The sequence below is a fragment of the Nocardia lasii genome (assembly GCF_042658545.1).
Lineage (GTDB): Bacteria > Actinomycetota > Actinomycetes > Mycobacteriales > Mycobacteriaceae > Nocardia > Nocardia lasii.
Genome location: NZ_JBHSQN010000015.1, coordinates 121,965 through 235,415 on the forward strand (window position 1 = coordinate 121,965; position 113,451 = coordinate 235,415).

A 113,451-nucleotide genomic window follows, 5' to 3' on the forward strand; every position below is an offset into this window, starting at 1 on the left:
AGGGCCAAGGGCATCGGTGGCGCGACCATGGGTCTGCTCCAGCAGGGCATGCTCGTGTGGCTCGGTGGGCAGGTCACCGATCTGCCCGCCCAGCCCCACACCCTGCACAGCGCTCTGCGCGCCTACCCCGCACTGACCGAACAACGCGGCGTGGCCCATTCGGTCTACGCCGCCCTGCGCCACGCCGCGCACCGCCGCGCGCCCACTGCCCCGCTCGGCACCCGCGAGCACCCGATCAACCGCTCCAAGGGCAGCGGCGCGGTCATGCGCGCGGCCCCGTGCGGATTCGGTTACGCCGCGGACAGATCCGGTGCTGTCACCGACACCATCTTCGAATTGGGTTGCGACGCTGCCGCACTCACCCACGGACACCCCAGTGGCTGGCTTCCGGCGGGCACCCTGTCCGCGCTGATCTACCAGCTCGCACGCGGTGCCGACACCCCCACCGCACTCGCACGCGCGCACGAGGAACTGTCGAACTACCCGAACCACGAGGAAACCTCGGCAGCCCTCAACGCCGCACAGCGCCTCGCCGCGCGCATCGACCGCGAACGGCGTTACCCCACAGCCGAAGACGTCGAATCCCTCGGCCGAGGCTGGATCGGCCCCGAAGCCCTCGCGATCGCCGTCTTCGCCACCCTCGCCGCCGAGAACCTCGGCGGCGCACCCCACGAGATCGTCCGCACGGGACTGCTGTTGTCGGTCAACCACTCCGGCGACAGCGACGCCACCGGCTCCCTGGCCGGCAGCCTGCTCGGCGCCCGCTACGGCCACACCGCGCTGCCGCGCCGCTGGGCGAACACCGTCGACGTGCGCCCGGTCCTCGACCTCCTCGCCGCCGACTACTGCACCGAATTCGGCCTCACCCCACCCGTGGACGCCCACGGTCAGCCCACCGACGATTGGCGCGACCGCTATCCCGCGTGAGCGTTTCCGTACACCCCCGGAAACGCGAAATCCGGTGTCATCGTGCGAAAGATGCACGGTGACACCGGATTCCGACGATCACTACAGGTCGGCGATCGCCGCCAACGGTGGCGTCCGCGCGGCCCGCACGCCCGGCCACACCGCCGCCAGCACACCCACCACGCCCGAGGCGATCAGCACGATCACCAACTGCGACCACGGGATGGTGATCTGGTCGATGCCCATGTCACGCAGGGTGCGCAGGAAGCCGACGCCCAGCGCGATGCCGAGCACCAGGCCCACGATGGCACCGAAGATGGCGATCAGCATGGATTCGAGGTAGATCGTGCGCCGCACCTGGGCACGCTGGGTGCCGACCGCGCGCAGCATGCCGATCTCGCGCCGCCGCTCCACCACCGACAGCGCCAGGGTGTTGATGATGCCGAGCACCGCGATCACCACCGCCAGCGCGAGCAACCCGTAGAGGATCGCGAGCAGGGTGTTGATCTGCTGACCCTGCGCGCCCTTGAACTGCTCGTGGTCTTGGACCTGCACCACCACGAACGGCTCGGTGGCCTTCTCGAGATTCGCCCGCATGGCGGTGAGGTCGGTCCCCGGCGCGGCCTTGACCAGCACGAAGATATTGGTCCGCAGACTCTGCGGCATCAACTGTTCGTACACCCCGGAGTCGACCACCATCGGTCCGAGCAGCGCCGAATTGGCGTAGACGCCGGCGACGGTGAGCTCGAGCTGTTTCTTGTCGAGGCTGGTGATGCCGACCTTGTCGCCGACCTTCCAGCCCTTCTCCTGCGCCTTGGTCTCGTCGACGAGCATCCCGCCCGCGGGCACGGTGCTCGTCCCGCTGAGCATGTCGATGTCCATCACCGGGTCGATGGGCCCGTCCAGCGAGGTGGCGCCGACCTGGTCGCCGTCGACCTCGAAGGCCACCACCCGGATCCCGGTCACGTCGCTGATGCCCGGCACCTGCGTGCGCACCGCGTCCACCGCGCCGATCGGCGCGCCGATCATCTGCGGTCCGGCGAGCACGTATTCGGCCTTCACGCCCCGGTCGATGAGCACCCCGACGCTGGTCTTGGCCGACGCGCCGAGAATGCCGATCGCCGAGACCAACATCAGGCCGAGGGTGAGCGCGAACGCCGTCGCCGCGGTCCGGCGCGGGTTGCGCACCGCGTTGTTGCGCGCCATCTGCCCGATCGCGCCGAACGGCTTGGTGAGCACCCCGAGCACGACCACCATCGGCCGCGACAGCGCGGGCGCGGCGAGCAGCACCGCCAGGATCAACGCGAGCGCGCCGACGCCGACGGTCACCGCCGAGCCCTTGCCGGTGCCCTGCGCGCCGAGGAATACCAGCACCCCGCCGACCACGGCCATCACCGCGCCGACGATCGTGCGCAGGCGCAGCGAGTCACCCGCGCTGGCGAATTCGGAGCGCATGGCCTCCACCGGCGGCACCTTCGCGGCCCGGCGAGCCGGCGCGTAGGCACTGGCCACGGTGACGGTGAGACCCACCACCAGCGCGACGATCGCGGTGCGCGGCAGCACCGTCAGCGAACCGGTGGGCAGGCCGAGATCGAACGCGTTGAGCAGCGCGGACAACCCGTAGGCCAGACCGATACCGGCGGCCAGACCGATCGCACTGCCGATCAGGCCGATCACGATGGCCTCACCGACCACCGAGCGCCCGACCTGTTGACGGCTGGCGCCGATCGCCCGCAGCAGCGCGAGTTCGCGCAGGCGCTGGGCCACGATCATGGAGAAGGTGTTGTAGATGATGAACGTGCCGACGATCAGCGCGATGGCGCCGAAGGCGAGCAGGAAGTAGTTGATGAAGGTGAGCGCCTCGGAGATCTCCTTCTTCATGTCCTCGCGGACCTCGTCGGAGTTCTGCACCTTGTAGTTGGGCAGCCCGGCGGCGAGCTGATCGCGCAGCGCGTCGGGCGAAACCCCCGGCGCCGCGGCGATATCGGCGTAGGCGACGTGCGAGCCGTCGGTGAACAGCTTGCGGCCCTGCGGTTCGGTGAACATCACCGCGACCACGCCACCGCCCTCGGCGCCCGGCATCTCGTAGATGCCCGACAGCGTCACCTCGAACGGCTCACCCTTGGACGGGATGAGCACCTTGGTCTTGTCACCGACCTGCAATCCGGCCTTCTCGGCGCCGCCGGAGTTGAGCGCGATCTCGCCGGTCTGCGTCGGCGGAGCACCGGCCACGAACTTGTCCGGCTCGCCCACCGCCTTGTCCGGCGGCAGGTAGGACAGCCCGAAACTCGGTGCGCCACCGGTCTGCACGGCCTTCTTGCCCTCGGGATCGAGCAGCACCACCGGCCCGTTCACCGCGGGCGCGACCCGGGCGACCCCCTCGGTCTTGGCCAGCGCGTCGACGATATTGGTCGGCAGACCCAGCGACTGAGTGTTGGCCGGGCCCACGCGCACGTCCACGCCACGGGCTTGGCCTTCGAAGATGCCGTCGAAAGTGCGCTGCAACGTATCAGTGAACACGAACGACCCGGAAATGAACGCGGTACCGAGCACCACGGACAACAGAGTCAGAACCAAGCGCACCTTGTGCGCGGCAAGGTTGCGCAACGCAACCTTGCGCATAGGAGAACTCATCGGGTCTCCAGCGCCTTCATCCGGTCGAGGATCGAATCCTGGGTCGGCTCGCGCAGTTCGTCGACGATGCGACCGTCGGCGAGGAACACGACCCGGTCGGCGTAGGCGGCCGCGCGCGGATCGTGGGTGACGATCACGACGGTCTGGTTGAACTCGTCGACCGAGGCCCGCAGGATCGAGAGCACCTCGCCCGAGGAGTGCGAGTCCAGGTTGCCGGTGGGCTCGTCGCCGAAGATGATCTCCGGCTTGCCGACCAGGGCGCGCGCACACGCCACCCGCTGCTGCTGGCCGCCGGACAGCTCGCTGGGCCGGTGCGAGAGCCGCTCGCCCAGCCCGAGCCGCTTGACCACGGTGTCGAGCCAGTCCTGATCGGCCTTGCGGCCCGCGATGTCCAGCGGCAGGGTGATGTTCTCGAGCGCGGTGAGGGTGGGCACCAGGTTGAACGCCTGGAAGACGAACCCGATCCGGTCGCGGCGCAACGCGGTCATCTGCTTGTCGGACAGGCCGGTGAGCGCGGTGTCGCCGATGCGGACCGTGCCCGCGCTGGCGCTGTCGAGGCCGGCCAGGCAGTGCATCAGCGTCGACTTACCCGACCCGGACGGGCCCATGATCGCGGTGAACTCGCCCTTGGCGAAATCCGCCGAGACCCCGTCGAGGGCCTTTACCTGCGTATCTCCCGATCCGTACAGCTTCACCAGGTCGACTGCTGCGGCCGCGATATCGGAGTCGGCCAGGGGCGCTTCGGTCCCCTTGTCAAGCGATGTCATGGGTCCAGTCTGTACGGCCACCATCGGTCGCGCTATCCGGGATACCCCTGATACCGCAGGTCTTACCGACCTCTCACGAACCGACGACCCACTCGAACGCCGCCGCCTTCGACCGCGCGCCCTCGAGCGCACGGGACCGATTGGGCTCCCCGAGGTCGGCCAGCAGCTCCTCGCTGAGCCCGACGAGCGCGGCCAGCGCGGCCGGGGTGAACCAGTCGGGGCGGGTCGCGAAGAGGATGTCCTCGGTGGCGGTGTTGCCGCTGGCACCGGGCGCGAACGGGCAGCCGCCGAGTCCGCCGAGGGCGCCGTCGACCATCGTCGCGCCCGCGGCGACGGCGGCCAGGGTGTTGGCCACCCCCATGCCCCAGGTGTCGTGCCCGTGGAACACGATCCGCCGGGGCGGGGTGGTGTCGCGCACGGCGCTGACCAGCGCGCTCACCTGGCCGGGATGGGCCTGACCGAGGGTATCGGCCAGCACGATGTCGGTCGCGCCCTCGGTGCGCGGGTCGCCGGCGATGGCGAGCACGCGCGCCGGATCGACCTGGCCGTCGAACGGGCAGGTGAAGGCGGTGGCCAGGCACAGCTGAAGCTCGCCACCGGCCTCGTGCGCGAGCCGGATCGCGTCGGGCATCGCGGCCACCGAGGTCTCGGTATCGCGCCCGATATTGGCCCGGTTGTGCGCGTCGGAGACCGAGAAGCAGTACTGGAAATTGCGCGCACCGGCCGCCGCGGCCTTCTCGACATGGCGTGGCGTGGCCACCCACACCCAGCATCGGGCCAGCTCGTCGGGGGTGAGCGCGGCGATCAACTCGAGCGAATTGGCCATCGGCGCCACCAGATCCGGTCGCGCCATCGACCCGATCTCGAGCGCGGGCACCCCGGCCGCGAGCAGTCCGCGCACGATCTCGAGCTTGCGTTCGACGGGCAGCACCTTGCCGGTGAGCTGCAAACCATCGCGCAGGGTCACATCGCGCAGCAGCGCGGTCATCGCCGCTGCTCGGGTTCGCGGGCGGGCACGCACATCACCCCGCCGCACGGTTTGTCGCCGACACTGGCCGGAGTCGGGTGCACCGTCGGGCGCACATGCCCCGGGCCGCGCGGTTCCCACTTGTTGCGCACCGGCGGGCGGCGCCTGCCGTGTACTCGCCTCGTCACAGTGCCTCCAGCGCGTCGATCTGATCTTCACTCATCCCGAGCAGTTCGCCGAGCACTTGCCTGGTGTGCTCGCCGAGGTCGGGGCCGACGTTGCGGATCGGCAGGGATTGCCCCCCGATCACCGGGACGATGCCACCGAACCCCACCTGCTTGGGTTCGGCCTCGCCCACGTCGACCGGGAACGTCTGGATCATATTGCGTGCGCGGTACTGCTCGTCGGCCACGATGTCGGCCGCGGTGTAGATGGGGCCGCACGGGATGGCGGCGGCGTCGAGGATCGCCAGCGCGTCGGCCCTGGTGTGCCGGATCGACCACTCCGCGATCGAGGCGTCCAGGCGTTCGCGATGGCGCCAGCGACCGTTGTTGTCGGCCAGTTCCGGGTCGGCGGCGAGGTCGGGACGGTCGATGACCTGCATGTAGCGCTGGAAAATGGCGTCGCCGTTACCGCCGATGATGATGGAGTAGCCGTCGCTGGTCGGGTAGGCGTTGGACGGCGCGATGCCCTCCATCCGCCCGCCGACCCGCTCCCGATTGATGCCGTAGGCGAGGTGGTCGGGGATCAGCGACTCCATCACCGACAGGATCGACTCGTTGAGCGCCACGTCGATGATCCGCTCCACCTGCGGCACCGGCCCCGACACCCGTTCGCGCTGGAACAGGGCCATGACCGTGCCGAACGCCGCGTAGATCCCCGCGATCGAGTCACCGATGGACACCCCGGTCCGCACCGGCGGCCGATCAGGATCACCGACCAACTCCCGCAGCCCGCCGACGGCCTCCGCGACCGCCGCGAATCCCGGCCGCTCGGCCATCGGCCCGGTCTGCCCGTACGCCGAGATCCGGGTGATGACCAGCCGGGGGTTCACCTGCTCGAGCACTTCGGGCCCCAACCCCCACTTCTCCAACATCCCCGGCCGGAAGTTCTCCAGCAGCACATCGCAGTGCGTCAGCAGATCCAGCACCACCGAGCGTCCCGCCTCGGTGCGCAGGTCGAGCACGATCGACTTCTTGTTGCGATTGACGGTCCGGTACAGCATCGAGGTATCACCCCCGTACAACCGCCAATTCCGCAGCTCATCGCCGGTCCCGGGGCGCTCCACCTTGATCACCTCGGCGCCGAAGTCACCGAGAATCCGTCCGGCGGTGGGAGCGGCGACATAATTGCCGAGTTCCAGAACGCGAACACCGTCCAACGGCCGAATACGCTTGTCCGCCACCCCGCGACTCTAGCGGGTCGCCGGGTGGCGGTCGGACGCACGTCGCGCGCGCCACGGCGACGAGGTGGTCGGGGAGTCGCCGCCGCGACCTCGACTCAACTCGCGAGCAACTCCACGTCCTCCACGATCGAGTAGTGCTCGGCGTCGCCCGTGAGCACGGTGCTGCGCTCCCCGTCAACGCCCACCGGGATGTCACCGGCAAGGGTGATCCGGGTCAGTCGACGAGGCTGGCCGTCGTAGTCGTCCACCGCGTAGTGCTGGGTGGCCCGGTTGTCCCAGATCGCCACGTCGCCGTCGGACCAGTTCCATCGCGTCGTGTTCTCCAACCGGGTGACCCGATCCTGGAACAGACGGAACAGCGCCTGCGACTCACTCGTGGACAGGCCGACGAAGTTCTTCACGAAGTGCCCGAGCAGCAGCGCCTTCTCCCCGGTCTCGGGGTGCACCCGGACCACCGGGTGCTCGGTCTCGAACAGATCCGACTCGAACTCCTGGCGGTACTCCACCGCCTTGGGCCGCACCGGCTCCACCGAGCGGGCCGCGTAGTCGTAGACGTTGGTGTGCACCGCGCGCAGGTTCTCGGCCAGCACCTGCAGCGGGGCGGGCAGGGAGTTGTAGGCCGCGACCGTGGAGGCCCAGGTGGTGGAGCCGCCGTAGGTGGGCAGGTACTCCGCGCGCAGGATCGACGCCTTGGGCACCCGGTCCACGAACGTCACGTCGGTGTGCCAGGAGTTGGCGCGGCCACGCTCGGAGTCGATGGCCAGGCTCTTCACCCCGGCCGACTTCACGGTCGGGTGCGGGGTGGTGGGCGAACCGAGCAGCTCGGCGAACGCGTACTGGCCGTCCTCGGTGAGGTGGTCCTGGCCACGGAAGAAGATCACCTTGTGCTCGTTGAGCGCGCGCCGGATCGTCGCGACGGTCGCCGCGTCCAGCTCACCCCCGAGGCGCACGCCGTCGATCCGCGCACCGATGTGGGCGCCGAGTTTGGTCACCGTCAGGGTGGGCTGGGAGGCAGTGTCGACCGTCATGGGGATCACCTTCAATTCGTTCTCGCTCGATGTGCTGTGGTTCCAGAACACCGCGAAAACGCCGCCGCAGACAGGGTTTATCTCTGGCTGATCCGAAGCCGCTCAGCCCAGGTTCTCGCGCAGATACGCCAGGTCCTCGGCGACCCCGTCGGCCGGGGTCTCCAGGATGACGGGCGCGCCCGCCGTGCGGCAGACCTCGGCCAGCAGCTGCGGATCGATGGTCCCGTCGGCGAAATTGGCGTGCCGGTCGGCGCCGGAATCGAACTCGTCGCGCGAGGAGTTCAGGTGCACCAGGTCGATCCGTCCGGTGATGGCCTTGATCCGCTCCACCACCCCGACCAGCTCCTCGCCGCCTGCCCACGCGTGACAGGTGTCGAGGCAGAAGCCCGCGCCGTACTCGCCGACCGCGTCCCACAGCCGCGCGATCGAGTCGAAGTGCCGGGCCATCGCGTGATTGCCGCCCGCGGTGTTCTCGATCAGGATCGGCACCGCGAACCCGCCCTTGTCCTGCTGACGTTCGAACAGCTTGCGCCAGTTGTCGATTCCGGTGTCGAGCTCGGCGTCGGAGCGCACGTGCCCGCCGTGCACGACCAGGCCGAACGCGCCGAGTTCGGCCGCGGCCTTCGCCTGCTGGGCCACCGCGTTGCGCGAGGGCATGCGCAGCCGGTTGTTCAGACTCGCCACATTGATCTGGTACGACGAGTGCACGACCACATCGACCGGGCTGGCCAGGATCTCGGCCGCTCTGGGGTGCGGTTGGGGTTTGTCCCAGCTCTGTGGATCGACCACGAACAGCTGGATGACCTCGGCGCCGAGCTGGTCAGCGAAGCCGATGGGGTCACTTTCGTCTCGAACGTGTGCTCCGATGCGCATGAATTGACCCTAATATCAAGCACCGACAAGTTCTGATGATGTTGCACCCCGGGTCCTCGCGGAGATACATCGGTAGAATTCGAACGGCTGCTCTGCCCTGGAGGGGGTGACTTCGCGTGTTGCGCAAAGGTGATGTGTTCGCCGGGTACACGATCCGGCGTGTGCTCGGTACCGGCGGCATGGGCGTGGTCTACCTGGCGCGACACCCCCGCCTGCCGCGACTGACCGCGCTGAAACTGCTCAGCCGCGACCTGTCCGCCGACGAGGAGATCCGCCGCCGTTTCGAACGCGAGGCCGACCTGGTCGCCCAGCTCGAGCACCCCAATATCGTCAATGTCTACGACCGCGGCGCAGAAGACGACCAGCTGTGGATCTCGATGCAGTTCGTGGCGGGCACCGATGTGGCCACCGCGGATGTGAACGTGCTGACGCCGGGGCGGGCCGTGCAGATCGTCGCCGAGACCGCCACCGCGCTGGACTTCGCGCACGCGGGCGGGGTCCTGCACCGCGATGTGAAACCGGCCAACATCCTGCTCGCCAAGCCGCCGATCGGCCGCCCGGAACGCGTGGTGCTCACCGACTTCGGTATCGCGGCGGTGCGCGACAGCGAGACCACCCTGTCCTCGGGTGACACCATCACCGCCACCCTGGCCTACGCCGCGCCCGAACACCTGGCGGGCGCCCCGCTCGACCATCGCGCCGACCAGTACTCGCTGGCCTGCACGCTGTACTGGATGCTGACCGGCTCGGTGCCGTTCCCCGGACCGAGCCCGGCCGCGGTGATCCAAGCGCATCTGAGCAAGCCGATTCCGCCGCTGCACAGCACGAGTCCCGATCTGCCCGCCACGCTCGACGCGGTGCTGGCCAGGGCGACGGCCAAGCGGGTCGAGGCGCGCTACGCCAGCTGCGCGGAGTTCGCCCAGGCCGCCAGAGCCGCCCTGTTCGCGGCCCCCGGTCCGTGGCATCACCAGCAGCAGACCGGCCCCGGCGGCGTGGTGCTGCGCGCCCGCGAGTCGTATCCGCCCGCACCGGGTTACGCACATCCCGCCGGATACCCTCAGCAGCCCTACCGCAATTCCCCGGCGCCGAACACGCCCGCCCAGCCGCATCCGCACGCACCGCGGCCCTCGACGGGCACCACCGCGATCCCGCCCCGGCGCGGCACCACGCGTCCGGGCACCATCGACTTCCCCGGCGGCCGTAACCATCCCGGCTACATCGTGCCGCCCCAACACCGCAGGCCACCGTAATGGGCGGCCGTCGGCGGACCACGGTTCGCGCGGTCGAGCACTGATAAGGTTTCGTTGATTTTCCCGTGGCGGGCAACCCCCCTGACCGCGACTTTCATGCTGTACGCCCGTGCGCTGGTGGGTCCCGGCGCGCGGCGGGAAGTGGAGCACACATGCTGGCCAACGGAGATGTCTTCGCCGGCTACGTCATCGAGCGGCAACTCGGCCGCGGAGGTATGGGTTCGGTCTATCTGGCCAAGCATCCCCGCCTACCGCGCATGACCGCGCTGAAACTACTCAACCGCGAGATGTTCTTCGATGCGGAGGTGCGGGCACGATTCGAGCGGGAGGCGGATCTGGTCTCGCGCCTCGATCATCCGAACATCGTCACCGTCTACGACCGTGGGCACGACGACGAACAGCTGTGGATCTCCATGCAGTTCATCGACGGCGTCGACGCGGCCTCGGTGGATCCGCAGACGCTGCCGCCCGCGCGCGCGTTGCAGATCGTGAAGGAGACCGCCGACGCGCTGGACTACGCGCACGGCATGGGTGTGCTGCACCGCGACGTGAAACCGGCCAATATCCTGCTCGCCCGTTCGGGCGCCGGTCGTGGCGAGCGCGTCTACCTCACCGACTTCGGCATCGCCCGCTTGCGGGACGACACCGGCCATCTCACCCAGACCGGCACCTTCACCGCCACCCTGGCCTACGCCTCGCCCGAGCAGCTCACCGGCGCCGCGCTGGATCACCGCTCCGACCAGTATTCCCTGGCGTGCGCGCTGTTCTGGCTGTTCACCGGCTCGGGACCGTTCGCGGCCACCAACCCGGCCGCGGTCATCCAGGGCCACCTCCAGCAGCCGCCGCCCGCGCTGAGCAGCGTGCGCCCCGGCCTGCCGCCCGCGCTCGACGCGGTGCTCGCCAAGGCGATGTCCAAGCGTCCCGACGACCGCTTCGACACCTGTTCGGAGTTCGCCGAGGCCGCGATCACGGCGTTGAACAATCCGAGCGCGCCCGCGTTGCCGATCGTCGGCCCGCGCCCCACCACCGGCGGCGCGATCCCGATGCCGCACCGCCCGACCACCGGCGGCGCGATTCCGCAGACCGGCCTGCCCTATCCGGTCGCCACCCAGGGCCCGATGACGGCGGCGAACCCGCTCACCGGCGGCCCGATGGGCACCGCCATGACCGGGGCGCCGATGAACACGGTGGGGCCGATGACCGGTGGCCCGATGAGCACCCAGCGCCCGCCCACCCCGACCGGTGCCGCGCCGTTCACCCAGCAGTCGCGCCCGCAGTACCAGCCGCGTCCCCAGACCGCCGCCGGGTTCGCCCAGTATCCGCAGGGCGGGCCGTCGAAGCCGAAGTCCAATACCGGGCTGATCATCGGCATCATCGTCGCGGTGCTGCTGGTGATCGTGTTGCTGATCGCGATCGGCGTCGCGGCCAGCGACGATCCGGGCTCCAAGACCCCGACGACGACCACCGTCGCGGCCGCCCCGATCACCCCGAGCGTGGAGTCGATCAGCGCCGAGTTCGGCCGGATCGTGCCCGCCAGTGCCGACGAGTCGACCGGCTACAACGGCTCCACCTGCTGGTCGGCCGATCCGAGCTCGGGCCCCGACCCCGCCGAGGGCGAACCCGATTTCGGTGCCTGGACCTACCTGTGGAGTTGCTTCGGCGGCGGTGACAGCGGCGACGACCCGTTCTACCGGATCTACGCCTTCGGTTCGGTGGCCGATCTGCAGTCGGTGATCACCAACCTGCCGACCAACACCAAGTCCACCGACACCAACGGCGGCAAGCAGTACACCAACTACAAGTTCACCGACAACGGGAACAAGATCGTCACGGTGTTCACCGGCGACCCGAACCGCGCCCAATACCTGATGTACACCGACGATTACGGCACCCCCGACGAGGTGCTGCGCTGGTGGCGGTCGGCCCCGCTGAACTGATGCTCAGGCGTCGAGCCGGTAGCGCACGAAATCGCGCACCGGCTCGAAGCCGATCTCGGCGTAGATCTTGTTCGAGGTCGGATTGTCGAGGTCAGTGAACAGGCACGCGTCGGCGCCCTCGGCGCGGATGGTGCCCGCCACGGCGGCGGTCAGCGCGCTCGCGAAACCGTTGCCGCGCTGGGCCGGTGGCGTGTAGACCGGGCCGATCCTGGCCCAGCCGAGCACCGCCTTGTGCCGGGCGACCAGGCTCGTCACCACCCCGTCGTGCTCCCACAGCCACCACAGTCGCGCCGCGATCCGGCGGCGCACGACGGTCTCGTCGAAGCGGGCCGGTTCGCCGATCTCCGCCTCGAAGGCCAGGCCCCACTCCAGGCAGATGTCGAGGTCCGCGGCGGTGGCCAACCGCGCTCGGCCCGCGACGACGGGCGGGGTGAGGGTGCCGAGCCGGAACAGTCGAGTCGAGTACAGCGCGCGGTGCGAGCCGCGGCGGGGTTCGCTCCAGTGTCGGGCGAGAGCTTTCGCGTCGCTGTCCTCACCTTCGACATCGGTCAGCGGAAGATCCCGCGCGACAAAGGCATCGACGACCGCGGCGGTGGCGCCGGTGGGCAGTTCACCGAGGTAGAGGTGTCCGCTCGCGGTGCTCTGCGCGACCCCGACGACCGCGCCGGAGTCCGCGCGCACCGCGACGAAGCGGGTGCCCGAGAACAGTCCGTGGATCTGGTTGAACACGCTCGTGGCGATCACCGTGTGGCGCAGGGGATCACGCCGAAGGAAGGGTTCGACGTCGTCGGAGAAGCGGGCCGCGTCGGTGGTGATATCGATGTGCACCACCTCGACGGTAAGCGCTCACATCGACGGCCGCACGCCGATTATGAGGTGTCTCAGGTTGTTTCGCGGGCGTCGCGATCGGTGCGCAGCTTCAATAGGATCAGACCCGCGGTGCACGCCAGGATGAGCCCGGCGACGGTGACCTCCACGGCCAGCCCGGCGATCCCCAGGCCCGCGCCGACGAGTCCGCCGACGAAGAACAGCCAGCCCATGCCTCGTGCGACGACCGCGAAGACCCGGCTGCCGGACGGGGCGGTGGCCGAATCGGGGTTCGCCGCCGCGATTTCCGGCCGGGATGTCGAGAGTGCTCCCATGCGATTCTCCTCGATGACGCCGATCGGATACTCACCTCGCGCGCCGGAATCGCGCACGTCAAGGGGTTTCATTTCGGGCGTCTCATGCGTAACTTTACTCACACACGCTACGACTCGGTGACGCCCTCCGCGTGCGACACGTCCCCGCGACACGCTGAATTGATCAATCCGATATCTGGACCATCGACGTTTAAAATGCGCCGATCTGCCTGACCTGAACTACTGTGAGGCGATCTCGGAAGCCGACGAGGAGTAACAGGCGATGGATAAGAGCAGGGCCAAGCTCGTAGGTCCGGCAGTCGCTGTGGGCGCGGTGTCGCTCGGACTGATCATCATCGGTGCGTGCGGTGTCGGACAGCAGGACGTGTACGTGCCCGCACCGCCGTTGAGCGCGGATCTGGCCGCCGCACCCGTGCCGGCCGCCGACGAGGCCACCTCGACGACGGTGACCATTCCGATCCCGCCCTCCCCGACGTGGCGGGTGGCGCCGTACATGTCGCCGCGCAAGCCGTTCAGCCTCAGCTCCACCGAGACCACGCCGACGGAGCCGCCCGCCGACGCCGCGCCGAGCCCCGAAACTCATCCGGCCGACGAATCCCGCCCGCCCGAGCCCGAACCCGCGCCGGTCCCCACCACCACGCAACCCCCGGAGACCACCGAGGACGAGCCGGTGACCACCACCCGGCCGCCGATCCCCACCCGCACCTACCCGAGTCGCACGGTCCCGCCGCCGCGGGTGACCGAGGACGAGGTGGTCGAGGAGGTGGTGACCGACGAACTCGCGCCGACGCACGCCTACGACAGCGCGACCCCGACCGAGACCATCGCGCCCCCGACCACCACCGCGCCCCCGACCACCGTCGAGGGCTGAGCGTCTACAGCTCGACCAGGTCGTAGCCGCCGATCCGATCGGCCAGCTCGCGCCGGTGTTCCAGTGCGCCACCGAGGGTCTGCCCGATCGCGGTCAACCGGGCCACGTAGTGACTCACCGGGTATTCCGCGGTGACGCCGATGCCGCCGTGCATCTGGATCGCCTCCTGCCCGATGTGCTCGGCCGAGCGCCCCACCTGCAGCCGCGCGCGCGAGGCGACCACCGGATCGCTGCCGCCGTCGGCCAGCGCCGCCGTCGCGTAGAGGCTCATGCTGCGGGCCAGTTCCAGCGAGACGTAGCAGTCGGCCGCGCGCTGGGTGAGCACCTGGAATTTCGACAGCGTGACCCCGAACTGCTTGCGGGTCTTGAGGTATTCGGTGGTCAGCGTGAGCGCGACCTCCATCGCCCCCACCGATTCCGCGCACAGCGCCGCCTGCGCGTACCCCTGGGTCGCCGCGATGTGGTCGGCGGCGTCGACCGCGCCACCCAGCGGCACGGCGAGCGCGCCGTCGAAGTCGAACTGCGCGCCGCGGCGACCGTCGAAGGTGCGGTAGGACCGACGACTCACCCCCGACTGGTTCGGGTCGACCAGGAACAGCCCGGTCCCGCCGTCGGGCAGCACCGCGCTGACGATCACCTCGTCGGCCACGTCCCCGCGCAGCACCGGGTTCTTCACCCCGGTCAGCGCGTGCCCATCCCCCTGCGCGACGGCCGAGGTCGTGATCTGCGTCGACGGCCACCGCATTCCGGGCTCGGCGTGGGCGAAGGCGAGCAGCACGGTGCCCTCGGCCAGCGCGGGCAACAGGCGCGCGCGCTGCTCGGCACTGCCGGCCAGCCGCACCAACTCCGCCGGGATCACCACCGAGTCCAGCACCGGTTCCGGGGCGAGCGCGCGACCCAGTTCCTCCTGCACCAGCATCGCCTCGACCGGTCCCGCGCCGACGCCGCCGTCCTCCTCCGGAATGGTCAGCCCGAGCACGCCGAGGTCGGCGAGTTGCTTCCAGACCGTGCGGTTCCACCCGGGGTCGGTCTCGCCGACCTTGGTGAGGGCCTCCCCGTCGTAGAACCGGTGCAGCAGTTCGCGCACGGTGTCGCGCAGCATCGTCTGTTCATCGGTCAGTGCGAGTTCCATGGCAGTGCCTCACAATCCGAGGATCGTGGAGGAAATGATCGAGCGCTGGACCTCGCTCGAGCCTCCGTAGATGGTCACCTTGCGGTAGTTCAGGTAGCCGGGGCCGGTGTGCTGGGCCCACGCGGGCGAGGCGATGTCGGGCGCGTCCACGGGCAGCGCGTCGGCGCCCGCGATGTCCATGAGCAGTTCGGTGGCGGCCTGCTGCAATTCGGTGCCCTTGAGTTTCAACACCGACGACGCCGGATTCGGCTTGCCCTCCACGGAATTGGAGACCACGCGCAGCTGGGTGAGTTCCAGGGCGAGCAGTTCGTTCTCCAACTCGGCCACCCGCGCCGCGAACACCGGGTCGTCGAGCAGCGTGCCGCGACCGGTCCTGATCGAGCGGGCGTGGTCTTTGGCCAGGCCGAGCTTGACCTTGGTCTTGCCGACGCCGGTGATGGAGGTGCGCTCGTTGCCGAGCAGGTACTTGGCGTAGGTCCAGCCCTGGTTCTCCTCGCCGACGAGCTGATCGGCGGGCACCCGGACGTTCTCGAAGAACACCTCGTTGACCTCGTAGCTGCCGTCGATGAGCTTGATCGGCCGCATGGTGACGCCGGGCGATTTCACGTCGAAGAGCAGAAACGAGATGCCCGCCTGCTTCTTCGGGGCGTTCGGGTCGGTGCGCACGAGGCAGAAGATCCAGTCGGCGTACTGGCCGAGCGTGGTCCAGATCTTCTGGCCGTTGACGATGTAGGAGTCGCCGTCGCGGACCGCGGTGGTGCGCAGCGAGGCGAGGTCGGAGCCCGCGTCGGGCTCGGAAAAGCCCTGGCACCACCAGATGTCGAGCGCGGCGGTGGGCGGCAGGAAGCGCTGCTTGAGTTCCTCGGAGCCGAACTGGGCGATCACCGGGCCGACCATCGAGGCGTTGAACGTGAGCGGCTCGGGCACCGAGGCCAGCTGCATCTCGTCGAGCCAGATGTGGCGCTGCATCGGGGTCCAGTCCTTGCCACCCCATTTCACCGGCCAGTTCGGCACGCACAGGCCGTTGTCGTTGAGGATCTTGTTCGCGGTGACGATGTCCTCGCGGGACAGGTCCTCGCCGTGTTTGACCCGGTCACGGATGTCGGCGGGGATCGCGGTGGTGTAGAAGTGCCGGAGCTCGTCGCGGAAGGCGACCTCGTCAGGGGACAGGGCTAACTTCATACGGGTCTCCCAGTCATCTAGTAGCCGTCGAGGAAAACCTACCCCTCGGTAATCGCCGGTGTCGACTACATCACACCCGATACCGCTCCCACCGGCCGCGTAAGGCGGCCGCTGGCTCGGCGACGGGCACGCCGAGCTGGTACGTTGCCAGTCGAGCCGGACATTTTTCGGCGACGAGCATCCATCGAGGAGTTACGGGTGAACGGCAGATCCATCGCAGGGAGAGCAGCGGCGGTCACCGCCGCGAGTATCGGCGCGCTGGCACTGCTGGCTCCGAGCGCGGTCGCGGGCCCGCTGGACGACGGCATCGGACATCTGAGCGAACTGGCGGGCGAGGACACCGCGACCAAGGCGGGCGTGAGCGCGATCGCCGGGTTCACCACGATGGTCGGCGCCGATGCCCTGCGCGACATCTCGGCGCAGTTCACCCCCTTCACCTACGCCGCCCCGACCTTCGGCTGCGGCAGCAACGGCCCGATCACCACGATCATCGCCGCCGCCACCTACGAGGGCCCCGGTCCGCGCACCGAGGCGAGCCTGAACCCCGGCGACATCCGTTTCAGCGCGAGCCCCCGCCACACCGGCGTGCCGCTGGCCTCCGGGCTCAGTGTCGCGTGGGTGAACGTGAACACCGGGCACAGCGGCATCGTGCCGCTCGACGGCCAGACCGAGTTCCTGCTGCCGTCACTGTCGAAGACCGTGCACACCGGCGCGGGCACCGTGGTCGCCTCGATGTGGGGTTCCATCGACTACTTCGGCGTGCGCTGCGTGATGACCCCGACCGTCGGCACGTTCGTGATTCCCGATCTGCCGGTCGTGGAGCCCGAGCCGGTCGAACCCGCGCCCGTCCCCGAATCCCCGCTCGGCAGCCCCGGTTCGGGCGAGACGGCGCCGAGCGCGCCGCGCACCCAGGCGCCGGCCGAGACGCCCGCGCCCGCCCCGGCGCCCACCACGACCGAGGTCCCGCCGCCCCCGCCGACCACCACTCCGCCGCCTCCGCCGCCCCCGTCGGCGCTCAGTGTCGGCGGCTGAGGTCCACTGACCGAACGACCCCGCCTCGGAACTGTTCCGGGGTGGGGTCGTTTGCTGTGTGGCGCGGGATATTCGGCGACGCTGGATCACCGAGCGCTGACCGAGTCGTGCTTGCTCGAAGCAAGCCTGACCCGAGAACAGCTGCTGCTCGGTCGATCCCGGGCTCTACAGTGCCGGGCTGATACGCAGGACCGTGCCCTCTTCCGAACCCGCGAGCAGCGCCGACGGGTTCGCCGGGTCGGCGACCACGGCGGTCAGCGGCTGGGTGGACACGACGGTGCAGGTGGCGCCGGTCTTCGGGTCGACGCGCACGAGGTGCCCGGCCAGTGTGGTGACGTAGAGGGCGCCGTCGCGCAGCACCAGGTCGTCGACGAAATCGGGCAGGGAGCCGAACGAGGTGAGGTCGGCGATCGTGGTGGTGTCGGCGGGGTTGTCGCGCGCGAGGCGGAGCACGCGCCCGACCGGACCGTCCGCGCCGACGAAGTTCGCGGTCACGTAGACCGAATTACCCGAGACCACAACACCATTGGGTCCCTCGACATCGACGCCGGACCACCAGTCCATGTCCTCGGTGCCGTCGGGCAGCAGCCGGTGCACACCGTTGCCGGTGGTGACGTACAGATTGCCGTCGGCGTCGAAGGCGGCGCCGTTGGGGTGGGGGAAGCCGATCGCGAACCGCTCCGGGATCGGTTGCGCGGCAGCCGGATCGAAGCGCACGATGCCGCCCGAACCGGCCAGCGGCGAATTCCCGGTGACCACGTAGAGCAGCCCGTCGGGGCCGAGGCGGACCGCGCCGGGCGAGGCGATGGCGACGGTGGCGGTCAAGCGGCCCTCGCGGTCGTAGCGCTGCACCTCGCCGCGCATGACCCGCGAAACCCACAGGTCGCCACGGGCATCGATGCCGAAGTTCTCCGACCAGTCCAGCAGCGGCACGGTGGATCGGATCGCGACGTCCTGGCGGGCCGGACCGCACGAGGTCGAGGGCGCGGCGCCGGCGAGCGCGCCGGAACCGAGCGAGGCGCTGCCAACCACAGCCGCGCCGACCATCACACGGGCAACGCAACGGCACAACGACAACATCTGCAACCCTCGACTTCTGTTGACCGGTTCGACGGGCGAAGTCTAGCGGCTAGGACCCCCGCATGGGCACCCCACACCGTCGACGGTCGCGATCACCGCGTACCGGTTACTCGGCTTGTCTCGCACGACAATTCATCGGGCGCGCGATAATCGCCCGGTGCCGTACTTCGACAGCGAGCGTGGGCGACTGCATTGTCGGCGCTGGGCGCTCGACGACCCGGCGGCCAGGATCGCGCTGTTGCCGGGCACCGGCCAGCACAGCGGGCACTATCACCGTTTCGCCGCGGCCCTGCGGTCGGCGGGGATCGAGCTGTGGGCGTTGGACACCGCCGGGCAGGGTTTGAGCGAGGGCGATCCCGCCGCCCCTGGCGGTCTGGCGGAGTTGACCGCCGACGCCCAACAATTTCTCGCGCTCGTTCGCACGGATCACAGTGCGGCGCCGGTGCTGATGGGTCACTCGCTCGGCGCGGCGACCGCGGTGCACCTCGCCACCGAAAACCCTGCCGACCTGGCCGGACTCGTGCTCTGCGGCACCCCGCGCCGGGCCGCGGCGGTAGTCCCAGACCCCGCGCTGCCCGTGCTCGCGGTGCACGGTGTGGACGATCGGCGGGCGCCGGTCGATGTAATCCGGCTATGGACAGCACGCCACCGATCGGTAGATTTGCGCGAGTACGCCGACGCCGGACACGACCTGCTGCACGAACCTGTGCGCGATCGCGTGGCGGCCGATATCGCGCGATGGGTGCTCACCGTCGTGCGATGAACGACGAAGGGGGAACAGGTGCAACCGAATCGAACGGGGCTGCCGAACACTGCGGCGCTGGGCCAGGCCGTCGACGAGGGCGGGCTGTGGATCGACGGGGTCCTGGTCGCCGACGGCGCCCCCGAACGCTGCGCGCTGCGCTACGAACAGTTGGCCGACGCGGTCGACGCCCAGGTGCGCGCGCTCAGCGCGGCCGCGGTCATCCCCGGTTTCGGCGGGCTCGCCTCCGGCGCGGCCCTGCGCACCGGTTTCGAGACCAAGACGGTCGAGGCGCTCGAGCAGTTGCGCGCCTACGCCACCTCGGCTCGCGACCTGGCGGCGGTGTTCCGGGCCGCCGGGGCGAGCTACCGCGAGTCCGACGCGGACATGGCGAGCGCGATGCGGGCGATCGAGGTGCCCGATGCGTAGCGTTCCCGGCGGTACCGACGCCGACTACGTGGCCGTGGTCGAGGTCTTCGACAACCTGTCCCACGCCGACATCCACCGCGCGGTGGGCGCACTCGACCCCGCCGCGCTGTCCGCCGCGGCCGTGACCTTCCTCGACACCGCCGTCGGCCTCGGCGACGGCATCGAGCTCGCGCACGGGGAGATCCGCGCCGCCATCGCCGACGGTTGGCGCGGCGCGGCCGCCCAGCAGGCCACCGACGCCGTACGCGATTTCGAGTACGCGGGGCGGCGCATCGCCGATGTGTTGACCGCGGTCGGGGTGCGACTCAGCCGCGCTGGGGAGGCTGCCGAGTCCGTGCGCGGGGCTGTCGCCGAACCCAGTGCGGCACAACCGGATCCGGGCGCCGCACTGCTCGACTCCGAGCAGGCCGCGAACAATGCGACGATCACCCGCGACGCCGAGAACGCCCGGCTCGACGCGGTGCAGGCGATGGAGGTGATCTACGCGGGGGCGTTCCTGCCGACCGGCTCGGGGGTGCCTGCGTTCCCCTCGGTCGAGACGGCGCCGCAAACCGCCGTCGCGGGGTCCGCGCTGGCGAATGCCGCTGCGGCGAACGGGAATCCAGCGAGCGGTGCGCCCAGCGGCGTCACCGGTTCCACAGCCCCGGCCGCCACGGTGGGCGCTACCCTGCCCGCCGGGTCCTCGCCCCTTTCCCTCGTCGGCGGTACCTCATCTCCCGCCAGTGGGCATCCGACCGGCGGAACCAACTCCGCCTCCTCGGCCCTGCCGAACGCAGGCACCGCCCCGGCGAGCGTCACCGCCGCACCGGGTCGACCCCAGTCGAACACGCTCGGCTCTGCCGGAAACTCCGCTCCCGCAACGACAACCGGTGGCTCGAGCTCACCGGCGGTATCACCAGGAATCGGAAGTCGTCCCGCCGCAGGCCGCGACCGCACGGCTCCCCCCGGCTCACGTCCGGCTCTGCCCACCGACCCAGGCACCGACACGTCGGCCGCAGGCCCCAACCCGAGCACGCCGGCCACAGCCGCCGACCCACACACCAACACGCTTGTCGCAGGCACCGATCCGAACACCAGCACATCGACCGCAGGCGCTGACCAGCATCCCGGTGGGTCTGCCTCCGGCACTTCGGTCGGTGGCGCGAGCACGCACGGCGCCAATTCGACCACCGAGGCAGCGAGTGACGCACAGCCGCACCGGGATTCCGCGGTGAGCGGTAGTGAGGCTGCGACCGGCATGGGTGCGGGGGCGGTCGGTGGGCTGATGGGTGGGGCGTTGGCGGCGTCGGAGTCGGCGCGCTCGTCCAACGTGTCCCGGCCCGCGCCCGCGACGCCGGAACCCGAGGACGAGGACGACGAATTCCTGCGGTATCTCGAGGAGGAGCCGACCTATCTCGAGCCCGCCGACGAGGTGAACGCGCTGATCGGGCGGATGGAGCCGACCAGTCCCGCCGTGCTCGGGGAATGGTCAGAGCGCGAGTGAACTGGCACTTCACCCCGGACCAGTTCGCGCTGGCCTGGGCGCGCACCGACGGCGATCGGATCCCGTATCCGCTCGCCGTTCGCGCGTCCGCCCGCGACACCGTCGAACGCGCCGCCCAGCAGCCCGCGCTCGAGGCGTGGTGCGCGCACACGCTCGACGCCGATCTCGCGGCGGCGCTGCGGGTGCTGGCCAAACCCGAGATCCGGGTCGAGGTGTGCGGGTACGCGCCGACTCCGGTGCGGATGCTCGGCGCGGTGACCGGCGATGTCGCGGTGCTCGCGGTGCAGCAACCCGGCACCGCCCCCGATCGCGGCGGGCCGCTCCACGTGCAGGTCGGCAGCACGAAACGTTTCGCGGCCCAGGTGTTCTCGCGCATTCCGGGCCGAACCCCCGGCGTCGTCCCCCGCGTCACCGCGCCGGCGACCCGCGTCCACGAGGACAGCCGCGACCTGGTCACCATGCCCGTCGCCGGCCCCTCCGACGCGGCGCGCATCCGCAAGATCCTCCAGCGTCCCCGCGACGGCATCGGCCAGATCCTGATCGCCGCGGGCAGCGACGAGAAACCCGTGGGCGTCCTGTCCTGGATCGACCTCACCGACGACGGCCGCTACCTCGTGCACGCGGGCCGCCACATCGACATCATCCCCGCCACCCCGGACTCCGCCGTCGAATGGTTACGCCACCTCCTGCGCAGCGTCTGAGCCCACCGGGTCGGCACATCCACCACCGTGCGACGAAGCTCAGTCGCGCCGGAGAAACCCGCAGTTCCGAGGGCTTTTCGCGCAGAGAGCACCCACACACGCGGCCCGGACTGCGGTACGTCTCGGGCGCGAGCAGGTTCAGTCGAGTTGGAGGAACCCGACCAGGTCGGCCAGCTCCTCGGGGGTCTCGGGAAGGTACTCGGTGAGCAGGGGTGAGCGGATGACGATCGCCTTCCACATGGCTCGGCACAGGGTGGCGTGGATGACGGTGCGCGACAGCAGCGGTCGCATGCCGAAGGGGGCGTCGGCGGGGGTCGAGGTCGTCATCGACAGCAGGACGACAGCGGCTTCGCGGCCACGGAATCGGTCGGGCGTGCCGACGAGGACGTCTTCGATCTTGGCGCGGGCCAACAGGGTTCGGATGCGCGCCACCTGGGCGGCGTAGGGGGCGACGACGAAGACGTCGTGGGGGTGCAGCTTGCGGGTGCGACCGCCCGAGGTCCAGGTCTCCCCGAGCAGCGCGCGCACCCGCCGCACCACTTCGCGCGCCTCGGCGTCGGATTCGGTGGCGCTGCCGCGATGTTCGACGAGCACGGTGCTCACGCCGGGCGTGATCCCGGCCAGATCCCGTGCGAGGGTGATGGATTCGTCAGCGCGCAGCCGCCCGTCGTAGCAGCTCGCCGACACCGGTGCACACACCGCGGGATGCATCCGCCAGGTGCGGTCGAGGAAGTAGCCGCGGTCGGCGGGCAGTGTCGCCGCGCCCTCGCAGAGCCATTCCAGCGCCGAGACATGCACGGGCTGCGGGTGTTTCGCCTGCGCGGTGGCGGGCACCGGGTCGCCGATCAGCAGCAGATTGCGCGCGCTCACCGCGATGGCGAGGGTGTCGGCCAGCGAGCAGGCGCCCGCGTCGGCGACCACCAGCAGGTCGAGCGAACCGGGCGCGATCAGTCGGTCGTCGACGAAATCGGCCGTGGTGCCGCCGATTACACACCCGTTGACCGCGTTGTCGAGGAAGCGCGGGTAGCGGTCGGCCTCGATCGCCGACCATTCGGGACCGACCGAGGCCACGTCCTTCTTCGCGACGAGTTCGGGCAGCACCCCCGCCTCGACCACCGCGTCGAAGATCCGCTCGATCACCGCGTGCGACTGCGCCACCACGCCGATCCGCCATTTGTGCCGGGTGACCAGCTTCTCGAGCGCGCGCCCGGTGATGCCGGTCTTGCCGGTGCCGGGCGGGCCGTGCACGGCCAGGTAGGAGGCGTCCAGCGCGCCGACCGCGTGGGCGAGGACCGCGGCGAGATCGTCGCGCGGGTGCGGCAGGTCCATGCCGTCGCGCAGGCGGGGCGCGCGGCGCAGCAGCAGGTCGTAGACCGCGTTCTCCGGCACCCACGGCAGGCTCACCAGCAGGTCACCGGCGCTGAGTTCGAGCGCGGCCGCGCTGTCGGCCTCGCCCTCGGGCGGGCCGGGGGCGATGGCGGCGGGCAGGTCGTCATAAGGCGGGCAGCCGGCGGGGAGCAGTTCCTCGAGGCGCACGGTGTCGTCGAAGTTCTGGTCGACGGCGCACCCCAGCACGGTGGCGGTGGCGGTGGCCCGGCGCCCGAGGGTCTGGGTCATGCCCGCCGCGGCGGCCCCGTCGTAGATGGTGACCATCTGGGTGCCCGGGGTGAGGGTGGCGCCGGTGCCGAGGCGACCGGTGAGGGTCAGGTAGCGGCGCATCGTCGGAAGTTGCGGTGTGCGATGCCATTTGGTGTCGACGGTGCCCCACTCGCCGATGAGCACGCCGGGCGCGTCGGCCCACTCGCCGACCGGATGCGCGAGCCGGTCGATGTGGGCCCACCAGCGCGGCTGCCGTTCGCGCCGGTGGTAGCCGAGAACCGCGGCCATGAGCGCGGCGGCCCGCGCCGAATCACCCTGTGCCGTCACGGCGAACTCGCTCAGCGCCGCCTCGAGCGATCCCGGGTTCAGCGACGGCGGCGCCTCGGATTCCGCGACCACGAACCGCGCGCCCGGCACCGCGATCCCCGCCTCGGCCGCGCGCTCGAGCAACCAGTCCCGCAGCCCGAGCACGATCGCCGCCCGCCCCGAGGCCCCCGGCACCAGCGTCGCGAGTCCCGTTGCGTCATAGGACTGTTCACCGATCAGCAACGCCGTGCGCACGATCGGCGCGAGATCGACCAGGGCCCCGTCGACCAGCAACTCGTCGAGCAGATCCGCCCCGGTCCCCAACTGCCCCGCCCCGTCGAGCAGCGCCGTGCGCACCGCTGACCCGTAGTGATACACCCGCACCCCGGGATCCGCCGCCCGATGCTCGGCGATGATCTCGAGCAACTCCTCGAGCACTCCCCCACCCGGCGGCTGCCGCACCGCACTCCGCGCCGAAGCCCCATACGCCGCCGAAACCCGCACGAAGGGAACGGTATCCGCCTCCCCCACACTGGAATCCGGCCGCTCACCACTGGGATAACCGGTCACATCCGCACCCGAACGCCCGGCGCTCCGGTAACCGGTCACGCCCGCATCGGCCCGCTCGACACCGGGGTAACCGGTCGCATCCGCACCCGAACGCCCGGCGCTCGGATAGCCGGTCGCACCGGCATTCGGCTCACCAGCGGCGTAGCCCGTCGTCTCCGTACCCGGCCGCGCGATACTCGGGTACCCGGTGACGCCCACATCCGGCCGCGCACCACTGGAGTATCCGGGCGAATCCGCGCCCGACCGCTCACCACCCGGGTAACCGATGACGCCCGCATCCGGCCGGTCGGCGCTGGGATACCCGGCGGCGTTCGAGGGTTCGGCGCCGGTGGGGCCGAAGACGATGGCGTTGGTGTCGGTGGGGCCGGTCGAGGTGCGACGGAAGGTCAGGGGGTGGTCGGGGTCGGTGATCGAGGGTCGGAAGATGACGGAGGTGGCGTCGGTCAGTTCCAGGCCGGTGATGGCGCCGTGCTGGTCGAGGTCGATGACCAGGGCGAGGTCGCCGGGGCGTGGCGCGGGCAGGGCGCCGAGGGCGGCGGGGTCGCGCAGGGTGTAGGCGGGGCGGCCGGTGCGTTCGCGCACGAGTTGCAGGTCGGCCTGGTGGCGCAGGGCCGACAGGGTGCGGGGGGCGAGGCCGGGGACGGGGGTGTTGGTGGTGGCGAGGCGGTCGATCGTGAGCACGCCCGCTTCGCGCAGTCGGGCGCGCTGGGTGGGGCGAATTCCCGCGACCAGCAACAGGTCTCGCGCGTTGGTGGCCGCCGCCCGGCAGCTGGGACAGCGCGTGCACGCCAAGTAGCGCGGGTCGCCCCACTGCACCGGCAGCAGTTCGGCCAGCTTGTCCTCGATGATCGTCTCCACCCGGGCCCGCCGCGCCGCGTACAGCGCCGCCAACTCCTCGGTCCCCACACCCCGAACACCGTCGGCCGCCCACAGATACGCGACCGGCTCCACCCCCACCCCCAGCTCCCCGAGCGCACGCGCGCACGCCGCGAATTCCAGCCGCGCACACAGCAACTCGCGCACCGGATCCACCTTGACCGCCCGCGCCGTGGCCGCCGCCCGCTCGAACGGTGTTCGCCCCGCGGCCAATTCACGCCGCGACGGGCGAACATCCGCGGTCCCCACCGCCGCATCGTCCGAAGCCCCCGACCCCGCACGCGACCACGCGGCGGACGCCCGCCCGGCGGCCGAACCGCCTCGCGCACTTCCCCATTCCGACCCGACGCGCCCCACCGGCGCCTGACCTCCGAACCCCGGACCGCCCGACACCCGATCGGACTCCCGCTCGGGACTCCCCCACTCGGACCCGACCCGCCCCGAAAGCGACTGTCCCCCAATACCGTCCGCCCGCGAAACCCGACCACCCGGCACCCCGACGACAGCCGACCCCAACGCCCCGTGCAGCGTGTACCGCGGCCCCTCGACCGGACTACCGACACCCCACCCCCAGGACTCACCGTCGCCGCCGGAACCCTCACTGCGCACCAGCAGCGTTGCCCCACAGGCGAAGTGCCCGTCGAAGAACACCGCACCGTGAATCGCCTCGGCACCCGCGCGCAACGCCCGGGTGGTCTGCTCGGCGGCCACGGTCAACGCCGCGATGCGGGTGGCCGCGTCGGCGCCGGGCGCCTCGGGCGAGGGAATACGGACCAGACGGTCACCGAAGTGGGCGAGCAGTTCGGCGGAAGGTTCGGTGGCCCGAACCAGCGGCGCGGTCGTGTCGGGAAAACCGGGAAGGTTGCCGAGGGCCGCGTCGATGGCGCGCAGCACAGCGAACTCACAGTTCGCCGCGCGCGCGAGATCGCCGACGGCACCGACCACCCGATCACCGGACACGAACAAGCGCGGCCCTCCTGTGTTCACGCACACCCGACGCCCAACACCTTAACCAGCGTCGCGTGCTACCAGGGCAGCACCCGAGGCCAGAGCACCTGCTCTGACCTGGGCCCCGGGCAACGCGCGCACGATTCCTACAGGCGCGGCTTGCGCCGTTCGGTGCGCGGACGCGCCTCCCGATCGCGACGCGGACCGCGCGCGTTCAACCGCTGCGCGGGCGCGCCCTGATCGGGCGTGAGCTGGATGAGCACACCGCTGATCCTGGTGCGCCGCAACGCTTCCAAGGTCTCGTTGGGCAGGTTCGCGGGCAGCTCGACGAGGCTGTAATCCGGGCGGATGCTGATGTGCCCGAAGTCGCTGCGGCGCAGGCCGCCCTCGTTGGCGATGGCGCCCACGATCGCACCGGGCACCACGCGGTGACGCTTGCCGACGCTGATCCGGTAGGTGGCCAGTTCCTCGCCGTTCTCCCGGTTGAACGACGGCGGACGCGGCCGGTCGTCGTCCTCGTAGCGGCGCGGGGCACGCTCGCGGTCGCGGTCGAAATCGCGTTCGCGACGCGGCGCGGGCTCCGGCTCGGGCGACATGAAGAAGTTGTCCCCGTCGTACCCACCGACGGCCAGCGCGGCGGCGATATCGACCAGCGGCGTGTTGTGCTCGGCCTCGTAGTCCTCGATCAGCTTGCGGAACAGCGCCACATTGTCCGAGGCCAGGTTCTCGGTGATCGAGTCACCGAACTTGGCGGCACGCGTGGCGTTGACATCGTCGACCGAGGGCAGCTGCATCTCGATGAGCGCGCTCTTGGTGGCCCGCTCGATCGACTTGAGCAGGTGCCGCTCACGCGGGGCGACGAACAGCAGCGCCTGACCCGAACGGCCCGCGCGACCGGTGCGGCCGATGCGGTGCACGTAGGACTCGGTGTCGTGCGGGATGTCGTAGTTGACGACATGGGAGATGCGGTCCACGTCGAGACCACGCGCGGCGACGTCGGTGGCGACCAGGATGTCGATGCCACCGGACTTGAGCTGCCCGATGGTGCGCTCACGCTGGTTCTGCGCGATGTCACCGTTGATCGCGGCGGCGGAGAAACCCCGCGAGCGCAGCTTCTCGGCCAGCTCCTCGGTGGCCTGCTTGGTGCGCACGAAGATGATCATCGCGTCGAAGTCTTCGACCTCGAGCACGCGCGTGAGGGCATCGAGCTTGCGCTGATGCGAGACCTGCACGTAGCGCTGGGTGATGTTGGTGGCGGTCTGCGACTTGGACTTGACCGTGATCTCGACCGGATCGTTGAGGTACTGCTTGGAGATCTTGCGGATCGCGCCCGGCATGGTGGCCGAGAACAGCGCGACCTGCTTGTCCCGCGGGGTGTCGCGCAGGATGCGCTCGACGTCTTCCTGGAAGCCCATCTTGAGCATCTCGTCGGCCTCGTCGAGCACCAGGTAGCGCAGCTCGGACAGGTCGAGCGTGCCCTTCTCCAGGTGGTCGATCACGCGACCGGGGGTACCGACGACGACGTGCGCGCCGCGCCGCAGACCCGACAGCTGCACCCCGTAGCTCTGCCCGCCGTAGATCGGCAGCACGTGCAAACCGGGGATGTGCGAGGCGTACTTGCCGAACGCCTCGGCCACCTGGATCGCGAGCTCACGCGTCGGGGCGAGCACCAGCGCGCTCGGCTTCTTCTGCGCGGTGTCCAGATTCATCAGGATCGGGATCGCGAATGCCGCGGTTTTGCCGGTGCCCGTCTGGGCGAGGCCGACCACATCAGCGCCGGAGAGCAGTGGGGGAATCGTCGCCGCCTGGATGGGCGAGGGCGACTCGTAGCCCACATCGGCGATGGCCGCGAGGACGCGGTCATCGATCCCGAGATCGGCGAAGGTCGGGCCGGTATCGTTCCTGTCGTCGTCGGCAGGAACGCTGTCGACCTCATTTGTACTCATTGACCACGAGTTTACTGCCTGGCGGTAGCTGTCCCAACCACCAGGTGAATACCGTGAGACCTATGCAACTGTCGAACGGGTCAGAACATCAGCAACAACCGCCGGTCGCGGTGGGGATCGCGGTCGTGCAATTCGCCCCCGAAACCGACCCCGACACGAACCTGTCGACCCTGCGCGAACACGTGCGGGCGGCGGCCGCCGACGGTGCGAAGGTGGTGGTCGCGCCCGAATACTCGATGTTTGCGGTGACCCGGCTCGACGAGCGCGTGGTGGCGATCGCGCAGCCGCTCGACGGCCCGTTCACCACCGGACTCGCCGCGCTCGCGGCCGAATTCGGGGTGTATCTGGTGGCCGGTGTGGTGGAGTTGCCCGCGCCGAATTCGACTCGGATCAGCAACACTCTCGTCGCGCACGGGCCCGACGGCGCGCGGGTCGCGGTGTATCGGAAGGTCCATCTCTACGACGCGTTCGGACATCTGGAGTCCGATGTGGTGGTCGCGGGGCCGCTGGTCGAGCCCGCCACCTTCACCGTGGACGGGGTGATCTTCGGATTGCAGACCTGTTTCGATCTGCGGTTCCCGGAGGGGTGTCGGCGTGTCGCGGCGGCCGGGGCGCACGTGTTGGTGCTGCCCGCGCAGTGGATTCCGGGGCCGGGCAAGGTCGATCAGTGGACGACGCTGCTGCGCGCCCGCGCGATCGAGAACACGATCTACGTGGCGGCGGCCGATCAGTGCGCGCCGCGCGGGGCGGGCTCGTCGATGATCATCGATCCGGCCGGGGTGGTGCTCGCCGAACTCGGGGACGAACCGGGCGTGCTCGGCGCTCTGGTCGAGCTCGAGCGGCTGGCCGAGGTGCGCGCCGCCAATCCCAGCCTGTCACTGCGCCGATTCGCCATCGCCGAGGCGCCGGTCGGATCGGAGTAGCGTTCGAGGCGATGGTCTTCGACGATCGCGCCGCGGCGGGCCGTGCCCTCGGGGCGGCTCTGGGACACCTGCGGGCCGAACGGCCGCTGGTGCTCGGGCTGCCGCGCGGGGGCGTGCCGGTGGCGGCGGCGGTGAGCGCGGCCCTCGACGGGGAACTCGACGTGCTGCTGGTGCGCAAACTGGGCCTGCCGTGGCAGCCGGAACTGGCGATGGGGGCGCTGGGCGAGGGCGGGATCCTGGTACTCAATCGTGATGTGGTGGACAGCTACGGGGTGAGCGCGGCGGCGTTCGAGGAGGTCGAACGGGCCGAGCGCGCCGAGCTCGCCCGACGCCAGGCCGCGCTGCGGGTGCGCGCGCCGATTCCCCTGACGGGACGCACGGTGGTGATCGTCGACGACGGGATGGCGACCGGGGCGACGGTGCTGGCGGCGTGCTCGGTCGCGCGCGGACAACAGCCGCACCGCCTCGTCGTGGCCATGCCGGTCTCCTCACCCGACGCCGCCCGCCGCATCGAGCCCGAATGCGACGAACTGGTGTGCCTGTCCACACCGGGCGACCTCGGCGGAGTCGGTATGGCCTACAACGACTTTCACCAACTCGCCGACGAGGAGGTCGTCGCGCTGCTGCGCTGACGAACCGGTCGCGGCGCTCACTCGGCGGGGCTGCGGGAGAAGGTCCTCGCCGCCCCGATGAACCCCGCCAGCATGAGAAACCCCTCACTCCCCCGCACCTGGAGAACCCGGCATCGCGCGCGGTCCGTATACAGTGTGCGCGGCCGTCGATACGGCCACGGTCGTGAGGGAATCCGGTGTGAATCCGGGGCTGACGCGCAACGGTAACGGTCATGTGAGTGACCGGAGCCCGACTGCTCGCGACCGAGTTCGATGAATTTCTCGGCTCCGCGACTGGGCCCTGATGAAGGAGTTCGGCGCCGCATGCGCATATCTTCCCGGCACCTCGGTGCTGTCCTCACGACCACGGCGCTGATGTTCGCCCTCGGCTGCTCGGCCGAGGCCGACTCGACCGGCGACACCGCCTCCGGCGCTACGGGTTTCCCGCTCACCCTGCGAAACTGCGGTCAGACGGTCACCGTCGACGCCCCGCCGCAGCGGGCGGTCTCGCTCAACCAGGGCTCCACCGAGATCCTGCTCTCCCTCGGCCTGGCCGACCGCATGGTCGGCACCGCCACCTGGACCGACCCGATCCGCCCGAACCTGGCCGAAGCCAACGCGAAAGTGCCGCGCCTGGCCGACAACAAACCCTCGTTCGAGGTGGTCCTCGACACCGAACCCGACTTCGTATCCGCGTCGTTCGGTGGCACCCTCGGCACCGGCGGCGTCGCCGAACGTAAGCAGTTCGAGGACCTGGGCGTGCCCACATACCTGTCCCCCACCGACTGCGACGGCAAGACCACCAAGAGCGTGAACTCCGACGGCGCGCGCACCGAACCGCTGCGCATCGACTCGGTCTACCAGGAGATCCGCGACCTCGCCGCCATCTTCGACGTGCGCGAGCGCGGCGAGGAACTGGTCGCCGAACTCCAGCAGCGCTTCACCGCCGCCGCCGGATCGGTGCGGGCCGCGGGCGTCTCGCTGGCCTTCTGGTTCGCCGACACCGCCACCCCGTACATGGCCGGCTGCTGCGGGTCCTCGGGCATCATCACCCACTCGATCGGCGCCACCAACATCTTCGCCGACACCACCGACGAGTGGCCGCAGGTGAATTGGGAGAGCGTGCTCGACCGCGATCCGCGCGCGCTGGTGCTCGCCGATCTGAGCCGCCGCAAGCTCGCCGGTGACGCGCTCGACAGCAAAATCGCCTTCCTGGAATCGAATCCGGTCACCCAGCGCCTGACCGCCGTGCGCGACAAGCGCTACATCGTGGTCAACGGCGCCGACCTCAACCCCTCGATCCGCACCATCGACGGCATCGAGAAGGTCGCCGACGCCGTGCAGCAGTGGGGATGGACCAGCTGACGGTGGCCGGGCCGCGTCGCGGATCCGGGGCGTTACTGACCGGATATCTGCTGGGCGGGCTGGTCGTATTGGCCCTGTCGATCGCGATCGGCATCACCTTCGGACCCGCCGATCTGTCGGTGCGCGATGTGTACGCGGTGGTGTTCGAGCATCTCGGCTTCGGGCAGGCGAACATCAGCCGGATCAAGGAGGGCATCGTCTGGGAGATCCGCCTGCCGCGCACGCTGCTCGCGGCGGTGTGCGGGGCGGGGCTGGCGCTGTGCGGGACGATCATGCAGTCGCTGCTGCGCAATCCCCTCGCCGACCCGTTCGTGCTCGGGATCTCCTCCGGGGCGTCGACCGGCGCGGTGGTCGTGGTGGTGCTCGGCATCGGCGCCGGGGCGATCTCGCTGTCGGCGGGGGCGTTCGGCGGTGCGCTGCTGTCGTTCGCGCTGGTGATGCTGCTCGCCGTCGGCGCGGGCGGCGGCACCTCGCGGGTGATCCTGGCCGGAGTGGCTGGGACACAACTGTTCTCGGCGCTGACCTCGTTCATCGTGATCTCCTCGGCCGACGCCGAGCAGACGCGCGGGGTGCTGTTCTGGTTGCTCGGATCGCTGTCGGGCACCGACTGGACCGATGTGCTGGTGTGCGGTTCGGTCACGCTCACCGGGCTCGCGGTGTGCTGGTCACAGGCCCGCGCGCTGGACGCGTTCACCTTCGGTGAGGGCGCCGCCGCCTCGCTCGGCGTCTCGGTGCGCTGGGTCAGGATCGTGCTGTTCGGCGTCACCGCGCTGATCACCGCGGTGCTGGTCAGTGCCGCGGGGGCCATCGGATTCGTCGGGCTGGTGCTGCCGCACGCGGCGCGGTTCCTGGTCGGGCCGGGGCATCGGCAACTGGTGCCGGTGGCCGCGCTGGCCGGGGCGATCTTCCTGGTGTGGGTCGACGCGGTGGCGCGCACCGTCTTCGCGCCCGCCGAGATCCCGATCGGCGTGGTGACCGCGCTGATCGGCGTACCGGCGTTCGCGCTCATCATGTTTCGGATGCGAGGTACCCGATGACTGTGCGCGCCAAGGAGATCGACTGGTCCCGTGGTGGTCGACAGGTCCTGCACGGGGTGAACATCGACCCCTCCCCCGGCGAGACCATCGGACTGCTCGGCCCCAACGGGTCGGGGAAGTCCTCGCTGCTCCGCCTACTCGGCGGGATCGACCGACCCGACGCCGGACAGGTGCTGCTCGACGACACCGACCTGCGCTCGCTGCGCCGCCGCCAGGTCGCGCGCCGGGTGGCGATGGTCGACCAGCACGCCGACACCGAACTCGACATCACCGTGCGAGAAGTGGTGCGGCTCGGGCGAATTCCGCACGGCGGGATGTTCGGCGGGGACGAGGCGGTCGATCGCGCCGCCGTCGACCGGGCCATGGCACACACCGGCATCGCCGGTCACGCCGAACGGCGCTGGCACACGCTCTCGGGCGGGGAACGTCAGCGCGCCCAGATCGCCAGGGCCCTCGCACAGGAACCCGACGAACTACTCCTGGACGAACCCACCAACCACCTCGACATCCAACACCAGCTCGACATCCTGGCCCTGGTCGCCGCCCTACCGCTGACCAGCTACATCGCCCTGCATGACCTGAACCTCGCCGCGATGTACTGCGACCGGGTGGTGGTGCTCGCCAGCGGCCGAGTGGTCGCGTTCGGCACGGCCGCCGAAGTGATCACGGCGGAGTTGGTGGAGCAGGTGTATCAGGTGCGGGCAACGGTGACGGTCGACCCGATCGCGGGGTATCCCACGGTCACCTACCGCCCCGGCCGGGTGGGCGTTCCTGATCGGCCTCAGCCGAAGCACTGCCCCTCGCCACGGTAGGTGGGAACGGTTGTGCGAGTGCCGGATTCGTCCACCAGGTGGATCTCGGCGAACCGTTCGCACAGCTCCCCCGCCTTGGCGTGGCGGAACCACACGTGGTCGCCGATCTCGAGTTCGGCGCCACCGGCCAGGGGCGTCTGCACCTCGCCCGCGCCTTCGGAACCCAGCAGCTTCAAGCCCGAGGGCCAGACCGGAACCGGCACCCGCGAAGCGCCCGCCGGACCGGAGGCGATGTAGCCGCCCGCGAAGACCGTCGCGATGGTCGGGGACGGTTTGCGCAGGACGGGGGTGGCGAAGAACAGGGCGGGGCGGGGCGTGAAGGAGCGGTAGTGGTCGAACAGGGTGGGCACGTAGAGACCGGAACCGGCGGTCACTTCGGTGACGTCGGGGTCGCTGATCGACACCTCGATCGACCCGGTGCCGCCACTGTTGACGATCTCGAGCGGGCCCGCCACCGAACGAACGGCGTCGAGCACGCGGGTGCGGCGACGTCCGATCTCCAGCGCGGACAGGCGCTTCACCACGCGCACGGCCGGATTGCTGTCGGGCAGTCCGGCGATCTGCGCCTCATAAGTCATGACCCCGACTACCTCGAACCCGCGCTGCACGGCCTCGGCGGCCAGCGCGGCGGCCTGGTCGGGCGTGCGGATCGGCGAGCGTCGAGCGCCAAGATGCAGCGGCCCCACGCGCAACGCGGCGTCGACATCGAGGCAGACGCGCGGGCGAACCAGCTCGGTGCCGAGCGCGGCGCGGGTGAGTTCGAGCTGGGCGACATCGTCGATCATCAACGTGATCGAGGCCAGCAGGGTCGGCGCGGCGGCGAGTTCGGCCAACGCGGCACGATCGAGCACGGGATAGCCCAGCAGCACGTCGCGGGCGCCGAGGCGGACCAGCCAGATGGCCTCGCGCAGCGAGTAGGCCATGATGCCGGCGAAACCGTCGCGGGCGGTCAACCCGTCGCCGAGGACGCGTTCGAGCACCGCCCGGCAGCGCACCGATTTGCTGGCCACCCGGACCGCGACGCCGTTCGCGCGGCGGACCAGGTCGGCGGCATTGCGGTCCAGCGCGGCCAGGTCGAGCGCGGCCAGCGGCGGATCGAGGTCGGCGGTCGCCGCGTGGAGGTGCTGCAGCGATGTCGTCTGGGTCACTCGACTACTGAACCACCTATTTGGTCAGTCGTCCAGCATCTCAACCCTCGACGGCCTTGAGTGTCAGGCAGCCGACGAGATCGTCGATGACCACGAGGATGGTCTCGTCATTGCCGTCGGCGAGCCAGCGCAGCACCGAACCGTGGAAGACCGAGACGAGGTAACCCGCGACGGAATCGACCGGTTCGAGCCATTGCGTGCCGGAAAGCCGGGCGCACAATTCGAGGAAATCGGTGGCCTCGTTGTCCATCTCGCGAAACATCGCGACGGCGGTCGGGTCGCCGATGGTGTCACCCGAGGGCGTCCACCGTTGCCGCAAGGTCTGCAGGGCAGCCTCGTAGGCGGCTATTCGGCGGGCCGGTGCGGCGCGCACCAGCGGCCAGTAGCTGCTCAGGCCCGCGTGCAGGAACACCCGAAGGGCCCGGACGCCGGTGGCATCGGTACTGGTAGCGGCTTGTTCGACGGCATCGCATACGGCGGGCCGAAGCGAAAATTCTGTAAGTTCACGGCTGGCGCTCAACGACGACTCCTCGGCAACAAAATTCGCTGCCCGCGGCGATGCGAGCTTGGTGGTCACCGAACTCGATCTTAGAAGGTTTTCAGGATTCACGAACTGCTTCAGCCATCCTATTCAGACTGAAAGATTGTTTTGTTACCCGAACGCGACCTTTGTAAAAACAGACTATCTGGTCCTTATATGTCGCATCCCCTGGATATCCGACGCCCCCATGCCGGTATCACTACACCTGGTCAATTGTACAAGTCCTCGCGGATCCGCCTCTCGGCATGTGGTCGACAGCACAGTCACCCGCCGCGCGACGTTCATCCCACATCCACCGACTCGGCGGACCCCACTCGCGAACGCCGATAATCTGGACCGGTGACTCTCTCGCCTCCTGCCGACCAGTTCGCTCTCAGCGGCACCTTCAATTTCCGCGATGTGGGCGGGCTGCGCACCGCCGACGGCGCCGCGGTGCGCCCCGGCGTGCTGCTGCGCTCGGCGCAACTGAGCGGCCTGGACGACCAGGGCCACCGCACCCTGCGTGAGCTGGGCGTCACCGACGTGCACGACCTGCGCGGCCGCGCCGAGATCGACCACATCGGCCACGACACCCTGCCCGCCGACGTCCGCCTGCACGTCACGCCGTTCGACTCGCGGATGGAGGAGGCCCCGCCGCACGAGGCCGCCACCGTCTCGGCCTTCGACCACATGATCGAGGTCTACCGGGCCTTCCCGCTGCTACCCGAGGCGCACACCGCCATCGCCGAGCTGGCCGGCTCGATCGTGCGCGGCGACGGCGCGGTGCTGGTGCACTGCGCGGCGGGCAAGGACCGCACCGGCTGGTCGGTGGCCACGCTGCTGCGCGCGGTCGGCGTCACCGAGGAGCACGTGTACGCGGACTTCCTGGCCAGCAACGCCGCCGTGGAACCGCTGCGCGTCCTGCTGGAACCGAAAATCGGGAACGGACAGGCACTCTCGGCGGATCTGCTCGGCGTGCGCGAGGAATACCTGCGCACCGCCGACGCGTCCGTGCGTGAGCACCACGGCGGGATCGAGAACTACCTCACCACCGTCGGTCTCACCGCCGACCTGCGCGACGCGCTGCGCTCCCGGCTGCTCTAGAGCCCGCTGACCTGCTGGTCCGGCACCGTCCGGACCAGCCCGTCGGCATCGATGCTGACGAAATCGCCCGTGCGGAACCAGCTTCCGTCGAACCGCGCGGCCGAGGCGCCGGGATCGTTCCAGTAGCGGCAGCTCACATTCGGTCCGCGACACAGCAATTCGCCACGACCGGTCCTCGCCTGCGGTCCCGTGAGCGCCAATTCCGTGCCGCCGAAGGCGAATCCGAGGGCCGAGGCGGTGTCGTCGAGTTCGGTGTCGTCGACCAAAAGGCCGATCCCGCTGGTCTCGGTGGCGCCCCACACCGACCACTGCCGAGCCGAGGGGAACAGCCCGCTCAGCGCCGCCGCCAACGCCTCGGGCGCCGCGGCGGCGGCGCGTTCGGACCGGTGACACGCCTTGCTGATCAGCCGCACACCCTTCCCGGCGCCGCGGCCGAGCAGTTCGGGCACCAGGCCCGCCAGGATGCGCGGGGTGGCCGAGACCGTGTCGATCCGCTCGTCGACCAGCACCTGCGCCAGGGTCCGCGCCCCGGGCGCGAGGACGACCGTGCCGCCGACCGCGAAGGTGGTGAGCAGCTGATCGACGCAACCACTGGCGTGGGCCAGCGGCAACAGCACCAGATTGCGCAGTCCGTCGACCGGCAGCCCGAGCGCGCCGACCATCGACGACACCGCCGAGAGCAGGTTCTCGTTGGTCAACTCCACCCCGGCGGGCATGGCCGCGCGCGCGCCGGTGTAGCACAGCAACGCCGTATCATCCAGGGCCGCACCATCATCGATGTAAGCGGTGCTGTCGGGCAGCTGACCGTGCGCGCCGAGCACGAAATCGGCTCTGCTGTCGGCGATCACGCGCTCGGCGATGGCGGCGGGCAGCGCGTCGGGGACGAGCACCGGCACCGCGCCCGAGAGCAGCGCGCCGAGAAACGCCTGCACCCAGCGCGCGCCGGCGGGCATGTGCACCGCGACCCGGTCGCCGTAGCCGATGCCGTGGCCCTGCAACCCGCCCGCGATGCGCGAGGCGCTGTGCCACAGTTCGCGATACGTCAGGCGCGGGCCGCCGACCTCGACGACGGCTTCGCGGTTGGTGAACGAGTGCACGCGCAGGTCGAGCAGTTCGGTCAGCGCCGGGCTGAGGTCGCCGTAGCGCAGCACGCCGTCGGCGCCCCGCCGCAGCCGCGTGGCCGCACCCGTGGCGGGGAACTCGATGACGGTCGCGCCGGGTTCGTGCTCGCCATGACCCATCCGGACCTCCGTACGTCGATACAGCCGCCCCTCGACTATATGACGTGGATCACACTGCTGTCAGGCACTCGGCGCGCTCACTCGCCGCGATAGGTCGCCTTGCCCGGTCCGATCTCGAGGAAGCTGCGGACCGCGCCGCGCAGATCCGCGGTGCCGAACAGCTCGCCGGAGACCTCCGGGGTCACCGAATCCGCGTGCGCCACACCGCCGGAACGCCACGCCCCGATGATCTGCTTGGTCGCGGCGTGCGCGCGGGTGGGGCCCTCGGCCAGACGGGTGACCAGTGCGCGGGCGGCGGTGTCGAGATCGTCGTGGACGGCGTTGACCACGCCCCAGTCCGCCATCGTGGCCGCGTCGTAGAGGTCGCCGGTCATCACGAACTCGCGCGCCCGACCCGACCCGGCCCGCTCGGCCAGCCGCTGCGGCCCGCCCATCGACGGCGTCAGCCCCACCACGGTCTCCACCAGCCCGAACTTCGCCTTCGGGGCGGCCAACAGGATGTCGCAGGCCAGCGAGATCTCGAAGGCGGCGGTGAGGGTGAGCCCGTGCGCGGCGAACACGACGGGGCACGGCAACGCCTCGATCGGGTCGATGATCTCGGCGAACAGCTCCCGCCACAGCCGCGCGCCCTGCTCGGGGGTCAGGCCGTCGAACAGGTTCACATCCACCCCGCCGGAGACGACCTTGCCCTCGGCGTCGATCAGCAGCGCGCGCGGCGGCTCAGCGGTGACCGCGGCGATATCGGCGATCAGCGAGTCGATCATGGCGCGGTCGAACAGGTTCAGCGGCGGGTGCGCGAGGGTGATCGTCGCGATCTCGGCACCGGACTCGGTGAACTCACGGGTCAGTCGAGTGGCCTTGGTATCGGTCATCGCCTCAGCGTAGAACCGCCCCGCGCGGATCACGGAACCGTGGGCTGTCGGTGGTCGTTGGCATGATGAGCTCACGGGCACGGAAGTGCCCTACAGTTCGACTCGTTGGGGCGAAGAGGAGGACGACGCCGTGTTCAAGAACGCGATCGAAAAAGCCGTGGTCGATGTGCTCGACACCGGGTCCAAGCTGCAGGCACCGGCCGTCCGCCGGTATGTCGACTACCTGCGCGAGCGTCATCCCGGGGAGAGTCCGGCCCAGATCGTGGCGCGCCTCGAGAAGCAGTACCTGCTCGCCGTCACCGGCAGCGGCGCGGCGGTCGGCGCCACCGCGGCGGTGCCCGGCATCGGCACGCTGGCCGCGCTCGGCGCGGTGAGCGCGGAGACCGTGTTCTTCATGGAGGCCTCGGCCCTGTTCACGCTGGCCCGCGCCTCGGTGCACGGCATCGAGCCCGAGGACGCCGAGGCCAGGCGCGCGCTGGTGCTCGCCGTGGTGCTCGGCGACGCGGGCATGGCGATCGTGCAGAAGGGTCTGCACAGCCAGTCCAAGAACTGGGCGGGCGCGCTGGCGGGCAAGGTCCCCGGCATCGCCGGGATCAACAGCAAACTGCTGCAACAGTTCATCAAGAAGTTCATCACCAAGCGGGCCGCGCTGATGGCGGGCAAGATCCTGCCCGCCGGCATCGGCGCGGCGATCGGCGGAGCGGGCAACCGCGCGCTGGGCCGGGTGACGGTCGACAACGCGGCCAAGGCTTTCGGGCCCGCGCCCGCGTTCTGGACCACGCCGCCGCACAACGTGATCGACGCCGACCCGCTGCCCGCGCTCGACGCCGGAAAGGCGAACAAGAAGTGAGCACGGGCGGCGGCGAGGCGGTGGCGGCGCGCGGCGTCGGCAAGCAGTTCGGGCAGGTCAGCGCGGTCCACGAGGTCGACTTCACGGTGCCGACAGGGTCGGTGACCGCGCTGGTCGGCCCCGCCGGTGCGGGAAAATCGACGCTGCTGCGACTCGTGCTGGGCTTGGGTGAGCCGAGCACCGGCAGTATCGAGGTGGCCCGGCGCGGACCCTCGGCGATCGGTCCGGTGCTGAGTCCGCGCGGGCTGCATCCGGCGCGAACCGTGCGCGACCAGCTGGGCTGCTACGCCCCCGTCGCGGGCGCGTCGCGACGGCGGGTGGCCGCGGTCCTCGACGAGACCGGGCTGAGCACGGTCGCCGACACCGTTGTCGCCCAACTCCATCCGGGCCAGCAGACGCGCCTGGCGCTGGCGATCGCGCTGCTGGCCGATCCCCCGCTGCTCGTCGCCGACGACCTGTTCGCCGGCGTGAGCGGGATCGAGAAGGGCTGGTTGCACGAACTGTTGCGTCGCCACGTGCAGCGCGGCGGCACCGCGCTGGTGAGTTCGGACGCGCTCGCCGATGTGGTGAGCGTCGCCGATCAGCTCGTCGTGGTCAGCGAGGGCACCGTGGTCTGGCAGGGCACCCCGACCAAGCTGCGGCGCGGCCATCCCGATCGCCTCGTCGTCGCGGCGGCGCCGTCGATCGCGCTGGCGACGGCCCTGGCCGCGCGCGGCTTCACCGACGCGGTGATGCGCCCCGACGGCCGCCTCGCCGTGGCCGAGGCCGACGAGGCCACGATCCGCGCCATCGCCCACGCCGCCCAGGTGCGGATCGCCGATATCGCCGCCGATCCCATCCACCCCGACCGGGTGCTCGCCTCGCTCACCAAGCCGCGCCGCCACCGCCACACCGTGGCGAGTCCGACTCCCGCCGCGTTCGCCCCGGCCCCGACCTCGTATGGGATGCCACGATGACCTCTGTGCTGCCCGCCGACCTCGTTCCGGGCATCGAGTCCGAGGCGCGCAAGGTGGCCGCGCTGCGCCAGACCCGGCTGCTGCTGGCCGCGCCGATCGCGGTGGCCCTGATCGCCACCCTGATCACCGCCCTCATGTCCGGGCCCGCCGATCCGACGGGTCAGCCCGCCACCGGCGCCGCCACCATCGGCCTGTACCTGGGGCTGATCGCGGTGTTCGTGGTCGCCGCGCTGCTCGGCATCGCCGCCACCGGCGGGGAGTACCGGCACGACTCGATGGCGCTGACCGTGCTGTTCGCGCCCGACCGCGATCACCTGGTCACCGCGAAATACGTCGCCGTGGCCGCCTACGCCTTCGCGCTGGCGCTGGCCGCCGAACTGGTGAGCGTGCTGGTGTTGCTCGCGGCGGCGCGCGGCAAGTTCGAATTCGGGTGGCGGCTGGTCGAAGTGCTCGGCGCCGGCTTGTTCGTGGCCGTGTGCTGGGCGGTCATCGGCGCGGGCGTCGGACTGCTGCTGCGCACGGTCAGCGGCGCGGTGTGGCTGGTGCTGGGCTGGGCGTTCGCGCTCGAACCGCTGATCTGGGTGGTGGCCGACGGGTTCGGCGCCAGCGGGTTCGCGTCACTGCTGCCCGTCTCGGCGACCGTGGCCGGGGTGAGCGCGGGCTCGTTCGAGGACGCCGCGGTCTTCGCGCCGACACCCGCCGCACTGGTGGTGCTGGCCCTGTGGGCCGGCGCGGTCGGCCTGGCGGGGTGGTGGGACCTGCGCAACCGAGACCTGTAGTGCCCGCGCGCGCGGGTTCTTCCGGGTGGATCCGCAGGCTGTGGCGACTGTGCCGGGAACACCCCCGACTGCTCGTCGGCATCGCGCTGTCGGTGCTGGCGGGCGCGGCCGTCTCGATCGCCGCGCCGCTGGCCACCAAACGCGCGGTCGACGCCGCCCAGGTGGGCCAGACCGCGGTGATCGGCCAGGCCGCCGCGCTGCTCGTCGTCCTGGCGGTGACCAGGTTCGTCGTCACCTTCGCGCGCAGGCTCTGGGCGGGCAAGCTGTCGCTGGAAGTGCAACACAGCCTGCGGGTTTCGCTGCTGGGCGCCCTGCAACGACTCGACGGCGCGGGCCAGGACGCGATCCGCACCGGACAGGTCGTCTCGCGCGCGATCACCGATCTGCAACTCGTGCAGGGCCTGTTGGCGATGGTGCCGTGGTCGGGCCTGGCGGTGTTGCAGTTCGTGCTCTCGGCGGTGGTGATGGTGTGGTTGAGCCCGCCGCTGGCGGTGGCCGCGCTGGTGGTCGCGCCCGCGATGGCGGTGATCGTGTGGCGGATGCGGCCCCGGCTCTACGCGGCGACCTGGTCGGCGCAGCAGCGCGCGGCCGACCTGGCCGAACACGTCGAGCAGACGGTGACCGGCGTGCGGGTGGTCAAGGGGTTCGGGCAGGAGGCCAGGATGGTCGACCTGCTCGAGGACCACGGCCGCCTGCTGTTCGCCGAGCGCATGCGCGCCGCCCGGATCAACGCCCGCTTCGCCCCGCTGGTCTCGGCGCTGCCGCAGGCCGGGTTGGTCGCGGTGATCATCGTCGGCGGGGTGCTCGCCGCGCACGGCGCGATCGGGATCGGCACCTTCCTCGCCTTCACCGCCTACCTCGCCACCATGACGTCCTCGGCCCGCACGATCACCTCGGTGGTGATCATGGCCCAGCTCACCGAGGCCGCCGTGGATCGGGTGTTCGCGGTGATCGACGCGGCGCCGGTGGTGGTCGATCCCGACCACCCCGTGTCGCTGCCCGACGGGCCGCTCGGCATCGAATTCGAGGCTGTCGGTTTCGGTTTCGAGGCAGATCGACCGGTGCTGCGCGATTTCGACCTGAGCATTCGCCCCGGGGAGACCGTCGCGGTGATCGGTCCGGCGGGCTCGGGCAAGTCGACCCTGTCGCTGCTGCTGCCGCGTTTCTACGCGCCCGGCGCGGGCCGGATCACTCTCGTGGCCGCCGACGGCACCCGCGTCGACCTGGCGCAGCTGCGCGCCGAGGAGCTGCGCGGCGCGGTCGGGGTGGTCTTCGACGACCCGTTCCTGTTCTCCGACACCATCGCCGCCAACATCGCCCTGGGCCGCCCCGAGGCCACCGACGCCGAGATCCGCGCGGCCGCGACCGCCGCCGCGGCGAACGAGTTCATCGACGCGCTGCCCGAGGGCTACGACACCGTCATCGGCGAGCGCGGACTCACCCTCTCGGGCGGGCAACGCCAGCGCATCGCCCTGGCCAGAGTGCTGCTCACCCGACCGCGCGTGCTGGTCCTCGACGACGCCACCTCCGCCGTCGACGCCGTCACCGAGGCCGAGATCTTCCGCCGCCTGCCCGACCCCGGCGGCCGCACCACCCTGATCCTGGCCCACCGCGAATCCACCCTCGCCCAGGCCGACCGGGTGATCCGGCTGCCCGCGCCCACCGGGTCCGCGGTGGCGCCGACGAACACCGTGCGCACCGCGCCCCGCGACGACGCGGGCAGACCGCGCTCGCTGGCCGCGACCACGACCGACCTGCGCGAGACCCCCGAACTGCGCGCCGCCGTCGACGCCCTCCCGCCGGCCACCGAGCAACCCGACCTGCCCGGCGACCTGCGCGCGCCCCAACCCGACTTCGGCCTGCGCGCCCTGCTGCGCCCGGTCCGCGCCCTGGTCTGCGTGGTCGTGGCGCTGCTCGCCGTGGACGCCGCGATCGGCGTCGCGTTCCCGCCGCTGGTCCGCTACGCCATCGACACCGGCGTCACCGCCGGCGACGACACCGCGCTCGCGATCTCGGCGGTGATCGGGATCGGGCTGGTGCTGGCCGCGCTGGCGGTGGGCGCCGCGGTCACCGTGCTCACCGCGCGCACCGGCGAACGCGTGCTGTTCGGGCTGCGGGTGCGCAGTTACGCCCAGTTGCAGCGCCTCGGCCTCGACTTCTACGAACGCGAACTGTCCGGCCGGATCATGACCAGGATGACCACCGACGTCGACGCGCTGTCGACGTTCCTGCAAACCGGGGTCGCCACCGGGTTGGTCGCCCTGATCACCCTGCTCGGCGTGGCCATCGGGCTGTTCTTCATCGACGCCTCGCTCGCGGTGGTCGTCCTGCTCGCCGTGGCGCCGATGGTGGCGGCCACCCTGGCCTTCCGGCGGGTGTCCTCGGTCGCCTACAGCGTCTCGCGCGAGCGGGTCTCGGTCGTCAACGCCGGCTTCCAGGAGAACATCGCCGGCCTGCGCGCGGTGCAGGCCGCCCGCAACGAACCCAGGGCCGCGCGCCGCTTCGCCGAGTACTCCCAGCGCTACCGCGATGCCCGCATCCGCGCCCAACGCGCGATCGCGGCCTACTTCTCCTTCGGGCTGGCCTGGGCCGATCTGGCGCTGGCCCTGGTGGTCTACCTCGGTGCGAACGCGGTGGCGCAGGGCCGAACGACCACCGGCACGCTGGTGGCCTTCGTCCTGTATCTGGGTCTGCTGTTCAGCCCCATCCAGGAGCTCTCGCAGGTCTTCGACGGGTATCAGCAGGCCAGGGTCGGGCTGCGTCGCATCGGCGAACTGCTGCGCACCACCTCCTCGATCGCGGCCGACCCCGCCGACGCCCTGCCCATCGAGCGCCTGCACGGCGAGATCGTCTTCGACGATGTGCGCTTCACCTACCCCGGCGCGAGCTCGCCCGCCCTCGACGGCGTGAGCTTCACCGTCCCCGCGGGCGCCACCCTGGCCCTGGTCGGCCCGACCGGAGCGGGCAAATCGACCATCGTGAAACTGCTCGCCCGCCTCTACGACCTGCCGCCGGACCCCGCGGCGGGCGCGATCCGGGTCGACGGCGTCGATCTGCGGAAATATATCTTGACCGACTACCGCTCCCGGCTCGGCATCGTGCCGCAGGAAGTTCACTTGTTCACCGGCGACGTGGCGAGCAACATTGCATTCGGGCAAACATTTGCGACACCGGCCGAGCTCACCGCGGCCGTCGACGCCGTGGGAGCGACCGCGATGATCGACGGTTTACCAGCCAAAATGGCCCACCCGGTCGGCGAACGCGGTCGCGGCCTGTCGGCCGGACAGCGCCAGCTGATCGCCCTGGCACGGGCCCAACTCGTCGATCCCGACCTGCTCCTGCTCGACGAGGCCACCTCCACCCTCGACCCGGACACCGAGGAATCGGTGCTGGTAGCGAGCCGTTCGCTGGCCCGTGGCCGCACCACCGTGGTGGTCGCGCACCGACTGGCCACCGCCGCTCGCGCCGATCTGGTGGCAGTGGTCGACCATGGCCGTATCGTGGAATTCGGATCGCCGTCGGATCTGCTCGCTCACGGCGGGCATTACGCGCGACTCCGGTCGGCGGCAACCGCCGCGCAGGCATAGTGTCGACCCAAGACCGGTAGCGACGCCTGTCAGCCGCTGGGCATATGCTCGGTGCGGGCGCATCGGCAGCCATCCGCTGATACCCCTGCCGGGCACGTCACAAACGTCGCAGCGCGAAGAACGAAATGAGGCGAACACCAGCTGTGAGCAGCTCAACTTCCCAGTTCGGACAGAACCAGTGGCTAGTCGACGAGATGTATCAGAAGTTCAAACAGGACCCGTCCTCGGTCGACGCGAGTTGGCACGAGTTCCTCGCGGATTACACCCCGGAAGCCACCGAATCCGGTAACAGCCAGGCGCCCGCCACCGCCTCAGCTCCCGCGTCCGCACCACAGGCCGCAGCTCCCGCAGTTGCCGCTGCGGCGCCGAAGGTCGCGGCTCCCGCGCCCAAGGCCGCCGTAGTGACCGCACCGCCGAAGCCCGAACCGGCTCCGGCGCCCAAGACCGTGCGCACGCCGCAGACCACTCCCGCGCCGGTGTCGAACGCACCGGCCACCACCGCGCCCAAGGCAGCCGCTGCCGCGGGCCCGGAGAACAAGGTGCTGCGCGGCCCCGCCGCCGCCATCGCCAAGAACATGTCGGCCTCGCTGACCATCCCCACCGCCACCTCGGTACGCGCCATCCCGGCCAAGCTGATGATCGACAACCGCCTGGTGATCAACAACCACCTCGCGCGCACCCGTGGCGGCAAGATCTCGTTCACCCACCTGCTGGGTTACGCGATCGTGCAGGCGATCAAGGCGTTCCCGAACATGAACCGCCACTTCGCCGAGATCGACGGCAAGCCCAACTCGGTCACCCCGGCCCACACCAACCTTGGCCTGGCGATCGACCTGCAGGGCAAGGACGGCAACCGCTCGCTGGTCGTGGCCGCCATCAAGGAAACCGAAGACATGAGCTTCGGTCAGTTCCACGCCGCCTACGAGGACGTCGTGCGCCGGGCCCGCGAAGGCAAGCTCGGCACCGACGACTTCACCGGTGTCACGATCTCGCTCACCAACCCCGGCACCATCGGCACCGTGCACTCCGTGCCGCGGCTGATGCCCGGTCAGGGCGCGATCATCGGCGCCGGCGCGATGGAGTACCCGGCCGAGTTCCAGGGCATGAGCGATGAGCGGATCGCCGATATCGGCGTCGGCAAGCTGATGACGCTGACCTCGACCTACGACCACCGCATCATCCAGGGTGGCGAGTCCGGCGATTTCCTGCGCACCATCCACAACCTGCTGATCTCCGACGAGTTCTACGACGAGATCTTCCACGGCCTCGGCGTGCCGTACGAGCCGATCCGCTGGCGCAAGGACATCAGCGCGCGCGGCGTCGACAAGAGCGCCCGGGTGCTCGAGATGATCGCCGCCTACCGCAACCGTGGTCACCTGATGGCCGACACCGATCCGCTGCGCCTGGTCAAGGACAAGTTCCGCAGCCACCCCGACCTCGATGTCACCGAGCACGGCCTCACCCTGTGGGACCTGGACCGCCACTTCGACGTGGGCGGCTTCCACGGCCAGGAGCGGATGAAGCTGCGCGACGTGCTCTCGATCCTGCGTGACGCGTACTGCCGCCACGTGGGCGTGGAGTACACCCACATCCTCGAGACCGACCAGCTCAAGTGGATCCAGGATCGGGTCGAGCAGAAGCACGTCAAACCGACTGTCGCCCAGCAGAAGTACATCCTGAACCGGCTCAACGCCGCCGAGGCGTTCGAGACCTTCCTGCAGACCAAGTACGTCGGCCAGAAGCGGTTCTCGCTCGAGGGCGCCGAAGCCGTCATCCCGATGATGGACGCCACCATCGACCAGTGCGCCGAGTACGCGATGGACGAGGTCATCATCGGCATGCCGCACCGCGGCCGCCTCAACGTGCTCGCCAACATCGTCGGCAAGCCGTACTCGAAGATCTTCACCGAGTTCGAGGGCAACATGAACCCGGCCGCCACCCACGGCTCCGGCGACGTGAAGTACCACCTCGGCGCGCACGGCCAGTACCTGCAGATGTTCGGCGACAACGAGATCGCGGTCTCGCTCACCGCCAACCCCTCGCACCTGGAAGCGGTCGACCCGGTCCTCGAGGGTCTGGTCCGCGCCAAGCAGGACCTGCTCGACAAGGGCGACGGCCCCGACGGCTTCTCCGTGATGCCGCTGATGCTGCACGGTGACGCCGCGTTCGCCGGTCAGGGCGTGGTCGCCGAGACGCTGAACCTGGGCGGCCTGCGCGGCTACCGGGTCGGCGGCACCATCCACATCGTGGTGAACAACCAGATCGGTTTCACCACCGCGCCCGAGAACAGCCGCTCCACCGAGTACTCCACCGACATCGCGAAGTTCATCGGCGCGCCGATCTTCCATGTCAACGGTGACGACCCGGAAGCCTGCGACTGGGTGGCCCGCCTGGCGGTCGACTTCCGCCAGAAGTTCCGCAAGGACGTCGTCATCGACCTCGTCTGCTACCGCCGCCGCGGGCACAACGAGGGCGACGATCCCTCGATGACCCAGCCGGAGATGTACGACATCATCGACACCAAGCGTTCGGTGCGTAAGGCCTACACCGAATCGCTGATCGGTCGTGGCGACATCTCCATGAAGGAGGCCGAGGACGCGCTGCGCGACTACCAGGGTCAGCTCGAGCGGGTCTTCAACGAGGTCCGTGAGCTGGAGAAGTACGTTCCCGAGCCCTCGGAGTCGGTCGAGGACGACCAGAAGGTCCCCGCCACCGTGCAGACCGCGGTCGACAAGTCGGTGCTGCAGCGCATCGGCGACGCGTTCAACACCCCGCCGGACGGCTTCAACGTGCACCCGCGCGTCAAGCCGGTGCTGGAGAAGCGTCGCGAGATGGCCTACGAGGGCAAGGTCGACTGGGCTTTCGCCGAACTGCTGGCCTTCGGCTCGCTGATCGACCAGGGCCACGATGTGCGCCTGACCGGTCAGGATTCGCGCCGTGGCACGTTCACCCAGCGCCACGCGGTCATCATCGACCGGATCAACGCCGACGAGTACACCCCGCTGCACAACATCGGCTCGGAGAAGCCGGGTTGGTTCGCGGTGCACGACTCGGCGCTGAGCGAATTCGCCGCTGTCGGTTTCGAATACGGCTACTCGCTGGGCAACCCCAACGCGCTGGTGTTGTGGGAGGCGCAGTTCGGTGACTTCGTCAACGGCGCGCAGTCGATCATCGACGAGTTCATCTCCTCCGGTGAGGCCAAGTGGGGCCAGCTCTCCGACGTGGTGCTGCTGCTGCCGCACGGCCACGAGGGTCAGGGTCCCGACCACACCTCCGGTCGGATCGAACGCTTCCTGCAGCTGTGCGCGGAGGGTTCGATGACCGTGGCGGTGCCGTCCACGCCGGCGAACTACTTCCACCTGCTGCGTCGCCACGCCCTCGACGGCATCCGCCGTCCGCTGATCGTCTTCACCCCGAAGTCGATGCTGCGCAACAAGGCCGTGGTGTCCGATATCAAGGACTTCACCGAGTCGAAGTTCCGTTCGGTGTTCGACGAGCCCACCTACGAGCAGGGTGTCGGCGACCCGAGCAAGGTCAAGCGGATCCTGCTCACCTCGGGCAAGCTCTACTACGAGCTGGCCGCGGAGAAGGCCAAGCACAAGCGCGACGACGTGGCGATCGTGCGGATCGAACAGCTCTACCCGATCCCCACCTACCGCCTCAACGAAGCACTGGCCAAGTACCCCAACGCGACCGATATCGCCTGGGTCCAGGAAGAACCCGCCAACCAGGGCGCCTGGCCCTTCTTCGGCCTGAACCTGCCCGAGGTTCTGCCCGAGCACCTCGGCCGCCTGCGTCGCATCTCGCGCCGCGCCATGTCGGCCCCGTCCTCGGGTTCGTCGAAGGTCCACGCCGTGGAGCAGGCTGAGATCATCAGCGAGGCTTTCGAGCCGACCACGTAGGGTTTTCACGCACAACGGTCGACGCCGGGTGGATCATCGCGATCCGCCCGGCGTTCGTCGTTTCCGGCGAGATCTGGGTCACAGAGTCCTCTTATCCGGAAGGCACCGGAGCCTCAATTTGTCCCGGTAGGGTCCGAGAATCTCTTCAAGGGGCCCGCCCTGATCTGGACTGACCGGAGGGTGCGACGAAGGAGTACCCGCAGGGAGGGAAGATCAGGGGCCCGAAGGGCCCCGCTCGAGCGCGCCAGCGCTCCAACAACACAGCAGGAGCATGGCATGGCGAACGGGCGGAACGGTTATCTCCTACTCGGCGGGATCTCATCGGTGGGTGCCGGGGCCGTGCATTTCCTGGCGGCCGGGATGCACACCGAGCACGCCACCCTGGCCCGAATGATGCTGGTATTGGCCGCGATTCAGGTCGCGACCGGCTTGGCGGTACTGCTGAGTGCGCGTCGGGCCGTGGTGCTGTCGATGCTCGCGGTGAACGGTTTCGCCGCCGCGACGTGGGCGTACACCCGGTTCGCGGATGTGCCCGGCATCGCCGGCTTGACCGCCGAGTCGCCGCAGCTGGCCGATACCGTGTGCGCCGGACTCGGTGTGTTGGCGGTATTGGCGGCGGGTGTCGGCCTGGCCCGACCCACCGCGACCCTGCCGCCGGTGCGCGCGGGGATCGCGATCACAGCCGTGGGAGTGCTCGCGGTGGCGGCGATGCTCAGCGGGGTCGGCCACGTCCACAGTCACGGCGACGCCCACGCCGCGGGCGACGACCACGCGCACGGCACCGGCGACGACCACGATTCCGCCTGGCCCCGCCCCTGGGATCCGACCCAGCCGATCGACCTGTCCGGCGTCGCCGGCGTGAGCACCGAACAGCAGTCCCGCGCGACCGACCTGATCCGCCGCACCCTCGACGGCCTCCCCGCCTTCGCCGACGTGAATTCCGTCGGCGCCCTCGGCTTCCGCTCCATCGGCGACGCCGCCACCGGCTACGAGCACTACATCAACATGAGCTACATCCGCGACGACAAGTTCCTCGACCCCACCCACCCAGAATCCCTGGTCTACCGGGTCGACGGCACCGACCGCACCCTCGTCTCGGCCATGTACATCGCCACCGGCAAGAAGATCGACGACCCCGAACTGGTGAACTACGCGGGCCCCCTGATGCAGTGGCACGTCCACGACAACCTGTGCTGGAAGGCGGGCGACAACGGCCCCGTAGTCGCCGGCGTCCTCGACACCCAAGGCAACTGCCCACCCAACTCCCTCAACCCCGGCACCGGCAACCCCATGGTCCACGTCTGGATAACCCCCCACCAGTGCGGCCCCTTCGCCGCCCTCGAAGGCCACGGCGCAGGCCAGGCGGCCACCGACAACCGCCGCACCGACACCTGCACCCACGACCACACCGGCGGCCACCGCTAGGATAAGAGGCTCGAAATATGGTGTGCCGCCGAGGATTTCGCCATGACATCCCCGCCTTCCGCCGGACATCAACCCCTTGCCAAACCGGTTAGGTAAGCCTAACTTCAAGGCATGTTCACTATCGGAAACAGACTGAAGTTCGCGCTCGCCGGGGATGTGTTCGAAACGGTGAACCCCCATCTACCGGGGAGTCCGCACGCCGAGCTCGTGGACCACGTCGGGCGCGGCCGGGTGGGGCGGGTGCTCGAGTTGTGCGCGGGCACCGGCTACGCCGCGCGCCTGGTCGCGCGGCAACATCCCGACGCGGAAGTGGTGGGCCTGGATCTGTCGCCGGAGATGATCGCCGTCGGGCGACGCAAACTGGCATCGCAGGGACCCGCCAACCTCACCTTGATCGAAGGCGACGCGAGCGCACTCCCCTTCCCGGACAACTCCTTCGACACGGTCATGGCGGTGTTCGGACTCCACGAAGTCCCGACCGCGGTGCGCCTCGACGCGGTCCGCGAGTCCGCCCGAGTCCTCGTCCCCGGTGGCCGATTCGTCATCGTCGACCTGGACCGCCCACCCCTGACCGGCCTGTTCATCGACGCCTACTTCCTCGTGATGGAACCCGACCACGCCCGCGAAGTCTGCGGCACCGGCCTGACGGACTTGCTGTCCACCAACGGCTTCACCATCGACCACCACGAATCCGCCACCCCCTGGAATGCCACCCAGACCATCGTCGCCACGGTCCGATAACCCGAAATCCCGTGGCCTCCGCACGTCAGGCCCGGCTACCGTGCGCGTATGCGAACCACGACACTGTGGCGGCCGACCGGGCCCAACGAGCTGGCGCTGGTCGCCGGATCCGGGTGGCGGGCTTGGCCGCCGCGGCTGGTTGACCAGCCGATCTTCTATCCGGTTCTCAATGAGTCCTATGCGATTCTCATTGCCAGGGATTGGAACGTGGCCGCGTCCGGTGCGGGGTATGTGACTCGCTTCGAGGTCGACAGCGACTATCTCGACCGGTACGAGGTACAGCAGGTCGGCGGGCGCGACATTCTCGAATACTGGATTCCCGCTGAGGATCTCGACGAATTCAACCGCAACATCATCGGCACGATCGAGGTTGTTCGCTGCTTCCCAGCGGATGCACCGCTGCCCGACCAGCCGTGAAGCGGGTGGCATTTTCGTGCAGGCCCGCCTGTGTTCGGTCAGTTTTCCGCCTTGGGCGGCGGGAAATGCACGAAAATGCCACCCTCGTAGCCGAAATCGCTCGGGGCTGAGGCAGGGATCGGGAGTTAGGCGGCTCGGTGCGTCGTCATCGCGGCGCGGATCGAGGTGACGGCTGCCTGTGGGTCGTCGGCCCAGAGGGCGATGGCGGTCGCGGTGAAGTCGCCGTGGGGGGTGTGGAAGGTGTGGGGGGTTGTCAGGGTGAGGCGGATGTTGGTGGAGCTGCCGACTGTGACGGCGAGGGTGTCGCTGGTGGGGCCGGTGAGTTGGAGGGACTTCGTGCCGTCGTAGGCGCGGAGTTCGGGGTGGACCGAGCGGATCGCGGTGAGGGGGATGTCGAGGCGGGTGCGGCGGAGGTAGCGGACGCGGAGTTGCTCGTCGGTGAGCAGGTGGGAGTACATGTGGTGTCCGGCGAGGGTGCCGAGAATCCACAGCAGCCCCCAGGCACCCAGGACGAGGGCGACGATGCGGACCGGGGCCCACGGGATGAGCAGGTGCATCGCCGGGATTTCCACGGCGCTGACCACGACGAATGCCCACAGGAACGCCGACACCGCCCCGGCGTAGCGAATCGGGACGCCGCCCGCTGTGTCCGGCTTGCGGGTGATCGCGCGGCCCAGGCTCACCCAGACATCGACTTCGAGGCGAACGAAACCGCGTGCGAGCCGTGCGATCGGGTTCATGACCCCTCCTTTTCAATACATTCGCATTGTAAAGACGGAGCCGATGGCAATACAAGTGCATTGTGAAAAGATGGGCGGATGCCGAAGCGGGTGGATCACGAGTCACGACGCGCGACGATCAGCGACGCGGTGATGCGGCTGCTCGCCCGTGACGGCCTGGAGTCGATCAGCCTGCGCCACGTCGCCGCCGAGGCGAACGTCTCCACCGGCCAGGTCCAGCACTACTTCCCTTCCAAGGAAGCCATGATGGAGTTCGCGACCACCACCATCGCCGAACGCATCGGCGCCCGTATCGCCGCGGCAGGCCCCGACCTGCGCGACATCCTCACCGCCCTACTCCCCACCGACCCTGAATCGGCCGCCGACGCCCGCATCCTGATCGGCTATCTGGCCTTCGCCTCGGTCCGCCCCCACATCGCCGAAACCCTCGCCACCAACGGCCTCGCCTTCCGCGACCACCTCACCACCCTCCTCCCCAATCACCCCGACCCCACCACCGCCATCGACTCCCTCCTCGCCCTCCTCGACGGCCTGGCCATCCACGTCACCATCGGCCAACTGTCCCCGGCCAGGGCCGAGAAACTCCTCACCTCTGCCATCGACAGCGTTCTCGCGCACCACAGCTAGTCGCGGATCAACGAGGATTCCGGGCCCACCCATCCATCGGCCGCCATATTACGAATTCCTGATATTATGAATATCAGAGAACCTGAATATGGAGGCGCGATGGCGACAACAGTGGAGATCCCCGACGAGCTACTCGCAGAAGCCTTGCGCCTGACCGGCCTGCCCACGAAGAAGGCGGTCATCAACCTCGCGATGTCGGAGCTGGTACAGGGCTACCGGCAGCGTGAGGCGCTGACACGGCTCAAGCGCATGGACCACAATCCCTTTTTGACCGAGGACGAACTGGCGGCCGATCAGAACGAATCCCGATGACAGCGATGGCGGTTCGTCCTCGATATCTCATCGATCAGTCGGTCATGTCGCACTACCGCCGAAATGCCGTCGTCGAACGGGCCGTCGACGAGCTCGCGGTGACCGGCGCACTGTGCGCGTCGTCGGTGACGATGGACGAGGCCAGGTTCAGCGCGCGCAACGCGGCCGACCTCGGTTACCTCACCGAACTGTACGGTTCCGTCTTCTTCTGGCTGCCCGCCGACGACATGGTCGAAGCGAATGTGCGCCGAATCCGCACCGCGCTGTGGAAGATCGGCGCTGGCCGTGGGGCCCAGACCACGGATGTGCAGATCGCCGCGGTCGCCCTGCGGCACGACGCCACCGTTGTCCACAATGACACGGACTTCGTCACGATCGGTCGCGCGATCCCCGAATTCCGACACCATCGGATCACGCCGAGCTGACGCCACCGCAGGTCGAGACTTGTTGTCGGGCACCGATTTTCGAGGCTACGGTCGGTCGGTTACCGGGATGATCACCCGGCAGCGGAGGCTTGCCGCGTGGCGCGGGCGTTCACTGCGGCGGCGGTGTCGGTCATGACCAGGTCCGCGTTGATCTGGGCTCCGGCCATGGCACCGGCCGCGGCGGCGGCGCCGACCTGGGCGGAGGGGTCGGTGGCGTTGCCCGCGATCCAGACGCCGGGGACCGTGGTGCGGCCGAGGGGGTCGGCGGGGATGTGGTCGCCGATGCCCATGGGGTGGGGTTCGGGGGTGAGGCCGAGACCTTCGAGGAAGGTGGCACGGGTGTTCATGCGGGGGCCGACGACGAGGGCGTCGCGGGCGATGATCGTGTTGTCGGACAGGCGGATTCCGGTCAGTCGGTCGTCGGCGAGGACTTCGACCACCTCGCCGGGGACCACCCGGATGCCCCGGGCCGCGAGCTTGTCCGCGTCCTCGTCGCTCAGCGGCGGCGCGGTGTGGGTGAGGAAGACGATGTCGTCGCTGAGCTGGCTGAACAGCAGCGCCTGGTGCACCGACATCGGCCCGCTCGCCAGCACGGCGATGCGCTGATCGCGCACCTCCCAGCCGTGGCAGTACGGGCAGTGCAGGACCTCGTTGCCCCAGCGTTCGCACAGGCCGGGAATCGAGGGGAGTTCGTCGGCGAGACCGGTGGCGACGAGAATCCGCCGGGCACGCACACTGCGCCCGTCGGCCAGGGTCACGAGGAAATCGGCATCGGTGGCCGGACCACGCTCGACCCGGGCCCCCGCACCGAATCGGCTTGCCGCCGAGCTCGATTCACCCTCGGCACCGCCGGAACTCGGATCCTCCACACCGGCGCCCGAACCCGACTCGCCGCGCCGCACGTCGACCACCTCCCCCGACACGACCTGCCCGCCATACCCCCGCACCTCGGCCCGCCCCACCTCCAACAACGCCAGCGGCGACATCCCCTCCCGCCCCAGCAACCCGTGCACCGCGTGCGCGGGCGCGTTGCGGGGTGTGCCCGCGTCGATCACCAGCACCGACCGCCGTGACCGGGCCAGCATCAGGGCCGCGTTCAATCCGGCGGCCCCGCCACCGAGCACCACTACCTCGTACGAATCCTCGAGCTGTGTCGTCATCTCGACCTCCTTCGAGATCCACAGTGCCGCCCACAGCCGGAATCCGGCAATGAAATTTGCCGTCATGGCAAACTGAACCGCATGGACGACTTCGATCAAACCCTCGGTGCGGTCGGTCCTCGCCTGCGTGCCCTGCGCAAACAGCGCCAGACCACCCTCGCCGACCTCTCCCAGGAAACCGGCATCTCGGTGAGCACCCTGTCGCGGCTGGAATCCGGCGCGCGCAAACCCACCCTCGAACTCCTGCTCCCCCTGGCCAAGGCGCACGGCGTCACCCTCGACGAGCTCGTCGACGCCCCACAAACCGGCGATCCCCGCGTGCACCTGCGCCCGATCACCCGCCACGGCATGACCATGCTCCCGCTCACCCGACGCGCGGGCGGCATCCAGGCCTTCAAGATGATCATCGCCCCGGGCGCCCGCAACCGCCCCGACACCCCGCAGGCGCACGAGGGCTACGAGTGGCTCTACGTCCTCAACGGCCGCCTGCGAGTGATCCTGGGCGACAACGACTTCGTGATGGTCCCCGGCGAGGCCGCCGAATTCGACACCCACATCCCGCACTGGTTCGGCGCGGCCGACGAACAGTCCGTCGAGTTCCTCAGCCTGTTCGGCAAGCAGGGCGAGCGCGCGCATCTGCGGGCCCGCCCCAAAACTGCCGATCGGCCCGGCTGATCATGGACTAGTATCTCCGTCAGTTCTCGAAGGTGGGCGAGTTTCATTGCAGTACAGCTTCATTCAATCGCATCCGAGCCCTACGATCAGCACACCAGCCCGCTGCTACACGGGGCATCAAGCTTTGGAGGCACGGTGAACCACGTCGCTGTCGACACATCCCGGCTCACCGGGTTCAAGCTCGACCTGCAGGATGTCGCCGCGACCGCATCATCGAACGCCGCTCGGTTCAATCCCTCGATCGCCCTGACGACGGGCACGTCCGGACTGCTCGCGAACCTCACCTCCCCACTCGAGAAGTTCCGGAGCGCGTACTCCTCGGCATTGCAATCCGACACGACAACGATGGACACCATCGGCACGAACCTAACTACATCGGCGACGTCATACCAAGCAACCGATGGCGCAACCGCAGCAGCGCTCGCTGCGGCGACCGACTCCGCTGCCGGGAATTCCGACGCGGCAGGCACCACCAGATTCGGCGGTCTCCAGCTCCCGAGCCTTCCAGATGTCGCCGACGAGCAGTTCACACTGAAACAGCTCGTCACCTCTACCATCTCGCTGTTGTCACCCTATGACGAGCCGCTGAGCGTCGCACTCGGTATCAAACCGACCGAGGAATATCTCACTCCACTACTTGCGGACTGGGAATCGGTCGAAACGATCGGTAGGCGGATAGCCATGCTGGGTACCAACGATTATGTCGCCTCACAGAACATCATCAACGGGTCTAACTGGCTGACCTCGGAATGGTCCGGTGAGGCAGCACAATCGTTCACCACGACCTCCCACGCACTAGGGCAGACGATGGACACGCGCAGCACCGACTTGGACAGCACAGCGAAGATCGTTGAGAACGGAGGCATCTGCCTCGAACGGCTGGTCTTCAACCAAGTCATGGACCTCAGCAGCAGGATTCTGGAAGCGATCGTCTACCGGGACGCCTCGTTCCCGCTGGGGGCATGGGCTGCGCAGGTGAACGACCCACTTCCCGGAGATCTAAAATCCCAGATCACCACGGGCACCGATGAACTGAGGAATGCCGCCGAGACACGCAAGAATGCGATAACCACCGTTCTGGACAAGATCACGACCGCACTGGACTATTCGCCAGGACGAGCCGCACCGGTCTACAACACCCATGATTTCGAGCTACCAGACAGAGTCGTAGGCGACTCGGGCAACCGCAAGTATGGCATCGGAAACACGGTGTGGTGGAAAGAGAGCGCCGACAATCGTGTTTGACCTTGTCACACATGGACGTCACTACAGCCAGCGGAAATACGCCGATGTGAAGGAACCCGATGGCACCACAGATCCCACCGATGCCCACACCGCCCACACCCGATGCGGGCGCGGGCACCCATGGCTCGCAACCGATCTACAGCCGGGCTGACGATCTGGCATTCTTCACTGTCGCGTTGCGAGCGCAGGTGGTGGCTGACGTCGCAGGATTGACACGCGCGGCGTCCGGCATGCGTCACTATCTCGGCAATTCTGGCACCGATTTCTCGATCAGTCCCGACGAAGCCATGAACGATGTCCCCAGGCTGAAAGAGTACGCCGACTATGTCGTCACCGAGGCTGTTCGCCCGGTTGCCAGCAACAGCGCGAACCACAACCAGACCGTCGCGTTCACGTCGATCTGGGATGACTTCTCCGTCGGTCAGGCGGAAAGCGAAGACTGGTTTCTGGCGATGGCTTCGGTAGAGATCTGCGCGACCGGAGTGGTTACCACAACCCCCGGGGAGAACAGCGGACAGCCTCGAATTGCGATGGACTTTCAGATCCACCTGTTCGACAGGTACAACTGGGATGGCGGCAAGGAGGTCTACATCCTAGGAGTCAAGATCACCGACGCGAGAATGGGCGCATTGCATACCGCAGGCTTGGCCAAGGAGTTCGACCAATTGGGAACGTCGTCGGTAAACCGTTTCGACGGCATACTCCCGGCGACAGGCTCACTGAAACTGCCGACAGTCGATGTGGGTCGCGGTGGCTCACGCACGGACCCGGGGCGGTGACAGTAGCTATGGCAGTCCTCTCACAACGTCTACGCCGTTGGGTGATGATCAGCATGGTAGGGCTTTCGGTGACAGGATGTTCCAGTGCCGTCGTCGTTCGTGGTGCGGAATCGCCGACGGAGTCGACAAGTCCCGAACTCATCGAAGAAGCCACGGACTTCGCCGACTGGTCGTTGCCCGCCGACGGGAAAGTGCTGCTGGTCCGACGAGACCGCCCGGGCGACCTGAAATATTCACTGGCGGTGGAGATGTCACCGACTGACCTGGTTTGGATGCTGGAGAACTCCAAGTTCGTCGCCGAGTTCAGAGAGTGGACGGGGACCTCGCCCGAAGAGACGATCGCCGGGCCACCGCTGGACACCTCGCCGCATATGCGGCGCGGACAGGACTTCTTCCAGTCAGCCGAAGGCGTGAGCATGATCCGTGATGTTCTCGTCGATGAACGCACTCCAGAACTTCGAGTTGTCCACCTGGAGTTTCGTGGGCAGTAAGGCTCAGTCTCCTAGCGCGGCGATGAGCACGGTGCTCAAAGCCAGCGCGGGTAGGGATTCAACCCAGCAGCCCCGCCGTACGTATGGTCTTTCGCATGCACCTCATATTCCGTGAGAAATATGAGGTGGCACTACATCCAGTCGCCGTGAAATCAACTGTTTCCGTGGATAATCCGGTGCTTCAGCCGAGCGCGATCAGGGCTGGACGGGTCCGAGCACCCGCGACCAGATCGCGTGGGCGTAGTGCTCCCGCCACGACGGCGGTGGGGTCGCGGGGGACGCGGGTGTCGCGGGCACGCGCTGGTCCTCGAAGAACAGGTCGCGGGCGAGGGCGTCGATCAGGCGGGGGATGTGGTGGGCCAGGCTCTGGGCGTCGCCGATGGGGTAGCCGAAGTTGAGGTGGGCGGCGGCGGAGAAGACGTGGATGCGGCCGACCCAGTCGGCGTCGCGCTTGGGCTGTAGTTCGAATCCGTCGCCGACGTAGGGCGTGCGGGCGAGCACGTCGTCGGTGAGGTCGGCCGGGGCCGGGTAGCGGTCGGCCCACAGGGCGATCTCGGCGGCGATGGCGGCGAGTTCGGGGCGGGTGCTCGGGTCGTACTGGAACCCGGTGCCCGCGATGACGTAGTCGAAGGTGTGCGTGCCGTCGGCGGCCGCCACGAGGACCCGACCGTCGGCTTCGGCGGTCGAGAGCCAGCCCGCGTCCAGGTGGATCCGGAAACCGGGGAAAGCCGTTGCGCGGTTGACCGATTCGAGCGGGACGGTGCGACCGTTGCGCGCGGTGACGACCTTCTGCCGCCAGCGCGCGGCGTCGTCACGCCGGTGCAAGTTGTTGCGAGCGCCGAGATTAGGGGTCGGCCCGCCGGTCGGCCCCTGGATCAACAGTTCGGAGCGGCGGGTGAACAGGTGCACCTCGGCCGCACCCGCTTCCAGGGCGGCCGCGGCGGTGTCGAAGGCCGATGCCGCCGCACCGAGCACCCCGACGGATGTGCCTGCGAGACGGTCGAAGTCGATCCGATGACCGGTGTGGGCGACCAGTTCCTCGGGCAGTCCGGCGAGCTCGGCGGGCAGGTAGGGACCACCGGTGCCCTCGATACCGTTGGCCAGCACCACCTTTCGCGTGGTCTCGACCACCGTGGTCTCGACCCCGGCCTCGTCACGGACGGCGAGGGTCAGCACGAGATGGTCCGCGGCGGGCGTGATCCCGCGCAGACTCGTGCGATGGCGCACCGGCACGCCGGTATGCCGCTCGATCCACCCGATGTACTCCGCCCAGACCGCGCGCGGAACTCGCGGCAGGTCCGCGTAGGACTGCTCCCCGTGCACCGCCTCGTACCAGGCCTGGAAACTCAGCTCGGGGAACCCGAATTCGGGCTCCGGCCAGTTCTTCGGCGTCCGCAGGTTCACCATGCGCGCGATGGTCGTCCACACCCCGGTGGCACCGGGCGCGGCCGCGTCGATCACCGAAACGCGCCCGATTCCCGCGCGCCGCAACGCGAAACCGATCCCGAGCCCGGACTGACCGGCGCCGACCACCACGACATCGTGGTCGGTCGCGCCCGGCCGAACCCAGCCGGCGGGGTCGGGCCCGAAGTGCCGCAGGACCCGTTCGGCGTGCCGGTCGGCGGCAGTGTGTGAAGACATGGCCTCACGGTAGAACCGCGACGCCGCACAATCACGACTTGTCCTCGACGCGATCGAAAGCCCCCGAAGGGCCCTTCCGACTCAGCCGCGCAGGGCGTTGATCAGCGCGGGACTCAGCGCGAGCGCGGGCAGGGACTCGACCAGCAGATCCACCAGATCCGCACGGGCGATGGGCTTTTCGAGGATCCAGATCAGGATCGTCTCCTCGACGAAGGCGATCCAGCCGCGAATGGCCAGGGTCAGCCGGGCCAGGTCGGGGTCGGCGGGGGGCAGCGGCAGTTCGCCGACGATGAGGTCGGCGATGAGGGCGCGGGCGCTGTCGACGTAGCCCGAGACCTCGGGGGTGACGCTGGCCGGTCCGCGCAGCACCGAGCGGTAGGACCCCGAGTGTTCGGCGACGTAGTCGACGTAGCGTTCGATCGAGTCGCGCAGCATGTCGAACAGCGACAGGTCCCGGTTCGGGGCGATCGCGAGGTAGAAATCCTCGATCACATGCCGCGCGATGGCCTCGTGGAATTCCTGCTTGGACGCGAAGTAGTGGAACAGCAGCCCGCGCGAGATCCCCGCCAGTTTGGCGATGTCGTCGACCGAGATCTCCTCGAGCGAACGGTCGGCCAACATGTCGGCGCCGAGGGTGATCAGCTGTAGTCGACGCTGCTCCGGGCTGAGCCGGACACGCTTGGTCTGTCCCGAACTCCTGATACTCACCTCGTCATCGTAGCCGCTACTGAACTGGACTCAATAGCTGTTGACTCCGGCTCAATAAGACCGTATTCTGCATTACATGAGTCGCAAGGTTACAGACAACGTTGTCGAAACCGGGGCCTCCGATACCAGCGCCCCCCGCCACGTCACGACGATCATCGTCGGCAGTGGTTTCGCCGGTCTCGGCATGGCTATCCGCCTGCGTCAGCAGGGTCGCGACGACTTCCTCGTCCTCGAGCGCGGCAGTGAGGTCGGCGGCACCTGGCGCGACAACACCTACCCCGGCGCCGCCTGCGACGTGCCCTCGCACCTGTACTCGTACTCGTTCGCACTGAACCCGGACTGGACCCGCTCGTTCTCCAAGCAGGGTGAGATCCAGAACTACATCCGCTCGGTCGCCCAGCGCCACGACGTGCTCGACAACCACGTCTTCGACTGCGACGTGACCAGCATCCGCTGGAACAACGAGACCACCCAGTGGGAAATCGGTTCCAGCAAGGGCGCTTTCACCGCCGACACGGTCGTCTCGGCGATCGGCGCGCTGTGCGAACCGTCGCTGCCCGACATCAAGGGCATCAACGACTTCGAGGGCGAGATCTTCCACTCCGCCCGCTGGAACCACGACGCCGACCTCGACGGCAAGCGCGTCGCGGTGATCGGCACCGGCGCCTCCTCGATCCAGATCGTGCCCGCGATCGCGAACAAGGTCGCCTCGCTCGATGTCTACCAGCGCACCGCGCCGTGGCTGCTGCCGCGCATGGACCGCCCCTACCTGCTGCCGGAACGCCTGGCGTTCAAGCACATTCCCGGTTTCCAGCGCCTGTCCCGGGCCGCCATCTACGCCGCCCGCGAGACCCAGGTGCTCGGTCTGACCCGCCTGCCCGTGCTGATGAAGGGCTTCGAGGCCCTCTCGCGCGCCAAGCTGGCCATCGAGATCCGCGACGCGGAACTGCGCCGCAAGGTCACCCCGAACTACCGGATCGGCTGCAAGCGCATGCTGATCTCCAACGAGTACTACCCCGCGCTGGATCGCGACAACGTCGACGTGGTCACCGACCCGATCGCCGAGGTCAAGGCCGGATCGATCGTCACGAAGGACGGCACCGAGCGCGAGATCGACGCCCTGATCGTGGCGACCGGTTTTCACGTCACCGACTCCCCGGTCTACGAGACGGTCTACGGCCGCGACGGGCGCTCGCTGGCGGAGGTGTTCGACGAGATCGGCCAGCAGGCCTACAAGGGCTCGGCGGTCGCGAACTTCCCGAACCTGTTCTTCCTGGTCGGCCCGAACGTGGGCCTTGGCCACACCTCGATGGTGTACATGATCGAGTCGCAGATCAACTACGTCGCCGACGCCCTGGCGACCATCGCCGAGCAGGACCTGCACACCGTGGAGGTCCGCCCGGAGGTCCAGCGCGACTACAACCGTGACCTGCAGGACAAGCTCGCCAAGACCGTGTGGAACACCGGTGGCTGCGCGAGCTGGTACCTGGACAAGCACGGCAACAACACCACCCTGTGGCCGGACTTCACCTTCCGGTTCCGCAGTCTCACAAGACAATTCGACGTAGATGCGTACAATGTGACAACCTCGGCCGCCGCGCGCGCCGACGATCAGAAAGTGGTAGCTCCGTGAGCAAGGACGCTTACTTCACCAACAAGGTATGTGTCATCACCGGCGCCGGTTCCGGCATCGGTCGCGCGCTGGCCGAGAACCTGGCCGCCCGTGGCGCCAAGCTGGCGCTATCCGACATCGACGCCGAGGGCCTGGCCCAGACCGTGGCCTCCTGCGAGAAGCTGGGCGCCCAGGTCAAGTCCGACCGGCTCAATGTGGCCGAGCGCGAGGCGTTCCTGCTCTACGCCGACCAGGTGAAGGCGCATTTCGGCGTCGTGCACCAGGTGTACAACAACGCGGGCATCGCCTACCACGGTGACGTGATCAAGACCGAGTTCAAAGACATCGAACGCATCATGGATGTGGACTTCTGGGGCGTCGTCAACGGCACCAAGGCGTTCCTGCCGATGCTGATCGACTCCGGCGACGGCCACGTCGTCAACGTCTCCAGCCTGTTCGGCCTGGTCACCGTGCCCGGCCAGGCGGCCTACAACTCGGCCAAGTTCGCCGTGCGCGGCTTCACCGAGGCGCTGTACCAGGAGATGAAGGTCGCCAAGGCGCCGGTCAAGGTCACCTGCGTGCACCCCGGCGGCATCAAGACCGCCGTCGCGCGCAATGCCACCTACGCCGAGGGCACCGACGGCGCCAACGCCGCCACCCTGTTCGACAAGTACCTCGCCATTCACAGCCCGGAGATGGCCGCCCAGACCATCACCGAGGGCGTGCGCAAGGGTCACTCGCGCGTGCTGATCGGCTGGGAGGCCAAGATGCTCGACGTGAGCGTGCGCTTCCTGGCTTCGGGCTACAACCGCATCTCGGCCGTGGTCAACGGTCGCTTCATGCCGCACTGAGACACAGGAAACCCCATGCGCGAGTTCACGATTCCGCTGCCGATCGTCCGTACAGTGCTCGACCCTGTGTACCGGGTGTCGCTGAACGCGTGGCTGCCGGTGGCGGTGCAGCGCGCACTGCTCGAGGTGTTCTCCCGGCTGCAGCCGGTGCCCGACGGGTCGATCGTGCAGCATCTGATGCTGGGCGGTCGGCCCGCCGAACGTGTGATCGCCGATACCGCCGTCCCGGGTTCGCGTACCCGGGCGGTGCCGCCCGAGCGCGCCGCGGGCGCCATCCTGTACCTGCACGGCGGCGGTTACGTGGTCGGCTCGATCGCCACGCACCGCTCGCTGGTGGCGCGGTTGGCCCGCGAGACCTCGTGCGCGGTGTACTCGCTGGACTATCGCCTCGCCCCCGAGCACCCGTTCCCGGCCGGCCTCGACGACGCCGAGGCCGCGTTCCTGGAACTGGTGCACAACGTCGGCTACCGACCTGATCAGATCTGTCTCGCGGGCGACTCGGCGGGCGGCGGCCTGTCGCTGGCGCTGGCGCAGCGGCTGATCGAACGGCACCAGATGACGCCCGCCGCACTGGGTCTCATCGCACCGTGGGTCGACCCCACCGAGGTGCCGAGCAAAGACCGCGACCTGGTGATCAACCGCACCTGGTCGCGCGCCTGCGCCGCCCACTATCTGGGCGACGCCTCGACCTTCGAAGCGGGTTACGCCCCGCTGTCGGGAAACCTGATCGGCCTGCCGCCCACCTATGTGCAGGTCGACGTGAGCGAACTCCTGCACGACCAGTGTTGCAAGCTCGTCTCAGCCTTGCGTGGAGCGGGCGTACACGTCCGGTTCACCGAAACCCGCGGCCTGTGGCATGTCGCGCAACTGCAAGCGGCGCTGGTCACCGAGGCCGCGCTGGCACTCAGCGAACTCGCAGAGTTCCTGCGAGAAGCAATACAGCCGGTATCGATCAACGATTTACGATAAAGCCTGGTGACGGGCAATTCGGGCGGCGATATCGCGACCCGGCCGAACGTGTCGTAGATTACTGGCGAGTAGAACCCACTGGAAGGGCACAGATGCGAGAGTTCGAAGTTCCGGCTTCCTACACCATCCCGGACGACGCGAACAATTCCGACAACGTCTTCCGTTTCGGCGAGGAGTCGCCGAACACGGTGTTGTTCAACGTCCCGAACGGCAGCGGCGGCTGGAACGATGTGACGGCGGCACAGTTTCAGAAAGCCGTCACCGGCGTCGCCAAGGGCTTGATCGCCTCCGGCGTCGAGCTGGGCGACCGAGTAGCCATCATGGCGGCCACCCGCTACGAGTGGACGCTGCTGGACTTCGCGATCTGGGCCGCCGGTGGCGTGACCGTCGCGATCTACGACAGCTCGGCCGCCGAGCAGGCCAAGTGGATCCTGCAGGATTCCGAGACCAAGATCCTGGTCGTCGAGAACGCCAAGCACCTGGCCACGATCGAGGAGATCGAAGCCGGTTCGCTGCCCGCGCTCACCGAGACCCTCGAGATCGACAAGGGCGCGATCGAGACCCTGACCGCGCGCGGCGCCGACCTCGACGATGCGGTCGTGCACGAGCGTCGCAAGCAGGTCGGCGCGGCCTCGCCCGCCACCCTGATCTACACCTCGGGCACCACCGGCAAGCCCAAGGGCGTGCAGCTGACCCACGCCAATCTCTACGCCGAATCGCGTTCGGGCGGCATCGAACTGGGCGCTTTCGTCTCCGAGGGCCAGAAGACGCTGCTGTTCCTGCCGCTGGCGCACGTGTTCGCCCGCGCGGTCGCGCTGATCGCCTTCGATTCCAAGGTGATCATCCGCCACACCTCGGACTGGACCACGCTGGTCGAGCAGTTCGGCGACTTCAAGCCCGACTTCATCCTCTCGGTGCCGCGCGTGTTCGAGAAGGTGTTCAACTCCGCCAAGCAGAAGGCGCACGACGCCGGCAAGGGCAAGATCTTCGACGCCGCCGCCGAGACCTCCATCGCCTACAGCACCGCGCTCGAGACCAAGGGCGGCCCTGACCTGCTGCTCAAGGCCAAGCACTTCGTGTTCGACAAGCTCGTCTACAGCAAGCTGCGCGCCGCGCTCGGTGGGCAGTGTGTGGCCGCCGTCTCCGGTGGTGGGCCGCTGGGCGCGCGTCTTGGCCACTTCTTCCGTGGCGCCGGCGTGACGATCTACGAGGGCTACGGTCTGACCGAGTCCACCGCCGCGTTCACCGTCAACACCGCCGACTTCATCCGCGTCGGTTCGGTGGGTCGGCCGATCCAGGGCCACGCGGCCAAGATCGCCGAGGACGGCGAGCTGCTGCTCAAGGGCTCGGTCGTGTTCGGTGGTTACTGGGGCAACGACGAGGCCACCGCCGAGTCGTTCGAGGACGGCTGGTTCAAGACCGGCGACCTGGGCGCGATCGACGCCGACGGCTTCGTCACCATCACCGGTCGCAAGAAGGAAATCCTGGTCACCGCGGGCGGCAAGAACGTCTCCCCCGCGATCCTCGAGGACTCCCTGCGCGCGCACCCGCTGATCAGCCAGGTCATGGTCGTCGGTGACGGCCAGCCGTTCATCGGTGCCCTGATCACCCTCGATCCCGAGGCCCTGCCGGGCTGGAAGGACCGCAACGGCGTGGCCGCCGACACCGCGACCGCCGACCTGGTCGACAACGCCGCGCTGGTGGCCGAGATCCAGGCCGCGATCGACGAGACCAACAGCAAGGTCTCCAAGGCCGAGGCGATCAAGAAGATCCGCATCCTGCCGGTCGACTGGACCCAGGAAACGGGCGAGCTCACCCCGAAGATGTCGCTCAAGCGCGCTGTGGTCATGAAGCAGTACGCCGGCGAGGTCGACAAGATCTACGGCTAGAAAGTCCGACCGACAGGTCGACACCACAGAGGCCGGGTGCGCGCAACAGCGCACCCGGCCTTCGCCGTCCCCGGATCACCCCACCCCCAAGGGTTTTCGGCCGCCTCGGATCCGAGGGGCGAGACGTAACGGCGAAGCCGAAGTATCGCCCCTCGGATTCGAGGCCAAAGGGGCCGAAAACCCCGCGGCGCCAGCCGCTAAACCAACACAGCGAATTGTGCTGCGGTGATGGTCATTCCGTTGATGCCGTAGAGGGTGTGCAGGAGGTTGGGTTGGCCCAGTGGCGCGCCGTCGCAGATGTTGTCGCCCTGGATGCACAGGTCGATGGTCTTGTTCTTGTAGGGCACGCCGATGGACACGGCGGGGGCGCCCGCTTCGCGCATGAAGCGGTCCGACGGTTTGCCGAAAAGGGCGACGGCGGCCACGTGCTCCGCCACGTCGGGCGCCATCGGTTCGGGCAGGTAGATCTCGTATTCCGGCGGCACGCCCTCGGGCACGTCGACCCCGGTCGCGAACCCGGCCAGCGCGGCGCCCTGGGAGTAGCCGCCGAGGATGATCCGGGAGGCGGGGCAGGTCCGCGCGATGTATTCGACGCGGCGCTGCGCGTCGCCGATGCCCTGGAGCACGGTGTGGGCGAAGGCGAGCCGGTCGGCGAAGTCGCTGCTGGCCGGGTAGTTCACGCCGTAGGCGCCGACCGTTCGACCGCCCGCGTTCGCGCGTACCGCCTCGACGAACGACAGGCCGGTGAGGCCGAGTTCGCCGCCGGGTTCGGCGGTGCCGCGCGCGAACACCACCTCGATGTCGGCGCACGGCGCGGCGGTGGCGGAGTGGACGGGCAAGACCAGGGGTATCGCGGCTGCCGACAGGATCGCAGTCACGAATCGCGAGAAGCAACGTGCTGTCATGCCGCGCAGACTACCGACCGCGAGCGTTCATCAAGGCCATGGTCGGCCCCGACGCGCCGCCGTTACCGCAGGTGGCTCGCGGTCGGCCGGTCTCAGGCCGGGGCGAGGCGGCGTGCGCGCAGCACCCGCAGCCCCGCGACGGCGATCGCCAGATCCGCCGCGATCTCGAAGACCGCGGCGAACCAGGAGAATCCGGTGACGCGCAGTTCCGGCGGGGCGTTGACGAAGCTGTCGCTCAGCGGCCCGAACCAGTCCGGGAGCACGTGCACGACGGTGAAGCCGATCGCGCTGGCGAAGCCGATCAGCACGGCGGCGCGGGCGCCTTCGGGTCGGCCGCGTGCCACCAGGAAGACGGTGAACAGGGCGAAGAGAACCTGCAGGGTGCCGAGGGTGTTGACCAGCGGCGAGGTGACGTCCATGCCGCGGCGCAGGTGGTCGGCGCCGTGGACGAGCAGCGCGACGGCGAAGATCGCGGTGGTGAGGCGAAGGGTGGATTCCGGGCTTGTCTCGGTCATGGCATCTCCTGCCGAGCGGGATCGTTTCTACTACACAGTGTAGTTTCGCCGGGTGTCCGCCCGCTGGTAATCGGCCGTCACAAAATGGTCACCGGCCCGATCCCTCGCGCGACGTAGGCTCTGAGCATGGTGTTCTCGCGGGCGGTGGCCGGAATCGCGGCGGGCGGGCTGGTGCTCGGGGTCGCGGAATTGGTCTCGGTTTTCACCGGCAGTCCGAGTGCGCCCGCCTACGCGCTCGGGGCGACGGTGGTCGACCACACGCCCGACGGGGTCAGGGAGTGGGCGATCTCGACCTTCGGGACCAACGACAAGGCCGTGCTGTTCGTGTGCATGGGGGTGGTCGCGGTGGTCGTCGCGGGGCTCGCGGGGGTGATGGAGCGGCGGGCTCGGCCGATCGGGTCGGTGGTGTTCGCGGTGTTCGGGGTGATCGCGGCTGTGGTCGGGGCCGGGCGGGTCGACGGGGTGGTGGGGGCGTTGCCGGCATTGATCGGCACTGCCGCCGGGGTGATCGCGTTGCGGGGGCTCACTCGACGGATCGACTCGGCGTCTGCGAAAACGGATGAATTCGCGACATCAGGGCGTCGGCGCGTACTCGGTGGGATCGCCGCGACAGGAGTACTCGCGGTCGGCGCGGGGTTGGCCGGTCGCCTGCTCGGCGGAACGCGCGCCGACGTGACCGCCGAACGCTCGACCGTCGAATTGCCAAGGCCCGCAACACCACTGCCCGACCTCCCACCCGACGCCGACCTGCGCGTCCCCGGACTCACCTCCTACATCACCCCCAACAGCGACTTCTACCGCATCGACACCGCCCTGATCGTCCCCCAGGTCTCCACCGACACCTGGTCGCTGCGCATCCACGGCATGGTCGAGCAGGAGATCACCCTCACCTGGGACGACCTGCTGCGCCGAACGCCGGTCGAACGGCTGGTCACCCTGGCGTGCGTGTCCAACCCGATCAACGGCGACCTCATCGGCAACGCCCGCTGGCTGGGCTACCGACTCGACGAGATCCTCGCGCTGGCCCGCCCGCTCCCCGACGCCGACATGGTCCTGTCGCACAGCAAGGACGGTTGGACGGCGGGCAGTCCGCTCTCGGTCCTGACCGACGGCCGCGACGCCCTGCTCGCCATCGGCATGAACGGCGAACCGCTGCCGATCCAGCACGGCTACCCCGCCCGCCTGGTCGTCCCCGGCCTCTACGGCTACGTCTCGGCGACCAAGTGGGTCACCGAACTCGAGATCACCCGCTTCGACAGGGCCACCGCCTACTGGACCCGCCGCGGCTGGTCGGCGCAGGGCCCCATCAAGACCGGCACCCGCATCGACACCCCACGCACACCCCGAATCCCGCAGGGCGACACCGTGATCGCGGGCGTGGCCTGGGCCCAGCATCGCGGGGTGACCGGCGTGGAGGTCCAGATCGACAACGGCGACTGGCGCCCCGCCCGCCTGTCCACCGAGGTCACCACCGACACCTGGCGCCAGTGGACCTACACCTGGCCCGCCACCGCGGGCCCCACACCATCCGCGCCCGCACCCTCGACCCCGCAGGCCCCCAAACCGCCGTCGACAGCAGCGTGCTACCCGACGGCGCCACCGGCTACCCCACCCTCACCGTCCAGGTCCGCTAGCTTTCGCGAGTTCCGGGGTGCGTCCGGCGCCGGACTTGCCGTGGCCGACGAACAGGGCCGAGGCGACGATGCCGATCAGCAGGATGGCGGCGGGCAAGATCATCGACTGGGCCAGCGAGGTGCTGAACTCGTCGATGATGTGCGGGGGCAGCGGGCCGGTGGCGGCGCCTTCGCCGACGGGGCCGTCGCTGGGCAGGCCGTTGGCGGTGAGGCGGGCGGCGATCAGGGCGCTGATCGCGGCGCTGCCGAGCACCGAACCGACCTGGCGGGTGGTGTTGTAGATGCCCGCGCCCGCACCGGCCTGGCTGACCGGCAGGTTGTGGGTGGCGGTCGAGGCCAGCGGGGCCCAGATGCAGGCATTGGCCAGGCCCGCGACGGCGGCGGCGAGCAGGAACCAGATGATCGACGAATCCGGGCGCATCAGCAGCCCGAAGCTGGCCACCGACCCGGCGAACAGGGTGAAGCCGATCGTCGGCAGCAGGCGCGGGGGCATCCGGTCCGACACCTTGCCGATGAACGGCGCGGTGAACCCGGTGATGATCGCCATCGGCGCGAACACCAGCGCCGACACCGTCGGCGACATCTCCCGCACCGCCTGCAGGTAGAAGTACGACGGCACCATCAGCGAGGTGATCGCGGCGCCCATGGCGGCGATCGCCAGATTCGACAGGGCGAAATTGCGGTCCCGGAACAGGCTCAACGGCACCAGCGGTTCGTCCCGATTGCGCGACTGGTTGATCACGAACACCACCAGCATCAGCACGCCGAAGCCGATCAGCAACCAGATCCGCAACGACCAGTCCTGCGCGTTGCCCTCCTGGATGCCGAAAACCAGGGCGAGCAAACCGATTCCGCTCAGGATCACCCCGACGACGTCGAACTTGTGGTCGTTGGTCGGCAGCGCGGGCACCAGCCACACGGCCAACCCGAACGCGATGATGCCGACCGGCACGTTGACGAAGAAGATCCACTCCCAGCCGAGATTGTCGACCAGCACACCGCCCAGGATCGGGCCGATCAGCGTCGCCAACCCGGCCACCCCACCCCACAGGCCCATCGCGGCGCCGCGCTTGTCCGGCGGGAAGGTGCGGGTGATCACGGCCATCGTCTGCGGGGTCATCAGCGCGGCGCCGATGCCCTGCGCGGCACGAGCGGCGATCAGCATGCTGATGCTGTCGGACAGCCCGCACCACAGCGAGGCGGCGGTGAAGATCGCCAGGCCGATCAGGTAGATGTTCTTGGGCCCGAACCGATCACCGAGGCGACCGGTGACCAGCAGCGGCACCGCGTAGGTGAGCAGGTAGGCGCTGGTGACCCAGATGACGTTGGAGATGTCGGTGTGCAGGTCGGCCATGATCGCCGGGTTGGCGACCGCGACGATCGTCATGTCCAGCAGGATCATGAAGAAGCCGACCACCAGCGCGGTCAGCGCCAGCCACGGATTGCGTTGAGTGGTCATCGAATTCGATTCCGATCGGGAAGAGGTCAGCTGCGGACGGCCCAGCGGGGCCTCGGGGCGGCGTCGGGGGAATCCCCGGCGGGCCAAGGGTGTTCGTGATCGTCGTGGAGGCGTTGCCCGGTCTCGGGATCGAACCGCTCCCACGGCAGCGTGCCGTCGGCGACTTCGGCGGCGAAGGTCTCGATCCAGCCGAGTTCGGCGCCGAGGGTGGCGCGAATGTATTCCAGGACAACGTAATAGCGACGCGGGATCTCGTGCTGTCGCGTCCAGTCGAGCAGCGCGTCGATATCGGTGAGCGTGTTGGTGAGGTGTTCGGTGCGCTCGGTGAGCAGCGCGACGACCTGCTCGCGCGGCAGCGAATGCGCCTCGGCCAGGGCCAGCCGGAAGATCGGATACTCCTGCACCGGGGTGCGCAGCAGCTCACCGATCCTGTCGCGCAACGCGTTTCGACCCTGGTCGGTGATCCGATAGGTGGTGCGCTCGGGCCGATTACCCGCCCGCGCCGTGCCCTCCGCGGCCACCATCTCGCCCTCGGCCAGCTTGGCCACCGCGTGATACAGCGACCCCGGCCGCACCTTGACCAGCAGATCCTCACGCCGCGCGATCAGCAGTTGATACATCTCGTACGGATGCATCGGCCGCTCATCGAGCAGGGCGAGCACCGCGATAGCCAACGGTGTCATCGCCTCACCTCCATGCTCCAGACCAAATATTCCAGTAGGAATATACGGAGTGGAACGATTGATTGACAAGGGCTACGGCGCGGGCGCTGGTACACAGGTGGGATGGCGCGCGGCTGGCAAGACGGTTTCTGGCGACTGTTGCAGGGGCGGGCGGTGGTGAAGGAGGCGCGGCGGCGCGCGGAGGTCGTCGCCGCGGCCGGCACGCACGAGGCCCGGGTCGCGGCGCTGCCCGACAGTGAGCTCGCGGCGGCGGTCGGCACGGAGGCCGAGTTCTTGGCGGTGGCGCGCGAGGCCGCGGTGCGTTCGCTCGGGATGCGGCCCTTCGATGTGCAGTTGCTCGGGGCGTCGTGGATGTCGAGCGGGCAGGTCGTGCAGATGGCGACCGGTGAGGGCAAGACGCTGGCGGCGGCGATCGCGGCGGCGGGGTACGTGCGCGCGGGACAGCGGGTGCACGTGGCCTCGGTGAACGACTATCTCGCGCGGCGCGACGCGGAATGGATGGCGCCGCTGTACCGGCTGCTCGGGGTGCGCGTGGGCTGGATCGTCAACGCGTCCACCGCCGCCGAGCGCCGCGCGGCCTATGCCGCCGATGTCACCTACGGTGCGATCAGCGAATTCGGGTTCGATGTGTTGCGCGATCGAACCGTCACCGCCGTGGCCGATCTCGTCGCGCCCGAGCCGGCGGTGCTGCTGGTCGACGAGGCCGATTCGGTGCTGGTCGACGAGGCGTTGGTGCCGCTGGTGCTGGCCGGTCAGGCGGCGCCCGCGGGTGCCGATGAGCAGGTGGCGGCGCTGGTGCGGTCGCTGCTTCCCGGGGTGCACTATCTGACCGATCAGCAGGCGCGCAATGTCGAGTTGACGCCGGCCGGGGCGGTGGCCGTCGAGTCGGCGCTCGGCGGGATCGACCTGTACGCGGCCGAGCAGGTCGGCACGGTGTTGCCCGCGGTGAACGTGGCCCTGCACGCGCAGGCGCTGCTGCACCGCGATGTCGACTACCTGGTGCGCGACGGCAAGGTCGGGTTGATCAACCAGTCGCGCGGGCGGGTGGCGCAACGGCAGCGGTGGCCGGACGGGTTGCAGGCGGCGGTCGAGGCCAAGGAGGCCATCGAGGTGAGCTCGGGCGGGGAGATCCTGGACAGTCTCACCATCCAGTCACTGGTGGGGAGTTACCGGCGGCTGTGCGGGATGACCGGGACGGCGGTGGCGGCCGGGGAGCAACTGCGCGCGTTCTACGACCTGCGGGTGAGTGTCGTCGCGCCGAACGTGCCGTGTGTGCGCGTCGACGAACCGGACCTGATCTTCGCGACGCGGACCGAGAAGAACGCCGCGATCGTCGAGCGGATCGCGCGCGAACACGCCACCGGGCGACCGGTTCTCGTCGGCACCCCCGATGTGGCGGCCTCCGAGCGCCTGGCCGCCGAGCTGGCCGCCGCCGGGGTGCCGTGCGTGGTGCTCAACGCGCGCAACGACGCCGAGGAAGCCGCGATCATCGCCGAAGCGGGGGTGTTCGGGGCGGTGACGGTCTCCACGCAGATGGCCGGGCGCGGCACCGACATCCGACTCGGCGGCACCGACGGCGCCGACCACGACCGAATCGCCGCGCTCGGCGGACTCTGCGTCATCGGCACCGCCCGACACGCGGCCACCCGCCTGGACGACCAACTCCGCGGCCGGGCCGGTCGCCAGGGCGATCCCGGCGGTTCGGTGTTCTTCGTCAGCCTCGACGACGACCTCGTGCGCCGCCACGCACCCCGCACCGACCAGGACCCCGAATACCGGATCCGCCACGCCCAACGCGTCGCCGAGGGCGCCGACCTGGAAATCCACGCCAACACCTGGCACTACCACCAGCTCACCGCCCAGCACCGCGCGATCATCGGCGAACGCCGCGACGAACTCCTGCGCACCGACCGCGCCGCCCGCGACCTCGCACGCAGTTGCCCCGACCGCTACGCCGAAGTCGCCGCCACGGTCGACGAGCCCACCCTGATCGAGGCCACCCGCCAGATCACCCTGTTCCACCTGGACCGCTGCTGGTCCGAACACCTGGCCCTACTCACCGAAGTCCGCGAAGGCATCCACCTGTGGGCCCTGGCCCGCGAACGCCCCCTCACCCAATTCCACCGCGCCGCCATGACCGCCTTCCGCGAAATAGCCCCCACCATCACCGAACGCACCGAACACACCTTCCTGACCGTGGAAATCACGTCCGCCGGAGTCGATCTGAACGCCGCGGGCCTACGCCGCCCGACCTCGACGTGGACGTACCTGGTGCACGAACAGCCATTCGGCGGGCAGAGCGAGCTACGTCAGCTGTATGGGATGTGAACGACGCTAGAGACCGCGGGCGTCGAGCCAGGTGCGGGCGACAGTGGGTGCGGGAGTGCCGGATTCGATCTGGGTGGTGAGGTCGCGGAGGTCGTCGGTGGTGAGTTCGCCTGCTACGTAGTTGAGTTTCTTCAGTTGGGTGCGGTCGAAGATGCCGGAGCGGTAGACGGCGAGGATGTTCTGGGCGCGGACGGTGTAGTCGGGGTCGGGCAGGGCGTCGGCGGGGCGCAGGTCGGTGCCGTCGGCGGCATCGGAGACCGAAAGGCCCTGCGGGAGGGCGGCATTGACGGCGGCGGTGACCTCTTCGGGCTTGCGGGCCGGGGAGTCGGGGTTCCAGCGGTCGAGCAGGGCGCCGTTGCGGGCGGGCAGCACCGCGATGCGGCCGGCGTCGAGATCGGTCAGCGAACCGGTGCGCACCGAGGTGGGCGTGCCGGTGCGGGCCAGCGCCTGAGAATAGATCTCCGCGAGCAGAACTGATTCCGTGGTCGAATCCGAGCCCACCACGACCACCGGGCGCGAGTCGTCGGCAGCGCACGACAGGGTGGTGAAAAGGCAGGTGGCGGTGAGGATCGCGATGGCGGCTCGGCGCGCGGCGATCGAGGACATCCGACGACACCCACTTCCGGTATTTGCCGTCAACCCACGCGAATCGGCCCGACGGCGGGCAGTATGAACACCCAGAATGTACCTGTGGCTCCCCAGCCGCACGCACAGCGCACCGCCGCCTTTGCCGGAAGGGTCACCCGTGAAAATCGCGTTCACCTCCCCGTCATCGCAATACCGTCGACCGGCCCGCCGCCTCGCGATCCGGGCGGGCCGGGTGCTCGCCGCCGCGGTGGCGCTGGCCGCGGCCATGGTCGTGGCCGCCTGCGCCAACACCGACTCACTGGCCGCCAGGGGCGATTGCGCCAGCGACGCGCTGATCGTCGGCTCCGGCAACTTCCCGGCCTCGGAAACCGTCGCCAACATCTACACCGAGGTACTGCGGGTCAACGGCTTCAAAGTCGACACCGAATTCGACATCGGCAACCGCGAAACCTACATCCCCGCCCTGCGCCGCTGCGCCATCTCACTGATCCCCGAATACACCGGCAACCTGCTGCAATACCTCGACACCGACGCCACAGCCACCACCGCGCCGGACGTCAACGCCGCCCTCACCAGCGCCCTCGGCGACGACCTCGCCATCGCGACCCCGGCCCCCGGCACCGACTCCGACGCGGTGGTCGTCACCCGCGCCACCGCCGACCGATGGAAGCTGACCTCGATCGCCGACCTCGCCCCACACTCCAAGGAGCTGAAGTTCGCCGCGCCCGCCGAATTCGCGCAACGCCCCGGCGGCCTACCGGGATTACGCAAGACCTACGGCCTCGACATCAGCGACACCGCCTTCGTAGCGACCCCCGACGGCCCGGCGACCGTGCGCGCACTGGTCGACGGCCGGGTAACCGCGGCCGACATCGTCACCACCTCCCCCGCGATCGCCGAGCACGATCTGGTCGTCCTCACCGACCCCGAACACAACTTCGCGGCCCAGAACGTGGTTCCCCTGTTCAACTCCGCCAAGAAATCCGACAAGGCCGTGGCCGTGCTCGACGCGGTCTCGGCCGAACTGACCACCACCGAACTGATCTCCCTGAACACCGCGGTCTCCGGCGAAGCCAAGATCGACCCGAAAGCCGCCGCCCTCGCCTGGATCACCGCCCAGGGACTCAACTCCCCTATCGCTTGACCCGATCTGTCCTTCTACCGGCAGATCGGTTCGTCGTCCTCGCGATAGATCGCCAAGGTGGACATCAGCCGCGTCAGCGCCTGGTGCGCGTCTATTTGGCAAGTAGGCGTCGGTCAGCTGCCGATGGCCGTGCAGACGGGATCTGTCGATCACTGTGTCATCGAGCAGGCTGATCGAGCAGGACCAGAATTCGTGGTACTTGGTTCCGGTCGCGCGTCCGAGCAGAACGATGGCTTCGGTGACGGTGACCGCGTTCGGGTACTCGGGCTGGCTGGTCGAGGTGGGTGCGCTTATTCGCCGAGTAGGTCGCGCAGGGCTGGGTCGGTGGCGAGGACGGCCTGCATTCTGGCTCGGTCGTTGGCGCGCTGGGTCTGGGCGTGGAGCCAGCCCTGTACTGCGGCTACCACCGCGATGTTCACCGACACGCCTTCGGCTTCTGCCGTGGCGGTCAGTTGCGCGTGCACTTCGTCGGGCAGTTCTACAGAGATCGTCGTCATCGGTCGAGTATCCCGGACCCGACAGTTCGGGCCCCGAGCTGTGTGTCGGTCGAAGAGCGGATATCGCGCGGTCGCCCGCCGAAATAGCGTTGTGGTGAATGTTTTCGGGAAACTACTGATGAGGGAGTGTTGTGAGCAGGAATCTCAGTGTTCGGAAACTGGTGGTCGCGGTCGCGGCGGCGGGGTTGGCCACGAGCGCGGTGCACGGTGTGGCGGCCGCGCAGACCGGCAGTGCCGACACCGGTAGCGCGGTGATCGACGCGGGTAGCGGGCTGGCCGATGTGATCATCGACGGCAGCAGCTCGGGCAGCAGTGGGGGCGGCGGCGGGGGTGGCGGGGCAGGCGGCACCCAGCAGTGCAACAACTCCACCCAGTCCGGCGGCGCGGGCGTCACCAACACCAACCACGTGCTCGGGGTCTCGGGGCCGACCTCGTTCGTGCTGGTCTACGAGACCTTCGACATCCCCGACCGCATCCAGGTCTTCTACCAGGGCGCCCAGATCCACGACACCGGCTACGTCGGCGACGACACCAACCAGGGCACCGGCTCCGCGCGGGTCAGCGTCCCCGCGGGCTCGGCCACCTCGGTCACCGTCCGCGTCACCGGGCCCAACAGCACCGCGTGGGAGTACACGGTCCGCTGCCCGTAGTGCGGTAGTCGGCTTTCGGTTCGCGACCGCGTGGTGCACGAATCACCTTTTCGCACAGGGAAATCGGGCCGCGCGGTCGCCGGCACCCGAGACAGGAACCGGGCCGCGTGGCCACCTTCGGAACGCCCGCGTCTGCGACGATGCCGGTGGCGGGCCGCGTGGTGTTCGGAACGCCTCCACCGCCGACGAGATGGGCCCGGCGACGGAGAACCTTGCCGTGCCATCGCTTTCTGAACGGTTTCACCTCCGACGGTGCGGGCCCCGGCGACGGAGAACCTGACCTTCTGAACGGCTCCGCCTCCAACGATGCGGGCCCCGTGACGGAAAGCCTTGCCGCGCCGTCGCCTTCTGAACGGTCTCGCTTCCGACGATGCGGGCCTCGGCGACGAAGAACCTGACCTTCTGAACGGCTCCGCCTCCGACTGGTGTGGGCCCGGTGCAGTCGACCCGGGCCTCTAAACCGGTGACCCCACCGATCGCGGCGACTCCGCAGGGTGGGTGAGCGTGGGTGGAATCGTGGTGAAGGTGCCGGTGGTGTCGACGAGGATGCGATGTTCGACGGGGCCGCGGATGAGGATGGCGACGAGGTGGTCGCGGCCGGTGGGCAGGACTCGGGCGGTGATTTCGCCGGTGGTCATGGTGTCGAGGGCCTGACAGAGGTGGTGGCGGACGCGGTGGATGAGGGTGGGGTCGGCGGAGTCCAGGGCGCCGCCGTCGTCGAGGGTGACGGTGATGCCGCGGTGGCGGGCGCGGCGGGCGGCGGCGTTGACCGCGTCGTCGACCAGGCAGCCGCCGAGGATGCTGTCGCGCAGTTCGGCTTCGATGAGCCGGCATTCGGCCTGTTCGGCGGGGGTGAGGGGGCGGCCGGAGGCGATGGCGGTGAGCAGGGGGCGCGCGGCCGAGTCGAGGTGGGCCAGGCGCAGGTCGCGTTCGCGTTGGGCGGCGGTGGTGGCGGCGGCCATGGCTGTTTGCTGGGTGGTGCGGTCGCGCAGGTCGAGGATGGTGTGGGCGACCGGGCGCACGGTGCGGGCGAACACGGTGGCCATCGCCAGTGGCGCGACGTTCACCGCCGCCGTGATCACGCCCGTGGAGATCCCCTGCCCGGTACGCGCGAACCACCACGCGCACACCCCCATGGTCGTGAGGGTGGCCGCCCACGCCCACACCGCCGCACCGCGCACACACAGGAAGTTCAAGTAGGCCGAGGTGGCGCCGATGAACCACAGCTGGGTGGTGTTCACGATCGGCACGGGCAGCTGGGTGATCGCCAGCGCGGTGCCGACGGGCGCGGCACCCGCCAGCAACATCGCCCACCGGGTCGGCAGCGGATCACCGGGCGCCGCAATGATGCACAGCCCCGCGGTGAGGATGATCAGCGCGCCGAGCACCGACAGCCACACAGTGCTCAGGCCCTCATACGACAGGGCCACCATCGACAGGATCGTCACGGTGAAGAACCCGGCGAGCAGTTTGGCCTGCGCTGTCCGCAGGCCGAGCACGTCGCGAATATCGTTGCGGCCCTGGTTCACCGGGCCTCCTCACCGGCAGTGGCCATGCGGCCCGACTGATCGAGCACGTCACGAATGTCATTGCCGCCCTGGATCACCGAGCCTCCCCCATTGACCGTCACCGTGCAGCCCGCAGCGATCCGCGACCCACCACCCGACCGGCCGAGCACATCGCGAATCGCATTGCGGCCCTGTCTCATCGAGCCCGCCAACCGACAGTGACCGTGCAGCCGTGCCCCGGTGTCGAGTCGATCAGCGCCCACCCGCCCGGCTGGTCGGTCATCCGACGGGTGATGCTGGCGCGCAGGCCGAGTCGGCGTCGCGAGACCGCGTTCGGGTCGAATCCGACGCCGTCGTCGGCCACGCACACCGACAACTGCGGGCCCGCCGCCACCATCGATACCGTGCACTCCGAAGGACCGGCGTGGCGCTGCCAGTTGCGCAGGGCCTCGGCCACCGCCGCGCACAGCGCCGTGTTGACCGCGCCGGGAACCGTGGTCACCGTGGTGTGGCTCGCCTCGACGGAGACGGTGACGCTGTCGTCGATGTCGACGGCGACGGCCCGTACCGAGGTCGCGACCTCGCCCACCGTCATCGCCCCGACGGTGGTCCTCGGCGCGCGCAACAGGTCGATATTGGCCAGGGTCTTGGCCGCGTCGGCGGCGAGCACCGGGCCGTTGGCCGTCTTGGCGGCGGCGATGAGGGTGGCGATCACGCCGTCGTGGGTGAGTTCGTCCCAGCGGCGGCGTTCGAAGTCGCGCGCCCGCGCCGAGGCCGTCGCCGACGCGGTCGCGACGGCGGCGTCCTGGGAGGCGTCGAGGGTGTGCGCGATGTGGATCAGCATCACGCACGCCGCGCCGGGTAGCGCCGAATAGGCCAGCGAGAACAGCAGATCCAGGGCGAAGAGGTTCTGCTCCGGGACGGGCCGGGCCAGGCGTGAATCGAGTTGGGCGAGCACCGAGGTCGCCAACAGTGCCACGAACGGCAGGTACCGCCAGAACAGCGCCAGCGCCAGCGGTGGCAGGCCGGGCAGCATCACGATCCACAGCGTCTCGTGGACCGGCAGCAGTACCCCGGTTCGCAGCAGCGGCCAACTCGCCACCGCCGCCAGGTATCCCACGGTGGCCGCGACCGCCGCCGCCTTCACCAGGTCGAACCGGGCCCTCGCCGCCGCCACGACCATCACCACATAGGGCGCGAACACCGCGCCGAAGGCGAAGGGGGTCCACCACGACGCCACGGTCACCGACTGCGCGGCCGCCGACCAGGCGTTGATCACCCCGTAGGCGAACCCACCGGACCCGACGAAGATCGTGGCCCCGCGCAGAATGCGCGGGTACGCCGTCGAATCCGGCAGCGGCACGATCAATCGCGTCACCGTCGTGGTCGCAGGTTCTTCAGGAAGCCGTCTTTCTCCGCCTCCCGGTACAGGTCGACTCGGGACCGGACCGGGCGCCCGGCCTCGGCGTATTTGCGGCGGATGCGGCCGAGGTAGTCGTTGACCGTGTAGACCGACAGCTCGAGATTGCGGGCCACGGCTTCGGCGGTCTCGCCGTTGGCGTACAGCTCGAGGACCTGGCGTTGGCGCGGTGGGAGGTCGAAGGATTCGAGTTCGGGGTCGGAGTCGATGGCCGAGGCCCAGGAGGCGGTGACCACCGGTCGACCGGTGGCGGCCGCGCGCACCATCGCGATGGTCTGCTCGATCGGATCCGATTTCAGGGCCACGCCGAGCACTCCGGCTCTGGCCGCCGAGCGCACCAGGTCGCGGCGCTCGCCGGTGGTGTAGACCAGTGCGTCGCAACCGGCTTCGCGCAACAGTTCGACATTGGCGCGCGGGCTCGAGCCGTCGGCCAGGCGCAGGTCGAGGATCACCAGGTCGAAACGTGGTTGCGCGGCGAGGAGTTCGGGCACGGTGGGCGCGATCGCGGCGACGGTGAGGTCGGGCTGGTCGCTCAGCACGGCGGCCAGGCCGACCGCGGTGGCCTGATGGTCCTCGACGTAGCCGATGCGGCGGACCTCGCCCGGCTGGGCGAACTCACCGGGTAGCTCGGTGACCGCGATGCCCGCCATGGTGAAGATGCGACGCAGTTTCATACATAGATCGATACACGGTGTCACCGCACCCGGCAATGTATGCCGTCTACCAGGGGTGAAACGAAACCGGTTGTGCGGTTTATCGATTCGCGTCGGAAACGACAGCGCCCCCGCTCCGAGAGGAACGGGGGCGCTGTCGAGAGAAGCGAACTAGGCGACGCCCTCGGCGCGCGCCGCGTCCGCCACGGCCTCGGCCACGGCGGGGGCCACGCGCGGATCGAGCGGGCTCGGGATGATCTTGTCGACCGCGAGCTCACCGGCGACCACGCCGAAGATGGCGTCGGCGGCGGCGACCTTCATGCCCTCGGTGATGCGACGGGCGCCGGCATCGAGCGCGCCCTTGAACACGCCGGGGAAGGCGAGCACATTGTTGATCTGGTTCGGGAAGTCGCTGCGACCCGTGGCGACGATGGCGGCGTACTTGGCGGCCACGTCGGGGTGGATCTCCGGGTCCGGGTTCGACATCGCGAACACGATCGACTCCGGCGCCATCGAGGCGATGAGCTCCTCGGGCACGGTGCCCGCGGACAGGCCGAGGAACACATCGGCACCGGCCAGCGCGTCGGCCGGACCACCGGTGACGCCACGCGGGTTGGAACGGGCGGCCAGGTCGGCCTTCACACCGTTGAGACCGTCGCGACCCGCGCTGACGATGCCCTTCGAGTCGAGCACGACCACGTCGGGGATGCCCGCGGCGAGCAGGATGTTCGCGCACGCCACCCCGGCCGCACCGGCGCCGGAGACGACGACCTTGAGCGCGGTCATGTCCCGGCCCTGCACCGCGGCCGCGCCCTTGAGGGCGGCCAGCACCACGATGGCGGTGCCGTGCTGGTCGTCGTGCATGACCGGGCAGTCCAGCGCCTCGATGACGCGACGCTCGATCTCGAAGCAGCGCGGGGCGGAGATGTCTTCCAGGTTCACCGCGCCGAAGCTCGGGCGCAGGTGGATCAGGGTCTGGACGATCTCGTCGGGGTCGGTGGTGTCGAGCACCAGCGGGATCGAGTTCAGGCCCGCGAACTTCTTGAACAGCGCGGCCTTGCCCTCCATCACCGGCAGCGAGGCGCGCGGGCCGATGTCGCCCAGGCCCAGCACGGCGGTGCCGTCGCTGACCACGACCACGAGGCGGTCGGTCCAGGTGTAGCGCTTGGTGAGCGCGGCGTCCTCGGCGATGGCCCGGCTGACCTGGGCGACACCGGGGGTGTAGGCGATGGACAGATCGCGCTGGGTCTCGAGCGGCGCGGCCAGCTCGACCGACAGCTTGCCGCCGAGGTGGCCCGCGAAGATCTCGTCGTTGGTGATGGCAGCGAGGCTCGCTGCGTCATCGGCCTTGGGCGCCGCGGTGGCATTCGGTGCGTCAGTCACAGGTGACACGATTTCACTCCTGCTCGAGTCGGGCTCAACCGGGGGACGGTTACCGCCGGGTATATCGGAACTACGGGTTCATATGACGCTCATCGGGGGCGCGACAGCACGCGTTTCGCCGGAGAACCGGTGAGCGTGGCGCGGCAGCTGATCCGCCGGGCGGAGCCGGACGGGTGCGTCCGGGCGAGCGAAACGGGTCGACCATCGCGGCGACGGTGCGTCGCACGGCGGATAGGTCACCATGTCCCCGAACCCGGCGGTGGCAAGGGAAGGGAATCCGTAACATTCTGCCAGCACGGTAGGTGGATTACAAAACCGCGTCACGGTTCGAGCGTAGCGGGGCCGAATTGCCGCGGCGTAAGCGAAAACTCGCAGCTGACGGGGAACATTCGGTGAACTCTCACACCGTGACCGAGGTGGCCGCGGTGAGCTCGCCGCCGAGCGGTTCGGGCCCCGGTTCGCGGCGCACCCACACCTCGTCGAGCCCACCACAGCGCAGCCGGACGCGCCAGTCGACGTGCGCGTCGGGATGGTCGATGCGGCGGTGGATGCCCCGACTCTCGGTGCGGGTGAGGGCGCTGTACCCGGCCCAGCGGGCGACCGCGAGCAGCGCCGCGGCCTGGCGCGCGCGCAACTGCTGCACGCCGAGGCCGCCGAGATCGAACTGCGCGCCGGGCCACATCGAGTCCAGTTCGGCGATGCTGTCGGCCAGGCTGCCCGCGCTGCGGCGGTAGCTGCGCCGTAGCGGCAGGGTGTGTTCCTGGACGAGCCCGACGATCGAACGCGGGTCGATGTGGGCGTGCGGGCCGAGCCCGGCGCCCGGCACCGCCCGCGCGCTGCTGGCGCGTTCGTTGGCGACGGCGAACGCGGCCGCGCCACGGCCCGCCCACGAACCCGAAGCCAGCGCCCACGCGCCGTCGAGTCCGTCGCGCGCGCCCGCCGCGCCGACGACGACCTGTCGACCGGTCACATCGCCGGCCCCGAACAGCCCGCGCAGGGTCGTCGAGCAGTCGGGGGCGGCCAGCGCCAACCCGCCCGCGCCGCGCACGGTGCCCTCCAGCACCGCGCGCACCGGAACCCGCCCGGCGGCGTCGATCGCGCCGTGTCGACTCAGCCAGTGCCGGACGGTGTCGGGCACCTCGTGCAGGGCGGCGAAGACGCGGCGGCCGTCGGCGATGGCGGTGAGCGCGGCCGGGTAGCGGTCGGGCAGTTCGTTGCCCGCCTCGTCGTAGAGGGTCGCGAAATGCACCGCGAGACCGGGCGCGACGGTGGGGTGCGGCTGCACCCGCGACAGCACCGGGGCCAGCCCGTAGGCGCTGGAGAACTCCATCCCGCACAGTTCGGCGCCGGCCTCGGCGGCCATCAGCAGGCCCTCGCCGGTACTCACCTCGGTGCCCGCGCCACCGGACAGGAACGCGCACCCGCCGGTCGCGACCACGACCGCGCCGGCCCGGATCGACCACGGGCGAAACTTGTTGTGGTGCTGGATGCCCGCCGCGCCGACGACCGTGCCGGTCGGGTCGACGAGCAGTTGCAGCGCCGGGTGATGATCGAGGATCCGAACGCCCGCCTCCAGCGCGCCGCGCCGCAGTCGGCGCAGGTAGCTGGCCCCGTCGAAGTGCACGCGCACCGGGTCACCGGTGGGGTCTGGCACGCGGTGTCGGGTGCCCGACCAGGTCTGTAGCCGCTGGTGGGTCTCCTCGATCACCCGGTGCAACCAGGCCCGATCCCCCAGCTCACCGCCGCGCGCGAACGCCCGCTCGACCGCGTCGCCGCGTTCGGGACCGGGCGGGATGTCCCAGAGCACGGTGGTCCCGTAGACCGTCGGGCCGGAGGACCCGCAGCGGCCCTTGTCGACCAGGACCACCCGCGCCCCGGCCGCCGCGGCCGAGACGGCTGCCCAGAGCCCGGCGGGGCCGCCGCCGAGGATCAGAACATCCGTTTCGATGCTGGTCATAAGGGAGATATTCGGGCACAGTTCACCCCTCCGCAACCATTACGCGGCCGTCAACCCCACCATTGTGTCCAAAGCAATACACCAGCCGTGATCATCACGACCGCCGAGCCCGCCAACGCCGCGATACCGCGACGACGATCGGCGAACACCTGCGCGGTCACCGCCACCACCGCGGCCACGACATGCCAGCTCAGCGATTCCACGCCGGGTCCGGGGAAGTCGCGGCGCGCGCCGAGCACCGCGGCGCCGAGCACCACGCACAGCAGCACCACCACCCCGCCCGCGACCACGCCGCTGAGGCCACGCACCAGGGTCACGGGGCGATCACCGGGGTCCCGCTCGCCTTGTCGATGAGCGCCTCGTACTGGTCGGGGTCGGTGCCGCACGCGCCGATCTCGATGGTCTTGTTGGTGCCGTGATAGTCCGAGGAACCGGTGCGCACGAGACCGAGTTCGCGCGCGAGCTCGGTCAGGACGAGGCGATCCGCGTCGTTGTGGTCGGGATGAGCGACCTCGAGTCCGCCCAGGCCCAGCTCGGCCAGCGACCTGATCTCGTCGAGGGCGAGCAGGCGGCCCCTGGTGCGCGCGCGGGCGTGGGCGATCACGCTGACCCCGCCCGCGTCGGCGATCAACCGCACGGCCGTGGCCAGCGGGGTGTCGACCTTCTCGGCGTAGTAGGGCCCGTGCGGGGCGAGCAGATCCGCGAACGCGGCGCTCACGCTCTCGATCACCCCGGCGGCCACCAGCGCCTGGGCCAGATGGGGACGACCAACGGCCGGACCGGCGGTCGCCATCACGGCCTCGGGATCGATGGGCAGGCCGTCGGCGGCCATCTTCACCGCCATCGCGCGCACCCTGGCCACCCGCTCGGCGCGCAACCGCTCGCGCTCGGCGGCGAATCCGGCATCGGTGGGGTCGAACAGGTACGCGAGCAGGTGCACCGGCACCGGGAACCCGTCCTCGCCCATGCCCGTGCACGACATCTCCATGCCACGCACCAACGTGAGCCCGGCGGGGCGCGCGGCCTCGGCCTCGGCCCACCCGCCAGTGGTGTCGTGATCGGTGATCGCCACGACGTCGAGCCCGGCCGCACCGGCATGGCGCACCAGCTCGGCCGGGGTGTCGGTGCCGTCGGAGGCGGTGGAATGGGTATGCAGATCGATGCGCACACCCTCAGTCTTACAGTGCTGTCTCGGCTCCCGCGCGTTCACCGGCGAGGCGGGTGAGTGTCCGTAGGATGCGCTCGGTGTCCTCCATGCCGAAGAAGTCATCGTCTCGCGAGAACAGCACACCACCGCACCCGAAGGTGCCCGTGCCCACGGCGCGCGCGATCGTGGATTGCGGTGTCTACACCGACGGCAAGCGCGTACCAGGGCATTTCACACCGAAAGAGGCGCTCACCGAAGCCGAGAAGACCGACGACGGCTTCGTCTGGATCGGTCTGCACGACCCCGACGAAGCGCAGATGAACGACATCGGCTCGATCTTCGACCTGCACCCGCTCGCGGTGGAGGACGCGGTGCAGGGCAAGCAGCGGCCCAAACTCGACCGCTACGGCGACACCATGTTCCTGGTGATGCGCACGGTCTGCTACCTCGACCACGACGTCGACTCGATCAGTGAGATCGTCGAAACCGGCGAGATGATGGTGTTCACCGGAACACGCTTCGCCATCACCGTCCGTCACGGCGAACACACCCGCCTCGCCGAGGTCCGCCACGAACTCGAGCAGCACCCTGACCGGCTGCGCTACGGCCCCACCGCGGTGCTGCACGCCGTGGCCGACCACGTGGTCGACACCTACGTCGATGTCACCGAATCCATCAGCGGCGATATCGACGAGATGGAGGAGGCGGTGTTCACGCCCAGTTCCAAGGTCGGCATCGGCTCGATCTATCAGCTCAAACGCGAAGTGGTGGAACTGCGACGGGCGGTGGCGCCGTTGATGATTCCGCTGGACCGGCTGGTGCGCGACAAGGATCTGCCGGTGCCGCAGGAGATCCGGCGCTACCTGCGCGATGTCTCCGATCACGAGGCGAGCGTGTCCGACCACATCGGCTACTTCGACGACGCGCTCAGCGGCCTGGTCAACGCGGCCCTGGCCAAGATCAGCGTCCAGCAGAACACCGACATGCGCAAGATCTCCGCCTACGCCGCGATGGCCGCGGTCCCCACGCTCATCGCCGGCATCTACGGCATGAACTTCGACCAGATGTGGATCCTGCACCAGTGGTGGGGGTATCCGGCGACGCTGGTGGTGATGATCGTGCTGTGCCTGTGGCTGCTGCGCAGTTTCCGGCGCAACGGGTGGCTCTAGAGGTTCACCGCGCCGCGGGCGGGATCGCGCACGTCGATGCCCGCTTCGGACCAGGCGTCACGCAGGGCTTGGGCGCCGCGCACCCGCACCCAGGCGGCCTCGGTGGCGGTCACCGGGGTGACGCTGAGGTAGCGCACCGGCTCGGCCGGATCGGGCAGCGGCACCGGGGCGATCTCGGACTCGCCGAGCAGAACGGCGGTGAACATCGCGTTGCGCCACAACGGTTCACCGAGATCGAGCAGCGCGTCGGGTTGCAGCACAACGCCTTCCACCGACGGCGAGGCCACCAGCACCCCGAGCGACTTGGCCACGCCGACTTGGGCTTCGGCGCCCATCAGCAGCGTCAGCACCAGTTCGGCGCGCGGCCCGCGAACCGGGTCGGCCAGCAGATCGGACGGGTCGCCCATGGGATGGCGTGAGCCGCCGAGGGTGGCGTAGTGCACCGCGCCGTCGCCGGGAATTCGCAGGATCTCCACGGGTTCGAGGCCGAGGAAGGTGAGCGAGGCCGAATCCACTTGCGCGCGTTCGACATCGAAGTGGTCGAGGACCGCGGTGCGGACAGTGTCGAGCACGTCCATCGCTACAGGGCCAATCGGGCCAGCGAATCGCGGGCTCGTTCGGCGGACTTCGGATCGCACAGCACGTCGTAACGGCCCGCCACCAACTGCATGGTCGAGGCGAAATCGCGCTGGCCCTTGGTGGCCGCGTACGGGATCGAGGTGGTGATCACGCCGAACACGATGCCGCCGAGCAGACCCACGACCAGCGGGCCGATCGCGCCGCCGGTGGTGGTGAACAGGCTCAGCAGCAGACCGAGGAACAGACCGAGCCACGCGCCCGACACCACGCCGCCGCCGATGACCTTGCCCCAGGTGAGCCGGTACAGCACCCGCTCGACCTGCATCAGATCGACACCGACGATGGTCACGTCCTGCACCGGGAACTGCCCGTCGGCCAGATAGTCGACCGCGCGCTGTGCCTCGGCGTAGGTCGGATACGAGCCGACCGGCCAGCCCGACGGCGGCGTCGGCAACGCCTGCCGCCCGCGGTTCGAGTTGCCCAAGGGATTCGTCATAGTCCTATTCTGCTATTCCTGGCCCGACCGTGCCGGAGTGAAACGCAGCCCGACCGATCACGGGGCGGTTCTGGTCATTCCGGCGGCGCGGCCCTTGTCGGCCACGACCTGAGCCATTTTGGCGCTTGCCTCGTCGATCATCTCATCCCCCAGCATCACCGCACCACGCGCGCCACCGGCCGCGGAGGTGTGGAAGGCGTAGCTTTCCAAGATCAGCTCGGCGCGGTCGTAGTCGGCCTGGCGCGGGCTGAAGATCTCGTTGGCGGCGTCGATCTGGCCGGGGTGCAGCACCCATTTACCGTCGAAACCCAGTGCGGCCGTGCGGGCCGCCGCCCGCCGGAACCCGTCGACATCGCGAACTTGCAGGTAGGGGCCGTCGATCGCCTGGAGGCCGTGGGCGCGGGCGGTGAGCAGGATGGTCATCAGGATGTGGTGGTAGGCATCGCCCACGTCGTAACCCGCCGGCTGTTCGCCGACCACCAGGGTGCGCATATTGATACTGGCCATGAAATCGGCGGGCCCGAACACCAGGGCCTGCACGCGCGGACTCGCGGTGGCGATCTCGTCGATATTGCGCAGGCCGAGGGCGTTCTCCAGCTGCGGTTCGATACCGATCGCGCCGACCTCGAGGCCGCTGGCCTTCTCCAACTGGGTCAGCAGCAGATCCAGCGCCCGCACCTGACCCGCGTCGGTCACCTTCGGCAGCAGGATCGCGTCGATCCACCGACCCGCGCCCTCGACCACGCTGATCACATCGGCGAAGGTCCACTCGGTCGACCAGTCGTTGACCCGCACCACCCGCAGCTGCGCACCCCATCCTGGCTCGTTGAGCGCGGCCACGATATTGGCGCGCGCGGCGAGTTTGGCGCCGGGCGCGACCGCGTCCTCCAGATCGAGGAACACCTCGTCCACCGGCAGGGTCTTCGCCTTCGCGATCATCTTCGGGTTGCTGCCCGGCACGGCGAGCACCGAACGACGTGGCCTCATGGCAAGCGCCTCCTGAGTTGTACGGTCGTGCCCGACCGATAGCCTGATGGCCATGGCAACCACCAGGGTGTACGTCGCCCGACTCGCCGGGCTGACGGTGCTGGGTCCGGACGGGGAGTCTATCGGCCGGGTTCGCGACGTGGTCGTCGCCGTCCGGCACGGCCGCCAACCGCCGCGTGTACACGGCCTCGTCGTCGAATTGCTCACCCGGCGCCGCATTTTCGTGCCGATGCTGCGGGTGACCGCGATCGAGCCGGGCATGGTCACGCTCAACACCGGCACGGTGAGCCTGCGCCGCTTCGCCCAGCGCCCCGGCGAACTGCTGGCGATGGCGCAGATCGTGGATTCGCAGGTGCGCGTGCGCGATCCCGATCTGCCCGACCTCGCCGATGTCGATGTCTACGTCGCCGACCTGGGCATCGAGCAGACCAGGACGCGGGACTGGACCGTCACCAGGGTGGCGGTGCGCGGACATCGCCGCCTGGGCCGCAGGCGCACCGTGCACGTCGTGGACTGGTCGCAGGTCGACGGGCTGACCCCCGACGACGTGGATCGCCCCGGCCAGGGCGTCACCACGCTGCTGGCCCAGTTCGAGGGCCTGCGCGCGGCCGATGTGGCGCACCGGTTGCGCGAACTGCCGGAGAAGCGCCGCATGGAGGTCGCGATCGCGCTCGACGACGAACGCCTCGCCGACGTGGTCCAGGAACTGCCCGACGACGACCAGGTCGACCTGCTCGGCCACCTCGAGGTGCGCCGCGCCGCCGACGTGCTCGAGGCCATGGACCCCGACGACGCCGCCGACCTGCTCGGCGAGCTGCCCGAGAGCGAAGCCGAATCGCTGCTGGCCCTGATGGATCCGGAGGAGTCCGAGCCGGTCCGTCGCCTGCTCGCGCACTCCCCCGACACCGCAGGCGGCCTGATGACGACCAAGCCGGTCGTGCTCGGCCCCGCCACGACCGTGGCCGAAGCCCTGGCCCGCGTGCGCGATCCCGACCTGACGCCCGCGCTGGCCTCGATGGTCTTCGTCGTGCGCCCGCCCACCGCGACCCCCACCGGTCGCTACCTCGGCTGCGTGCACATCCAGGCACTACTGCGCGAACCACCGGCGCATCTGGTCGGCGGGCTCGTCGACAGCGACCTCTCGCCGCTGTCGGTGGACCTGCCGCTCTCGGCGGTCACCCGCTACTTCGCCACCTACAACCTGGTGTGCGGGCCGGTGGTCGACGCCGAGAACCACCTGCTCGGCGCGGTCACCGTCGACGACGTCCTCGATCACCTGCTGCCCGAGGACTGGCGCGAGGAGGAGACTCCCGCGTTCACGCAGGTCGACGTGAACGGGAGCCCGACATGAGTGAGAAGAACCCCGCCCGGCAACGGCTCGAGACCCCCGTCGGCTCGCGGCTGCGGATCGACTGGGACTCCGACGCGTTCGCCAGCGCCAGCGAGCGGGTGGCCCGATTCCTGGGCACCGGACGCTATCTGGCCATCCAGACGGTGATCGTGGTGGTCTGGATCCTGCTCAACGTCTTCGCGGTGTCGCTGCGCTGGGACCCCTACCCGTTCATCCTGCTCAACCTGGCCTTCTCCACCCAGGCCGCCTACGCCGCGCCGCTGATCCTGCTGGCCCAGAACCGCCAGGACAACCGCGACAAGGTCTCCCTCGAGGAGGACCGCACCCGCGCCGCGCAGACCAAGGCCGACACCGAATTCCTCGCCCGCGAACTCGCCTCGCTGCGCCTGGCCGTCGGCGACGTGGCCACCCGCGACTACCTGCGCCGCGAACTCGAGGAGATCAAGGAGGTGCTCGACCGGATCGACGCGGTCACCACCCCGGACGGCGCGCCGAAGACGGACAAGAAACGAAAAGCGGTCCGCAAGAAAACCTCCGGTCACACCGGGTCCGGCGACCCGATTCCGCCGGGCAGTCCAGACGCGTGACCGGAAATGCTCAACAACTTCCTGACCGGTAGGTAACCTGGATCACGTGTTCCGGGCGGGCCGGAAGGGGACTGAAGCGGTGCCGCCGCGTTCGAGGTAAAGGGTTGGGTGTGGCTGTGCGAATCTCTGCTCCGATAACGATGTCGGCTTTGGTCGTCGCAGGACTCGTCGCCTCGGGATCGGCGGTGCACACCAGCACCCCGAGCACCGCGCCGAGCGCCCCCGAAGCCCTACTGGCGGCCTCGGCCAGCACCACCGACGACTCCACGGAAGCCGATCCGTCCGAGATCGTCGGCCTGCTGCCGGTCAGCCAGGAGGCGCCGCGTCGACTGCGCGCCCTCTCGCCCAATCCCACCCCGTTCGCGGGCACGGTTCCGCTGCACAGCATTTCGCTACCCACCGGTAGCGGCGCGCTCGGCATCCCCGAGATCGTGCTGGCCGCCTACCGCAACGCCGAGCTGGCGATGGAGACCGCGCAGCCGGGCTGCGGGCTCACCTGGAACCTGCTGGCGGGCATCGGCCGCATCGAATCCGGCCACGCCAGCAGCGGTCGCACCGATCCCGCGGGCACCACCACCACGCCGATCTTCGGCCCCGCGCTCGACGGCACCCTGCCCGACAACGAGGTCATCCGTTCCGCCGACGGCGGTTACGTGCGGGCGATGGGGCCCATGCAGTTCCTGCCGAGCACCTGGGTGCACTACGCCGCCGACGGCAACGGCGACGGCACCGCCGATCCGCACAACGTCTTCGACGCGGCGCTGGCCGCGGCCAAGTACCTGTGCTCGGGTGGGCTGAACCTGCGCGAGACGGCCCAGGAACTGCGAGCGGTGCTGCGCTACAACAACTCCATGTCCTACGCCGCCAACGTGCTGAGCTGGTCGGCGGCGTACCGCACCGGCGGCACCCCGAGCCAGGTCGCCATCTCCCCGCAGCTCGTCGCGCCCGGCAGCGCGCCGTCGCCGAACGTGCTGGCGGCCTCGACCACCACGCCGAGCACCGCGGCGCCCGCGCCGAGCACGCCGAAGGTCACCACGCCCACGCAGGTGATGATCAATCTGCCCGGCCTGCCGCCGATTCCGTGCGGAATCTTCTGCCCCGCGCCGGTGGCGCCGCCGGAGATCTGCGTGAACGAGACGGTGCCGCTGGCACTGCCGAATCCGCTCGCGCCGCAGCAGCCGGTCGACAAGCCCGTGGAGCTGAATTACGGCGCCAACCCGCCGGATCGGATCGTGCCCGAGCAGCAGGCCGCGGTGTGCACCCCGGTCGTCACCGAGCAGGCCGAGACGCCCGCGCCCGCGCCCGCGCAGCCGGAGAAGACGCCCGAACCCGGTGTGGCACAGGTCGAGGAGCCCGCACCGGCCGAGCCCGCGGCGCCCGCGCCGACGCCGCAGCCCGGCATCACGCTGCCCTTCGGCATCGTCATCCCGTTGCCGCCCGCGCCCGTACCCGCTCCGTAGAAATCAATCCGAAACGCAGATCACGAAGGGGTAACAAAAAGGTCTCGGGTGCGGTACCGTGCTTCTCATGGGTCGTCATCGGAAACAGGCTGCTACCTCACCTATTCGCCGTAGCTCGCTCATCGCACTCACCGGTTTGGTCCCCGCCGGACTGGTCGCGGTCACCGCGGCCGCCACCGAGGCGACCAGCACCACCAACGCCGCGGTCGAGCACGATCTGCTGCCCGACGCCGAGCCCGAGGCCGCCCTCGGCTCGGTCGCGGCGCCGGAGATCGACATCGCCGACGTGGTGCACGCGCAGGCCAAGCAGTCCCGCGCCGCCGCCCCGGAGGTGAGAAGCGTTGCGTTACCCGACAATCGGGCCGCCGCCGAGCTGCCCGCGGGCCCGCTGGGCATTCCCGGCATCGCCGTGGCCGCCTACCAGTCCGCCGAAGAGCAACTGGGCGTGGAGAATCCGCACTGCGGCATGTCCTGGTCGCTGCTGGCCGGAATCGGGCGCGTCGAGTCCACCCACGCGTTCGGCAAGGCCGACGCCGAGGGCAACCCGATCAAGGCGGTCTACGGTCCCGTCCTCGACGGCAGCCTCGCGGGCAACAACGTCATCCATGACAGCGACGGCGGCAACCTCGACGGCATCGGCGGCTACGACCGCGCCGTCGGGCCCATGCAGTTCCTGCCCGAGACCTGGCAGCGCTACGCCGCCGACGGCAATGCCGACGGCGTCGCCGATCCGCAGAACCTGTTCGACGCCGCGCTCACCGCGGGCCGCTACCTGTGCGACGGCGGCCTGAACATGCGCGACCTGTCCCAGCAGTCCAAGGCGATCCTGCGCTACAACAACTCGATGGCCTACGTCGCGAACGTGATGGCCTGGTCGGGCTCCTACTCGAGCGGACTGGCTCCCGCGCCCAAGGACCTGCCGCGGATCCACTAGTGAGGCAGCCCTACGCCCGGCCGCCGTTCGGGGGAAGCCTAATATCGGGCTTATGTCAGTGATTACGGAAGCGGATGTGCGGGCGGCGCTCGCGAAGGTCGACGACCCGGAGATCCGCAAGCCGATCACCGAGTTGGGGATGGTCAAGTCCATCGCCATCGCCGAGACCGGCGACGTGCACGTCGAGATCTACCTCACCACCTCGGGCTGCCCGCTGCGCACCGAGATCATCCAGCGGGTCACCAAGGCCGTCGCCGACGTCAACGGCGCCGGTGCGGTGACCGTGGACCTCGACGTGATGAGCGATGAGCAGCGCACCGAGCTGCGCAAGTCGCTGCGCGGCGATTCCGCCGAACCGATCATCCCGTTCGCCCAGCCCGGCTCGCTCACCCGCGTGTACGCGGTCGCCTCCGGCAAGGGCGGGGTCGGCAAGTCCAGCGTCACCGCCAACCTGGCCGTGGCGTTGGCCGAGCGCGGCCTGTCGGTCGGTGTGCTCGACGCCGACATCTACGGCCACTCCATCCCCCGCATGCTCGGCACCGACGCGCGTCCGACCCAGGTCGAGCGGATGATCATGCCGCCGGTCGCGCACAACGTGAAGATGATCTCGATCGCGCAGTTCACCCAGGGCAACACCCCGGTCGTGTGGCGCGGTCCGATGCTGCACCGCGCGCTGCAACAGTTCCTCGCCGACGTGTTCTGGGGCGACCTGGACGTGCTGCTGCTGGACCTGCCGCCCGGCACCGGCGACGTGGCCATCTCCATCGCCCAGCTCATCCCCAGCGCCGAGATCCTGGTCGTGACCACCCCGCAGATCGCCGCCGCCGAGGTGGCCGAGCGCGCGGGCGCGATCGCCCTGCAAACCCGTCAGCGCATCGCCGGCGTGGTCGAGAACATGTCCTGGCTGGACCTGCCCGACGGCTCGCGCATGGAGCTCTACGGCGCCGGCGGCGGCCAGGTGGTCGCCGACCGCCTCACCCGCGCGGTGGGGTCGAACGTGCCGCTGCTCGGTCAGATCCCGATCGAGCAGGCCCTGCGCGAGGGTGGCGACGCGGGCACCCCGATCGTGCTCTCCGATCCCGAGAACCCCGCCGCCGTCGCCCTGCGCGGCATCGCCGACAAACTCGCCATCCGCAAGCGGGGTCTGGCGGGCATGTCCCTGGGCATCGATACGACCCGCCACCTGTAAGTTCCTGAGCCCTCCTGCACGCCACCGCCAGCCGCGTTCCCCACGGAATCACCCATCCAGGTCTGGCCGAGATACTCGGGGAGGCGGACTGTCGGTGGGTTCTTCTAGGCTGCTCATATGCTGACGCTGCTTCTGTACGTACTCATCGTCGGGTTGGTCGCGGCGATGCTGTTCCTGGTCGCGAGTGCGGTGTTCGGGCGCTCCGAGGAGCTGGGGCCGCTGCCCGACGGGACCACCGCCACCGTGCTGCCCGCCGAGGGCGTCACCGGCGCCGATGTGCGGGCGCTACGGTTCCAACAGGTGGTGCGCGGGTACAAGGCCGCCGAGGTCGACTGGGCGCTGGCCCGGCTGGCCGAGCGGATCGACGAGCTCGAGTTCGAGGTGGCCCAGGCCCGGCACTGGCAGGCCCAGGTCGTGGCGGGCCAGGAACGCCCGTGAGCGAGCTCGTCGACGACGGGCGCGTTCGCTGCGACTGGTCCACCGGCTCCCAGCTCTACCGCGACTACCACGACACCGAGTGGGGCAGGCCCCTGCACGGCGACGACGCCCTGTTCGAACGGCTCTGCCTCGAGGCGTTCCAGTCGGGCTTGGCGTGGATCACCGTCCTGCGCAAGCGACCGGCCTTCCGCGCCGCGTTCGCCCATTTCGCGATCGCGAAGGTGGCCGAGTTCGATGATCACGACCGCGCGCGCCTGTTGGCCGACGCGGGCATCGTGCGCAACCGCGCCAAGATCGACGCGGTGATCAACAATGCCCGGGTTGCTCGCGACCTGCCGGTGCCACTGGACGAGCTGCTGTGGTCGTTCGCGCCCGCGCCACGCCCACGCCCCACAGCGATTGCGAATGTGCCCGCGACCACACCCGAATCCATTGCTCTGGCAAAGGAATTGAAGCGTCGCGGGTTCGCTTTCGTGGGCCCGACGACGGCCTATGCCCTGATGCAGGCCACCGGCATGGTGGACGACCACCTGGATGTTTGCTGGGTGAGCGCGGTGCCGAACGGAACCGACTCCGCAGTCAGATTTCGCACTCAGGTGTCCGCCCGCGACGGCAATAGGGAAGAATAGGACCGGTGTGGCCCGCCGAACACCCGGCGAGCCCGCTGGTTGGCGACAACCGGCAGACGAGAAAACAGTGCGCAGAACCACCGCGCAGATCTGGAGGGAGCAGAGGATGGCGGCCATGAAGCCCCGTACCGGGGACGGTCCCCTCGAAGCAACCAAGGAAGGTCGTGGAATCGTCATGCGGGTTCCACTCGAGGGTGGCGGGCGTCTGGTCGTCGAACTCACACCGGACGAGGCTGCGGCGCTCGGTGACGAACTGAAGAGCGTCACCAGCTGAATGCGCTGACCGAGGTCGCCGCACTCCTGGCCTGTCCGGAGTGCGGCGACGCACTGCTACCGCACGACCGTGCGTTGCGATGCGGTTCCGGTCACAGCTTCGACATCGCCCGTCAGGGTTATGTCGGGCTGCTGACCGGGGCATCGACGAAGATGACCGGCGACACCGCCGACATGCTCGACGCGCGCGCCGCGTTCCAGGGCGCTGGGCACTTCGCCCCGATCACCGAGGCGACCGCGCGCGCTTTCGCCGCTGATCCGCGTGCCGAGTTCCGCGCCGACACGGCTACTCGCCCAGCTCAGCCGACCGCCGCACCGGCTTCGACCGACCCTGCGCGCGATCGCAGTTCGGCCTGCCGCTCAGCGAGCACAGCACCCGACATCAGCGCGGTGCTCGAGATCGGCGCGGGCACCGGCTACTACCTCGCCGCGCTCCTCGACACCCACCCCGGCGCCTTCGGCATCGCCCTGGACGTGGCCAAACCGGCCGCCCGCCGCGCCGCCCGCGCCCACCCCCGCCTCGCCTCCGTCCTGGCCGACGCCTGGCGCGGCCTGCCCGTGCGCGACCACTCGCTCACCGGAGTCCTGTCGGTCTTCGCCCCGCGCAACCCCGCCGAAGTCGCCCGCGTCCTCGCACCGGGCGGCCGCTTCGTCGTCGTCACCCCCACCACCCGCCACCTCGGCGAACTGATCGGCCCGCTCGGCATGGTGCGAGTCGACCCCGACAAGGACCGCCGCCTGGCCGAGGCCCTGTCCGGCACGTTCACGCGCACCGAGCACACCCTCGTCGAGTTCCCGATGACGCTGTCGCGCACCGACGTCACGAACGTCGTCGCCATGGGCCCCTCGGCCTTCCACAGCACCCCCGCCGACGACCCCCGCATCGCGGCCCTACCCGAGAGCACTGAGGTAACGGCGTCGGTGACCGTGTCGACCTACCGCACGACCGGCTGATCGCGCCGTACCAACCGGCGGCCCGAGCCGAGCACACGGTCGACAAGACCTACCGCAGCACGCTCCGGTACACGTCCAGGGTCCGCTCGGCGATTCGTGCCCAGTCGAACTCCGCGATGGCCCGTACCCGCCCGGCCTCGCCGTAGCGAACCGCCAGCGCCGGATCCCCCGCGACCTCGTTCACCGCCGCCGCCAAGCCGCGCTCGTACTCCTGTGTGGCCGTGGGGTCGTAGTGCACCAGTCGTCCGGTCACGTGGTCGTCGACCACCTCGGGAATCCCCCCCACGTCGGAGGCGACCACCGCGGTCGCACACGCCATCGCCTCGAGATTCACGATGCCCAACGGCTCGTACACCGACGGGCACACGAATACCGCTGAGGCGGAGAGAATCTGACGGACCTGTTCGGTGGGCAGCATCTCCCGCACCCAGAACACGTTCCCGCGCTGCCGCTGCAGGGCGTCCACCGCCTCGGCGACCTCCGCCTCCAACTCGGCGGTATCGGCCGCCCCCGCGCACAGCACCAGCTGGATCTCGGGGTCGAACGAGGCCGCCGCCGCCAGCAGATGCCCGACCCCCTTCTGCCGGGTGATCCGCCCGACGAACGACACGATCGGCGCGTCCGCACGCACCCCCAGCCGCTCCAACACCGGCGTCTGATCACCGGCGGGCGGGCCGGGGTGCCACACACTCGCGTCGATCCCGTTGTGCACCACATGAACTCGCCCCGGGTCGATCGCCGGGTAGGCGTCGAGCACGTCGTGGCGCATCCCCTCGCTCACCGCGATCACCGCGTCGGCGTGCTCCATCGCCGTGCGCTCCGACCACGACGAGAGCCGATACCCGCCCCCGAGCTGCTCGGCCTTCCACGGCCGCCGCGGCTCGAGCGAATGTGCCGTCAGCACATGCGGAATCCCGTACAGCGTCGCGGCCAGATGCCCCGCCAACCCGGAATACCAGGTGTGCGAGTGCACCACGTCGACCCCGCCGGCCGCGTCCGCCATCCGCAACTGCGCCGACATCATCTGCAACGCCGCGTTGGCGGCACCGAGCGCGGGATCGGGCTGATGCACCACCGCGTCCGCGCGCGGCACCCCCATGCAGTGCACTGTGACATCGCACAGCGCCCGCAACCGCGCCGTGAGCTCGGTGACATGAACTCCCGCCCCGCCGTACACCTCGGGCGGATACTCGCGGGTCAGCATGGCAACTCGCAGCGTTTCCGCCTGGGTCCGCTCGCCGTCGGTGCCATCACTCACTGGTCCAAATTAGACCGTCGGGTCGACATGGGCCACCGTAAGCGCGCCGGACCTGTACTTTGAGCAGGGTGAGGAGCCAGCCGCACGTACTCGGGATCGTGCTCGCCGGTGGCGAGGGCAAACGACTGTTTCCGCTCACGGCCGACCGCGCCAAGCCCGCGGTTCCGTTCGGTGGCGCCTATCGGCTGATCGACTTCGTGCTCAGCAACCTCGTCAACGCGGGATACCTGCGCCTGTGCGTGCTCACCCAGTACAAGTCACATTCGCTCGACCGCCACATCTCGCAAACGTGGCGACTGTCCGGTTTCACCGGCGAGTACATCACCCCGGTGCCCGCCCAGCAGCGGCTCGGCCCGCGCTGGTACACCGGCAGCGCCGACGCGATCATGCAGTCGCTGAACCTGATCTACGACGAGGACCCCGACTACATCGTGGTGTTCGGCGCCGATCACGTGTACCGGATGGATCCCGAGCAGATGGTGGCCAGCCATATCGCCTCGGGCGCGGGCGTTACGGTGGCCGGGATCCGGGTGCCGAGGGCCGAGGCGAGCGCGTTCGGGTGCATCGACAGCGACGAGTCCGGCCGGATCACCCAGTTCCTGGAGAAGCCCGCGCACCCGCCCGGCACCCCCGACGACCCGAATGTCACGTTCGCCTCGATGGGCAACTACGTGTTCACCACCCGGGTGCTCGTCGACGCCATCCGCGCCGACGCCGCGAACTCCGACTCCGATCACGACATGGGCGGCGACATCATCCCGAAGCTGGTCGCCGACGGCCTGGCCTCGGTCTACGACTTCGCCGACAACGAGGTCCCCGGCGCCACCGAACGCGATCGCGGCTACTGGCGCGACGTGGGCACCATCGACGCCTTCTACGACGCCCACATGGACCTGGTCTCGGTGCACCCCGTGTTCAACCTCTACAACAAGCACTGGCCCATCCGCGGCGCCGCCGAGAACCTGCCGCCGGCGAAGTTCGCCCAGGGCGGGCTGGCGCAGGAGTCGATCGTCGGCGCCGGCTCGATCCTGTCGGCCGCCACCGTCCGCAATTCGGTCCTGAGCTCCAACGTGGTGATCGAGGACGGGGCCACGGTCGAGGGCAGCGTGCTGATGCCAGGCGTGCGGATCGGCCGCGGCGCGGTCGTGCGCCACGCGATCCTGGACAAGAACGTGGTGGTCGGCGAGGGCGAGATCATCGGCCTGGACCTGGACCGCGACCGCGAACGTTTCGCGGTCAGCAACGGTGGCGTCGTCACCGTCGGCAAGGGCATCTGGGTCGGTTAGCAGCCCCGTGAGGCGCAGAGCAGCCCGTCGCCGATGGGGATGAGCACGCTGGTCAGCTCCGGGTTCTCCGCGATGGCGCGGGTGGCCGCGCGGACCGCCTGGGTGGCCGGATCGCGCTGTTCCGGATCGGGCACCCGCCCGCCGAGCAGCGCGTTGTTGAGAATGAACGCGCCCCCCTCGCGCAGCAGCCGCACGCCCTGTTCGACGTAGTACGGGTGCTCCATCGGCGCCGCGTCGATGAAGACCAGGTCGTAGGCGCCGTCGGCGAGTCGCGGCAGCACGTCCAGGGCGCGGCCGTTGATCAGGCGCGTGCGCGAGGGCGCGATCTCGGCGGTGCGGAACGCTTCCTTGGCCGCGCGCTGATGTTCGGGTTCGGAGTCGATGGTGGTCAGGGTGCCGTCCTCGCGCATGCCGTCGAGCAGCCACAATCCGCTGATCCCGGCCCCGGTGCCCACCTCGACGACCGCGCGGGCCCCGAGCATCTGGGCGTACATGCACAGCAGCGCACCGACCGACGGGGGCACCGGCATGGCGCCCAGCTCGGTGGCCCGCTCGCGCGCCTCGAGCAGAACCTCGTCCTCGACGACGGATTCCTCCACATAGGCCAGATTCCGCTCCACGTTCGATGCCACAGCTAAGAGGCTAGGGCACCGGAGGGGTCTGTGTATTCAGCGAAGGGACCGATCCGGCACTGTGTCGCCCGAATTCCGAAGAATTGCCGAAAGTTTGCGGCTCGGTCACAACACCTCCCGAACTGCTGTTTTTCCGCTGCTGCGGCGATTAGGCTCGATCGGGACCAGAATTCTCAGGTCACACTCAGGATCTCCACACCTGACCCATATCGCGGCAGGAAATAGTTGCCCTACGCAAGGCCAGCCGATCGCGGCGGGCACGAGGCGCGGGAACAACCGCACACGGTTGCTGGTTGATTCCGAACAAGCACGGTTCGCTGACCCGGACCAGCTCGCCTTCGTGCCAGCGGTCCCGAGTAGGAGGTGTCCCATCCCGATGGTAGACACGGCGCGTCCCCACGCCACCGACCAGACCACGTCCGCCGAACTCACCCTGGCCGCGGCCGAACAACTGGCCGCCGAGGAACTCGAGGTCGAACTCACCGGCACCGCCGCCTTCGACGCCACCGGTGATCGCTCCGCCATGCCCTCCTGGGACGACCTCGTCCGCGAACACGCCGACCGGGTCTACCGCCTGGCCTACCGCCTCTCCGGCGACGCCCAGGACGCCGAGGACCTGACCCAGGACACCTTCATCCGGGTGTTCCGCTCCCTGCAGAACTACCAGCCCGGCACCTTCGAGGGCTGGCTGCACCGCATCACCACCAACCTGTTCCTGGACATGGTCCGCCGCCGCAACCGCATCCGCATGGAGGCGCTGCCCGAGGACTACGACCGCGTGCCCGCCGAGGGCCCCACCCCCGAAGACGCCTACCACGACTCCCGACTCGACCCCGACCTGCAGAAAGCACTCGATTCACTGGCGCCGGAGTTCCGCGCCGCGGTGGTCCTGTGTGACATCGAGGGCCTGTCCTACGAGGAGATCGGCGCGACGCTCGGCGTGAAGCTGGGCACCGTGCGCAGCCGGATCCACCGTGGACGTCAGGCACTGCGCGAGTACCTTGCGCATAATGGAAGTGAGCAGCGGTACTCCGCTGACGCCCACATCATGTGACGGGAGTTTCGACGTCGAAGGTGGGCCTTCTCGGTGTTGATGTCGGTCGGAAGGAAATACTCCGCATGAGTGTGGACCCCAGTGCCGCAGGTCGCCCGCCGCGCTTTGCGCCCACCGAGCATCTGGCCAGTGAGGCTGTCGCGGCCTTCGTCGACGGCGAGCTGCGCATGAACGCGTATCTGCGCGCCGCCCAGCATCTTTCGGTGTGCCCGGAATGTCAGGCCGAGGTCGACGCCCAGCAGCAGGCGCGCATCGCGCTGCGCCGGGCCGCCGAGGTCGCGATTCCGCGTAACCTGCACGACAGCCTGACCCGCATCCCGCTGGCCGAGCTGCCCGGTGCCGCACCGCAGCCGCAGCGCCGTAACGAGGCATTTCTCGGATTCATCACCGATTCCTTCACCGCGACCCGGTGGACAACGCGGCGGCGCAAGTAGAGTCTGCGACGTGACAGGCGAATCGACGAATTCCGGATCGGCCCAGCACTCGGATTCGGGGGACACGCGGGGCTCGCTGCGCCCCTCCGACGCACCGAACCTCGGGCCGCGTCCGGTCTACCGGCCGCACATCGACAGCCACACCGCGCGCGCGTTCCGCCGCCCGAACGGCCAGGCCGGTTCCTTCGCACCGCACGACCCGACGCGGGTCAACGGCCGAGGTGACGACGGGATCGTCGCGCGCCCGCCCGACGGTGTGCTCGCCGAGGCGTTCGCCCGCCCTGACGGCTCCTCGGAGCTGTTGCAGCGCGATCCCGGTACCGGGGAGCCCGAACGGATCATCGCGGGCCCGGTGGACCCGTGGCGCGATCCCGACGCCGCCGCCCGCCTCGGCACCCCCGCCGTCGACACCCCCGTCACGCCCCGCCTGCCCGACGCCCCGAAGCTGACCGCGCGCGAGGTGCTGTTCGGTTCGCGCGTGGCGCCCAAGGCGCTGGCCCTGCTGGCCGCCCTCGCGCTCGGTATCGCCGTCGTGGGCGGCCTGGTCGGCCGGATCAGCGCCGAGACCGCGTCCACGCTCACCTCGCGCAAGGTGACCCTGGATCAGAGCGCCGCCATCGAGACCCCGCACAGCCAGATCGCCGCGGTCGCCAATGCCGTTCTCCCCTCGGTCGTCTCGATCCGGGTCACCGTCGGCGACAACGGCGCCACCGGTTCGGGCGTGGTCATCGACGGCGACGGCTACATCGTCACCAACAACCACGTGATCTCGATGGCCGCGACCGACAAGTCCAACCGGGCCGCCATCCAGGTGCAGTTCTCCGACGGCGCCCGCGTGCCCGCCCAGATCGTCGGCCGCGATCCCAAGACCGACCTGGCCGTGCTCAAGGTCGAGGTCGAGAACCTCACGGTGGCCAATCTCGGCCGGTCCGCCGATGTGCAGGTCGGCGACGACGTGCTCGCGGTCGGTTCGCCGCTCGGCCTGAGCAAGACGGTCACCTCCGGCATCGTCAGCGCCCTGCACCGCCCCGTGAAGCTCGCGGGCGAGGGCAGCGACACCAACGCGGTGATCGACGCCGTGCAGACCGACGCCGCGATCAACCCGGGTAACTCCGGTGGCGCGCTGGTCGACATGGACGCGCGCGTGATCGGCATCAACACCGCCATCCGCAGCGAGACCGGCGGTTCGGTGGGCCTGGGCTTCGCGATCCCGGTCGATGTGATGACCACCGTCACCCAGGCCCTGATCCGCGACGGCCAGATGCACCACCCGGTGATCGGGCTGAGCGCGCGCACCAAGACCGTCGCCAACGAGGTGATGAGCGGCGCCGCGGTGGCCGATGTGACCCCGGGCAGCCCGGCCGACAAGGCGGGCATCGTCGAGGGCGACGTCATCGTGAAGATCGGCGACCGCGAGGTGACCGGTCCCGACGAGCTGGTCGTCGCCGTGCAGGCCCGCAAGATCGGCGAGACGGTGAACGTACAGTTGATCCGCGATGGCAGGCAGGTGGACGTACCGGTCACGCTGGAATCCGACTGACCTGCGGTTGCGCGGGCCGGGTAACCTGGATCCGTGTTCAGCAACATCGGGTGGAGCGAGATGATGATCCTGCTCGTCGCCGCCCTCGTCATCCTCGGTCCGGAGCGTCTGCCCGGCGCCGTTCGCTGGACCACCGGCGCGCTGCGCCAGGCGCGTGATTACGCCAGCGGGGCCACCTCCCAGCTCAAACAGGAGCTCGGCCCGGAGTTCGACGATCTGCGCAAGCCGCTCGCCGAGCTCAACGAGCTGCGGGGAATGAGTCCGCGCGCCGTGGTCACCAAGCACCTGCTCGGCGGTGACGATTCGGTGCTGCGCGACCTCGAGAGCGCGGTGCCGGACAAGAAGCAACTCTTCGGCACCAACAGCGGGATGCCGGGCACCCCGCCCGCGCCGCAGAAGTCGCTCGAGCCCAACGAGCGCCCCCCGGTCGACTACGACGCCACCTAGACGCCACCTAGCCCCCGAAACACACCGCACGGTCGGAATTTGCTGCGAGGTCGCGACATCGCGAGAGTGCGGCATCGACCTCGCGAGTCTGCTATTTGCCGCCAGGGACCCCTCGAGATCCTTGGCGCGCAAGACAGTTCGATGTCAACGGTTACAGACACACATCGGTGTTCAGCTGTCTAGACTTCGCACATGTCGGCCGATGACGTGGCACGAGTTTTCGCGATCGAAGACAAGGTCGAAAGACTCAAAGCAGCCACCGACGGGGTGGCGGCTGCCCAGCAGACCATCAACGAACTCACCAGGATCCGGCGAGCCGTGATCCGAGAACTCCATGCCGAAGGCTGGACGTTCGCCCGGATCGGGGCCGCCGCGGGCCTGTCGCGTGCGCGCATCCACCAGGTGAGCACCCAGGGGCCCGTGCCGGAGGGCCTGTTCTTCGGTCACGGCACGCTGACCGTGCTCGCGCCGGAGGTCCGCGCGGGCCGACTGCTCGGCGCGCCCGATCCGCAAGCGGCCCAACGCCTGGCCGAACTCCTGCGCCAGCTCGGCTTCGCCGCCAATGTCGAGACGTTCCTGCCCGGCAGACCCATCGACCTCAATCGCGACGGTCTGGTCGTGCTCGGCGGCCCCGAGCTCTCGCCGAGTCTGCGCCAGCTGGTGGTGGCCGATCCGCGTCTGCGCCGCACCGTCACCCGGGCGGGCGACACCCGGCGCGGGATCGAGGACCGGGCCGCGCGGCGGGTGTATCGCCCCGGCGGCACCGAACCGCACGACATCGCCTACCTGGCCCGGCTACCGCGCCCGGACCGGCGCGGCACCATCATGCTGATCGACGGACTGCACCCGCCCGGCTCGCTGGGTGCGATCCGATTGCTGGCCACCCGGCTCGCGACCCTGCACGAGCGGGCGAGTACGCATTTGTTCTCGGTTCTCATCGCCGTTCGGTACGACCGTGCGACTGGTGAACCGATCGATGCCGACCTTCTGACCCCGGTTTATCGCCATGAAACGGACCCGAAGTTGGCTACGACCCGGGTTCGTCCATAGTCTGATCTAAACTCGCCGCGTATCGTGATCTGCATCACTGTACTGTTATAGATCACAAGCCATTCGCGATGGTTAGATTGCTAGCGAGTAACCGAGTGTGAGTAGGTGAGCAGCACATGTTCTCGTCTCCCGAGGCCAGCGCATGCCGGGTCCTGCCCGTCCATGCGGCAGGCCATCCCCGCCCCGTTGCCCCCGTCGATGCCGAGCCGACCCCCGGCGACGTCATCGTCACCACCCATCGCGTCACCTACAGCGACCGTTTGAAGGTCTTCATCGGCCCGCACGAGGACGTGGACAGCTTTCTGCGCCCCCTGCGCCGAATGGACGGCCACCAGCGGTACTCGCTCGATCTGACCGTGCTGCCCGAGCCGGTCCCCGCCACCGAGGTCACCACGACGGTGAGTTCGGCGCGCGGCGACCTCTCGCTGGGCTGTGCCGGTTCGGCCGACGCGATGACCCTGCAGCTGCGCACCACCGTCGACCACGTCACCCGGCGGTTCACCCTCGGCTTCGCCGGCGGACGCCTCGGCCTGCCCACGGTGTACCTGCCGCACGGCGACGAGGACACCTACGTCTACCCGGAAGAGGTGTTCACCGCCGACGCCGCGGTGGAGATCTTCCGCGACTTCTTCCACACCGGCGAGCTACCCGCGGGCCTGCGGCAGCGCGAGATCCTCGACTAGCGCCCCCGCGCTCACCGCGCGGGAATGCTCGAAGATAGCTACGCTGGTCACACGGTCACCACTGTCGGCAGGCGGCCGGGAGAGGCCGGTGCGCGATGCGTGAGTTGCTCGGGCAGGTGCTCGCGCTGCTTCCCGATCAGGCCGTCGCGCTGGCCAGGATCGTCGATCGAACCGGTGCGGGACCTCGGGAAACCGGGGCCGCGATGGTGGTCACCGCCGACGGGTCGGTGCTCGGATCGCTCTCGGGTGGTTGCGTCGAATCGGCGGTGCTCGCCGCCGCCCACCAGGTCCTGCTCGACGGGCAGGCGAGCCTCGAGCACTTCGCCGCCCCTGACGAACTCGCCGTCGGCCTGCCCTGCGGTGGCGAGATCGAGGTCTTCGTCGAACGCCTCGACCACACCGACCTTCCCGCCCTGCGCGCCCTGCACGCCGCCCTCGAGGCCCACTCCCCGGTCGCCTACGCCACCACCCTGGAGTCGACCCCCGACCGTAAACTTCTCCGCCCCGGCGACACGGCACCGTGGCGCGGCCTCGACCATGACGCCGCCGCCCTGCTCACCGCCGGGCACAACGGCATCATCGGCGCCCAGGACTGCACCCCCGCTCTGCCCGACCGCCCCCGCACCTTCGTCCAGGTCTTCCGCTCCCCCGCCCGGATGATCCTGGCCGGCGCCAACGACTACACCCGCGCCCTGTCGGTCTCCGCCGCCCACCTCGGCTACCACGTCACCGTCGTCGACGCCCGCGAAACCTTCACCACCGCATCGCGTTTCCCCGCCGCCGACGAGGTGGTGGTCGACTGGCCCCACCGCTACCTCGAGGCCGAACACCACGCGGGCCGCATCGACGCCCGCACCGTCGTCTGCGTCCTCACCCACGACCCCAAATTCGATGTCCCCCTCCTACTCTCGGCCCTGCGCCTCCCCGCCCTGGGTTTCCTGGGCGCCCTCGGCTCCCGCCGAGCCCACACCGACCGCACCCACCGCCTCCACGAAGCCGGCCTCACCACCCCCGAAATCGCCCACATCCGAAGCCCCCTCGGCCTGGACCTCAACGCCCACACCCCCGAAGAAACCGCCATCTCCATCCTCGCCCAAATCCTGGCCGAACGCGGCAACGCCACCGCCCGCCCCCTCACCGCCCTATCCGGACCGATCCACAGCAACACCGACACCTGACGCCAGAACTTCGACACCCCGCGCAGGGAGTGCCCCGCAGATGGTCAACACCGGGTACCGCAGTTAGTCAACCGGGATGGCGACGACTCAGCTTTCGGGCCGACGCAGAAGGGTGAACAGAATGGAGTACATGATGCGTTGTGATCGTGATGCCGCCGTCTTTACGCTGGAGGCATGCGCACAACGATCGATCTACCCGACGACCTGCACAGTCAGGCGATGGCGATCGCTCGTGATACCCATCGCAGCTTCAGCGCGACCATAGCCTGCTTGGTACGCCGTGGGCTTCAGCGGGACAGCGGTTCAGGAGTCACCGAACAGAGACGCAGCACGAAGACCGGCCTGCCGACGATCACCCTCGGCAAAACACTGACCTCGGAAGATGTCCGCGCATTGCAGGATGAGTGACGCCCCTGCTCGATGCCAACGTCCTGATCGCGCTCGTCGTCACCGATCACACGCATCATGATGCGGCGGAAACCTGGTTCGCCGACTCCGAGGACAACTTCGCTACCTGCCCGATCACCCAGGGCAGCTTGGTCAGATTGCTGCTCCGCGAGGGCTGGCCCGTGCCGACCGCGCTGGCAGCACTGGCGGCGATGTCGAGCCATGAGCGTCATGAGTTCTGGCCGGACTCAGTAGCGTTCACCGATATCACGCTGGACGGTGTCATCGGCCACCGCCAGGTCACCGACTGCTATCTGGCAGCCCTTGCACGAGCAAAAAAGGGCCGCCTTGTCACCTTCGACAAAGGCTTGGCCGCTCAGCACCCGGACGTGTCCGAACTTCTGAGCGTCTGATCTCAGGCGCGGAAGATGCCCTCGAAAGGGTTCCAGCTCTGTGGGTTTCGTGTCGTGTGGAGGTAGTAGGCGTAGTCCGCGCTGGCGCCGTACAGGCCGGCGAGGGCGAAGGGGACTGCTCGCCAGATGAATTCGGGGATGTTGCCGAAGCGGATCGCGAAATCCACCATGGCGAGCAGGGTTACCACCGTCGCGCTGAGGGCGAGCAGGGTCAGGGCCTTGCGCCACATTCCGAGGGTGAGGAAGTAGAACGGTCCGAAGATGAAGGCCAGGACGTTCCAGTTCCAGAAGGCGCGTTCCTTGAACGACTTCTGCCGCAACGCTTGCTGGAACGGCCGTCCGGCCGGTGCCCCGTGCGCGTCGAAGAACTCGAACCGCTGGCGCCACCGCGGTTTCACCCCGGCATAGTCGACCGACCGAACCTGATCCATCAATCCCCCCACTGGTGATCTCTCGACAACTTCCCCTCCACCGTAGCCCATCCGATGGTTCCGAGAGGCAGCGAAAGGACGCCCCATCACCGAAGTGACGAGGCGCCCGCTCGACAATGCTAGGCCGCAACCTGTTCTGGCCGAAGGGTTTTCATCGGGGGACGATCCTCGAGCGAGACCGAGGTGGTGTGGGCGATGAACTCGCCCTCGATCAGTGGGAACTGCGTGAGCGGCGCCCCGGAGTCGGGGACTCCGCTGCGGCGCAGGGCGGTGCCGAGGATCTGGCGACTCATGACGCCGAGGTCGGACAGGGGACGGTTGCGGTGGGTGCGCACGCCCAGGTTGACCTGGGTGATGGCGTGCAGGCCCATCGCGTCGTAGGTGTCGAGCAGCAACCCGATCTCCACCCCGTAGCCGGGCGCGAAGGGCACGGCGGTGAGCAGTTCGCGGGTGCCCGCGTACTCGCCGCCGAGCGGTTGCAGAACCTGCGCCAGTTCGGGGCGCAGCGCGGCCAGCAGGGGCCGGGCGACGAGTTCGGTGACCCGCCCGCCGCCGTTGGCGTCCACCGACTCGCCCTGTCGCAGCGGCCGCCGGTAGTACGCCTTGGACAGGTGCGTCCCCTGCATCATCAGCAGCGGACCCAGCAGCTTGGGGACGAAGGCGGGGTCGGGGTCGATCAGGTCGGAGTCGACGAAGGCGATCAGATCGCCGGTGGTGGCCGCCAGCGAGCGCCACAGCACCTCGCCCTTGCCGGGGACCGGCTCGAGCTCGGGGACGGCCTCCTCGCGGGTGATCACGTCGGCTCCCGCCGCGCGTGCGCGGTCGGCGGTGGCGTCGGTGGACCCGGAGTCGAGCACGACCAGTTCGTCGACGAGGGTGCCGAGCAGCGGCCGGATACTGGCCACGACATCGGCGACGGTGTCCTGTTCGTTGAGCGCGGGCAGCACCACCGAAACGGTGCGGCCCGCCTTGGCGGCGACGAGTTCGCCGACCGTCCAGTCAGGGGTGTCCCAGGTGTGGGTGGTGGCCCAGGCGGGCTCGCGGTGTTGGATTTTCATGCCAGACCTCGCAGAGTTCGTGCGGGGGGCCGGATGCCCTGGATTGCGGCGATCATGTCCACGACCCGCCGTGTCTCGGCGACTTCGTGAACCCGGAAGATCCGAGCGCCCGCGGCGGCCGACCACGCGGTTGCCGCCAGTGTGCCCTCGACCCTTTCGGTGAGACCTACACCTAGAGTCTCCCCGATAAAATCCTTGTTACTCAGTGCCATGAGAACTGGCCATCCGGTTTTTACAAGCCCGTCGATTCCGCGCAACAACTCGAGCCCGTGATAGGTGTTTTTTCCGAAATCGTGGGTGGGATCGATCACGATGCCATCGCCGCGCACCCCCGCCGCCGCAGCTTTTTCGGCGGCGGCCACCAGCGTCGCGGTGACCTCACCGACCACATCGGCGTAGCGCACGCGGTGCGGGCGGGTGCGCGGTACGGCCCCACCGGTGTGGCTGCACACGATCCCGGCCCCGGTCTCGGCCGCGACGTGCACCAATTCCGGGTCGGCCCCCGCCCAGGTGTCGTTGATCAGGTCGGCTCCCACCCCGACCGCCGCCCGCGCGACGTCGGCGCGCCAGGTGTCCACACTGATCAACAGCTCAGGAAATTTCGCCCGAATCGCCGCGACGAACGGCACCACCCGTCGCGTTTCCTCGGCCGCGTCGACGGTGGCGCCGGGCCCCGCCTTCACCCCGCCGATGTCGACCAGGTCGGCGCCCTCGTCGACCGCCCGGGTGACCCGTTCCATCGCGGCCGCGTCACTGAAGGTGGCGCCCCGGTCGTAGAACGAGTCGGGCGTGCGATTGACGATCGCCATCACCAGCGCGCGATCGTTCGCCACCGGACGCCCACAGAGCAGCCCGTCCGCTACCGACGACGGTGACCCGCTGCCGCTCGTGGCGCGGGCGTGCGGTTCGGGCGTGCCCGGTGAGGTACCCATGTTCATTCGAGATCAGACCTATCGCGGGGCTCGACCGGCCGCGACGTCGGCCGCGTACTCGTCGTAGGCCGGAACATACCCCTGGGTCGGCCCCGAAAGCACATACAGCCGACTGTCCGCGTCGGGCGCGTAGCCCTGCTTGCGCAACTCCACCTTGCGACTCTTGAACGTCGAGGTCTGTTCCAACTCCGCGACCACCCGCACGAACAGCGGCACCGCGTAGAGCGGCAGCCGCCCGTACACGGTCGCGGCGAGGGCCTTCCCGTCGAAGGTCGCGCCCTCGGCCAGCGTGATCGCGGCCATGCCCGCCTTGCCGTCGGTGCCGGGGATGTCGACGCCGTAGACCACGGCCTGGTCGATGGTCTCGTCGTGCCCGAGCGCCCCCTCGACCTCGGTGGTGGCCACGTTCTCGCCCTTCCATCGGAAGGTGTCGCCGAGCCGGTCGACGAAGGCGATGTGCCAGAAGTGCTGGTCGCGCACGAGGTCGCCGGTGTCGAACCAGCAGTCGCCCTTCTTGAACCCGTCGCGCACCAACTTGGCCTCGGAGGCTTTCGCGTCGGTGTAGCCGTCGAAGGGCTGGCGGTTGTTCACCTTGGCCAGCAGCAGCCCGACCCCACCCGACCGCACCCGGCGCAGCTTGCCGTCGCGACCGCGGCGCGGGTGGCCGGTCTCGTCGTCGTATTCGACGACGGCGTAGGGCAGCGGGCACAGTCCGGCGGTGCGGTCGACGCCGAACGCGTTGACGAACGCCAGCGGCGCCTCGCTGGACCCGTAGAACTCGACCACCCGGCCGATCCCGAACCGGCGCCGGAATTCGTCCCACAGCTCGGGTCGCAGCCCGTTGCCGACCGCGAGCCGGACCCGGTTGCCCTTCTCACCGGGCCGCACCGGCTGGTTGAGCAGGTACCGGCACAGTTCGCCGATGTAGATGAACGCGGTGGCCCGTTCGCGCGCGATCTCGGCCCAGAAGCCCGAGGCCGAGAACTTGCGGCCGAGCACATAGGTCGACTCGCCCGCGAGCACCGCCGACAGCGCGACCGTGAGCGCGTTGTTGTGATAGAGCGGCAGGCAGCAGTAGAGGGCGTCGTCGCCGCGCAACCGGATGCCGAGCCCGCCGAGGCCGGACATGCTCTTGGTCCAGCGGTGGTGGGTCATCACGCTGGCCTTGGGCATACCGGTGGTGCCGGAGGTGAAGATCAGAAAGGCCCGCTCCCCCGCCCTGACCTGCGCGCACACCGCGGGATCGGAATCGGTTGCGGTGCGGGCGGATTCGGCCAGGTCCTCGGCGGCGAGCAGGTTCGCGGCGGGCTCGGGCAGCGAGTCGATCGCCTCCTGGCATTCCGCGCCGACGACGGTGAGCACGCTGTCGAGCAGGCCGATGCTGTGGGCCAGGACCTGGTCGCGCTGGTTGTAGTTGAGCAGTCCCACGGTCGCGCCGAGTTTGAGCACCGCCAGTGTGGTGAACAGGGTTTCGGGTCGGTTGGTCATCAGCACGCCGACCACGTCCCCGCGTCGCACGCCGCGCTCGGTGAGCACCGCGGCGTAGCGGTTCACCTCGCTGTTGGCGGCGCGGTAGGTGTAGGCGCGGCCCTCGAATCGCAGGAACACCCGGTCGGGCCTGCGGTGGGCGACCCGCTGGAAGTACAGCCCGATGGAGGCTTTGTCCTTGGGCCCCACCAGCATTCCGCGCGCGTTGCGCAGCATGCCGGGGGCGTCGAAGGCCATTCCGGGCAGGGCTTTGGCCAGGTCGAACACGCTTACGGTGTCGCGGGCGTCAGTGCTCACGTCGATCTCTCCTACGGTGCGGCCGGTTCCAGCGCGGCGAACGCGGCGGGCAGGTCGGTGGTCACGATGAGCCGCTCACGCGCCTGTCGCGAGACCAGGCCGCGCCCGGACAGTTCGTCGAGCCAGTGGAACAGCCCGTCATAAAAACCGTTGGCATCCAGTACGACAACGGGTTTGGTGTGTTCGCCGAGGTAGCCGCCGGTCCAGGTCTCGAACAGTTCCTCGAGGGTGCCCACCCCGCCGGGCAGGGTCAAGAACGCGTCGGCGCGCTCTTCCATGAGTTGTTTGCGCTGGCGCATGGTGTCGGTGACCAGCAGTTCGTCGGCGTCGACATCGGCGACCTCGCGGTGCACGAGGTGCTTGGGGATCACCCCGATGGTGTGCGCGCCACCGGCCCGCGCGGCGGTGGCGACCGCGCCCATCATCGACACGTGACCGCCGCCGGAGACCAATTGCCAACCGCGCCGGGCGATCTCGGTGCCCACGCGGGCGGCCAGGCTGATCAGTTCGGGCTCGGCGGTGCTGGCCGAGCAGTACACACAGACGGAGTAGCTCACCACTGATCCTCGGCGCCGAGAGCTTCGATATCGGTGGGTTCGACGGTCTCGCCGGTTTCGCCCGCGATGATCCGCACGACCTCCTCGACGCTGTCGGTGATCTGGATCAGGTCGAGGTCCTCGGGCGAGATCTTGCCCGACACGGCCATCGAGTCACGCAGCCAGTCGACCAGGCCCTGCCAGTAGGCCGAGCCGAACAGGATGATCGGGAACCGGGTGATCTTGCGGGTCTGCACCAGGGTGAGCGCCTCGAACAGTTCGTCGAGGGTGCCGAAGCCGCCGGGCAGGCACACGAAGGCCTGCGAGTACTTCACGAACATCGTCTTGCGGACGAAGAAGTAGCGGAAGTTGATGCCCAGGTCGACCCATTCGTTGAGCCCCTGCTCGAACGGCAGCTCGATCCCGAGCCCGATCGAATAGCCGCCCGCCTCCGAGCAACCCTGGTTGGCCGCTTCCATCGCGCCCGGTCCACCGCCGGTGATCACCGCGAAACCGGCCTCGGTGAGCGCGGCGCCGATCGCCACGCCCGCCGCGTACTCGGGGTGGTCGCGGCCGGTGCGCGCCGAGCCGAACACCGTCACCGCGGGCGGGATCTCCGCGAGCGCGCCGAAGCCCTCGACGAACTCGGCCTGGATCCGCAGCACCCGCCACGGATCGGTGTGTACCCAGTCGCTGTCCTGCCGGGTGTCGAGCAGGCTGCGATCGGCGGTCCGCCCGCCGGGCTTGCGCTGACGACGCAACATCACCGGCCCACGGAACTTGGGTTTCACCTTGCCGACCTGTTCATCAGCGGATTCGGTAGACATCCCACCAACCTACTGTGTCGGATCGGCGCCCGGACCGCGCCCGGTGATCCGGGTTCCGTCTCGAGGTCGCGCCGGCGGTTCGACACGCGTTCGGAGAAGAGTGGCATTTTCGTGCACTCGGACGCGCATCGGACCGTTTTCCGGGCCGAATTGCTCAGGAGTGCACGAAAATGCCACACCGTTGGACCGGACGATCTAGCGCGACAGATAGGTCCGCAGCATGGCGGTGACGGCGGTGATCTGGCTCAGCGGGACGTGCTCGTCGCGCTTATGGGCCAGGTTGGGGTCGCCGGGCCCGAAGTTGACGGCGGGAATGCCGCGCGCGGCGAAGCGGGACACGTCGGTCCAGCCGTACTTGGCGCGCACGCCACCGCCGCCGTGGGCGTTGACCGAGTCGATGAGGGTGCGCGCGGCCGGGGCGGTGAGGCCGGGCAGGGCGCCGGGTGAGGAGTCGGTGACCTCGAAGCTCACGTCGAGCCCGGCGAAGACCTCGCGGACGTGCGCGATCGCGTCCTCGACACCGCGATCGGGGGCGAAACGGAAGTTCACATCCACCTCGGCGACATCGGGCACCACATTGCCCGCGACCCCGCCGGACACCCGCACCGCCGACAGGCCCTCGCGATACACGCACCCGTCGATGTCGACCTGGCGCGCCGTGTACTCCGACAACCGCTGCAGGATCGGCGCGAGACCGTGAATCGCGTTCTCCCCCAACCACGCTCGCGCCGAGTGCGCCCGCACGCCCGAGGTGCTCAACCGCACCCGCAGCGTGCCCTGGCACCCGGCCTCGATCCAACCGGCCGACGGCTCACCGAGAATCGCCAGATCGCCCTCGAGCCATTCGGGCAGTTCCCGTTCGATCTGGCCGAGCCCGTTGAACTCCGCGGCGATCTCCTCGCCGTCGTAGAAGATCAGCGTGAGGTCGTGGGCGGGATCCTCGATCGTGGCCGCGAGGTGCAGGAAGACCGCGTCACCGGACTTCATATCGACTGTGCCGCAACCGAACAGCACCGCCTCACCGTCGACCTCGTCCGGTCGACTCGGCACATTGTCGGCGATCGGCACCGTATCCAGGTGCCCGGCCAGGATCACCCGCGTCGGCAGCCCCCGCTGTGTCCGCGCCAGCACCACATTGCCGTGGCGCACCACTTCGAACCCGGTGGTCTGCTCCCGGAGTGCCTGCTCGACCAGGTCCGCGATCTTGGCCTCGTCGCGCGAGACGCTGGGCACGTCGACGAGGTCGGCGGTCAACTGGATGGGGTCGGCACGCAAATCGAGAGTCACATCTCGACAGTAGTACGGGTGAGCCCTCGATCCCGGGATACCGGCCACGTGGCCGATCGCACAGGGCCCGCGGCACAGCTCGGCGTGCGGACCGGGCAAAATGAGCCCCGTGAGTATTCAGGGAGCGACAGCAGTCGGTATTGCCAATGTGACCTCGGACGGGACCGTGCTCGACACCTGGTACCCCAGCCCCGAGCTGGGCGAGTTCACCGAGACCGGCTCGAAGCGGCTCGACGCGGCCGAGGCGGGCGAGTTCGCCGAGCTGCTCGGCGTCGATGCCGCGCGCGGGGTCGAGGTGATCGCGGTGCGCACCACCATCGCGGACCTGTCGGCCGCTCCCGTCGACGCGCACGACGTCTACCTGCGCCTGCACCTGCTCTCGCACCGTCTCGTGCGCCCGCACGGCCTCAACCTCGACGGCCAGTTCGGCCTGCTCAGCAATGTGGTGTGGACCAACCACGGCCCCTGCGCGGTGGACGGCTTCGAACAGACCCGCCTGAAGCTGCGCGCCCGCGGCCCGGTGACGGTGCTCAGCGTCGACAAGTTCCCGCGCCTGGTCGACTACGTGGTCCCCGCCGGCGTGCGCGTCGCCGACGCCGACCGGGTCCGCCTCGGCGCGCACCTGGCCTCGGGCACCACCGTCATGCACGAGGGCTTCGTCAACTTCAACGCGGGCACCCTGGGCAACTCGATGGTCGAGGGTCGCATCTCGGCTGGTGTCGTGGTCGGCGACGGCTCCGATGTGGGCGGCGGCGCGTCGATCATGGGCACCCTGTCCGGTGGCGGCACCCAGGTGATCTCGGTGGGCGAGCGTTCGCTGCTGGGCGCCAACTCCGGGCTCGGCATCTCGCTGGGCGACGACTGCGTGATCGAGGCGGGCCTCTATGTCACCGCGGGCACCAAGGTGACCGGCCCCGACGGCACGGTCGTGAAGGCCGCGACCCTGTCGGGTCGCAACAACCTGCTGTTCCGCCGCAACTCGACCACCGGCGCGGTCGAGGTCGTCCCGCGCAAGGGCACCGGCGTCGAACTCAACGCCGCGCTGCACGCCAACGACTGATTTCCCGCTGTTCGGCAAGGCCCCGTACCTCCTCGGAGGGCGGGGCCTTTTCGCTGTGTCGCGCATCACTGTCACAGCGCTTCGACCCGCCGCATCTCATGGTCGACACGTTGAAATCCACGGCAGGAGGCACAGATGAACATCGTGGTGATCGGGGCAGGGTACGCGGGAACGCTCGCCGCGAATCGGCTGCATCGCAAGATGCCCGACGCGCGGATCACCGTGGTCAATCCACGCGGTGAGTTCATCGAGCGGGTGCGTCTGCACCAGCAGATCGCGGGCACCGGCGAGGCCGCGCGGCCGCTGCGCGAGATGCTGCGGGATCCGATCGGGATCGCGACCGCGACCGTGGACAAGATCGGCGACGGCACCCTCACCCTGTCCGACGGTCGGAATCTGGATTTCGACCACGCGATCCTGGCCGTGGGCAGCACCGCGAATCCGCCCGTGGGCGCGATTCCGGTCGCCACCTGGGAGGGTGCGCAGCGGGCGCGCGCGGAGCTGGCGGCGCTGGCGGCCGGGGCGATCGTCACGGTCATCGGCGGCGGTCTCACCGGGATCGAGACCGTGACCGAGATCGCCGAAGCCCGCCCGGACCTGCGGGTGCGACTGGTGAGCGACACCGTCGGCGCCTCGCTCTCGGCCGGTGGGCAGCGGCGCGTTCGCGCCGTTCTCGATCGACTGCATGTCGAAATCGTGACCGAGCACATCACCGAAATCGGCGCCGCCACTGTGCGATTGGACTCGGGCACCGAACTGCGCTCGGACCTGACCCTGTGGGCCGTCTTCGCCGAAGTCCCCGCACTCGCCGCCCGCAGTGGCCTGGCCGTGGACGCCGACGGCCGCGCCCTGGTCGACGAGAACCTACGCAGCATCACCGACCCGCGCGTGTTCGTGGTGGGCGATTGCGCGGCCGTGCCCGGGATGCGCATGGCCTGCGCCACCGCCGGGCCGCAGGGCGCGCACGCGGCCGATACCCTGGCCAGGATGAGCAAGGGACGTGCGCCGCGACCGTTCTCGCTGGGTTACGCGGGGCAGGGCATGAGCCTGGGCCGCCGCGACGCCCTGCAACAGCTCACCGACCGCGCCGACAATCCTCGCCGCGTGGCCTTCAGCGGGCCGATCGCGGTGGTGGTCAAGGAGCGCGTCACCCGCTACGCCGCCGACGCCTCGCGCACCGGCCGCAGCGTGTGGTTGAAAGGTCCGCGCCGGTGACCCACGAGGACATCTTCACCGAGAACCGGCGGCTGCTGTTCTCGATCGCCTACGAGATCCTCGGCACCGTCGCCGACACCGAGGACGTCCTGCACGACAGCTACCTGCGCTGGCGCGGGGTCGACCTGGCGCTGGTCGAGAGCCCGCGCGCCTACCTGGCCCAGATCGTCACCCGCCAGGCGCTCGGGATGCTGCGTTCGACCGCGCGCAGGCGCGAGGAG

Annotated in this window: 108 protein-coding genes, 1 pseudogene and 1 riboswitch (2 of these 110 running past the window's edge); of the genes and pseudogenes, 61 read left to right on the top strand and 48 right to left on the bottom strand. The window is 69.3% G+C overall.

Annotated elements, in window-relative coordinates; all coding sequences use genetic code 11:
* Window positions 1-927 carry the end of an ADP-ribosylglycohydrolase family protein gene (locus ACFP3H_RS22640; RefSeq protein WP_378609014.1) on the top strand. Its footprint begins 1,347 nt before the window's first position, so 927 of the gene's 2,274 nt are visible here — the last part of the coding sequence; its start codon lies beyond the left edge, outside the window; the stop codon is at window positions 925-927.
* An 81-nt stretch (window positions 928-1,008) separates the two neighbouring features.
* Here the strand turns inward: ACFP3H_RS22640 and ACFP3H_RS22645 are convergent, their stop codons facing one another.
* The 7 genes from ACFP3H_RS22645 to ACFP3H_RS22675 all read right to left on the bottom strand — a co-directional run bounded on the left by ACFP3H_RS22645 (window position 1,009) and on the right by ACFP3H_RS22675 (window position 8,580).
* On the bottom strand, window positions 1,009-3,528 hold the full coding sequence (locus ACFP3H_RS22645; RefSeq protein WP_417629267.1) for an ABC transporter permease: 2,520 nt from the start codon (window positions 3,526-3,528) through the stop codon (window positions 1,009-1,011).
* Between the two features lie 8 nt (window positions 3,529-3,536).
* Window positions 3,537-4,307, bottom strand: a complete 771-nt coding sequence (locus tag ACFP3H_RS22650) for an ABC transporter ATP-binding protein (protein ID WP_378609016.1) — start codon at window positions 4,305-4,307, stop codon at window positions 3,537-3,539.
* Window positions 4,308-4,380: 73 nt separating this feature from the next.
* On the bottom strand, window positions 4,381-5,295 hold the full coding sequence (locus ACFP3H_RS22655) for a beta/alpha barrel domain-containing protein (RefSeq protein ID WP_378609017.1): 915 nt from the start codon (window positions 5,293-5,295) through the stop codon (window positions 4,381-4,383).
* The gene (locus tag ACFP3H_RS22660; protein WP_378609018.1) at window positions 5,292-5,462 is read right to left on the bottom strand and encodes a hypothetical protein; all 171 of its coding nucleotides are present in this window, start codon (window positions 5,460-5,462) and stop codon (window positions 5,292-5,294) included. The genes ACFP3H_RS22655 and ACFP3H_RS22660 overlap by 4 nt, the downstream gene beginning before the upstream one ends.
* A complete protein-coding gene (locus tag ACFP3H_RS22665; RefSeq protein WP_378609019.1) occupies window positions 5,459-6,679 on the bottom strand; it encodes a CaiB/BaiF CoA transferase family protein in 1,221 nt (406 codons plus the stop codon). The genes ACFP3H_RS22660 and ACFP3H_RS22665 overlap by 4 nt, the downstream gene beginning before the upstream one ends.
* A gap of 95 nt (window positions 6,680-6,774) precedes the next feature.
* Window positions 6,775-7,707 carry a TauD/TfdA dioxygenase family protein gene (locus ACFP3H_RS22670; RefSeq protein WP_378609020.1) on the bottom strand — a complete coding sequence of 311 codons (933 nt, stop codon included), beginning with the start codon at window positions 7,705-7,707 and terminating at the stop codon, window positions 6,775-6,777.
* A gap of 102 nt (window positions 7,708-7,809) precedes the next feature.
* Window positions 7,810-8,580 (bottom strand): deoxyribonuclease IV, encoded by a 771-nt coding sequence (locus tag ACFP3H_RS22675; RefSeq protein WP_378609021.1) that lies wholly within the window; start codon window positions 8,578-8,580, stop codon window positions 7,810-7,812.
* Window positions 8,581-8,696: 116 nt separating this feature from the next.
* Here ACFP3H_RS22675 and ACFP3H_RS22680 point away from each other — a divergent pair, with 116 nt between their 5' ends.
* Together ACFP3H_RS22680 and ACFP3H_RS22685 are read left to right on the top strand one after the other, a co-directional pair.
* On the top strand, window positions 8,697-9,830 hold the full coding sequence (locus ACFP3H_RS22680) for a serine/threonine-protein kinase (protein ID WP_378609022.1): 1,134 nt from the start codon (window positions 8,697-8,699) through the stop codon (window positions 9,828-9,830).
* A gap of 152 nt (window positions 9,831-9,982) precedes the next feature.
* Window positions 9,983-11,767 carry a serine/threonine-protein kinase gene (locus ACFP3H_RS22685; protein WP_378609023.1) on the top strand — a complete coding sequence of 595 codons (1,785 nt, stop codon included), beginning with the start codon at window positions 9,983-9,985 and terminating at the stop codon, window positions 11,765-11,767.
* Between the two features lie 3 nt (window positions 11,768-11,770).
* On the opposite strand, the gene ACFP3H_RS22690 is transcribed toward ACFP3H_RS22685, so the two are convergent.
* The gene (locus tag ACFP3H_RS22690) at window positions 11,771-12,595 is read right to left on the bottom strand and encodes a GNAT family N-acetyltransferase (protein WP_378609024.1); all 825 of its coding nucleotides are present in this window, start codon (window positions 12,593-12,595) and stop codon (window positions 11,771-11,773) included.
* Window positions 12,596-12,648: 53 nt separating this feature from the next.
* Window positions 12,649-12,909 (bottom strand): hypothetical protein, encoded by a 261-nt coding sequence (locus tag ACFP3H_RS22695; RefSeq protein ID WP_378609025.1) that lies wholly within the window; start codon window positions 12,907-12,909, stop codon window positions 12,649-12,651.
* A 262-nt stretch (window positions 12,910-13,171) separates the two neighbouring features.
* Here ACFP3H_RS22695 and ACFP3H_RS22700 point away from each other — a divergent pair, with 262 nt between their 5' ends.
* A complete protein-coding gene (locus ACFP3H_RS22700) occupies window positions 13,172-13,780 on the top strand; it encodes a hypothetical protein (protein ID WP_378609026.1) in 609 nt (202 codons plus the stop codon).
* Between the two features lie 4 nt (window positions 13,781-13,784).
* Here ACFP3H_RS22700 and ACFP3H_RS22705 read toward each other — a convergent pair whose 3' ends face one another.
* Entirely contained in the window at window positions 13,785-14,912 is a 1,128-nt protein-coding gene (locus ACFP3H_RS22705) for an acyl-CoA dehydrogenase family protein (RefSeq protein WP_378609027.1), read from the bottom strand.
* 9 nt (window positions 14,913-14,921) lie between these two features.
* On the bottom strand, window positions 14,922-16,094 hold the full coding sequence (locus ACFP3H_RS22710; protein ID WP_378609028.1) for an acyl-CoA dehydrogenase family protein: 1,173 nt from the start codon (window positions 16,092-16,094) through the stop codon (window positions 14,922-14,924).
* A 198-nt stretch (window positions 16,095-16,292) separates the two neighbouring features.
* Here ACFP3H_RS22710 and ACFP3H_RS22715 point away from each other — a divergent pair, with 198 nt between their 5' ends.
* On the top strand, window positions 16,293-17,126 hold the full coding sequence (locus ACFP3H_RS22715; protein ID WP_378609029.1) for a hypothetical protein: 834 nt from the start codon (window positions 16,293-16,295) through the stop codon (window positions 17,124-17,126).
* 165 nt (window positions 17,127-17,291) lie between these two features.
* Here the strand turns inward: ACFP3H_RS22715 and ACFP3H_RS22720 are convergent, their stop codons facing one another.
* Window positions 17,292-18,158 (bottom strand): SMP-30/gluconolactonase/LRE family protein, encoded by an 867-nt coding sequence (locus ACFP3H_RS22720; RefSeq protein ID WP_378609030.1) that lies wholly within the window; start codon window positions 18,156-18,158, stop codon window positions 17,292-17,294.
* A gap of 205 nt (window positions 18,159-18,363) precedes the next feature.
* Between ACFP3H_RS22720 and ACFP3H_RS22725 the strand changes: the two genes are divergently transcribed.
* The 4 genes from ACFP3H_RS22725 to ACFP3H_RS22740 are packed head-to-tail and all read left to right on the top strand — an operon-like array spanning window position 18,364 to window position 21,561.
* Window positions 18,364-18,969, top strand: a complete 606-nt coding sequence (locus ACFP3H_RS22725) for an alpha/beta hydrolase (protein WP_378609031.1) — start codon at window positions 18,364-18,366, stop codon at window positions 18,967-18,969.
* 18 nt (window positions 18,970-18,987) lie between these two features.
* Window positions 18,988-19,377 carry a hypothetical protein gene (locus tag ACFP3H_RS22730; RefSeq protein ID WP_378609032.1) on the top strand — a complete coding sequence of 130 codons (390 nt, stop codon included), beginning with the start codon at window positions 18,988-18,990 and terminating at the stop codon, window positions 19,375-19,377.
* Entirely contained in the window at window positions 19,370-20,860 is a 1,491-nt protein-coding gene (locus tag ACFP3H_RS22735; protein WP_378609033.1) for a hypothetical protein, read from the top strand. The genes ACFP3H_RS22730 and ACFP3H_RS22735 overlap by 8 nt, the downstream gene beginning before the upstream one ends.
* On the top strand, window positions 20,842-21,561 hold the full coding sequence (locus ACFP3H_RS22740) for an ESX secretion-associated protein EspG (RefSeq protein WP_378609034.1): 720 nt from the start codon (window positions 20,842-20,844) through the stop codon (window positions 21,559-21,561). The genes ACFP3H_RS22735 and ACFP3H_RS22740 overlap by 19 nt, the downstream gene beginning before the upstream one ends.
* A gap of 138 nt (window positions 21,562-21,699) precedes the next feature.
* Here ACFP3H_RS22740 and ACFP3H_RS22745 read toward each other — a convergent pair whose 3' ends face one another.
* Entirely contained in the window at window positions 21,700-25,872 is a 4,173-nt protein-coding gene (locus ACFP3H_RS22745; RefSeq protein WP_378609035.1) for a bifunctional RecB family nuclease/DEAD/DEAH box helicase, read from the bottom strand.
* 134 nt (window positions 25,873-26,006) lie between these two features.
* Entirely contained in the window at window positions 26,007-27,806 is a 1,800-nt protein-coding gene (locus ACFP3H_RS22750; protein ID WP_378609036.1) for a DEAD/DEAH box helicase, read from the bottom strand.
* A 62-nt stretch (window positions 27,807-27,868) separates the two neighbouring features.
* On the opposite strand from ACFP3H_RS22750, the gene ACFP3H_RS22755 reads away from it, so the two are divergent.
* The 5 genes from ACFP3H_RS22755 (at window position 27,869) to ACFP3H_RS22775 (ending at window position 32,554) form a co-directional block, all read left to right on the top strand.
* A complete protein-coding gene (locus ACFP3H_RS22755) occupies window positions 27,869-28,729 on the top strand; it encodes a carbon-nitrogen hydrolase family protein (protein WP_378609038.1) in 861 nt (286 codons plus the stop codon).
* Window positions 28,730-28,740: 11 nt separating this feature from the next.
* Window positions 28,741-29,361 carry a phosphoribosyltransferase gene (locus ACFP3H_RS22760; RefSeq protein ID WP_378609039.1) on the top strand — a complete coding sequence of 207 codons (621 nt, stop codon included), beginning with the start codon at window positions 28,741-28,743 and terminating at the stop codon, window positions 29,359-29,361.
* Window positions 29,362-29,487: 126 nt separating this feature from the next.
* Window positions 29,488-29,610, top strand: a riboswitch (cobalamin riboswitch).
* Between the two features lie 54 nt (window positions 29,611-29,664).
* The gene (locus ACFP3H_RS22765) at window positions 29,665-30,705 is read left to right on the top strand and encodes an ABC transporter substrate-binding protein (RefSeq protein ID WP_378609041.1); all 1,041 of its coding nucleotides are present in this window, start codon (window positions 29,665-29,667) and stop codon (window positions 30,703-30,705) included.
* Window positions 30,693-31,742 carry a FecCD family ABC transporter permease gene (locus ACFP3H_RS22770; protein WP_378609042.1) on the top strand — a complete coding sequence of 350 codons (1,050 nt, stop codon included), beginning with the start codon at window positions 30,693-30,695 and terminating at the stop codon, window positions 31,740-31,742. The genes ACFP3H_RS22765 and ACFP3H_RS22770 overlap by 13 nt, the downstream gene beginning before the upstream one ends.
* Window positions 31,739-32,554 (top strand): ABC transporter ATP-binding protein, encoded by an 816-nt coding sequence (locus ACFP3H_RS22775; RefSeq protein WP_378609044.1) that lies wholly within the window; start codon window positions 31,739-31,741, stop codon window positions 32,552-32,554. Before ACFP3H_RS22770 ends, ACFP3H_RS22775 begins: the two co-directional genes overlap by 4 nt.
* Here the strand turns inward: ACFP3H_RS22775 and ACFP3H_RS22780 are convergent.
* Window positions 32,524-33,702 (bottom strand): alanine racemase, encoded by a 1,179-nt coding sequence (locus tag ACFP3H_RS22780; protein WP_378609045.1) that lies wholly within the window; start codon window positions 33,700-33,702, stop codon window positions 32,524-32,526. The genes ACFP3H_RS22775 and ACFP3H_RS22780 overlap by 31 nt on opposite strands.
* Window positions 33,703-33,742: 40 nt before the next feature.
* Entirely contained in the window at window positions 33,743-34,279 is a 537-nt protein-coding gene (locus ACFP3H_RS22785; RefSeq protein WP_378609047.1) for a TetR family transcriptional regulator, read from the bottom strand.
* A gap of 303 nt (window positions 34,280-34,582) precedes the next feature.
* On the opposite strand from ACFP3H_RS22785, the gene ACFP3H_RS22790 reads away from it, so the two are divergent.
* Window positions 34,583-35,326 (top strand): tyrosine-protein phosphatase, encoded by a 744-nt coding sequence (locus tag ACFP3H_RS22790; RefSeq protein WP_378609048.1) that lies wholly within the window; start codon window positions 34,583-34,585, stop codon window positions 35,324-35,326.
* Here the strand turns inward: ACFP3H_RS22790 and ACFP3H_RS22795 are convergent.
* Together ACFP3H_RS22795 and ACFP3H_RS22800 are read right to left on the bottom strand one after the other, a co-directional pair.
* Window positions 35,323-36,567, bottom strand: coding sequence for a class I adenylate-forming enzyme family protein (locus ACFP3H_RS22795; RefSeq protein WP_378609050.1), 1,245 nt, complete (start codon window positions 36,565-36,567; stop codon window positions 35,323-35,325). The two genes, ACFP3H_RS22790 and ACFP3H_RS22795, sit on opposite strands and share 4 nt — an antisense overlap.
* 77 nt (window positions 36,568-36,644) lie before the next feature.
* Entirely contained in the window at window positions 36,645-37,439 is a 795-nt protein-coding gene (locus tag ACFP3H_RS22800) for an enoyl-CoA hydratase/isomerase family protein (protein WP_378609051.1), read from the bottom strand.
* A gap of 130 nt (window positions 37,440-37,569) precedes the next feature.
* On the opposite strand from ACFP3H_RS22800, the gene ACFP3H_RS22805 reads away from it, so the two are divergent.
* From ACFP3H_RS22805 to ACFP3H_RS22840, 8 genes are all read left to right on the top strand, one after another.
* Entirely contained in the window at window positions 37,570-38,289 is a 720-nt protein-coding gene (locus tag ACFP3H_RS22805; protein WP_378609053.1) for a hypothetical protein, read from the top strand.
* A complete protein-coding gene (locus tag ACFP3H_RS22810; RefSeq protein WP_378609054.1) occupies window positions 38,286-39,245 on the top strand; it encodes an ATP-binding cassette domain-containing protein in 960 nt (319 codons plus the stop codon). Before ACFP3H_RS22805 ends, ACFP3H_RS22810 begins: the two co-directional genes overlap by 4 nt.
* The gene (locus tag ACFP3H_RS22815; RefSeq protein WP_378609055.1) at window positions 39,242-40,024 is read left to right on the top strand and encodes an ABC transporter permease; all 783 of its coding nucleotides are present in this window, start codon (window positions 39,242-39,244) and stop codon (window positions 40,022-40,024) included. Before ACFP3H_RS22810 ends, ACFP3H_RS22815 begins: the two co-directional genes overlap by 4 nt.
* The gene (locus ACFP3H_RS22820) at window positions 40,024-43,611 is read left to right on the top strand and encodes an ABC transporter ATP-binding protein (protein WP_378609056.1); all 3,588 of its coding nucleotides are present in this window, start codon (window positions 40,024-40,026) and stop codon (window positions 43,609-43,611) included. The genes ACFP3H_RS22815 and ACFP3H_RS22820 overlap by 1 nt, the downstream gene beginning before the upstream one ends.
* Before the next feature lie 125 nt (window positions 43,612-43,736).
* Window positions 43,737-47,513, top strand: coding sequence for a multifunctional oxoglutarate decarboxylase/oxoglutarate dehydrogenase thiamine pyrophosphate-binding subunit/dihydrolipoyllysine-residue succinyltransferase subunit (locus ACFP3H_RS22825; RefSeq protein ID WP_378609057.1), 3,777 nt, complete (start codon window positions 43,737-43,739; stop codon window positions 47,511-47,513).
* Window positions 47,514-47,789: 276 nt separating this feature from the next.
* Window positions 47,790-48,938 carry a hypothetical protein gene (locus tag ACFP3H_RS22830; RefSeq protein WP_378609058.1) on the top strand — a complete coding sequence of 383 codons (1,149 nt, stop codon included), beginning with the start codon at window positions 47,790-47,792 and terminating at the stop codon, window positions 48,936-48,938.
* Window positions 48,939-49,049: 111 nt separating this feature from the next.
* A complete protein-coding gene (locus tag ACFP3H_RS22835; RefSeq protein WP_378609059.1) occupies window positions 49,050-49,679 on the top strand; it encodes a class I SAM-dependent methyltransferase in 630 nt (209 codons plus the stop codon).
* Between the two features lie 48 nt (window positions 49,680-49,727).
* The gene (locus ACFP3H_RS22840) at window positions 49,728-50,096 is read left to right on the top strand and encodes an ADP-ribosylation/crystallin J1 (protein WP_378609060.1); all 369 of its coding nucleotides are present in this window, start codon (window positions 49,728-49,730) and stop codon (window positions 50,094-50,096) included.
* Between the two features lie 125 nt (window positions 50,097-50,221).
* On the opposite strand, the gene ACFP3H_RS22845 is transcribed toward ACFP3H_RS22840, so the two are convergent.
* Window positions 50,222-50,836: a YdbT family protein gene (locus ACFP3H_RS22845; protein ID WP_378609061.1), complete on the bottom strand. Its 615-nt coding sequence runs from the start codon at window positions 50,834-50,836 to the stop codon at window positions 50,222-50,224.
* Between the two features lie 78 nt (window positions 50,837-50,914).
* Between ACFP3H_RS22845 and ACFP3H_RS22850 the strand changes: the two genes are divergently transcribed.
* From ACFP3H_RS22850 to ACFP3H_RS22860, 3 genes are all read left to right on the top strand, one after another.
* Window positions 50,915-51,463 carry a TetR/AcrR family transcriptional regulator gene (locus ACFP3H_RS22850; protein WP_378609062.1) on the top strand — a complete coding sequence of 183 codons (549 nt, stop codon included), beginning with the start codon at window positions 50,915-50,917 and terminating at the stop codon, window positions 51,461-51,463.
* 99 nt (window positions 51,464-51,562) lie between these two features.
* Window positions 51,563-51,775, top strand: a complete 213-nt coding sequence (locus ACFP3H_RS22855) for a type II toxin-antitoxin system VapB family antitoxin (RefSeq protein WP_378609063.1) — start codon at window positions 51,563-51,565, stop codon at window positions 51,773-51,775.
* Window positions 51,776-51,780: 5 nt separating this feature from the next.
* The gene (locus ACFP3H_RS22860) at window positions 51,781-52,200 is read left to right on the top strand and encodes a PIN domain-containing protein (RefSeq protein ID WP_378609064.1); all 420 of its coding nucleotides are present in this window, start codon (window positions 51,781-51,783) and stop codon (window positions 52,198-52,200) included.
* 71 nt (window positions 52,201-52,271) lie between these two features.
* Here the strand turns inward: ACFP3H_RS22860 and ACFP3H_RS22865 are convergent, their stop codons facing one another.
* Complete coding sequence (locus tag ACFP3H_RS22865) at window positions 52,272-53,360, bottom strand: NAD(P)/FAD-dependent oxidoreductase (RefSeq protein ID WP_378609065.1); 1,089 nt, start codon at window positions 53,358-53,360, stop codon at window positions 52,272-52,274.
* Between the two features lie 81 nt (window positions 53,361-53,441).
* Between ACFP3H_RS22865 and ACFP3H_RS22870 the strand changes: the two genes are divergently transcribed.
* The 4 genes from ACFP3H_RS22870 (at window position 53,442) to ACFP3H_RS22885 (ending at window position 56,550) form a co-directional block, all read left to right on the top strand.
* On the top strand, window positions 53,442-54,035 hold the full coding sequence (locus ACFP3H_RS22870) for a helix-turn-helix domain-containing protein (protein WP_378609066.1): 594 nt from the start codon (window positions 53,442-53,444) through the stop codon (window positions 54,033-54,035).
* A gap of 135 nt (window positions 54,036-54,170) precedes the next feature.
* Window positions 54,171-55,280 (top strand): hypothetical protein, encoded by a 1,110-nt coding sequence (locus tag ACFP3H_RS22875; protein ID WP_378609067.1) that lies wholly within the window; start codon window positions 54,171-54,173, stop codon window positions 55,278-55,280.
* 59 nt (window positions 55,281-55,339) lie between these two features.
* On the top strand, window positions 55,340-56,059 hold the full coding sequence (locus ACFP3H_RS22880) for a hypothetical protein (protein ID WP_378609068.1): 720 nt from the start codon (window positions 55,340-55,342) through the stop codon (window positions 56,057-56,059).
* A 44-nt stretch (window positions 56,060-56,103) separates the two neighbouring features.
* Window positions 56,104-56,550 (top strand): hypothetical protein, encoded by a 447-nt coding sequence (locus tag ACFP3H_RS22885; RefSeq protein ID WP_378609069.1) that lies wholly within the window; start codon window positions 56,104-56,106, stop codon window positions 56,548-56,550.
* Window positions 56,551-56,745: 195 nt separating this feature from the next.
* Here ACFP3H_RS22885 and ACFP3H_RS22890 read toward each other — a convergent pair whose 3' ends face one another.
* Together ACFP3H_RS22890 and ACFP3H_RS22895 are read right to left on the bottom strand one after the other, a co-directional pair.
* A complete protein-coding gene (locus tag ACFP3H_RS22890; RefSeq protein WP_378609071.1) occupies window positions 56,746-58,191 on the bottom strand; it encodes an NAD(P)-binding domain-containing protein in 1,446 nt (481 codons plus the stop codon).
* A gap of 81 nt (window positions 58,192-58,272) precedes the next feature.
* Complete coding sequence (locus ACFP3H_RS22895) at window positions 58,273-58,899, bottom strand: TetR/AcrR family transcriptional regulator (RefSeq protein WP_378609072.1); 627 nt, start codon at window positions 58,897-58,899, stop codon at window positions 58,273-58,275.
* Between the two features lie 76 nt (window positions 58,900-58,975).
* On the opposite strand from ACFP3H_RS22895, the gene ACFP3H_RS22900 reads away from it, so the two are divergent.
* The 4 genes from ACFP3H_RS22900 to ACFP3H_RS22915 all read left to right on the top strand — a co-directional run bounded on the left by ACFP3H_RS22900 (window position 58,976) and on the right by ACFP3H_RS22915 (window position 64,220).
* Window positions 58,976-60,532 carry a flavin-containing monooxygenase gene (locus ACFP3H_RS22900; RefSeq protein ID WP_378609074.1) on the top strand — a complete coding sequence of 519 codons (1,557 nt, stop codon included), beginning with the start codon at window positions 58,976-58,978 and terminating at the stop codon, window positions 60,530-60,532.
* Window positions 60,529-61,362 carry an SDR family NAD(P)-dependent oxidoreductase gene (locus ACFP3H_RS22905; protein ID WP_378609075.1) on the top strand — a complete coding sequence of 278 codons (834 nt, stop codon included), beginning with the start codon at window positions 60,529-60,531 and terminating at the stop codon, window positions 61,360-61,362. Before ACFP3H_RS22900 ends, ACFP3H_RS22905 begins: the two co-directional genes overlap by 4 nt.
* A gap of 15 nt (window positions 61,363-61,377) precedes the next feature.
* Window positions 61,378-62,331, top strand: a complete 954-nt coding sequence (locus ACFP3H_RS22910) for an alpha/beta hydrolase (protein WP_378609077.1) — start codon at window positions 61,378-61,380, stop codon at window positions 62,329-62,331.
* Between the two features lie 92 nt (window positions 62,332-62,423).
* Window positions 62,424-64,220: an AMP-dependent synthetase/ligase gene (locus tag ACFP3H_RS22915; protein ID WP_378609079.1), complete on the top strand. Its 1,797-nt coding sequence runs from the start codon at window positions 62,424-62,426 to the stop codon at window positions 64,218-64,220.
* A 197-nt stretch (window positions 64,221-64,417) separates the two neighbouring features.
* On the opposite strand, the gene ACFP3H_RS22920 is transcribed toward ACFP3H_RS22915, so the two are convergent.
* The 3 genes from ACFP3H_RS22920 to ACFP3H_RS22930 form a co-directional block, all read right to left on the bottom strand.
* The gene (locus ACFP3H_RS22920) at window positions 64,418-65,125 is read right to left on the bottom strand and encodes a cutinase family protein (protein ID WP_378609080.1); all 708 of its coding nucleotides are present in this window, start codon (window positions 65,123-65,125) and stop codon (window positions 64,418-64,420) included.
* Window positions 65,126-65,217: 92 nt separating this feature from the next.
* The gene (locus ACFP3H_RS22925; RefSeq protein WP_378609081.1) at window positions 65,218-65,640 is read right to left on the bottom strand and encodes a hypothetical protein; all 423 of its coding nucleotides are present in this window, start codon (window positions 65,638-65,640) and stop codon (window positions 65,218-65,220) included.
* Window positions 65,641-65,717: 77 nt separating this feature from the next.
* On the bottom strand, window positions 65,718-65,846 hold the full coding sequence (locus tag ACFP3H_RS22930; protein WP_378609599.1) for a hypothetical protein: 129 nt from the start codon (window positions 65,844-65,846) through the stop codon (window positions 65,718-65,720).
* Window positions 65,847-65,886: 40 nt separating this feature from the next.
* Between ACFP3H_RS22930 and ACFP3H_RS22935 the strand changes: the two are divergent.
* A pseudogene (locus ACFP3H_RS22935) lies at window positions 65,887-67,274 on the top strand (molybdopterin-dependent oxidoreductase).
* Here ACFP3H_RS22935 and ACFP3H_RS22940 read toward each other — a convergent pair.
* Both ACFP3H_RS22940 and ACFP3H_RS22945 read right to left on the bottom strand, forming a co-directional pair.
* Window positions 67,255-68,733 carry a DHA2 family efflux MFS transporter permease subunit gene (locus ACFP3H_RS22940; RefSeq protein WP_378609082.1) on the bottom strand — a complete coding sequence of 493 codons (1,479 nt, stop codon included), beginning with the start codon at window positions 68,731-68,733 and terminating at the stop codon, window positions 67,255-67,257. The pseudogene ACFP3H_RS22935 and the gene ACFP3H_RS22940 sit on opposite strands and share 20 nt — an antisense overlap.
* Window positions 68,734-68,759: 26 nt before the next feature.
* Window positions 68,760-69,416 carry a PadR family transcriptional regulator gene (locus ACFP3H_RS22945; protein WP_378609083.1) on the bottom strand — a complete coding sequence of 219 codons (657 nt, stop codon included), beginning with the start codon at window positions 69,414-69,416 and terminating at the stop codon, window positions 68,760-68,762.
* A 102-nt stretch (window positions 69,417-69,518) separates the two neighbouring features.
* Between ACFP3H_RS22945 and secA2 the strand changes: the two genes are divergently transcribed.
* The gene (secA2, locus tag ACFP3H_RS22950; protein WP_378609084.1) at window positions 69,519-71,744 is read left to right on the top strand and encodes an accessory Sec system translocase SecA2; all 2,226 of its coding nucleotides are present in this window, start codon (window positions 69,519-69,521) and stop codon (window positions 71,742-71,744) included.
* A 6-nt stretch (window positions 71,745-71,750) separates the two neighbouring features.
* Here the strand turns inward: secA2 and ACFP3H_RS22955 are convergent, their stop codons facing one another.
* A complete protein-coding gene (locus ACFP3H_RS22955; RefSeq protein WP_378609086.1) occupies window positions 71,751-72,350 on the bottom strand; it encodes a type 2 periplasmic-binding domain-containing protein in 600 nt (199 codons plus the stop codon).
* A 247-nt stretch (window positions 72,351-72,597) separates the two neighbouring features.
* Here ACFP3H_RS22955 and ACFP3H_RS22960 point away from each other — a divergent pair, with 247 nt between their 5' ends.
* Window positions 72,598-73,476: an ABC transporter substrate-binding protein gene (locus ACFP3H_RS22960; RefSeq protein WP_378609567.1), complete on the top strand. Its 879-nt coding sequence runs from the start codon at window positions 72,598-72,600 to the stop codon at window positions 73,474-73,476.
* A gap of 290 nt (window positions 73,477-73,766) precedes the next feature.
* Here the strand turns inward: ACFP3H_RS22960 and ACFP3H_RS22965 are convergent, their stop codons facing one another.
* Window positions 73,767-73,973: a hypothetical protein gene (locus ACFP3H_RS22965; RefSeq protein WP_378609087.1), complete on the bottom strand. Its 207-nt coding sequence runs from the start codon at window positions 73,971-73,973 to the stop codon at window positions 73,767-73,769.
* A 131-nt stretch (window positions 73,974-74,104) separates the two neighbouring features.
* Between ACFP3H_RS22965 and ACFP3H_RS22970 the strand changes: the two genes are divergently transcribed.
* On the top strand, window positions 74,105-74,623 hold the full coding sequence (locus tag ACFP3H_RS22970; RefSeq protein ID WP_378609089.1) for a hypothetical protein: 519 nt from the start codon (window positions 74,105-74,107) through the stop codon (window positions 74,621-74,623).
* 455 nt (window positions 74,624-75,078) lie between these two features.
* On the opposite strand, the gene ACFP3H_RS22975 is transcribed toward ACFP3H_RS22970, so the two are convergent.
* From ACFP3H_RS22975 to ACFP3H_RS23005, 7 genes are all read right to left on the bottom strand, one after another.
* The gene (locus ACFP3H_RS22975) at window positions 75,079-76,152 is read right to left on the bottom strand and encodes a hypothetical protein (protein ID WP_378609090.1); all 1,074 of its coding nucleotides are present in this window, start codon (window positions 76,150-76,152) and stop codon (window positions 75,079-75,081) included.
* Between the two features lie 175 nt (window positions 76,153-76,327).
* On the bottom strand, window positions 76,328-77,509 hold the full coding sequence (locus ACFP3H_RS22980) for a sensor histidine kinase (RefSeq protein WP_378609092.1): 1,182 nt from the start codon (window positions 77,507-77,509) through the stop codon (window positions 76,328-76,330).
* Window positions 77,506-78,225: a response regulator transcription factor gene (locus tag ACFP3H_RS22985; RefSeq protein WP_378609094.1), complete on the bottom strand. Its 720-nt coding sequence runs from the start codon at window positions 78,223-78,225 to the stop codon at window positions 77,506-77,508. Before ACFP3H_RS22985 ends, ACFP3H_RS22980 begins: the two co-directional genes overlap by 4 nt.
* A gap of 150 nt (window positions 78,226-78,375) precedes the next feature.
* Window positions 78,376-79,596, bottom strand: coding sequence for an NAD(P)-dependent malic enzyme (locus tag ACFP3H_RS22990; protein WP_378609095.1), 1,221 nt, complete (start codon window positions 79,594-79,596; stop codon window positions 78,376-78,378).
* 391 nt (window positions 79,597-79,987) lie between these two features.
* Window positions 79,988-81,544, bottom strand: coding sequence for an FAD-binding protein (locus ACFP3H_RS22995; protein ID WP_378609097.1), 1,557 nt, complete (start codon window positions 81,542-81,544; stop codon window positions 79,988-79,990).
* A 50-nt stretch (window positions 81,545-81,594) separates the two neighbouring features.
* Entirely contained in the window at window positions 81,595-81,861 is a 267-nt protein-coding gene (locus ACFP3H_RS23000) for a hypothetical protein (protein ID WP_378609098.1), read from the bottom strand.
* On the bottom strand, window positions 81,858-82,712 hold the full coding sequence (locus ACFP3H_RS23005) for a PHP domain-containing protein (protein ID WP_378609099.1): 855 nt from the start codon (window positions 82,710-82,712) through the stop codon (window positions 81,858-81,860). Before ACFP3H_RS23005 ends, ACFP3H_RS23000 begins: the two co-directional genes overlap by 4 nt.
* 68 nt (window positions 82,713-82,780) lie before the next feature.
* Here ACFP3H_RS23005 and ACFP3H_RS23010 point away from each other — a divergent pair, with 68 nt between their 5' ends.
* Window positions 82,781-83,860: a magnesium and cobalt transport protein CorA gene (locus ACFP3H_RS23010; RefSeq protein WP_378609100.1), complete on the top strand. Its 1,080-nt coding sequence runs from the start codon at window positions 82,781-82,783 to the stop codon at window positions 83,858-83,860.
* On the opposite strand, the gene ACFP3H_RS23015 is transcribed toward ACFP3H_RS23010, so the two are convergent.
* From ACFP3H_RS23015 to ACFP3H_RS23025, 3 genes are read right to left on the bottom strand one after another with little or no spacing between them, the layout of a single operon-like run.
* Entirely contained in the window at window positions 83,857-84,438 is a 582-nt protein-coding gene (locus tag ACFP3H_RS23015) for a suppressor of fused domain protein (protein WP_378609101.1), read from the bottom strand. The two genes, ACFP3H_RS23010 and ACFP3H_RS23015, sit on opposite strands and share 4 nt — an antisense overlap.
* A 2-nt stretch (window positions 84,439-84,440) precedes the next feature.
* Window positions 84,441-84,935 carry a YflT domain-containing protein gene (locus ACFP3H_RS23020; protein WP_378609102.1) on the bottom strand — a complete coding sequence of 165 codons (495 nt, stop codon included), beginning with the start codon at window positions 84,933-84,935 and terminating at the stop codon, window positions 84,441-84,443.
* A 57-nt stretch (window positions 84,936-84,992) separates the two neighbouring features.
* Window positions 84,993-85,922 carry an HpcH/HpaI aldolase/citrate lyase family protein gene (locus ACFP3H_RS23025; RefSeq protein WP_378609103.1) on the bottom strand — a complete coding sequence of 310 codons (930 nt, stop codon included), beginning with the start codon at window positions 85,920-85,922 and terminating at the stop codon, window positions 84,993-84,995.
* Window positions 85,923-85,974: 52 nt separating this feature from the next.
* Between ACFP3H_RS23025 and ACFP3H_RS23030 the strand changes: the two genes are divergently transcribed.
* The 9 genes from ACFP3H_RS23030 (at window position 85,975) to ACFP3H_RS23070 (ending at window position 93,737) form a co-directional block, all read left to right on the top strand.
* Window positions 85,975-87,273, top strand: a complete 1,299-nt coding sequence (locus tag ACFP3H_RS23030; protein ID WP_378609104.1) for a magnesium transporter MgtE N-terminal domain-containing protein — start codon at window positions 85,975-85,977, stop codon at window positions 87,271-87,273.
* Complete coding sequence (locus ACFP3H_RS23035; protein ID WP_378609105.1) at window positions 87,270-87,860, top strand: DUF1003 domain-containing protein; 591 nt, start codon at window positions 87,270-87,272, stop codon at window positions 87,858-87,860. The genes ACFP3H_RS23030 and ACFP3H_RS23035 overlap by 4 nt, the downstream gene beginning before the upstream one ends.
* A gap of 140 nt (window positions 87,861-88,000) precedes the next feature.
* Window positions 88,001-89,320 carry a lytic transglycosylase domain-containing protein gene (locus ACFP3H_RS23040; RefSeq protein ID WP_378609106.1) on the top strand — a complete coding sequence of 440 codons (1,320 nt, stop codon included), beginning with the start codon at window positions 88,001-88,003 and terminating at the stop codon, window positions 89,318-89,320.
* Between the two features lie 67 nt (window positions 89,321-89,387).
* Entirely contained in the window at window positions 89,388-90,254 is an 867-nt protein-coding gene (locus tag ACFP3H_RS23045) for a lytic transglycosylase domain-containing protein (RefSeq protein ID WP_378609107.1), read from the top strand.
* A 52-nt stretch (window positions 90,255-90,306) separates the two neighbouring features.
* Window positions 90,307-91,443: an Mrp/NBP35 family ATP-binding protein gene (locus ACFP3H_RS23050; RefSeq protein WP_378609108.1), complete on the top strand. Its 1,137-nt coding sequence runs from the start codon at window positions 90,307-90,309 to the stop codon at window positions 91,441-91,443.
* A 117-nt stretch (window positions 91,444-91,560) separates the two neighbouring features.
* Window positions 91,561-91,881 (top strand): DivIVA domain-containing protein, encoded by a 321-nt coding sequence (locus ACFP3H_RS23055; RefSeq protein WP_378609109.1) that lies wholly within the window; start codon window positions 91,561-91,563, stop codon window positions 91,879-91,881.
* The gene (locus tag ACFP3H_RS23060) at window positions 91,878-92,510 is read left to right on the top strand and encodes a DNA-3-methyladenine glycosylase I (RefSeq protein WP_378609110.1); all 633 of its coding nucleotides are present in this window, start codon (window positions 91,878-91,880) and stop codon (window positions 92,508-92,510) included. The genes ACFP3H_RS23055 and ACFP3H_RS23060 overlap by 4 nt, the downstream gene beginning before the upstream one ends.
* 106 nt (window positions 92,511-92,616) lie before the next feature.
* Window positions 92,617-92,784 (top strand): DUF3117 domain-containing protein, encoded by a 168-nt coding sequence (locus tag ACFP3H_RS23065; RefSeq protein ID WP_011211259.1) that lies wholly within the window; start codon window positions 92,617-92,619, stop codon window positions 92,782-92,784.
* 26 nt (window positions 92,785-92,810) lie between these two features.
* Window positions 92,811-93,737 carry a putative RNA methyltransferase gene (locus tag ACFP3H_RS23070; protein ID WP_417629268.1) on the top strand — a complete coding sequence of 309 codons (927 nt, stop codon included), beginning with the start codon at window positions 92,811-92,813 and terminating at the stop codon, window positions 93,735-93,737.
* Window positions 93,738-93,786: 49 nt separating this feature from the next.
* Here the strand turns inward: ACFP3H_RS23070 and glgA are convergent, their stop codons facing one another.
* Window positions 93,787-94,953, bottom strand: coding sequence for a glycogen synthase (gene glgA / locus ACFP3H_RS23075; RefSeq protein WP_378609571.1), 1,167 nt, complete (start codon window positions 94,951-94,953; stop codon window positions 93,787-93,789).
* A gap of 110 nt (window positions 94,954-95,063) precedes the next feature.
* Between glgA and glgC the strand changes: the two genes are divergently transcribed.
* Complete coding sequence (gene glgC / locus ACFP3H_RS23080; RefSeq protein ID WP_378609111.1) at window positions 95,064-96,281, top strand: glucose-1-phosphate adenylyltransferase; 1,218 nt, start codon at window positions 95,064-95,066, stop codon at window positions 96,279-96,281.
* On the opposite strand, the gene ACFP3H_RS23085 is transcribed toward glgC, so the two are convergent.
* Window positions 96,278-96,913 carry an O-methyltransferase gene (locus ACFP3H_RS23085; RefSeq protein ID WP_378609112.1) on the bottom strand — a complete coding sequence of 212 codons (636 nt, stop codon included), beginning with the start codon at window positions 96,911-96,913 and terminating at the stop codon, window positions 96,278-96,280. The genes glgC and ACFP3H_RS23085 overlap by 4 nt on opposite strands.
* Window positions 96,914-97,289: 376 nt before the next feature.
* Here ACFP3H_RS23085 and sigE point away from each other — a divergent pair, with 376 nt between their 5' ends.
* The 9 genes from sigE (at window position 97,290) to ACFP3H_RS23130 (ending at window position 104,099) form a co-directional block, all read left to right on the top strand.
* Window positions 97,290-97,967 carry an RNA polymerase sigma factor SigE gene (gene sigE / locus ACFP3H_RS23090; RefSeq protein WP_378609113.1) on the top strand — a complete coding sequence of 226 codons (678 nt, stop codon included), beginning with the start codon at window positions 97,290-97,292 and terminating at the stop codon, window positions 97,965-97,967.
* A gap of 65 nt (window positions 97,968-98,032) precedes the next feature.
* Window positions 98,033-98,401, top strand: coding sequence for a hypothetical protein (locus ACFP3H_RS23095; RefSeq protein ID WP_378609114.1), 369 nt, complete (start codon window positions 98,033-98,035; stop codon window positions 98,399-98,401).
* 10 nt (window positions 98,402-98,411) lie between these two features.
* Window positions 98,412-99,941, top strand: a complete 1,530-nt coding sequence (locus tag ACFP3H_RS23100; protein WP_378609115.1) for a S1C family serine protease — start codon at window positions 98,412-98,414, stop codon at window positions 99,939-99,941.
* A 33-nt stretch (window positions 99,942-99,974) separates the two neighbouring features.
* Window positions 99,975-100,388, top strand: coding sequence for a Sec-independent protein translocase protein TatB (tatB, locus tag ACFP3H_RS23105; protein ID WP_378609116.1), 414 nt, complete (start codon window positions 99,975-99,977; stop codon window positions 100,386-100,388).
* A gap of 192 nt (window positions 100,389-100,580) precedes the next feature.
* Window positions 100,581-101,438, top strand: coding sequence for a hypothetical protein (locus ACFP3H_RS23110; protein ID WP_378609117.1), 858 nt, complete (start codon window positions 100,581-100,583; stop codon window positions 101,436-101,438).
* 116 nt (window positions 101,439-101,554) lie between these two features.
* Window positions 101,555-102,121, top strand: coding sequence for a hypothetical protein (locus tag ACFP3H_RS23115; RefSeq protein WP_378609119.1), 567 nt, complete (start codon window positions 101,555-101,557; stop codon window positions 102,119-102,121).
* 95 nt (window positions 102,122-102,216) lie between these two features.
* Window positions 102,217-103,299, top strand: coding sequence for an XdhC family protein (locus tag ACFP3H_RS23120; RefSeq protein ID WP_378609120.1), 1,083 nt, complete (start codon window positions 102,217-102,219; stop codon window positions 103,297-103,299).
* Between the two features lie 174 nt (window positions 103,300-103,473).
* A complete protein-coding gene (locus ACFP3H_RS23125; RefSeq protein WP_378609122.1) occupies window positions 103,474-103,707 on the top strand; it encodes an antitoxin in 234 nt (77 codons plus the stop codon).
* Window positions 103,704-104,099, top strand: coding sequence for a TA system VapC family ribonuclease toxin (locus ACFP3H_RS23130; protein WP_378609123.1), 396 nt, complete (start codon window positions 103,704-103,706; stop codon window positions 104,097-104,099). The genes ACFP3H_RS23125 and ACFP3H_RS23130 overlap by 4 nt, the downstream gene beginning before the upstream one ends.
* A gap of 2 nt (window positions 104,100-104,101) precedes the next feature.
* Here ACFP3H_RS23130 and ACFP3H_RS23135 read toward each other — a convergent pair whose 3' ends face one another.
* From ACFP3H_RS23135 to dapE, 7 genes are all read right to left on the bottom strand, one after another.
* Window positions 104,102-104,497, bottom strand: coding sequence for a DUF2628 domain-containing protein (locus tag ACFP3H_RS23135; RefSeq protein ID WP_378609125.1), 396 nt, complete (start codon window positions 104,495-104,497; stop codon window positions 104,102-104,104).
* 152 nt (window positions 104,498-104,649) lie between these two features.
* Window positions 104,650-105,588 carry a glucosyl-3-phosphoglycerate synthase gene (locus ACFP3H_RS23140; RefSeq protein WP_378609126.1) on the bottom strand — a complete coding sequence of 313 codons (939 nt, stop codon included), beginning with the start codon at window positions 105,586-105,588 and terminating at the stop codon, window positions 104,650-104,652.
* The gene (gene folP, locus ACFP3H_RS23145) at window positions 105,585-106,520 is read right to left on the bottom strand and encodes a dihydropteroate synthase (RefSeq protein ID WP_378609128.1); all 936 of its coding nucleotides are present in this window, start codon (window positions 106,518-106,520) and stop codon (window positions 105,585-105,587) included. Before folP ends, ACFP3H_RS23140 begins: the two co-directional genes overlap by 4 nt.
* An 18-nt stretch (window positions 106,521-106,538) precedes the next feature.
* Entirely contained in the window at window positions 106,539-108,305 is a 1,767-nt protein-coding gene (locus ACFP3H_RS23150) for a long-chain-acyl-CoA synthetase (protein WP_378609129.1), read from the bottom strand.
* A gap of 11 nt (window positions 108,306-108,316) precedes the next feature.
* Entirely contained in the window at window positions 108,317-108,862 is a 546-nt protein-coding gene (locus ACFP3H_RS23155; protein ID WP_378609131.1) for an LOG family protein, read from the bottom strand.
* Window positions 108,859-109,668: an LOG family protein gene (locus ACFP3H_RS23160; RefSeq protein ID WP_378609132.1), complete on the bottom strand. Its 810-nt coding sequence runs from the start codon at window positions 109,666-109,668 to the stop codon at window positions 108,859-108,861. Before ACFP3H_RS23160 ends, ACFP3H_RS23155 begins: the two co-directional genes overlap by 4 nt.
* Before the next feature lie 195 nt (window positions 109,669-109,863).
* On the bottom strand, window positions 109,864-110,955 hold the full coding sequence (gene dapE / locus ACFP3H_RS23165) for a succinyl-diaminopimelate desuccinylase (protein ID WP_378609134.1): 1,092 nt from the start codon (window positions 110,953-110,955) through the stop codon (window positions 109,864-109,866).
* 109 nt (window positions 110,956-111,064) lie between these two features.
* On the opposite strand from dapE, the gene dapD reads away from it, so the two are divergent.
* The 3 genes from dapD to ACFP3H_RS23180 form a co-directional block, all read left to right on the top strand.
* Entirely contained in the window at window positions 111,065-112,015 is a 951-nt protein-coding gene (dapD, locus tag ACFP3H_RS23170) for a 2,3,4,5-tetrahydropyridine-2,6-dicarboxylate N-succinyltransferase (RefSeq protein ID WP_378609135.1), read from the top strand.
* Window positions 112,016-112,150: 135 nt separating this feature from the next.
* Complete coding sequence (locus ACFP3H_RS23175; RefSeq protein WP_378609137.1) at window positions 112,151-113,230, top strand: NAD(P)/FAD-dependent oxidoreductase; 1,080 nt, start codon at window positions 112,151-112,153, stop codon at window positions 113,228-113,230.
* Window positions 113,227-113,451: the 5' end (the start) of an RNA polymerase sigma-70 factor gene (locus ACFP3H_RS23180; RefSeq protein WP_378609138.1), read on the top strand. The gene runs 648 nt beyond the window's last position; the window shows 225 of its 873 coding nt (coding positions 1-225); it begins with the start codon at window positions 113,227-113,229; its stop codon lies beyond the right edge, outside the window. The genes ACFP3H_RS23175 and ACFP3H_RS23180 overlap by 4 nt, the downstream gene beginning before the upstream one ends.

Coding starts and splice junctions, on each gene's coding strand:
- ACFP3H_RS22955 (WP_378609086.1), bottom strand. CDS start 72,350: ATGTCCTCGATCGCCGCGCGCCGAGCCGCCATCGCGATCCTCACCGCC.
- ACFP3H_RS22755 (WP_378609038.1), top strand. CDS start 27,869: ATGCAACTGTCGAACGGGTCAGAACATCAGCAACAACCGCCGGTCGCG.
- ACFP3H_RS22965 (WP_378609087.1), bottom strand. CDS start 73,973: ATGACGACGATCTCTGTAGAACTGCCCGACGAAGTGCACGCGCAACTG.
- ACFP3H_RS22770 (WP_378609042.1), top strand. CDS start 30,693: ATGGACCAGCTGACGGTGGCCGGGCCGCGTCGCGGATCCGGGGCGTTA.
- ACFP3H_RS22750 (WP_378609036.1), bottom strand. CDS start 27,806: ATGAGTACAAATGAGGTCGACAGCGTTCCTGCCGACGACGACAGGAAC.
- ACFP3H_RS22795 (WP_378609050.1), bottom strand. CDS start 36,567: ATGGGTCATGGCGAGCACGAACCCGGCGCGACCGTCATCGAGTTCCCC.
- ACFP3H_RS23050 (WP_378609108.1), top strand. CDS start 90,307: ATGTCAGTGATTACGGAAGCGGATGTGCGGGCGGCGCTCGCGAAGGTC.
- ACFP3H_RS22865 (WP_378609065.1), bottom strand. CDS start 53,360: ATGACGACACAGCTCGAGGATTCGTACGAGGTAGTGGTGCTCGGTGGC.
- ACFP3H_RS23025 (WP_378609103.1), bottom strand. CDS start 85,922: ATGAGGCCACGTCGTTCGGTGCTCGCCGTGCCGGGCAGCAACCCGAAG.
- ACFP3H_RS22685 (WP_378609023.1), top strand. CDS start 9,983: ATGCTGGCCAACGGAGATGTCTTCGCCGGCTACGTCATCGAGCGGCAA.
- ACFP3H_RS23125 (WP_378609122.1), top strand. CDS start 103,474: ATGCGCACAACGATCGATCTACCCGACGACCTGCACAGTCAGGCGATG.
- ACFP3H_RS22845 (WP_378609061.1), bottom strand. CDS start 50,836: ATGAACCCGATCGCACGGCTCGCACGCGGTTTCGTTCGCCTCGAAGTC.
- ACFP3H_RS22850 (WP_378609062.1), top strand. CDS start 50,915: ATGCCGAAGCGGGTGGATCACGAGTCACGACGCGCGACGATCAGCGAC.
- ACFP3H_RS22960 (WP_378609567.1), top strand. CDS start 72,598: ATGGTCGTGGCCGCCTGCGCCAACACCGACTCACTGGCCGCCAGGGGC.
- ACFP3H_RS23175 (WP_378609137.1), top strand. CDS start 112,151: ATGAACATCGTGGTGATCGGGGCAGGGTACGCGGGAACGCTCGCCGCG.
- ACFP3H_RS23110 (WP_378609117.1), top strand. CDS start 100,581: ATGTCGGCCGATGACGTGGCACGAGTTTTCGCGATCGAAGACAAGGTC.
- ACFP3H_RS22890 (WP_378609071.1), bottom strand. CDS start 58,191: ATGTCTTCACACACTGCCGCCGACCGGCACGCCGAACGGGTCCTGCGG.
- ACFP3H_RS23120 (WP_378609120.1), top strand. CDS start 102,217: ATGCGTGAGTTGCTCGGGCAGGTGCTCGCGCTGCTTCCCGATCAGGCC.
- sigE (WP_378609113.1), top strand. CDS start 97,290: ATGGTAGACACGGCGCGTCCCCACGCCACCGACCAGACCACGTCCGCC.
- ACFP3H_RS22695 (WP_378609025.1), bottom strand. CDS start 12,909: ATGGGAGCACTCTCGACATCCCGGCCGGAAATCGCGGCGGCGAACCCC.
- ACFP3H_RS22765 (WP_378609041.1), top strand. CDS start 29,665: ATGCGCATATCTTCCCGGCACCTCGGTGCTGTCCTCACGACCACGGCG.
- ACFP3H_RS22830 (WP_378609058.1), top strand. CDS start 47,790: ATGGCGAACGGGCGGAACGGTTATCTCCTACTCGGCGGGATCTCATCG.
- ACFP3H_RS23040 (WP_378609106.1), top strand. CDS start 88,001: ATGTCGGCTTTGGTCGTCGCAGGACTCGTCGCCTCGGGATCGGCGGTG.
- ACFP3H_RS22675 (WP_378609021.1), bottom strand. CDS start 8,580: ATGCGCATCGGAGCACACGTTCGAGACGAAAGTGACCCCATCGGCTTC.
- ACFP3H_RS22885 (WP_378609069.1), top strand. CDS start 56,104: ATGATCAGCATGGTAGGGCTTTCGGTGACAGGATGTTCCAGTGCCGTC.
- ACFP3H_RS22645 (WP_417629267.1), bottom strand. CDS start 3,528: ATGCGCAAGGTTGCGTTGCGCAACCTTGCCGCGCACAAGGTGCGCTTG.
- ACFP3H_RS22835 (WP_378609059.1), top strand. CDS start 49,050: ATGTTCACTATCGGAAACAGACTGAAGTTCGCGCTCGCCGGGGATGTG.
- ACFP3H_RS22915 (WP_378609079.1), top strand. CDS start 62,424: ATGCGAGAGTTCGAAGTTCCGGCTTCCTACACCATCCCGGACGACGCG.
- ACFP3H_RS23065 (WP_011211259.1), top strand. CDS start 92,617: ATGGCGGCCATGAAGCCCCGTACCGGGGACGGTCCCCTCGAAGCAACC.
- ACFP3H_RS22800 (WP_378609051.1), bottom strand. CDS start 37,439: ATGACCGATACCAAGGCCACTCGACTGACCCGTGAGTTCACCGAGTCC.
- ACFP3H_RS22925 (WP_378609081.1), bottom strand. CDS start 65,640: ATGACCGAGACAAGCCCGGAATCCACCCTTCGCCTCACCACCGCGATC.
- ACFP3H_RS22870 (WP_378609066.1), top strand. CDS start 53,442: ATGGACGACTTCGATCAAACCCTCGGTGCGGTCGGTCCTCGCCTGCGT.
- ACFP3H_RS22940 (WP_378609082.1), bottom strand. CDS start 68,733: ATGACCACTCAACGCAATCCGTGGCTGGCGCTGACCGCGCTGGTGGTC.
- ACFP3H_RS22910 (WP_378609077.1), top strand. CDS start 61,378: ATGCGCGAGTTCACGATTCCGCTGCCGATCGTCCGTACAGTGCTCGAC.
- ACFP3H_RS22735 (WP_378609033.1), top strand. CDS start 19,370: ATGCGTAGCGTTCCCGGCGGTACCGACGCCGACTACGTGGCCGTGGTC.
- ACFP3H_RS22860 (WP_378609064.1), top strand. CDS start 51,781: ATGGCGGTTCGTCCTCGATATCTCATCGATCAGTCGGTCATGTCGCAC.
- ACFP3H_RS22775 (WP_378609044.1), top strand. CDS start 31,739: ATGACTGTGCGCGCCAAGGAGATCGACTGGTCCCGTGGTGGTCGACAG.
- ACFP3H_RS22840 (WP_378609060.1), top strand. CDS start 49,728: ATGCGAACCACGACACTGTGGCGGCCGACCGGGCCCAACGAGCTGGCG.
- secA2 (WP_378609084.1), top strand. CDS start 69,519: ATGGCGCGCGGCTGGCAAGACGGTTTCTGGCGACTGTTGCAGGGGCGG.
- ACFP3H_RS23055 (WP_378609109.1), top strand. CDS start 91,561: ATGCTGACGCTGCTTCTGTACGTACTCATCGTCGGGTTGGTCGCGGCG.
- ACFP3H_RS23095 (WP_378609114.1), top strand. CDS start 98,033: ATGAGTGTGGACCCCAGTGCCGCAGGTCGCCCGCCGCGCTTTGCGCCC.
- ACFP3H_RS22900 (WP_378609074.1), top strand. CDS start 58,976: ATGAGTCGCAAGGTTACAGACAACGTTGTCGAAACCGGGGCCTCCGAT.
- ACFP3H_RS23015 (WP_378609101.1), bottom strand. CDS start 84,438: ATGGACGTGCTCGACACTGTCCGCACCGCGGTCCTCGACCACTTCGAT.
- ACFP3H_RS22985 (WP_378609094.1), bottom strand. CDS start 78,225: ATGAAACTGCGTCGCATCTTCACCATGGCGGGCATCGCGGTCACCGAG.
- ACFP3H_RS23010 (WP_378609100.1), top strand. CDS start 82,781: ATGCGCTCGGTGTCCTCCATGCCGAAGAAGTCATCGTCTCGCGAGAAC.
- ACFP3H_RS22855 (WP_378609063.1), top strand. CDS start 51,563: ATGGCGACAACAGTGGAGATCCCCGACGAGCTACTCGCAGAAGCCTTG.
- ACFP3H_RS22920 (WP_378609080.1), bottom strand. CDS start 65,125: ATGACAGCACGTTGCTTCTCGCGATTCGTGACTGCGATCCTGTCGGCA.
- ACFP3H_RS22740 (WP_378609034.1), top strand. CDS start 20,842: ATGGTCAGAGCGCGAGTGAACTGGCACTTCACCCCGGACCAGTTCGCG.
- ACFP3H_RS23115 (WP_378609119.1), top strand. CDS start 101,555: ATGTTCTCGTCTCCCGAGGCCAGCGCATGCCGGGTCCTGCCCGTCCAT.
- ACFP3H_RS22945 (WP_378609083.1), bottom strand. CDS start 69,416: ATGACACCGTTGGCTATCGCGGTGCTCGCCCTGCTCGATGAGCGGCCG.
- ACFP3H_RS22880 (WP_378609068.1), top strand. CDS start 55,340: ATGGCACCACAGATCCCACCGATGCCCACACCGCCCACACCCGATGCG.
- ACFP3H_RS22655 (WP_378609017.1), bottom strand. CDS start 5,295: ATGACCGCGCTGCTGCGCGATGTGACCCTGCGCGATGGTTTGCAGCTC.
- ACFP3H_RS23045 (WP_378609107.1), top strand. CDS start 89,388: ATGGGTCGTCATCGGAAACAGGCTGCTACCTCACCTATTCGCCGTAGC.
- ACFP3H_RS22650 (WP_378609016.1), bottom strand. CDS start 4,307: ATGACATCGCTTGACAAGGGGACCGAAGCGCCCCTGGCCGACTCCGAT.
- ACFP3H_RS23030 (WP_378609104.1), top strand. CDS start 85,975: ATGGCAACCACCAGGGTGTACGTCGCCCGACTCGCCGGGCTGACGGTG.
- ACFP3H_RS22705 (WP_378609027.1), bottom strand. CDS start 14,912: ATGGAACTCGCACTGACCGATGAACAGACGATGCTGCGCGACACCGTG.
- ACFP3H_RS23020 (WP_378609102.1), bottom strand. CDS start 84,935: ATGACGAATCCCTTGGGCAACTCGAACCGCGGGCGGCAGGCGTTGCCG.
- ACFP3H_RS22815 (WP_378609055.1), top strand. CDS start 39,242: ATGACCTCTGTGCTGCCCGCCGACCTCGTTCCGGGCATCGAGTCCGAG.
- folP (WP_378609128.1), bottom strand. CDS start 106,520: ATGGGTACCTCACCGGGCACGCCCGAACCGCACGCCCGCGCCACGAGC.
- ACFP3H_RS23160 (WP_378609132.1), bottom strand. CDS start 109,668: ATGTCTACCGAATCCGCTGATGAACAGGTCGGCAAGGTGAAACCCAAG.
- ACFP3H_RS22700 (WP_378609026.1), top strand. CDS start 13,172: ATGGATAAGAGCAGGGCCAAGCTCGTAGGTCCGGCAGTCGCTGTGGGC.
- ACFP3H_RS22760 (WP_378609039.1), top strand. CDS start 28,741: ATGGTCTTCGACGATCGCGCCGCGGCGGGCCGTGCCCTCGGGGCGGCT.
- ACFP3H_RS22825 (WP_378609057.1), top strand. CDS start 43,737: ATGAGGCGAACACCAGCTGTGAGCAGCTCAACTTCCCAGTTCGGACAG.
- ACFP3H_RS22995 (WP_378609097.1), bottom strand. CDS start 81,544: ATGACCAGCATCGAAACGGATGTTCTGATCCTCGGCGGCGGCCCCGCC.
- ACFP3H_RS23035 (WP_378609105.1), top strand. CDS start 87,270: ATGAGTGAGAAGAACCCCGCCCGGCAACGGCTCGAGACCCCCGTCGGC.
- ACFP3H_RS23140 (WP_378609126.1), bottom strand. CDS start 105,588: ATGAAAATCCAACACCGCGAGCCCGCCTGGGCCACCACCCACACCTGG.
- ACFP3H_RS22670 (WP_378609020.1), bottom strand. CDS start 7,707: ATGACGGTCGACACTGCCTCCCAGCCCACCCTGACGGTGACCAAACTC.
- ACFP3H_RS22710 (WP_378609028.1), bottom strand. CDS start 16,094: ATGAAGTTAGCCCTGTCCCCTGACGAGGTCGCCTTCCGCGACGAGCTC.